This window comes from Legionella rubrilucens, assembly GCF_001468125.1.
GTDB classification, from domain to species: domain Bacteria; phylum Pseudomonadota; class Gammaproteobacteria; order Legionellales; family Legionellaceae; genus Legionella_C; species Legionella_C rubrilucens.
The window spans coordinates 57672-146648 of sequence record NZ_LNYT01000003.1 but is presented as its reverse complement, the minus strand read 5'-3'; the positions used below and the strand labels follow the sequence as shown (position 1 = coordinate 146648).

The window sequence follows — 88977 nt, the reverse complement described above, 5'->3', positions numbered from 1 at the left end:
GCTTCGAATGGTTGCCCGCCTCCGCGGGCAGGACAGCGGGTGGTTTGTCTTGCCCGCGCAGGCGGGCATCCAGGGAGGTGGCACAGGCCTCAATAACAGCCATCGCCTGCTTAGTGCCAAGCCTCCCCATCCGGGCTTCGAATGGTTGCCCGCCTTCGCGGGCAGGACAGCGGGTGGTTTGTCTTGCCCGCGAAGGCGGGCATCAAATGATGGGTGTTAATGTGCAATCAAGCATGACCGACTCAATAGTCGAAGGATGTTTCTGGTGATGGTTTAGAGTTAGAATCGCTGCCCGCTCGCGCGGGCATAAAGACGAGGCTTAAGAAGACCGATCGAAAAACAAAAACTCGGTTAAATGGCCATCAGATCTTTCTCTTTTTCTTCCAAAACAGCATCAATATCCGCAATGTGTTTGTCAGTCAATTTTTGAATAATTTCATTGGCTCGACGCTCATCATCCTCGGAAATGGCTTTTTCTTTAACTAACTCTTTCAGTTGGTTATTGGCATCGCGACGAATATTACGAATCGCTACCCGTCCCTGCTCACCCTCAGCACGCACCACTTTAATTAATTCTTTGCGACGCTCTTCAGTGAGTGGCGGCATGGGTACGCGAATCGCGCTTCCGGCTGTCGAAGGATTTAATCCCAGATCGGAGGTTAAAATGGCTTTTTCGATAACCGCCACCATGGATTTTTCCCAGGGAGTAACCAACAGTGTGCGTGAATCACTGCTTGTCACGTTGGCAACCTGGCTTAATGGGGTTAAATTGCCATAATAATCAACCTGAACGTGATCAAGCAGACTGGCATTGGCACGACCTGTTCTAATCTTGGTTAAGTCCACTTTCAAGGTCTCAACCGTTTTTTTCATGCGTTTTTCAGTGTCTTGCTTAATGTCATTGATCATGATTTGCTCCTACAATAGTTCCTACCCGCTCACCCAGGACAATCTTTTTCAGGGCATTGGGTGCTTCCATATCAAAAACCTGTAATGGCATTCCATGATCCTGACATAAACAAATGGCTGTTGAATCCATGACCTGCAACCCATCGCTCAGGATTTGTCTGTAGGTCAGATAATCATACCGTGTCGCATTTGGATTTTTAACCGGATCGTCAGAATAAATGCCATCCACCTTGGTGGCCTTCAACACCACGTCCGCACCCACCTCAATTGCACGAAGGCAGGCTGCTGTATCCGTAGTAAAGAAAGGATTACCCGTGCCCGCGGCAAAAATAACCACATGGCCATTGCGTAAATGCGTGATGGCTTTCCGGCGATGGTAGGGATCAACCATACCCATCATGGGTATGGCCGACATGATACGGGCAGGTAAATCAATGCGCTCAAGGGCATCACGCAGAGCGAGTGCATTCATCACGGTTGCCAACATGCCCATGTGATCGCCAGTGACACGTCCTAAACCTGCCTCGGACAAGGCCTTGCCGCGGAACAGATTTCCGCCGCCAATAACAATACCGACTTCAACGCCCATGCTGACTAATTCAGCCACGTTGTTGGCAATACGATCAAGTACAGCCGGGTCAATACCAAATTGCGCCTTGCCCATCAGCGCTTCGCCGCTGCATTTTAATAAAATGCGTTTGTATTTAAGTTTTGGATGTGAGTCAGTCATTATGAACCACGAACCTGTGCCATCACTTCCTCGACAAAATTGTCTTCTTTCTTCTCAATCCCTTCACCAACCTCATAGCGAATGAATGATTGAACTTCAGCATTCTTTTCTTTGAGTAATTGTCCAACCTTGACATTGGGATCTTTAACAAACGGTTGTCCAAGCAGGCTGACTTCATCAATGAACTTGTTAATACGACCTTCAATCATTTTATCAATGATTTCCTGCGGCTTGCCGCTTTCGCGTGCCTGAGCAGTGAAAATATCGCGCTCATTGTCAATGGCTTCTGCGGAAACCTGCTCACGGCTAACGACCATTGGACGGCTGGCGGCCACATGCATGGCGATGTCTTTAGCCAGATTTTCATCACCGCTTTTTAAGGCCACCATAACCCCAATACGCGTACCGTGCAGGTAATAACCAACAACGCCCTGAGTGTGCAAGCGTACGAGGCGGCGAACCTTGATGTTTTCACCAATTTTGGCAAACAATTGTTGTCTGGCCTGCTCGACTGTATCGCTGGTACCGGGAACGGTTTGGATGGATAAAGCCTCAACATCATTGGCATCAGACTGTAAAGCTGTCTGAGCGACTTTCTCGGCAAATTCAACAAAATTACTGTCTTTCGAAGCAAAATCAGTCTCGCAGTTGACTTCGACCATGACTGCGGAATGCTGATCAGCTGAACGGGCAATTACAACCACGCCCTCTGCAGCGACTCTATCGGCTTTCTTGTCGGCCTTGGCCTGACCAGCCTTACGCATTTGAACAATGGCTTCTTCAATATCCCCATTGGTTTGCAGCAGGAATTTTTTGCATTCCATCATCCCGGCACCGGTACGTTCACGCAATTCCATTACCAATTTAGCGCTAACTGTCATCGTTTAATCCTCCACATAGCGAAAAGGGGTACGCCAACTTCTGCAGCGTGCCCCTTTATCATCAGAAAAATATTAGTCTGCTTTATCTGCTTCTTTTTCAGTCACAGAAATTTCAACAAACTCAGCATCAGATGAAACACCACCAACGGTATTCCCTTGTTTAGCATCAAGGATTGCATCAGCTATGCAACGGACATAGATGTCAACCGCACGCATAGAATCGTCGTTTCCAGGAATAACGTAATCGATGTTATCCGGGCTGTTATTGGTATCTACTACGCCAATGACTGGAATCTTCAGACGGCGGGCTTCTTCAACAGCGATGTGCTCAAAACCAACATCAACCACAAACAGGGCATCGGGCAAACCACCCATGTCTTCAATACCGCCCAGACTGCGTTCTAATTTTTCCAGTTCACGGGTCAGCATTAACGCTTCTTTTTTAATCATTGAAGCAAAAAGGCCCTTATCACGCATTTCCTTGAGTTCTTTCAAACGGAATATGGATTGACGGACTGTTTTCCAGTTTGTCAGCATGCCGCCTAACCAACGGTGATCGACATAAGGCATGCCGCAACGCTTGGCGTGTTCACGGATGCTTTCCTGAGCCGCTCTTTTAGTACCAACAAACAAAATTTTTGCCTTGTTTGCAGCCAGACGACCGACATAATTCGTCGCGTCATTTAAGCGGGGCATTGTCTTTTCGAGGTTGATAATATGGATTTTATTTCTTGAGCCAAAAATGTATTCGACCATTTTTGGATTCCAGAAACGGGTTCTGTGGCCAAAATGGGCCCCCGCTTCCAATAGTTCGCGCATACTGATATTCATTTAAAATTCTCCGGGTTATGCCTCCACGCTTCCCATACAGTACCCATAAGGGACCCAACCGCATGTGACGAAACGTGTGTGTCGTTAAAAAGCGCGGTATTTATAACACACTTACTCGAAATCAGCAATGGATAACACTGGAATTCGATTGAAAATAAAAGCAGAAATATTGAATGACACCCGCTATAATGCAAAACGATACAATAACAAACTGGAGGGTTTTACCATGTTTAAAAAACTTCTTATTACTGTTATCGCCTGTGTTTCTTTCCTGTCTCTGCAAGTCGTCTCTGCCAATCAACCTGGCAATTGCCCCTGCAAAGGCCGCTTAAGTGAAATGTTTAACAAACTGCAACTCGATGCCAATCAACAGGCTCAAATCAAGGCCATTAAAGATAAAAACAGGGATGCCATGAAAGCGAGCTGGCAGCAAATGAAAGCGTTACGCAGCCAGTTAAAAGCCTTGGTTACCAGCGAAAAACTTGATGAAGCCACATTAAACAAGCTGACCAATCAAAAGGCTGCTCTGGTAAGCTCCATTACTAAAGCGAAAATTTCAACCAAAAATCAAATTTACAACGTACTCAACGACAAGCAAAAACAGCAATTCCAGTCCATGATGAAGGAATGGGAAGCTAAAAAAATGATGTACAAACAACAGTGTAAAGGGGCATAGCCTTTCCTTTATTAGAGTCTGGGGGCCGCCTTTGGGCTTTAACCCGGACTTTTTCTGCATCACGATCCTGCGGCCGGTTTGGATACCTTCGCGACCAATCCCTTCATGAAACAGCGACTTAACCATCCTCGACGCAGGGAATAATGATGCTGGAATGAATGACTTATGCTACTATTTATTTTTTTGGTTGGATTTAAACTATGGCCGTAACCATTAAAACGCCTGATGAAATTGAAAAAATGCGCGTCGCTGGCCGTTTAGCCGGTGAAGTGCTTACCATGATTGGCGATTATGTCAAAGAAGGGGTTACCACGGATGAGCTAAATACCATTTGCCATGATTACATTGTCAATGTACAGAACGCTATCCCTGCTCCTCTGGGTTACAATGGCTTTCCCAAATCCATCTGCACGTCCATCAACCATGTGGTTTGCCATGGTATTCCTGGTAAAAAAGCCTTGAAAGACGGTGATATCATCAACATCGACGTGACGGTCATCAAGGATGGTTATCACGGCGATACCAGCAAGATGTTTATTGTAGGAACTCCCTCGGTCAAAGCCAAACATGTTGTTAAACTGGCCCATGAATGCCTGTTCATTGGCATTGAAATGGTCAAACCGGGTGTACGTCTGGGTGACATTGGTCATGCTATTCAGGTTCATGCCGAAAAAAACCGCTGCTCTGTTGTGCGTGAGTATTGTGGTCATGGCATTGGCCGTATTTTCCATGAGGATCCGCAGGTATTGCATTATGGTACGCCCGGCACCGGCGAGATCTTGCGTGAAGGCATGACATTCACCATTGAGCCGATGATTAATACCGGTAAATACCAAACCCGTCTATTGCCTGACAATTGGACCGTGGTCACTAAAGATCACAGTTTATCAGCCCAATGGGAGCACACCTTGCTGGTGACGGCTGACGGCGTGGAAATTTTAACCTTACGTGATGAAGAACGGTAGCCATGTTCTCAAGCAGACACTCAAACAGTTCAAGGAAGAACTGTGTAATGAATTTTGTCAAAAAGCCAGCATCACCAGCATCACACGCAAGTTAGTCCGTTTTATTGACGAAACGTTATTACTCCTCTTCCAGAAGCACCAGTTACACGAAGACAATGCCTTTTGTCTTTTGGCTCTAGGCAGCTATGGTCGTCGCGAACTCCAACTCCATTCTGATATCGATTTACTTTTATTGCATAGCCATCACGTCACCAAACCGCAGTTGCATCGTGCTCAGGCGTTTATCCAGGATTGCTGGGATATCGGCCTCGATGTCAGTCATCAAATCACAACACCTAAAGATTGCGCAGACTTGGCCAGCCAGGATTTAAGCGTCATTTCCAGTATTCTTGACATGCATCTCCTCTGCGGCCGCGGCAGCTTCATGGAAGAGTTGCAATATTACACCCACCCTTTACATATCTGGCCAAGCCATGAGTTTTTTTTCGCCAAACAGCAAGAGCAAAAGCAACGCTACATTAAATACGGCGAAACTGCCTACAATCTGGAGCCCAACGTCAAACAGGGTGCTGGCGGGTTACGTGATTTGCAAATCCTGCTCAGTATTGGCAAGCGTCATTTTGGCATTAAAAAACTGGCGGACGGCATCAGCAGCGGTTTCATTACGGACAAGGAATACGAGCAGTTAATTAACTACCAGCATTTCCTCTGGCGGATTCGTTTTGGGCTTCACACCCTTGCGGGCAAGCAGGAAGAACGTCTTCTGTTTGATTATCAGGTGAAACTGGCTGCCCTGTTTGGCTTTGAGGATACGCCGCAATCGCTGGCCATTGAGCAGTTCATGAAACTTTATTTTAAAAACATCAAAGGGATCCGTGAGCTGAATGAAATGTTGCTGCATTGGTTCTCAGAAGCCATCGTTCACCGTGAAAAACAATTGATCACCCCCTTAGACAGCCATTTCCAGTTGTCGAATCATTACATTGAAGTGAAACATCCCCGCGTTTTCATTCAGCACCCGCCAGCAATCATTGAATTGTTTGTCTGGCTGGCCAAGCGTCCTGACATTGCCGGTGTTCGTGCCAGCACCATTCGCCTGATCAGGCAGTGCCTGTTTTTAATGGATAAAAAGTTTCGCTCCTGCCCTCTGGCAACCCAGTTATTCATTCAGCTGTTTAAAGAAAAAAACCCTTACTATGCCCTGCATCACATGAACCGCTACGGCGTGCTTGGTCATTACCTGGATTGTTTCGCTGCAGTAACCGGGCAGATGCAATATGATTTATTTCATGTGTATACCGTGGATCAGCACACCCTGTTTGTCATTCGCAATCTGGTTCGTTTTCTTGATCCCGCCTATAATTTGTCTTTTCCCCTGGCCGCATCGCTCATGGCTGCCATTAAAAAGCGGGAACTCCTCTACCTGGCAGCCCTCTTTCATGACATTGCCAAAGGCCGGGGCGGCGATCATTCGGAACTGGGTGCAGAGGAGGCAAAAGCCTTTGCTGTGCGCCATCAGTTGATAAAAGAGGATGCGGATCTGGTCATCTGGCTTGTGCGCCACCATCTGCTCATGTCTCAAACTGCCCAACGGCAGGATATTTACGATCCCAAGACCATCAGCCTGTTTTGTCAGCATCTGCCAAAACCTCATTACCTCGATTACCTTTATTTGCTGACCGTCGCCGATATTTGTGCCACCAACCATACCCTGTGGAACAGTTGGAAAGATTCACTGCTTAAGGAGCTTTACCATGCTGCTCACCGGGCTCAGCAGCAGGAAAAAACCCTCCCTGATGAAGAAAGCCTCATCAGCGAACGCAAGCGCGAAGCCTTGGTCTTGTTGAGGAAAAAGGGTATTGAGGACAACAAAGTCAATGATCTGTGGACCCATATCAAAGGCAAATATTTTCTGCACGAGCCACCCGACGTGATAGCCCGCCATACCGAGGCCATGTTAAGTTGTCAGCAGTACCCTTTGATCATCATCATGCCTCACCACAGCCAGGGGGGTACTGAAGTCTTCATTTACATGCCGCACCGTGAAGAGCGATTTACAATTACCACCACGGTACTCAGTAATCATTACATTACCATCCAGGAAGCGACCATTTTAACCTGTGATCATCAGTTTGACTTAGACACCTATATTATTCTCGATGAACAGCATCAAGCCTTGACCAACAATGAGCAGATTAAAGCCATCCATGAGGCATTAAAAAAACATTTGGGCAAGCACTCTCCGCCACCCAAAAGCATCAAGCGCCGTTTGTCCCGGACCCAGGCCCATTTCAAATTTAAACCGCAGATAAGCTTTACCGAAGCACAACAGGAGCAGCATACCTGCCTCTTTTTGGTAACAACCGACCGTCCCGGCTTGCTGGCGACCGTCAGCCGCATTTTTTCTGAGCAAGGCCTTCACTTGCATAATGCTAAAATTGCTACCGCAGGCGAACGGGTTGAAGACATGTTTTATATTTCAACCCAGGCTGGTTTACCATTGAATGCCGAAGAAAAAAAGCGCTTGAGGAGTCAATTGATGGCGGCCTTTACGAACGTCGAGTCATAAAAAAATCTTTTAATAACGCGGAGCATTCCGCTTCAAGAAATCCTTCATCGATTTGCACGGGGTGATTTAAAGGATACCCCTTGAGCAAATTATATACTGAACCGGCCGCACCGGCTTTGACATCACGTGCAGCAAAAACAAGGCGTTTGATGCGCGCATGAACAATGGCTCCGGCACACATGACACAGGGCTCCAGAGTGACGTACAGGGTAGTATCCAGCAGCCTGAAATTGGCTTGCTTGTGTGCTGCTTCACGAATGGCCAGAATTTCGGCATGGGCACAGGGGTCGGTTTGGGCTATGACGCGATTACCGGCTGCCGCCAGCAGCTGGTTATTGCGGTCGACAAGCACAGCCCCGACTGGCACTTCGCCGGCCTGTTTGGCCGTCCATGCCAGTTCATAGGCTTTTTGCATCCAGTGCGTGTCGTTTATTCCCATTCAATCGTCGCTGGCGGCTTGCCGGATATGTCGTAAGTTACCCGGGACACACCCGCCACCTCATTAATAATGCGATTGGAAACAGCGCCCAGAAAATCCCAGGGTAAATGGGCCCAATGCGCTGTCATAAAATCAATGGTTTCGACGGCCCGAAGACAAATAACGAAATCATAACGACGACCGTCGCCCATCACACCCACGCTTTTGACCGGCAAAAAAACGGCAAAAGCCTGGCTCACTTTATGATAAAGGCCTTCATTCTTTAATTCATCAAGAAAAATAGCGTCCGCCTGCCTTAAAATATCGGCATACTCCTTCGTCACCTGACCAAGAATTCGCACACCAAGTCCGGGGCCCGGGAATGGATGGCGGTAAACCATGTCGTAAGGCAGACCGAGTTCCAGACCAATTTTGCGAACCTCGTCTTTGAATAATTCGCGAATGGGTTCCAGTAGTTTTAAATTCAAGGTCTCTGGCAAGCCGCCAACATTATGGTGCGATTTAATCACTACTGCCGCACCATTGGTTTTGGTTGCGGCCGATTCAATGACGTCAGGATAAATGGTCCCCTGGGCCAACCATTTGACGCCAGGCAATTTTTTTGCCTCATCATCAAAGACTTCAATGAAGGTCCGGCCGATGATTTTTCGCTTGGTTTCTGGGCAATCAACCCCATTTAACGCCGCTAAAAACCTGTCTTCCGCATTCACGGCAATGATGCGGATGCCCATGTGCTGACCAAACATGGCCATCACCTGTTCCGCTTCGTTTAAGCGTAAAAGACCAGTATCAACAAATACACAAACCAACTGATCGCCAATGGCCTGGTGCAGCAGAGCCGCGACGACAGACGAATCAACACCGCCGGAAAGTCCAAGCAATACCTGTTCATCACCCACCTGCTGGCGAATGGTGTCAATGGCCTGTTGAATAATATTATCAGCGGTCCAGGTGGTTTTGGCCTGGCAGATATCAACGACGAAACGTTGCAGTATGCGTAATCCTTGCACAGTATGAGTCACCTCAGGATGGAATTGCAAACCGTACAGGCGGCGTTCATCATTGGCCATACCGGCAATGGGTGCGTTGCGCGTTTCACAGATCACCTTGAACCCGGGCGGCAATTGCGTGACCTTATCGCCATGACTCATCCACACATCAAGCAAAGCCCTCCCTTCCGCGTCGGTCTTGTCTTCAATGTGGTGCAATAATTCGGTATGCCCATGCAAACGCAGTTCTGCATAACCAAACTCACGCAGGTCAGACGATTGCACTTCACCACCTAACTGAACAGCCATGGTCTGCATGCCATAGCAAATCCCCAACACCGGCAAACCGCAGGTGAATACCCAGTCCGGAGCGCGGGGGTTGCAACTTAAAGTCACGGTGGATGGACCGCCGGAAAGGATAATGCCGCAGGGTGAAAGCGCATTAAACGCGGATTCATCGAGGTCATAGGGATGAATTTCACAGTACACGCCCATTTCCCGCACGCGGCGAGCAATCAATTGCGTGTATTGCGAACCAAAATCAAGAATTAAAAGAAGTTGCCGCTTGATATTACTGCTCATTAGTTGTCCACCTGGTAATTCGGGGCTTGTTTGGTAATACTGACATCATGGACATGGGATTCACGCATCCCGGCATTGGTCACCTGCACAAACTCTGCATTTTCATGGAGAAGACTGATGGTTTTGCAACCGGTATAACCCATGCAGGAACGCAAACCGCCCATCATTTGATGAATGATGGTTTGCACGGGACCTTTGTAAGGAACACGGCCTTCAATGCCTTCAGGAACCAGTTTTTCAGCGCCCTGACTCATGTCCTGAAAATAACGGTCGCTTGAGCCCTGGGCCTGAGCCATAGCCCCAATCGATCCCATGCCGCGGTAACTTTTATAGGTTCGGCCTTGATAGAGCTCAATTTCACCAGGTGATTCCTCTGTACCGGCAAACATACTGCCTAACATCACCGTGTCGGCACCTGCCGCCAAAGCCTTGCAGATATCACCAGAGAAGCGGATACCGCCATCGGCAATCACCGGAACCTGACCTTTAACGCCTTCAGCCACATTGGCAATGGCGGTAATCTGCGGTACACCAACACCGGTGACGATACGGGTCGTACAAATCGAGCCGGGACCAATTCCAACCTTGACCGCATCAACACCCGCGGCCACCAGATCGCTGGCTGCCGCCGCGGTCGCAATGTTGCCGCCCACGACCTGAACCTGCGGAAAATGTTTTTTAATCCAGGCCACACGGTTTAATACGCCCTGAGAATGGCCATGAGCGGTGTCCACCACCAGCACATCGACTCCCGCCTCAACGAGCGCTTCCACACGTTCATCGGTGCCTTCACCGACCCCTACGGCCGCTCCAACGCGCAATTGTCCCTGATGATCTTTGTTGGCAAATGGATTTTCTTTGGCTTTTTGAATGTCTTTTACCGTAATTAAGCCGCGCAGCTTGAACTCGTCGTTCACCACCAGCAGCTTTTCTAAACGGTGTTTGTGCAGCAGGCTTTGGATTTCTTCACGGCCAGCTCCTTCTTTCACAGTCACCAGACGCTCTTTTGGCGTCATGACAGCTGAAACCGGCAAAGCAAGATTGGTTTCAAAGCGAATGTCACGGCTGGTCACTATCCCTACCAGCAAGCCGTTTTCAACCACGGGGACGCCTGAAAAATTATGATGAGCAATGACCGTAAGCAAATCTTCGACGGTGGTTTGCGGTGTCACCCATACCGGATCCTTCACCATACCGCTTTCAAATTTTTTCACTTTGCGAACTTCGTCTGCCTGGGCAGCAATGTTCATGTTCTTATGGATAATCCCGATACCGCCTTCCTGTGCCATGGCAATCGCAAGCCTCGACTCAGTAACTGTGTCCATCGCAGCTGAAACAAGAGGGATATTCAATTCGATGCCCCGAGTCAAACGGGTTTGCAATGAAACTTCTTTGGGGAGAACCAGTGAATGGGCAGGAACCAGCAAAACATCATCAAAAGTCAGTGCCTGTTGCACAATAGAAAGCGACATATCAATCCCCCTGCAATGAAATTAACCGAATATTATACAACCATTGGAGAGAATGATAAATAACATCTGGTTAATTTTTTGAACGGAATTGTCAATGGGCGGAATAGTTCCGCCCCTTTTTAATAATCGTTGCTGCCATGATCGGGAACGACACGGGTATTTCTGCCGTAAATAACTAAAATAGGCTGCTTCACTTTCAGCTTGACTGTATCAGCCTGAACGACAGAAATAATGCTGCCGCTATTGAGTTTAATCACATATTCAAACCCGTGTGAACGATTCATGGTGGGGTCAGAATAAGACGAACTGGGCACTGTGGAGCGAGAGCCGGGAGTGATGCCGATTTCAGCTTCCTTGTTGTGCAGACGGACTGGGCGCATGGAAATAATCACCCCAGGTACGACTTTTTTAATTTTGCCAACTTCAGATGAATCATAATCACCAGGCGGAATATCCTTGCTGCAACCGGTGATAAGCGTCGTAATGGACAATAAAACGGCCAAAAATAACATGTTAATTCGCATAAGTCCTCCAATGCTTTAACGGATAGGCTTGATTTTAAACAGAAACAGGGGAACTATCATATACCTGAACATGGCAATATGCCAGGTTTTCTTTACCTGAACACCACCCTTCCCCGCCAGCGGGAAAGGGTATGCATTGGGTTCTACTGTCAGCAGATAAGCTTCAACCCGCCAGCTCAATCCCCTCTTCGTTCAAGGATTTAACCACCGACGGATGCTGACTTAATTTATTGAAATGTTTAACCAGATTCGGCCATTCCTGCAAATCGATTTTGAAATGGAAAGTCCAGGTTAACATGACAAATAAATAGGCATCAGGCAGAGTCAGGTGGTTGCCGCACAGGTAGGGCTGCCCATCCAGCAGAGAGTTTAGGTAGTTAAATTTGGTTTTAAGCGTCGGCAACGTGAATTTTTCTCTGATTTCTGACGTCATTGCCGGATTAAAAAGAGCGCCCAAGGTCTTATGAATCTCGGTGGTGATGTAATTGACGCATTCGAGCACCCGATAGCGCTCAAAATCATGCTGCGGCGGCAGCAATTTATTCGCCTCGTACGTATCAGCCAGATACTGAAGAATGACCGCGTTTTCAGTCAGGATTTCACCCTTGTCTGTTTGAAGAGCGGGTACCGCGCCTTTTTTATTAATTTCCAGGTAATTTTTACCGCTTTCCGTTTTTTTTGCCTGCAAATTGACTGACTCGTACGTGCAATCCACGCCGATCTCATTGATAACAATTCTTACAGCCAGCGAACACGCGCCTTTAGTGAAATAAAGTTTCATGTTTGAATTCCTTTTTTTACGGGGGAAGTTAGTTTTACTCCTATCCAATTCATCCTGCAAGTGTTTATCGCAAGCATTTGAATTCAAAATGAAACCTGAATTTGTATTATTTAAAATCAGGTCATATACTTAACATACACAATTGACAAGGAAGCCGCTATGAAGAAGATACTTTTTGTGTCTTTGATTGCTTTAATAACAACCAGCCTGTCCGGATGCGGGTATCGAAGCTGTTGTTCCAATCCTTACAACGAACCCAATATTTCAACCTATGGCTGCTGCGGCTCAAGCAGTTGGTAATGAACAAATCCCTTCCCCATGGAAGGGATTGTTGCTTAGGCTTCACATAAATCAGGCAAGGTCTCCGGGCGAATTTCTCTAAACCGGTTATGCTCATCGACAAACACCACCGTCGGTTTAAATGGCGCGCACTTCTCCTCACTGAGTTGGATGAAGGAGGCAATAATAATTAAATCGCCGGGAGTGACCAGATGAGCCGCAGCGCCATTGACACAAATGGCGGTGGAATTTTCCTCACCGGCAATGGCATAGGTTTCAAATCGCGTACCAGCCGTTACATTCCACACATTCACCGCTTCATAAGGTAAAATATCGGCCGCTTTTAATAATTCCGGTGAAATGGTGATACTGCCTTCGTAATCCAGATCCGCGTGCGTTACGCGGGCACGATGGATTTTCGATTTCAACATTTTGCGATACATCATACGACCCTTAAAATGAATGTTCTTTATTGACCAAAAGTGTGCGGATTTTAGGTGCAGTTTCTGTTAAAAACAATAGGCCCTGAAGCGGACGACTTTTTTGTTGACAGCATCAAAAATATATTGCCTGATTTAAGCCGTTGAGCTTGAACTGTTCATTCAATAACGTGTAAACTGGAACGCAAAGTGTTAACAAGTCTTTTAACAGGAAGGTTCCGAGTTGGCTAAGATAATCGTTGTGACTTCAGGTAAAGGCGGCGTTGGAAAAACTACCACTTCTGCGGCTTTTTCATCAGGACTTGCTCTTCGCGGGCACAAAACCGTTGTCATTGACTTTGATATTGGTTTACGAAATCTTGATATCATCATGGGGTGCGAACGGCGTGTCGTTTATGACTTTATTAATGTCATCAATGGCGAAGCCAGCCTTAACCAGGCTTTAATCAAAGACAAACGCGTCCCCGATCTCTGCATCCTGCCCGCGTCACAAACCCGCGATAAGGACGCTTTAACCGTTGAAGGCGTGGAAAAGATACTCAATGAATTAGCGAAGGAGTTTGAGTACATCGTTTGTGACTCACCGGCCGGCATTGAAACCGGGGCATTGATGGCCATGCATTTCGCGGATCATGCCATTGTTGTAACCAACCCAGAGGTCTCTTCCGTTCGCGACTCCGATCGTATTCTGGGTATTTTGGCCAGTAAAACCAAACGGGCAATTAATAATGAAGCTCCTGTCCAGGAACATTTGCTTTTGACTCGCTACGATCCCGAGCGTGTTGAAAAGGGTGAAATGTTATCGGTGGAAGACGTTAAAGAAATTCTTGCTATCCCGCTGATTGGGGTAATTCCCGAATCAAAAGCCGTGTTAAAAGCATCTAATACAGGGACCCCTGTTATTCTTGATGAAACCAGTGACGCAGGTCTGGCCTACCAGGATGCGATTGCTCGTTTCCTGGGCGAAAGCAGGCCCATGCGTTTTGTCAGCAATGAGCGTAAAGGCATTTTGCGCCGGTTGTTCGGTAAAAACAAGGAGGATGTTCCAGCATGAGCATATTCAACTACTTAAGAAAACGCACCAGTACCGCATCCGTTGCAAAAGAACGTTTGCAGATCATTATTTCTCATGAGCGGACTCAGCGAAATACACCGGATTATTTGCCCAAACTCCAGGAAGAAATTCTGGCAGTGATTGCCAAATACATCCCAGTCACACGAGACAAAGTCAGTGTTAATCTGGAGCGGATGGGTGACAGTGCGGTGTTGGAGTTAAATGTCACCATGCCGGATGAAGCTTTGGAAGAAATTTAACTCGTTCCTCTTGACGACTGGCTACTGAAATCTGAATCCCGGATTACTTTTCCTTTCCCTCAATTTTTTGACGCTCATCTTTCTCGTGTAATTTGTCTATCAGCTTGCACAGTTCCATATGGATAAGGCATGTGCATGGCTGGGTTCATAAGGACAAGGAATACAGGCAAAACGGCACCCACAGGAACACAGCCAGGTAACATATCGTCATAAGATCTGGGGCAGAGTTGGCTTATACGGAGTCACTGCCGCCTCACCATTGAGAAGCAGCAGGCCCCGAGCACGCAGCAGAGGTTAAATGTTTTCCGTTATATCGTCCTTGCTCGGCTCATGCTTTTTTGCTTTCGCAGCGGTCTGTAAAGCGGTACGGCTTAATTCATCATGGCTGAAATCATCTACAGCAATGACGTGCTGGCGGGCAAGTTCCGCTTCGTTCAATAAAGCAGCCTGCTCGCTGCTCAGAATGCCGGCATTTTCCGCCTCCTCAATCTGCTCAAGCAACGTCAGCGCACGCAGTGTGCCCTCTTTTACCGCGACTGCAATGCGTTTTTCCAAAGGCTCAACTGCACAGATTTTACGAAATGCCGCCTCAAGGCGTCCGATTGGGCAATTGGGCGTGGCCTCTTTAAACACAAAACGTGTTAAACGATCGCGGGATTCATTAGGGTTAGTCAGCAAGCGTGCCAGTTGTTGTCCCAGACGATCGGAAGGTTGTTTTCTTAAACCACCCCAGGGATTGATGACTGCGCGCAATATTATCCGTGCCGCACGGGGTTTCATGTTGGTCATGACACCCTGCAAGGCCAAGTCACACTCATGAAACAAATGCTGGCAGCACCACTCCACCAACGGCAAATCGGCTTCGGGTTCATGATCATCGTGAAAACGCTTAAGCACTGCGGAAGCCAGGTACAGGTAGCTTAAAACATCGCCTAAGCGTGCAGAAATTTTCTCCTTGCGCTTAAGCTCACCGCCAATGACTGTCATGGCAAAATCAGAAGCAAAGGCCAAATTGCTGCTGTAGCGATGAATCAATTGATAATAACGTCTTACCCGGCTGCGGGGCGCACGTGTGAAATAGGCACCCGTCAGATTAAACAACACGGATTTGGTAAAATTAGCCAGCATAAACGCACCATGCCCCCAAAAGGCTTTGTCAAAGAGGGCAAGATTATTTTCCCGCACGCTTTCAATTTCCTTGAAAATATAGGGGTGGCAGCGAACAGCGCCCTGACCAAAAATAATCAGGCTGCGCGTGAGGATATTGGCTCCCTCCACCGTGATTCCAATGGGAGCGCTTTGATAACCTCGTCCCATGTAATTATTCGGCCCCAGGCAAATGCCCTTACCGCCGTGAATATCCATCGCATCAAGCGCAACCCGTCTGGCGCGTTCCGTGGTATGGTATTTAAGAATGGCACCCGCCACAGACGGCTTGGCACCGTGATCAATGGCGGCGGCAGTCATGGTTAATGCCGCGTCAATGAGGTACGCGTTGGCGGCAATGCGGGCCAGCGGTTCCTCGATACCTTCAAAATTGGCGATGGCCGTATTAAATTGTTTACGAACGCGTGCATAGGCGCCGGTGGCCAAAGCGGCTGCCTGTGATCCGCCCAGACTGCTGGAAGGTAAGGAAATCGCACGGCCTGCGCTTAAGCACTCCATTAACATGCGCCAGCCATTCCCAGCCATTGCGGCACCCCCGATAAGGTAATCCATGGGAATAAAAACATCCTTGCCCTGGGTAGGACCGTTCATAAAGGCAGTATTGAGCGGAAAGTGGCGGCGGCCTCTGATTACACCCGGGGTTTTGGCAGGAATCAGGGCGCAACTGATTCCCACATCGCTCCCCTTGCCTAACAGATTGTCCGGATCGAACATCCTGAATGCCAGGCCAATCACGGTGGCAATGGGGCATAGCGTAATGTATCGTTTATTCCAGGTAAGACGGACCCCCAGCACCTCCTGACCATCCACGGTTTGCCGGCAGACAATGCCTTTATCCGGCATGGACGCCGCATCAGAACCCGCACTGGGCCCGGTTAGAGCAAAGCAGGGAATCTCGCGGCCATCGGCAAGACGGGGCAGATAATAGTCCTTTTGCTCTTTGGTACCGTATTTAAGCAGCAACTCCGCAGGGCCTAAGGAATTAGGCACCGAGATGGTTGACGCCACCGTGACTGAGCGTCCATAAATTCGCGACAATATTGCGGCCTGCGCACTGGCAGAAAAATCAAGCCCACCGTACTCCTTGGGAATGATCATGCCGAAAAAGCCCTTTTCCTTAATAAATTGCCACATTTCAGGAGGCATGTCCGCCCGATTATGAGTAATATCCCAATCGTCAATCATGCGGCAGAGCTCGTTAAGCGGTCCATCCATGAAGGCTTGTTCTTCGGCTGTAAAATGGATGGTGGGGGCTTTAAGCAACTTATTAAAATCAGGTGCGCCGCTGAATAAATCCCCTTCCCAGGTGATAGTGCCCGCTTCGAGCGCCTCACGTTCCGTGGCCGACATGACCGGCATTTCCTTGCTGATTCGGGCAAATAAGCGGCGAGACAGAAGATTGCGGCGTAGAGGGCGAATCGAGGCCAAAACAAAGGTTGCCGTCAACAGGCAAAGGATCCCCTGTGTCACCAGGCTCACAGAGCCATACTGAATGTACAAGCCCGTAAGAATGGCATAACTGATTGCCCAAACGACAATCGATGCCTGCCTGGACAGTAACCAAAGCGATACGCCAATCAGCGCAAACACAATCAAGCTATGCGGCACAGTTCTCTCCTTTTAATAAATAGCCTTAATCCACATTTTTTACATTCTACACATCATCTTTTAAGTATAACATCCAGCGCCTGAATAACCTGCCTGGCTGTTAATTTCGGTCTCTCCATAGGTAACATATGGGTCCCTCTCATTTTAAAACAATCAATACGGTAATGCGTTTTCATGTAGCGAACATCAAATCGATCCACCACATTACTCTGGGCGCCATAAATGAGCGCGGTGGGTACCGTTAATTGACCGGCATACTGATGGAGATGATGAGGAATAGTTCGATAAATCTGGTATTCAATATGGCTGTCAAACACCAGATGATAGCCTTCTTCATCACGGTACAGGCCATAATCGATGTAATCCTGAAGGCAGGCCTTGCTGAATGTTCTGAACAGGGGCCTGTCTTTAAGATAAGCCATGAGCTGTTCTTGTGTCGGCCATTTACGCCTGCGCCCGCGTGTTCTGAATGCCGGGGTAATGTGATCGATAAATCCGAGCACTTTGGCCAAACGCAGCATACTCGATTTAAGCCGCCCCAGCAGGGGTGAATCGAGCATAATCACCGCCTTGAAAAGCGAAGGCTCCCGTATGGCTGCCAACAGACTGAGTACACCGCCCAGCGAATGCCCCACCGCAATCACCGGCTGATTAATTTGTTGTTTGATGCTGTCTAACACTTCCTCGACCAGAAAAGGCCAGTTTTCAGTCACCGGGTACCTGGGGTTGTGCCCGACCTTGTCAATGTAGTAGCAGTCAAAATCCTCACTTAACGCATTGAATAACTGACTGTAACAAAGCGAAGGAAAACCATTGCCATGGGCGAAGTGAATTGGCTCTTTCACGAAACCACCAGCTTATGGCTTTCACGTTTCAACGACAGGACGGCAAAACTGAAGTAAGCGGCAAACAAGACAATTAAAAAGAAACCAAACCCATAAAATACCCAGTTTATAGTCAGGAAAATCACCAGTGCCGTAATCTGCGGGGTCGAAGCCACAATCAGTAATCGACAGGATTGCTTGTAGGTAATAGCAAATTTCATGAATAATTTAGCAACAAATTGACCCATTAGCGCAAACACGAGGAAGAAAGCCAGGTAAATGACAGTAAACATCAGGACAATCGTGGGATAAATGGTGGCATCCGACAATAACTTAAGCTTTTCGATACCTGACGATTTGCTTAACTCTTCGCCGCTGAAAACCTCATTCATGCTTTTACTCAACTCCTGAATATAAATGGGGCTTTCCTGTTTCCGGTTTGCCGAAGCAAAAAAGAATTGCGGGGTGGGCAGGCGATAAATGATTTGATTGGCGGTTACCAGCACGGATAAGTGCGGGTAACGATCATCGATGCGCGTGATTGTTCCTGTCGTATCAATGATGGAAACCACATCGCCCTTGCTGTTTTTAATCAGGTAAGGCATGGGCTTATCCAGAGACACTTTGCCGTTTTGCACATAAAACTTCGGCAGTTTCTGCATGGGCTCAAGAATCTGATAATCAAAAAAACGATTAAAATCGAGGGTTACCCGCAAGGCGAAAGGCAAGGTCACAATGAACATCAATAATAAGAGATAAAGTATCCCATAGCCCTTCCAGCGCTTGCCGACATCCACGTACAAGCGGCGACTGAAAAAAGACAGATAAAGCGCCTGCCAGTAACTGTAAAAAGGGGCGTCGACATCCCTCAGTGCTTTATTGCTTTTAGTCATTCCATCCTCCCAGCCTCTTGCCTGTGTTTTTATCAAACAAATGCGCCTGTTTCAGATTCAGGCTTATCGCCGCACGTCCTTCACAGATTTCGGTATCGATGCGTGTTCGCACCGAAAAATTGGCACGACCGCAATGGCTTCGGGTATGTACCAGTTTATCGCTGCCCATGTTATCGACAAAATCGACATGAACAGGGATGGCCCCCGCCGTGTCAGCCGCTGTCATTTCCAGGTTTTCAGGCCTCACCCCAAGGATGACTTCTTCAACACCCTGCGCTGGAGCCACGTGCTCAGGCAACGGGAAAGCAGCACCTATCGCGGTGATGAATTGCCTGGATGACCAATCAATAGTACCTGATAAAAAGTTAATTGGGTAATGTCCGGTAAATCCAGCAACAAAAAGCGAAGCCGGTTGCTGATACAGTTTTTGTGGTGCGCCAATCTGTTCAATACGGCCTTGATTTAATACCAGTATTCTTGAGGCCATGGTCATGGCCTCTGTTTGATCATGGGTCACGTACAGGCAGGTCGTTTTTAATTGCTGATGCAGTTTTTTAATCTCATGGCGCATTTCCGTCCGCAGTTTGGCATCAAGATTCGAGAGGGGTTCATCAAACAAAAACACCGACGGCGAACGAACAATGGCCCTCCCCATGGCGACACGCTGCTTTTGTCCGCCGGATAACTCCCGCGGCAACCGCTTTAAATAATCGGAGAGCTGCAGCATGGCCGCCACCTCCTTGACACGCGAATCAATAGCCTGTTTGTCGACGCCGCGCATTTTTAAACCATAAGCCATGTTATCAAACACGGTCATGTGCGGGTACAGAGCATAACTTTGAAAAACCATGGCCATGTTGCGTTTAGCAGGAGGAATTTCATTGACGCATTGATTATCGATGAGGATTTTCCCCGATGTGACCGTATCAAGGCCGGCCACTAAACGCAGTAACGTGGATTTACCACATCCAGAAGGCCCTACCACCGCCACAAATTCACCCTGCTCAATGCTTAAGCTGATTTGCTCAAGAATCCTGTGTTGACCATGGTATTTGCTGATATTCACCAGTTCCACTGTAGCCATTAATGAATTAACCCCTTCTCAAACCATCGTTGCATAAGCACGACCACCAAACAGGGCGGCAACATCGCGACTAAGGCGACAGACATAATATAATGCCACTGCGGGATTTGATCAGCAACGCCGGCTAAAGACCGGATGCCCATGACGATCGTCGCCTTGCTGCTGTCGCTGGTAATCACCAGGGGCCACAGGTATTGATTCCACCCATAGACAAATAAAATAATAAACAAGGCCGCGATTTGTGTCAGAGAGAGCGGGAGTAAAATATCTCTAAAGAAACGCCAGGGGCCCGCCCCATCCAGTTTGGCCGCATCCACCAGTTCACCCGGAATTGTTTTGAAAAATTGACGAAATAAAAAAGTCGCCGTCGCGGAAGCCATCAACGGCAGCGTTAACCCCGCGTAAGTATTCAACCAGGAGAACGAAGCAATCACCTGAAACGTCGGCACAATGCGAACTTCAACCGGCAGCATCATGGTTGAAAAAATCAGGGCAAACATCAGTTTTTTACCGGGCAGAGCGAAATAAACCAGGGTAAAGGCTGAAAACAAAGCCAGGGTTATTTTGCCCGCGGCGATGAGAACTGCCATCACTAAACTATTAAGAAGCATGTGCCAAACGGGTTGCCCGCCTGTTGCCGCTATCCCCTCAGTCAATACGGTTTTGATGTTGTCCCATAACGCCCTGCCAGGCAACAAAGGCAAGGGGGCATGCATCATGGCGCCGCCATCATGACTGGCGGCCACCAGCGCCATGTAAAGCGGTAGAAATAAACCGGCAATGAAAAGGCAAAGGAAACCATGGGAAACAACACGCGACCAGGTCATTCGTAATGCACCTTCTTTTCAAGATAGCGGAATTGCAGCAGGGTTAAGGCAATCACCAGGAGCATGAGTACCACGGATTGCGACGAGGAGCTCCCGGGATCCATGCCCACGAAGCCATCCTTATACACTTTGTAAATCAGCGTGGTAGTCCCATTATCCGGACCGCCGCTGGTCATGACATCAATGATGCCAAAGGTGTCAAAAAAAGAATAAATCAGATTCATGATCAGCAGGAAAAAGGTCGTTGGCGATAACAAAGGGAAAATAACCTGCCAAAAACGGCGCCAGGCCGAAGCGCCATCCATGATGGCCGCATCGATAAGCGATGGAGGAATGGCTTTGAGCGCCGCAAAAAAGAATAAAAAATTGTAACTTAACTGTTGCCAGCTCGCAGTCAGGATAACCACAGTCAGCGCCTGTTGCCCATGAATGAGGTAATTAAAATCAAAGCCTATGCTGCGAAATAAACTGGCCAGCCAGCCAATGGTTGGCTGGCAGAGAAAACGCCAGAGGATGGCCGCCACAGCCGGCGCAACGGCATAAGGCCAGAGAATTAATGTTTTATAAATCGCCTGACTCCGACGCCGCCCGCTCACCAGCGTTGCCAGCAATAAACCTGAGGCCATGGTCAACAGGGTAATAAACAACGCCAGCAGCAACGTCACCAGCACTGCTTTTCCATACCCTGGATCCGCCCATAAATCACTGAAATTTCCCAGGCGGGCAAACTGCGTGTGCAGACCAAAGGCATCGCTGAAAAACAACGATTGCAGGATGGCGCTTAAAGCAGGCCAAATAAAAAATAACAGGGTAACAGTCAACTGCGGAATAATGAAAAAAAAGGCCAGTTTTTTATTATGGAAATAGTTCATCAATCCACTGGGTTGCCGGTTCTGAGCAAAAGTATATAACGAACGGTTTTCATTTTGCGAATGAAATTTAGCCGTGTTACGCCGACAGACGTTCTTTTGCCAGAGTCCGCCGTAATAACTGCGCATAAATGGGTGGATTTTTTGCCAGCTGCACCACGGTGGTGGAGGTCAGGCAGGTCACCATCATCGGTAGAATCAACAGGTAATTCTGAGTCATTTCCACGACCAGCACAATGCCAGTCAGAGGAGAACGGACTGCAGCGGAAAACAAAGCCCCCATGCCCGCCACAGCAAACATGCCGGGGTGAATGGTCGTGTCTGGCATAATTAAAATCAACAGGTAGTACGAGGCAAGACCAAACAGCGTACCCAGAGCCAGCATGGGCGCAAAGATGCCGCCCGGCACACTGCTGCTGTAACACAGCATGGTCATGATAAAACGCAACCCGATGAGCATCAGCAACACATTGGCAGGCGGCGACAGCGTTAAGGACTGGTGGATGATTTCATAACCGCCGCCGACGATTGGCGAATACCAATAGGCCAGAAGACCAACGACCGCCCCGAGAATTAAGGCGTAACTGCCCTGGGCAAAGTCGGACAATCGATCTTTTAAGCTCAAACTTTTCATCAATACCAGGTTAAAAACCAGCCCGGCCAGGCCGGCTAACAGACCAAAGATAAAAAACAGCCACAACGACTTTAAACTGGGCAGATCAAACACACTCATGGCAATCGCAGGACCTGCACCCACAAGCCAGTGGCTGACAATGGTCGCCATGACACAGGCAATGGCGACCATTTTAAAATTGGTGAATGTGAAATTAAACTGGTTGCGCATTTCCTCAATGACAAAAAGCACCCCGGCTAGCGGCGCGTTAAAGGCAGTGGCCAAACCGGAAGCCGCACCCGCAGCAATGAGGGTATCGCGACGGCGCCTTGGAATACGCAGCCATTGCCCGAGCATCTCACCCAGATTACCGCCCATTTGAATGGTAGGTCCTTCACGGCCAACCACCATGCCGGCGCTGATTGACATGACCCCGGCTATGAATTTCACCGGCAACAACCGTTCCCAGAAAATGGGGCGTTCATGGAGCAAGGCCCCTTCAATTTCCTGTACGCCGCTGCCGGACGCCTCAGGCGCTATTTTTCTCACCATCAGCCAGGCCAGGTAGACAAGCAGCATGGAAAACAGCATGGACGTCAGGGCGCCAGGAACTCCTGCGCGCTCAGACCAGGTGATGGCCGCGCCCAACCCACGGCTTAAATAAGCAATCGCTATCTGAAAATAAGACCCGATAATCCCTGTTAAAATACCCAGTAGTATGGCCACAGCATAGACTTTGAGAACTTTACTCTTCATCGCTGCCAATCATCTCCATTAGATTGTTGATAATGCGCTGCCCGGCCTGCTCGTGCATGGATAAAATGGTTTCCGGATGAAATTGCACCGCATGGACCGGCAGATTGCGGTGAGAGATCGCCATGACAATACCATCCTGACTCACTGCCGTCACCTTCAATGGTTTGGGCATCGATTCCTGACGGGCATAGAGCGAATGGTAACGACCCGCCGTAAAAGACGGTGCCAACCCGGCAAACAATCCCCCTTCTTCCCTGACAAAGATTTCGGATGCCTTGCCATGCATGGGGTAATCGAGAACGCTCAGTTCACCGCCAAAGTACTCTACCATCCCCTGTAAACCCAGACAAACACCAAACAAAGGAATGCCGCGCGCCAAAACAGATTCTATGGTCTGTGCCACTTTAAAATCCGAAGGCTTACCGGGTCCAGGCGATAACACCACCAAATCAAATTCGGAATCCTGCAGGTAGTCAATGACCAGATTCGATCGAACGGTAATGACTTCCGCACCCGACTGGCGAAGGTAATTGGCTAAGGTATGAACGAAGGAATCCTGATGATCCACTAACAACACACGCCGCCCGAGTCCAGGGTATTCGGTACGATGCCGCACCTCACTCTTGACTTTATTTTGAACCACATCGAGGAAAGCAGATGCCTTAAGCCGCGTTTCCTCTTCTTCTGCCTGCGGCACGGAGTCATAAAGCAGGGTCGCGCCAACGCGGATTTCAGCAATGCCCTGTTTAATCCGGGTGGTTCTTAAGACAAGGCCGGTATTTAAATTGCCGTCAAAACCAAACCAACCCACGGCTCCCGCATACCATCGTCTGGGCGATTTTTCATGGGTTTCAATGAAGTTCATCGCCCAGAGTTTCGGTGCCCCGGTCACCGTCACTACCCACATGTGTGTCAAAAAAGCATCGACCGCGTCAAATTCCTTACGCAATACCCCCTGAACATGATCCACCGTATGAATCAGCCGCGAATACATTTCAATTTGGCGGCGCCCCACCACCTGCACGCTACCCGCCTCGCAAATGCGGGATTTGTCATTGCGATCCACATCAGTACACATCGTCAGTTCAGACGCTTCCTTTTCAGAATCAAGCAGCGTCTGGATGTTTTTTGCATCCTCAATGGCATCAGCGCCGCGTTTGATCGTCCCGGATATGGGGCAGGTTTCCACTTTGCGACCCTGAACCCGCACATACATTTCCGGCGAAGCGCCCACTAAATATTCTTCATCACCAAGATTAATCAGGAAACCATAAGGGGATGGATTAGCCTTGCGCATGCGTCTGAAAATGGCGGAAGGCTGCTCAGGGCAATGCGCATAAAAAATCTGGCTGGGCACCACTTCAAACAGATCGCCGCAAGCAAACCGTGATTTGGCGACATCAACAATCCGGGTATACTCACCGGGCTCGTGATCACCTGGCTTCTCGGGTCTGTGGGTGGCTTCATAGGGTTTGAATGCCCCCTCCCGCGGCAATGACAGCGTGGATTTTCCCTGGTATTGAAAGTCGTAGCGACGAACAAAGGCTTCTTCCTTGCGATGATTAACCACATAGATTTCATCCGGCAGGTAAAGTACCATTTCGCGTTGATCCTCCTCCCGCGCCTTCGTCTGCGCCAGTGATTCAAACTGGAAAATCAAATCGTAACCAAAGGCTCCATAAAGGCCGAGGTAGGGCTCGTCCGGTGATTTGAAAAAACCAAGCAGCACACGCAGGACGGTAAAAATGGAAGGCTGCAGACTGCGTTCTTCCTCACTGAATACACGATCACTCGGCTTAATTTGCAACTGGAGTACTTTTTCTGTCTGCTTCAGGATGTCAATGGCCTCACATTCCTTAAGAACCAGGGCAGCAATGGTTAACAGCACGTCACCACGCTTGTTTAAGGCCTGAAGATAGACATGCGATTGCTTGCAGACAATGGCGAGCGGCGGATTGAAAAAACCGATGTCCCAGCAGGTGTAACGTCCAGGGTATTCAAAACTGGAGGCGAACAGGGCACCGCGCTGCGAATCCAGTTTCTCAATTAAAGGCTCAATGGCATTGTCGTAGGCTAAACTCTGCTGTTCATATTCAATGTAAACGCCGCCCTGGGTTTTTATCTGCTGCAACATAACAATCCAATTGGTGAGTGATAAAAGTCATTCTACCTTTTCCCGGCAAGAAAGAAATATTGGATGATGCAATCCGTCGAATTAATCCTTGCATCCTCAGTGAATTTTCTGTTCACTATACAGTCCGCAGCGAAGTAGCAGGGTATCGTTTTATTTTTTGGAGATTTAATGACCATTTCCTCGGCAGAATTACAGGCCATTGCTGAATTAGCCTGTCTGGACAGCGACTATGAAGACAGCCTTTCCCTCGTTCTTGAAGTCAATGGCATTATTGATTTTGTGGCCGAGTTACGCCAGTTGGATACTCGACAGGTCGCCCCGCTCTTTCATCCTTACGAACTTCATCAGCGCCTGCGTGATGATGAAATGACCGAAAGTAACTGCGTGGAAGAACTTGAACAACTGGCCCCTTTGTTTGAAGAAGGATTCTATCTGGTACCTAAAGTCATCGATTCAGGAAAATAACATGCACTCCTTGCGTGAGACGGTTTTAGCCTTGCAGCAACGTCAGCTTTCCAGTGTGGAACTGGTCAGACATTACTTAAAGGTGATTGGTAATCATACAGGACTGAACGCATTCATTACTGTGGATGAAGAGTATGCCCTGCAACAGGCCGCCCTGGTGGACGAAGCCCTGAAAGCTGGGCAATTTGGCCTCTTAACCGGCATTCCCATTGCCCATAAAGACATTTTCTGCACACGTCATTTACCCACCACCTGTGGCTCGAAAATGCTGGCCGACTATCGTTCCCCTTATGACGCAACAGTGGTTAGCCGCTTAAAGCAACAAGGTACTGTTCTAATCGGCAAAACCAACATGGATGAGTTTGCCATGGGCTCTGCCAATGAAAACAGTTATTTTGGCGCGGTAAAAAATCCCTGGGATTTGAATCGGGTGCCTGGCGGTTCTTCTGGCGGCTCCGCTGCAGCCGTGGCAGCGGGTCTTATCCCTCTGGCAACAGGCTCTGACACCGGCGGCTCCATTCGTCAGCCGGCTGCTTTTTGCGGCATTTCCGGATTAAAACCCACCTATGGTCTTGTCTCGCGCTACGGCATGATCGCCTATGCATCAAGCCTTGATCAGGGCGGCCCCATGGCGCAAAGCGCCGACGATCTGGCGCTGATACTGCAGGCCATGGCGGGTTTTGATGCGAAGGACTCGACTTCCGTTCAACAGACGCTTCCAGACTACTCAGCCAGCCTGAATGATTCCATCAAAGGATTGCGCATCGGCCTGCCGCGCTGTTTTTTCAGCGACAAAGTGGATTTAACTATCCGGGAAACCATCCATGCCGCCGTCAAGGTTCTGTGCGATCAAGGCGCACAGGTCATTGAAATGGATTTGACCCACCAGCCGCTTTGGGTTCCCTGCTATTATGTCATTGCCTGCGCCGAAGCATCGTCCAATCTGTCGCGCTACGACGGCATCCGCTTTGGCTACCGCAGCCCCAAAAACAGTACATTAAAGGAACTCATTACCGCCTCACGCACCGAAGGATTTGGCACCGAAGTCAAACGACGCATCCTGACCGGCACCTATGTTCTGTCATCGGGTTATTTTGACGATTATTATCTGCAGGCATTAAAGATCCGGCGGCTGATTAAAGAGGAATTGCTGAGAGCCCTGGATACAGTCGATGTGATTATCGGCCCCACCACACCCACCACCGCCTTTAAGCTCGGCGAAAAAGTGAGCGATCCTGTGCAGAATTATTTAGCGGATGTCTTTACCGTCGCGGTCAATCTCGCCGGGTTGCCGGCCATCTCCATTCCGGCCGGCTTCAGTGAGGGGTTGCCCGTGGGCATGCAGGTTATCGGAAAACACTTTGCTGAAGCAACGCTGCTGAATGTCGCCCACCAGTATCAACAAATGACCCACTGGCATCTGGCCAGTGCTCAATTAAGGGGTTAACTATGGCATGGGATACTGTCATCGGCCTTGAAGTGCATGTTCAGTTAAAAACACAGACTAAACTTTTTTCAGGTTCAGCCAATGCTTTTGGCGGCAAACCCAATACGCAAACGTCTTTCATTGATGCCGGGCTTCCGGGCGTCTTACCCGTTCTTAATCAACAGGCCGTCACCATGGCCATTCAGTTTGGACTTGCCATTGGCGCGACGATTAATCCCCTGTCTTATTTTGAGCGCAAGAACTACTTCTACCCCGATTTGCCCAAAGGCTATCAAATCAGCCAGTTTCAATCCCCCATTGTCAGCCATGGTACACTTCAGGTGGACATGGGCGATGCGCCGATGAAGACAGTCACCATCGTCAGGGCTCATCTTGAAGAGGATGCGGGAAAATCCATTCATGATGCACAGGCTGATTTTACCGGCATTGATCTAAACCGCGCGGGCACACCCCTGCTGGAAATTGTCACAGCTCCTTGCCTCTATTCGGCCGAAGAAGCGGTCAATTACTTAAAAACCCTCCATCAACTGGTACGGTTCCTTGGTATTTGCGATGGCAACATGCAGGAAGGATCATTTCGTTGTGATGTCAACCTGTCGCTTAAACCAAAAGGGTCGGCACAACTGGGCACCCGCACCGAATTGAAAAACCTGAATTCGTTTCGTTTTATAGAAAAAGCCATTGCCTATGAGCAGGCCAGGCATCAGGATTTGCTTGAATGCGGGCAGGTAGTGATTCAGGAAACGCGTTTATTTGATCCCAATACCGAAACCACCCAGGTTTTACGCAGCAAGGAAAACGAGAATGATTACCGCTATTTTCCTGATCCTGATTTGCTGCCCATTGCCATCCATGAAGAGGAATTAGCCGAAATAAAGAAAACCCTGCCGGCGTTGCCTGCGGCGATCAAAGCCCATCTCCAGGGGCTTGGTCATCTCAACGCGGATGATATTCAATTCCTGCTGGCCGCGCCCGCCACGTACCATTATTTCGAAGCGGTGCGTCAACTCAGCCAGGCGGATGAAAAAACCATCGTCAACTGGCTCAAGGGAGCTTATGCGGCGGCCTTGAATGAGGTGAATGAATCCTTTGAAAATCCCAGGATTTCAGCATCCGATTTAGCGCCGCTCCTTGATTATGCCAGTCAGAAAACCTTTTCAGCCAACATACTTAAAGCGATTTTTAATCACCTGTGGCAGGGACAAGGCTCGGTCGATGACATTATTGCCAGGGAAGGATATCAACCTGTAAAAGAAGATCCCCTGCTCGAGGAGCTGGTTAAACGCACCATTGAACAATACCCGCAGCAAGCGGCTGATTATCGCGCCGGTAAAGAAAAACTACTGGGCTTCTTTGTCGGGCAGATCATGAAAGAGACCAAAGGACAAGCTAACCCTGAACAAATCAACCAGCTTCTTAAGAAATACCTCTAGGCAGTAACCTGCACTTAAGCAGGTTACTTTATGCTTTGCTAGTAAGGTTTCACGATAACTGTCGTACCAATATCGATGAAGTTTTCGTTTAACCATTTAGCCGCACTGGGAAGAACCCGCACACACCCATGACTGGCATTGTAATTGGGTACTTCGTAAGCGGCATGGATGGAGTATCCGCCATGGAAGTGCATACAATAAGGCATTTTTGCACCGCCGCCAGTTTCAATGGGGTAAATGCTGGACGTGCACTCAGGTCCTTTTTTAGAGTAAACACGGAAAGTACCGGTTACGGTGCGGCAGCCTCGGCCTACGTCTTCACAGAAGTCCTTACCGCCAGAAGCGCTTCCGGTTTTAATGCGGTTGCCCTGAGCATCATAAGCCGCCCACGCGGTTGCTTTGGGATCAAAAATAAACACTTTTTTGCCCGTGGCTGGGCGTGACTCGGGGAAATAGGAAGTCCCTTTCCTGTCTGCAGCCATGGAAAGAGTATGATGGGTATAACCCGCATCATCCACGACCACAGTTGACCTGTCCATGGATCCGCAACCAGCAGCCAGGACACAAATGGGACCCACAACCAGTAGCTTTTTCATTGTTATATCCTCCCTCTTTTTTTGTTTTATCGGGAGAATAGTGAATAAGTTTAGGGCTTTTTTTAAATTTTTTTAACTGTTTGTTTTTTCTAGAAACTTTTTGATCAATTTTTGATCAATAGTGGCATCATCAGGAAGAAGGGCGAGAATGGCCAGCTTTAATTGCTCATCACTGCATTCAAAGCAACCGCCACGGGCAGGCATGGCATTTATCCCTGTATCGGCGTGTTGAAATAAAAGCTCAAGTCCGGCCTTAAGCCGTGGCTCCCAATCGTTAGCCTGCCCCATTTTAGGCGCACCCAATTCAATCAGTGGCTTTACTGCATGGCAATTGGCACAATAATGATTGGCAATCTGCCGGCCTTCATCCGCCTGCCCTTTCACCTCAGTCAGAAAGTCCTGGGGGTGATGACTGGCGGCCCAAAGGGCAGTCGATACCAATAACAAGAGTCCAAAGAGAAAACGCATTCATTCATTGCTTAAGTGAACCAGTGTGCATCATAAGCGATATGGGTTTAAGTAGAAAGAGGCTAAACCCTACACCAGCCTCTGTGAGTGACCGGATGCCCGCCTGCGCGGGCAAGACATTACAAGAGAAACCTTAATTGACGCTGTCTTGCCCGCGTAGACGCAATCAGTAAGATTCGGATGCCAATTCATCAAGACGTGAAAGAGCAAAACCATAGGATTTAGCGCGCCCCTTACGCTGTCTTGCCCGCGCAGGCGGGCAACCATTGAGATATCCCCATGCCAATCAATCCTAAAAATGCCCAAAGAGGACCAGGAATTTACACAAGGCCTGTCATTTTAACTCCTTGTTCTTAAATAAATAATAAACCTGGCTTGGCTTTTGCATAACTAAACCAGCCAGTCGAGTCAGGAGTACCGAGAGTGAAACGGATTTTAACCGTGTTAGTGTTTTCCCTCAGCGCCCCGTGGGCAGCCGCCCAGGAGAATCAATCCCATGAGGTGCTTAAACAGCATATAGAAACCTATCTGCTTAACCAACTGACCGTGCAATACGAAGGCAATGTCAAGGTCAGTACCGAATCAATCGACCCCAGATTGCAATTAAAACGTTGCGCCGATGACAAACTTGATGTGTTTAATCCCTATAAAACTGCTTTAACAGGCTCCACCACCATGGGCATCCGCTGTCAAGAAATTGACAATCATTGGACGCTTTTTATTCCTGCCCGCATCACCATTGAGAAACCAGTCCTTGTCGCCAGGCGCAATCTGATTCGCGGGACCGTCATTGGCGAGGGGGATGTTCAATTGGTCCCAATGGATATTTCTCAATTAAAACAAGGGTATTTCTCTGATTTAACTCAGGTGGCAGGTCAAGTCGCCACCTATACCATTTATCAGGGCAGCCCAATACAACCCCGGTCGCTGGGAAACCAGATTCTGATTCATAAAGGCCAACAGGTCAGTATACAGGCGATCAGTGAATCCTTTAAAATCACCATGATGGGCGTTGCCTTAAATGACGGTGCTTTGAATGATGTCATCCGGGTTAAAAACATAACCTCCAAAAAGACAGTCGAGGGGCGGGTCAGTGGCAAAAGTGAGGTCAGAGTCAGCCAGTAATGGGCTTGCGGGGGGTGTTTTGTCAGGGTAAGATGTAAAAAAGGTTAAAAATTAACCGAAAATAACTAAAGATTTCGCATGAGGAGCCGATAAGAATGGAGAGCGTAATCGAGAGAAATGCTATGGTCAACTCAATCAACGAGACAGGTAACTTCAAGCGAGTGGATACTGAATCCCGCGTACAGCGCCTGCAAAACCAGAAAGAGGATGAATCTGTCTCCACAGAAGCAAGTTCTGTCAACTTAAGTGATGCCTCTCAGCAACTGGCAACCCTGAAAGACATTATCCTCAAAGAACCGGATGTGGATAACGCCCGTGTCGAATACCTTAAGGAATTACTCAATTCTGGACGCTATGAGATATCCAGCAGTAAGATAGCGAAAAAAATGTTTGATGATATTCAATTGGCTTGAGGATTATTATGACAAAGGTGCAAACGGATTTAGCTGCTTTACTGGAGCAGGAAATAACCCATCTCGATGCTTTAATTTCGCTGTTACTCCGTGAAAAAGACATCCTGGTCAATCGAAAATTTGACGAGCTTGAAGAAATATCTACCCAAAAACAAGCGCTTTGCGCCCAATTGGAAGAGAGCGCAAGGCAACGTATCCAGGTAATCGGAGCTCAGGCCAATGCGGCCGATTATAAAACGGCACTTGGGATTTACCTTAAACAACTCAGCCAGAGCGACGCCAGTACCATTGAATCACTGAATAAAACACTGGCTGAAAAATTAACCCTCTGCCGTGAATACAACACCATCAATGGTCAGGTCATCACCACCAACATCATTACCCGCCAGGAAATGATTGGCGCACTGACTGGCCAATCCATGACTGCTGCCCCCAATGTGTACACCGCGTCAGGCAACGTAAAACCGGGCTCTGACTCCGGGCATCACCAGAAAGCCTGATTAACTGACATCCAAGCCGGAGCAGAATTTTGCTTCGGCCGCCTCTTTGATCATTTTTAATACAGCTACTATGCTTTAGGCGAAGCAAATGGATTGGTTTTGCTCGTTCACTCGATCAAGGAGGATACTATGAAACGCTTACCCCTCATTGCAGGCGTGTTGCTCAGTCTCTGCCTGCCTTTACATGGCTTAGCCAAACAAAACGATGGCGGCGGTGGTGGTGAGGATTTAAAAGGAGTCTGTGAATTATCCGGCGGGCAGTGGCATGGGTCGGAAAGCAGCAACTGGGCCTGTTGCTGGCCTGACTGGGGTTGTTACGGCTGCGTGGACGGTCACTGCAAGATGAAATGTGATACCCAGCGCTGCAAAGACGCCAACGCCACTCTAAATCCTGGCGCCGGTCAAATCAAACTTAAACAAATCGCACCCGGTGGAATGCTTGCACCCATAATCCCCGATAAAAAGGGAGTAAAAACCAACGTGAAGTCCAATACAACACCAGCGAAAGTTCAATGATAACCCGGTCGGGCCTCCTGGCCCGACGCGGCTTACCCACAAAAGACCAATAATTGACCAACATGGGTTTTTTGCTATATGATAATTCGTTTTCGGCACATCATTAGGGGTAGCCATGGCAAAAAACATATTGTTCAGTTTTCTTTCTTATCGAAAAAAAAGAAACAAAAGTAGTCTTGAACAGGCCGAATCCGTTACCCTTAAACAGACACTCGACAAAAAAAACTACTTCTTAATTGCACTGCCCCTCAGAGACTATCGCCTGGACCATAAAGACCTGCGCTATACCCTGCTTAAGCACCATGTCAGTGTTTATGAAACGGAATCACAGGCCAATCCGCATTTAAGCCAACTTCATTACACCGCTGATTTTACTGACTTAGGCGGCAATGAATACCGGCTTCATGTCTATTACAACAAAAAAGATCAGATGGTGTCCGGGCCGCATTTCAGCATGAGAGTAGGCCAAAACAAATATCGGGAACTGGATGTGTCGTCCGTCAGCCAGGAGTTACTCACGCTGGCAGAAACGTCCATGCATGACGTCATTGTTGAAATCAGGGAAAAATATTTACAGACCTATAATCAGTTGGAGCTTGAATATCAACGGCTGGATAACCAATGCAGTCTCCTTTATGAAGAAAGAGAGAGTAAACGCGCAGAGTACGTGGCCAAGTTAAAAAATTTCATTAAAATGACTGAAAGTTTATCCTTGCTGACTTCGCATAATCACTATGCCCAAAAGCATCTTTTCCTAACCCGTATGCTAAAGACGGCACAGGCCGTTATGCCTGAGGCGGAAGCGGTGCGCAACGCGCCCATCACAGCGGTATCAAGTCATCCCTCCTCCAATTCCAGCAAAAAAAATAACGCGTCAAAACCGACAGCCCCCCTGGCCTCGGTCAACTCAAAGGCCAAACGCAAACAGGCAGCTTTGCAAAAAATTACCCGGGAATTGGGAGACATTGAGAGGCATGTTGATAGACTCGCAAAACAGTTTGCAAGCCTCACACCTGAATCATCTTCCCAAGATGAGCTGGCATACACCCGAAGTCTCGCTGATTTGTGGGCTCGCTGTAATCAATATTCGCTCGAAGCAGATTTGCTTCTGTCCTCACAGACTTCCATCGGCAATTCACAATGCCTGAGTAAACTGCAACAATTGACCTCAGGCCTCGAAAAAGCCTGCAAAGCGCATTTTTTACACTTATTAAAAGAAAAACAGTTCGCCGCCGCGAAACTCCTGCAGAATTTTCATTACCTGCTGGATATGAACAGGCTTTGCTCCGCATTAGAGGAAAAAAACGCAGAACTACTGGATTTTATCCTTACCCACGGTGATGACCTGGTACTGGACAATCAGGTTCTTATTATCAACAAAAAGAAATACCCCAATGCCGTTTCTTTTTGTTATGAAACCCACTCTACCGACTGCCTTGCTGTCTTGATCAAGCATGACGCATCCCTTTTAATCCCCGATGACCATGGCCTGCCGCTGGCTTATTCCCTGTTAACGGAACCCGGACACCCATTGAAGGGCGTATTGGCTGCTTGCCCTGAGAAAACGACATCCTCCAGTGCCTTTTATTTTGCTTTGAAAAATGCCCTGCGTCGTTATCTCGATACGCATACGCTTTCTTCTGAGGTAAAAAAACAAATCAGCGCCGCCATTGCCTATTATCAAATACAGGCTCACGATCTGCTTTTCAATCGCGACCTGGGCATCTTAGCACAACAGGGTAACTACTCCATCAGTGCGATTACCCTTTTAATGACTAAACCCTTACCGCTTGACTTACTGGAGGACGAAACGATTCAACTCGCCTACAGTCAATGCATCGAGCGTGCGGTGCGGCATTTCAAATCCCTGCGGCCCAAAGCCAGAATGGAACTGGTTAAATGTTTTCATGACAGTTTAAATGATTTGTCGCAATTATTTCGTTCCAACGGCATTCCAGACACTGATCGCCCTGCCAAGATGAAGTTTTTGCAACAGTACCTTTATGATGTGGAAATCCTCTGGCAGGATATGAGCAACTGTGCCCGCGGAATTAGAAAAGCCAACTCCGCTCATGCCCAGCAGCAGGTTCACGCCAGCCTTGAAGAGGCGATTAACAACCTGTCCAGCCGGTATAATCTGCCCATGCAATCGTCCTTGACGGACGACACCAGCCTTGAGGAGTCCGAGGAAAGCTCATCCCTCGATGGTTGGCTAGATGATTTTGCTTCGCTTGTCTCCCCACCAGTACAAACGAAGTCAGGCTGGATGAATTTCTTTACGCCACATCCAACCGACGAAAAATTGCCCTCCAATCAATCTGCACCCACGGCAGAGAAAAAACCGGAACAGGACAATGTAACCAGCAAATCATTAAGCCATTCTTAAAAAACATCGCCTGCCGGACTCCGGCAGGCCTTATTCCTTAGCGTGCCTGCATACGCAAGGCGCCATCCAGGCGGATAACTTCGCCATTCATCAACTCATTTTCAATGATGTGCATCGCTAAACCTGCGAATTCATCCGGTCTTCCAAGACGCTTGGGAAAGGTTACTGTTGCAGCAAGACTGTCCTGCACCTCCTGGGGCATGGTCAGCAATAAGGGGGTTGCGATTAAACCCGGCGCAATGGTATTCACGCGGATGGCATGCTGTGCCAATTCCCGTGCAGCCGGCAACGTCATGGACACCACCCCGCCCTTCGACGCGCTGTAAGCCAATTGGCCAATCTGCCCCTCATAGGCGGCGATGGATGCCGTATTGATGATCACTCCCCGTTCATGACTGCTCGGCTCCAGATCCAGTGTCGTCATGGCATGGGCTGTAACCCGCATCACATTAAATGTCCCGATCAGATTAATATCAATGACCTGTTTAAATGCAGCGAGAGGCATGGGGCCTTCTTTTCCTACCATGCGTTTGGCCGGGGCAATGCCGGCACAGTTAATCACAATCCGCGGCACGCCAACCCGGTGAATGGTTTCCAGCAGGGCCTGCTCCACCTCTGTTTCCGAACTGACATCGCAGGGTATTGCGCTCCATTCGTCAGAATTTAAATGATCAACCACCTTATCCCAGATCACAACGTTTACCCCGCGTTGCGATAATGCCTCAGCACAGGCTTTACCCATACCTGAGGCGCCGCCGGTAATGACGGCTATTTGATTATCCAGATTCATCGATTGTTTTCCTAACTATTGTTTTAAATACGCATTACTCAATGCTTTAAATTCAGGAGTGCCTGCCTGCCCTACCCATTCGAAAAAGACCATTTCAGAGGTAACCAGTTCAATGCCTGCCTGCTTCATGCGCTTTAAACCGTATTTTAAATCCTGTTCATGACGGCTGCTTACGGCATCCACGACGACATACACCTGGAAACCCGCTTCCAGCAAATCAACGGCCGTTTGTAAAACGCAGACGTGGGCTTCAATGCCGATCAAAACCACCTGATTTCTAGCCAGGGCGGTCAGGCTGTCCTTACAAAGGGGCTCGCGCCAACTGGAAAAGTGAACCTTGGGTAGGGGTTTATCTCCTGACTGCAAGGGCTTAACCGTACTGCCAAGACCGCTTGGGTATTGCTCGCTGATTAAGACAGGCACGGCCAGCTCTTTTGCCAGTCTCATCAACCATTGACATCGCGCTATCGTTTTTTCCGACTGCAGGACAAATGGCGCCAGTTTTTCCTGAACATCGATAAGCAACAGACAGGAATCATCCTTTTTAAGCAGCATGCGTGCTCTCCTTGTATTTTTTCAATGGCAATCATGGCAAAAATTGCTTTGTGAGACAAATTTTTTCTTGACAGAATTCAAAAGGCATAATTACAATGCGCTAATGTTCTACTACATTAATACATTATTATGAAGCATCAGCACAGCGACAAAACCCAGGCAATCCATCATCTCATGCAAGCCATCAGTGTGTTGCAGAATGAAGACGAAGCGGCGGCATTTTTTAATGATTTGTGCACGCCCGCTGAGTTGGAAGCCATGGCCGATCGCTGGCAGGTCGTCCCCTTGCTGCGTGAAGAGTTGCCTTACCGCACTATTCATGATCAGACAGGGGTCAGCGTGACAACCATTACCCGGGTTGCACGCTGTCTGACCCGTGGAACAGGGGGGTATTCACTTATCGCAGAACGGTTGGAGCAGTCTTGAAAACACGTATTCGTATCGCCTTGCAGAAAAAAGGTCGTTTAGCCCAGGAGTCACTGACTCTTTTACAACGTTGCGGTTTAAAATTCCGCCTCAAAGACAATGCCCTGCTCACCCACGTCGATAATTTTCCTATCGATCTGCTTTTTGTCCGTGATGATGACATTCCAACGCTGGTATTCGATGAAATCGCTGACGGCGGCCTGGTGGGCGAGAATGTGTTGAATGAAGCGTCCCTTGCCTGCAAGGACAAGCAATACAAGCTGGTGTTACCGCTGGGAAGCTGCCACTGCCGGCTTTCAATAGCAGTCCCGGAAAACGCGGCTTACGACTCGCCCGGGAGTCTGGACGGAAAACGCATTGCCACCAGCTATCCCCTGCTGCTGCAAAACTACCTTAACCAGTTCCGGATTGCTGCCGATATCCTGCAATTATCGGGATCGGTCGAAGTCGCGCCCAGACTTGGCATGGCCGATGCCATTTGCGATTTGGTTTCAAGCGGGCAAACCCTTGAGGAAAACAAACTGCGCGAAGTGGCTGTCGTCATGCACAGTCAGGCTGTGTTTATTCAGAGCCCCCGGCTTGTCCCTGACTCGCTGCAGGCCGTTTTTGATCTGTTAAAACGCCGCATTCAGGCTGTTCAACAGGCTCAGGAACGCAAATACATTCTCTTTCATGCTCCTAAAGCGGCGCTCGACATTATCTGCCGGCAATTACCCGGAGCAGAATCACCTACCATCCTTCCTTTGCCGGCCGCGCCGGATAAAGTGGCGGTCCATGTCGTTTCCAGCGAGGGGGTTTTCTGGAATACGCTGGAAAACATCCAATCCTTAGGCGCCAGTTCCATTCTGGTTCTTCCTATCGAAAAAATGCTGGAGTAATTACGATGTTGTCGATTTACACAACCCAATCGCTGTCCATGAAGGACATTGAAAAATTATTCACCCGGCCTTTAAGTGACGAGGGGGTTGAATCTGCCGTACGCCCTGTCCTCAATGCGGTAAGAAAAGACGGCGATGAAGCTGTAATGGCTTTCACCCGTGAATTTGACGGCATAGAGGTCAATGAATTAACGGTGTTGCCCGAGGAGATGGCCAATGCCCGCATCGACGGGTCCGCTTTAGCAGCAATCCAGACGGCCATGGATACAATACGCGGCTACCATGAAGCAGTCAAACCGGAAACCAAACGGGTATCCACCGCCCCGGGCATCTGGATTGAACGCCAATACCGTCCGATTCAGCGGGTGGGGCTTTATATCCCTGGCGGCAACAACACGCCTTTGATTTCCTCACTGCTCATGCAGGCCATACCTGCAGCCATTGCCGGGTGTCCGCTTAAAATCGTATGCACTCCGCCCGACCGATTTGGCCGCATTAATCCACACGTGCTGGTGGCCGCGCGTCTGTGCGGCATTGATGCGGTTTACAAGGCAGGCGGCGCCCAGGCCATCGCAGCCATGGCCTATGGCACCCAATCCATTCCCAAAGTCGACAAATTGTTTGGACCCGGTAACCGTTACGTCACAGAAGCCAAACGCCTGGTCAGCATGGAACCCATGGGACCTGCGATTGACATGCCGGCCGGCCCTTCCGAAGTTCTAATCGTGGCCGATGACGAAGCCAACCCTGATTTTGTCGCCGCTGATTTACTGGCGCAGGCGGAACACGGCGTCGATTCGCAATCAATCCTTCTTTGCGCTTCAGCCGCCTTCGCCGAAGCCGTGAATCAATCACTCATCCGGCAAATGCAATCATTGAAACGCCAGGCCATTATTCGGCAGTCGCTTAAGCACAGTTTTGCTCTTGTTACCGCCTCACGGGAACAAACCATCCGCTGGGTTAATGCGTATGCCCCCGAGCACCTGATCATCAATTGCCGGGATGCAGCGGACTGGGTATCGCTGATACAGGCGGCAGGTACTGTCTTTCTTGGCCCCTGGGCCGCTGAAACACTGGGTGATTACGTGACAGGAAGTAACCACGTATTACCCACCAACGGTTATGCGCGTCATCACAACGGGTTAAGCACAGAGGATTTTTTAACGAGAATGACCGTGCAAACCATTGACCCGCAGGGTATTGTATCCGTGGGCGAGGCCGCCTGTGTGCTGGCTTCACTGGAAGGCCTTGATGCGCATGCCAACGCGGTGAAAATGCGCCTGACAACGATGGAGGTTTAACATGTCAATACTGGATTTGATTCGCCCGGATTTAAAAAACATTAAACAGTATGTCCCGGATGGGGACAGGCAATCATGCCGCCTGCATGCCAATGAACTACCCTGGAGCCCAATCCAGTTAAACGAGGTCTCGCTGAATCACTACCCCAGTGCGATACAGGTAAAACGACTCGAGCAGCGTCTGGCACAATTGTACCAGGTCGATGACGACCAACTCGTCATCACCCGCGGCAGCGATGATGGGCTTGATTTATTAATGCGCCTTTTTCTCAGCCGGAGCAGCGACAGCATCCTGCAATGCCCGCCTACGTTCCCTATGTATGCTTTTTATGCGCAATTGCAGCAGGCGGGAATTCGCAATTGCCCTCTGAACGCTGAGGATGCGTTTAATTTTTCGCTGGAGAATCTTCTTCAGCAATGGCAACCGGATTGCAAACTCATCATGGTTTGCCGCCCCAATAACCCGACGGGTGGCCTGATTGACCTGCAAACGGTGAGCGACATGTGTGAACAATGGGCCGGAAAATCAATGGTTATCGCCGATGAGGCTTACATTGAATTTGCCCAAACAGAAAGTACTGCCTGCTTAATTCCACTTTACGACAACCTCATCGTGCTCAGAACCTTATCCAAAGCCTATGGCATGGCCGGTTTGCGGGTAGGCAGCATCCTTGCCCAGGCTCCCCTGATTGAAGCCATCAGACGCATCATGTCACCCTTCCCCTTTTCCAGTGTCGTATTGGACCTGGCTGAACAGGCGCTAAGCCGTGATGACTGGTTTGGTGAAACCGTGGAAAAAATCCTGGTTCAACGGGAAGTGTTACGCATGCGGCTCAGTCAACACCGTCTGATTGACACTGTCTATCCCAGCCGTACCAATTTTCTGCTGGTTAAAAGTCCTTATGCGCAGGACTTACAACACTGGGTTGCAGAACAGGGCATCGCAGTGCGTCATTTCCCCAATTCGCCCCTTTTACAATCGATGTTACGCATCACGGTAGGCGATGAACAACAGAATAACCGGTTGATGGCGGCTCTTGACGCCTTCCCAAAACAATGAGTGATTTATGCAAAAAATACTTTTTATTGACCGAGACGGAACCCTCATTGAAGAGCCGTCTGATTTTCAGGTGGACAGGCTGCAGAAAATCCGTTTGACTGAGGGCGTTATCCCAGCCCTTTTACGTCTTCAGCAGGCCGGATTTCAACTGGTGATGGTCAGCAATCAGGATGGGCTTGGGACCGCCTCTTTTCCCATCGAGGATTTTCAGTCATGCCATGATTTTATTCTTTCGCTGTTTCAATCGCAGGGCATAGTCTTTAGCGACATCCTCATTTGCCCGCACCGCGACGAAGACGCCTGTGCTTGTCGAAAACCAGCGACCGGCCTGCTTGACCGTTACCTCCAAAGCGGCAGGCTCAACAAAAGCAATGCCTGGGTCATTGGCGACAGGGAAACGGATCGGCAATTGGCCGACAATCTGGGCGTTTCCTTTTTGCCGATTAATCAGAACCAGGGCTGGAATCAGGTTGTGACCCGACTATTAACCCGACAAGTATCGCTGACCCGCCGTACCCGCGAAACGGCTGTTGCGTTGCAAATAACCTTAGACAGTGACGAGGACAGCCGGATTGACACGCCGATTGCCTTTTTCAGCCACATGCTGGAACAGGTGGCACGCCACGGCGGTTTTAGCCTTAAACTGGAGGCAAACGGCGATACCCACGTCGATGAACATCATCTGGTGGAAGATACGGCCTTAATTCTCGGCGAGGCGTTGAAACAGGCTTTGGGCAACAAGTGCGGCATTGCCCGTTATGGCTTTACCCTGCCTATGGATGAATCCCTGGCCTCGTTGGCAATTGACCTGGGCGGCCGTGCTTATTGTACCTTTGATGCGCCGTTTACCCGCGAAGCTGTCGGAGGGTTGGCTACCGAAATGGTCCCGCACTTTTTTCAGTCGCTGGCGAGCGCGCTGGGGGCAAGCCTTCACATTCAGGTCAAAGGGCAAAACCACCACCACATGATTGAAGCCTGCTTTAAAGCCTTAGGCCGTGCCCTGCGTCAGGCCATGGCTGTTGAGGGTTTAAGCTTACCAACCACCAAAGGTGTTTTATGATTGCTGTCATCGATGCCACAGGCAATAACCTGACCTCATTAGGCAATGCGCTGAGTCGTTTGGGCCATGCCTATTGCCTGACTCACGACCAGGCCGTGATTGCCGAGGCAAGTCACGTGATTTTACCCGGCGTGGGCGCGGCGAAAGCCGGAATGCAGGCGCTGGCAGACAAGGGTTTAATTGAACCCCTGCGACAGCTTAAGCAACCGCTGTTAGGCATTTGCCTGGGCATGCAGTTATTGTTTGAACACAGTGAGGAAGGCGACATTGAAGGGCTCGGATTATTGCCCGGCCGAATCAGACGTTTGCCTGCCAGAGACAACTGCCCGGTACCGCACATGGGCTGGAATAAACTGCACTGGTGCAGGAACACGCCTTTAGCCTCAGGGCTGACGCCACAAGACTATGTCTATTTTGTCCATAGCTATGCCCTGTTTGACAGTGAGTGTGCCGCGGCCTATTGTCACTACAGCGAACGCTTTACTGCGGTAGTTCAAAAGGGAACTGTTTCTGGCATGCAGTTTCATCCGGAAAAATCAGCCCAAGCGGGCTTGACCTTACTTACTAATTTCTTAAAGTTGGAGTCATGATGTTACTCATTCCTGCCATTGATATTCAGCAAGGCCACTGTGTGCGCCTGCAACAAGGTGATTTCAGTAAGACCACGGTTTATCCCCAATTACCTCGAGCTTTAGCGCAGCACTACTGCCAGCAAGGGGCGAGACGCCTGCACATCGTGGATCTGGATGGCGCCCAATCCGGGGCCATTCAGCAGTTGTCGGTTATCAAAGCGTTGCAAACCGTGGGCGCCCGCCTGCAGGTCGGCGGCGGTATACGCCGTTTGGCAGCCGCCCAGGCCTGCCTTGAGTTAGGCGTGAGCGAACTGGTGATTGGCAGCATTGCCGTCAGTGATCCGGCCAAAGCGTCGCAAATCATTCACTACTGCGGAGCCGAAAACATTGTCCTGGCTGTCGATGTCCGCCTGGTGGAAGGCATTCCAAGACCCGCTATTCATGGCTGGCAGACTGACACCGGCTTGTCATTGTGGGATGTGATTGAGCGGTACCGGCAACAGGGTGTCAAACAGGTTTTATGCACCGACATTGCCCAGGACGGCATGATGTCAGGCCCGAACTTTGCGCTCTATGAAGAAGCCGTCCAACGATTTCCTGACATTGCCTGGCAAGCGTCTGGCGGGATTCGGCACCAACAGGATTTAGACAGACTGAAAACTCTCGGCCTGTCTGCCGCCATCCTGGGCCGCCTGCTCTATGAAACGGATTTTGATTTGCGCACTGCCCTGATGGAGGCCGTCGTATGTTAGCTAAACGCATTATTCCCTGTCTTGATGTACGCAACAATCAGGTGGTGAAAGGCGTGCAGTTTCGTAATCACCGTGTGGTTGGCGATATTCTTGAACTGGCTGCCTGTTACAGTGATCAGGGGGCTGATGAACTGGTTTTTTACGACATCACCGCGAGCAGCGACCAGCGCCCGGTTTCTGAAAACTGGGTCAATCAGGTTGCCGCCACCCTGACCATCCCCTTCACTGTGGCGGGTGGAATCCGTACCCTGGATCAGGCACGCCGCATTCTTAATGCCGGCGCGGATAAAATTTCCATCAATAGCCCAGCGCTTGAAACACCGGATTTAATTGATAAACTGGCCCACACCTTCGGCAGTCAATGCGTGGTGGTGGGCATCGACAGCCAATGGGTTGACGGCGATTATTACGTTTACCAATACACAGGGGACGAGAGTAAAAGCCAAAACGCCTGCCGCAAGACCTTTGATTGGTTAAAGGAAGTGCAGGAGCGGGGGGCAGGCGAAGTGGTGTTGAACTGCATGCGTGCCGATGGCATGCGCACCGGGTATGATCGGGTGCAATTGATCGCCGCACGCGACCTGCTTTCCATTCCGCTCATCGCCTCCGGAGGTGCTGGCGATGCACATCATTTCGTCGAGGTCTTTCAACAATGCCGGGTAGACGGCGCCCTAGCCGCCAGCATTTTTCATGAGCAGCGGGTAAGCATTGCAGACGTCAAAAACAAACTCGCTCAACACAACATTGAGGTGCGGCCATGTTAAACAATTTATCGACACCGCTTGATTGGCAAAAGATGGCAGGACTCCTGCCGGTGATTGTGCAGCATCACGAGGATGGACAGGTCTTGATGCTCGGTTACATGAATGAAGAAGCCCTGCAGGTAACGCTTGCGACACAGCGGCTCACCCTGTACAGCCGCAGTAAACAACGCCTGTGGCAGAAAGGCGAAACCTCCGGCAATACCATGACGGTCATGGCAATCAGTACCGACTGTGACCAGGATGCGCTTCTTGTTCAGGTTCGGCCTGAAGGACCAGCCTGTCACTTGGGCTTTACCAGCTGTTTTCAACTGTCAAAAGACACGCCGCTTGCTTTTTTAGCAGCCTTGATTGCGATTATCCAGCAACGCGCGGCCACCACGGATTCATCGAGTTATACCCGGCAATTGCTGCTGAGCGGCACCTCGCGCTGTGCGCAGAAAGTCGGCGAAGAGGCCGTTGAAACAGTCATTGCGGCAGTCAAAGGCGATCGCGTTGAACTGGTTAATGAAAGTGCGGATTTGCTCTATCATCTGCTCGTACTGCTTAACGCCTGTGACGTCAGTTTTTATGAACTGCTCAACTGCCTTAAAGAACGAAACGGAAAACGACACAACCAATAAGGATTTTTTCATGCTGATTTATGAAGTCAATTTAACGGTCGATGCGGCCATTGTTGAAGCGTTTATGGGGTGGTTAAAACCCCATGTTGAGGAACTGCTTGGCTTTGAGGGGTTTCTTAAAGCCAAGGTCTCCCTGGACATCGAGTCACAGAAGGCTGAACACCGCACACTGGTCGTGCATTATTACTTAGCCAGCGAAGACCATTACCACAATTACATCCGGGATCATGCGCCTAGAATGCGGCAGGATGGCATTGACCGTTTTGGCAATCAATTCACCGCTACCCGCCGTGTACTGACTGTGCTGAACAACTACCCTGTCGAATCGGATTAAACCACAGCCAGCAACACCGCAGTCAGGTAATTGCCTTCGGGGAAGGATGGCAGCGTGGGATGGCAACTTGCCGGTCCAAAAATGCCCAATAGCCGAACCTGTTTACCGACCATGGCCGCCTGACTGGCGGCAAGGGCTGCAAACTCCTGGGCTGACAAAGCCGATGAACAATTGCAGGTCATCAACAGCGACCCTGGCGTCATGGCCTTGAATACTTCGCGGTGCAGGAAGCGGTAATAGTTTTTAGCGCGATTCAAATCACGTCTGGAAGGCACAAGCTTTGGCGGATCAAGGATAATCAAATCATACTTGCCTGCCTGAGCCAGGTAGTCGCGCGCATCCGCCGCAATCCATTCCACCTGGTTCACCGCGTTTAATCGGGCATTGCGGATCGCTTGCTCAATGGCGGGTTTGGAGCTGTCAACAGCCGTGACTTTCAAGGCCCCTGCTTTAGCCGCATGCAAGGCAAAACCGCCCGTGTAGGAATACAGGTCGAGTACCTTTTTGCCTTTGGCCAGTGCGGCAATGCGCTGATGGTTTTCCCGCTGATCAATAAACAAGCCGGTTTTTTGTGCGGTTGAAAAATCAATCTCGAAACGCACTCCGCCCTCGACAATTTCCGTTACCCGCGGATTCACGGCTTCAGCTTCCGCCTCCCAGCCGTCCTGACTCAAGGGTTTACTCTGCGAAAGCCAGATCACCTCATCGCAGGGCATGATTTCCTGAAGGCAGGCAATGATGTCGCGCCGCTGCGCTTCCACCCAATACGCTGAGCTGGAAATGGCACAACAGGTATTGAAGCAATCAATGGTTAAACCCGACAAGCCATCGGCTTCACTGTTAAACAGGCGGTAGGCATTGGTGGCCTCATTGGGTAAGTTTAAGGCTTGCCGCAGGGTAATGGCTTGCCGGAGCCGGTGTTTAACAATGCTTGTAAACGACGAGCAATCGATTTTTTCAAACGCCAGAGCCAGTACCCGGACACGGTAGAGGGAGTGTTCATTATAAACACCCGTCCCTACACGCTCCCCTTCGGCGCTAAGGATAGACACCAGTTCACCGGTTTGCAGGTGGCCGACTGTTTTGGCAATGGCCTTGGGAAATATCCAGGGGTGTCCACGCAAGATACTGGACTGTTTGCTCTGTTCAAGTACAACTGAAGCATTCATTTAACTATTTCCCAAAAATGAAAAGTGGGCTAATCTACACCAGAGTATTTAACCGCCGCAAGGCCATTATTATAACAAGAGGTGTATTATGAAAGCTAACTTTACTAAACCAGTCTCCATTTTAGCCAGCCTGCTGTTTTGTAAAGTAGCGATGGCGGGCCCCTGGTACACCGGTCCTTTGCTAGCTCCCTCTGGCCATACTATCCCTAAAGGCCATACCAATCTCGAAACCTATCTGTTTTACAATGACAATGACGGGGTTTACGACAAGCATTGGAAATTGACGCATACGCCAGCCAATATCAGTACCATTATTAACCCTATTTTTTCGCATGGTTTAACCGACCGGCTGGATATTCAGTTTATTCTGCCTTATACCTTCAACCGCTTCCGCGGGAGTTCCTCGCACAAAGTCAGCGACACGGCCGTGACATTAGGCTATCAGGTGCTTGAACAAAAGGACTCCAAATGGCGTCCTGATCTGCGTTTCACTGTTCAGGAAACCCTGCCCACCGGTCAATATGAACATTTAAGTCCGTTTGCCAATGGCACCGACGCGTCCGGGATTGGCAGCTATCAGACCGCTTTAGCGCTTAATTTTCAGCACTTAAAGCCGTTTAATGACACCATTTACCTGCGGACGCGTTTAAGTCTGGCTTACATGCACGCCAATGATGTCAGGCTGCGTGGTTTCAACACGTTCGGCGGTGCTCTGGACACCGATGCCACCCTGGATCCAGGTGATCTGGTCAGTCTGGATTTAGCGGGTGAACTCAGTTTGACCCAGCATTGGGTCGCCGTATTGGAGGGGTATGTCGCTAACCGTCAGGCAACAACCTTCAGAGGCAACCCCGGCACCACCGCCACGGGACTCCCTGCGCCTTTAGGCCATGGTACTGTCGATCAGATTACCTACGCACCGGCCATTGAATACAACTTCAATGAGAACATCGGTTTAATCGGCGGCGTATGGAAAAGCGCCGCCGGTAAGGACACGGGTGAGTTCACATCCTATGTGCTGGCTTTGAATGCCTACTGGTAAGTGACCGCCAGGATCCCCTAATGAAAATCTTGCCAGCCTTCGGGTTGGCAAGACTTGCCTTTAGTTTGCCTGTGCAGGCGATATCCATTTCGTCATCTGGATTTCGAACCCTATCGAAGCGTCCCTTAAACATGGTAGCATCGCCTTTTTGCTGATAAGGAACAATCATGTGGTTTAGTAATGCCCTCATCTATAACTACGAATTAAAAGAACCAGTCGACTTCAATGCCGCACTGAGTGAAGAACGTTTAAAACCCTGCCCGCCCCATGCCCGATTTATTTATGGCTGGCTGCCGGCTTATCAGGATGAACTGGTTCAGGAAGTGGCCGGTGTCAGTCACCTTTGCCTGGGTAAAGAAGAACGCATCCTGCCCCGAGGCGTCATCAACCGCCTCCTGGCTGAAAAAATCCAAGCTCTGGAAACGCAACAGGGCCGTTCGATTAAACGCGCTGAAAAAGCCCAATTGGCGGAAGATCTTGAGTTTGAACTGCTGCCCAAATCATTTTGCGTCCAAAAACGCTTGCCAGCCCTGCTTGACACAAGCTGCCAACGTCTTATTATCAACACAGCCAGCGAAAATCAAGCCTCCCAACTCCTGGCCCTGCTGCGCAAATCAGTACCCGGGATTCAACTGGAACCCTTGTTTCATCCTGAAAATTTAGCAGCACGTTTTGCTGAATGGATTGCTGAGCCGGGCTCGTTGCCCAGCCCCTTCCAGTTAGCTTCCGACTGCCTGCTTTTTTCTCCGGGTGATGAAAAAAAACGGGTCAATTGCAAAGGCTATGAATTGCCTGCCGAAGAAATTATTACGTTGTTATCGCAGGGTTTGGTCGCCGCAGAAATTTCATTAATCTGGAATGAGCGTATCCAATTGACTCTGACCCATGAATTGACGTTCAAACGTTTGAAATGCCTGGATTACCTTATTGATGAATTCAATGACATCACTCAACTTGAAGAAGACTACATGCAACGCGACGCTGCCCTCACGTTACTTTGCGGCGAATTGCGTGCCTTAACCAATGACCTGATGAATGGTCTTCAGCAAAAAGCCACAAGCGGCATTGCTCCATCCCTCGAAAAAGAAGAGTGTCCCGCATAGCAGCATGAGCAGGGAGGTTTACGCTTTCCCTGCTGTACTCTGCCCTGCCCTGGTCCGTAAATCAATCAGCGACAGACCACGGATTTCCCCTTCTTTCGCCGTAAATTGAATGGCGGTAGAAACCCCGGCTGTAGTGATGTAGAGATGGTATTTTCCCGGCACCAGCCCTGTCGCATAAAACTCACCAGCCGGTGTGACGGTTAATGGTATGACAGGGTGATACCAGGGGTCGGATTGTTTGATGGTATTGGTCTCATCCAGGGTTAATACAATATTACCGTATTGAAGTCCACGCCAGGGAAGCACACGGCCCACGACCCCAGTGCCCTGGCTGTGTGAACGCTTTACCATCACCACAGGACCCACACGCTGAATCGACCGGTTATCCACTGGAATAACAACGGATTGATAGCCAGGAAGCGCGAATGTAAGCAAATGATCGGCTGCCTGCGTCACAAAATAACCCTCCGGACCCAAGGATACATTGCTCTGCACCATGCCCATGGGTTCGGGCCCCCGAATGACCACTTGCCCATACACGATGGGGAATTTTTTCTCCCGGTTCAGTTGACTGGCTTGTTCATCCATACTCAAAGCCAACGCTCTGTTGCCCCGATCGGCAAGCCATTGCACCCAATGGTTAAAGTGTGCGCTGACTGCCTGGGGCGGCAAATCCAGATCCACCTTATCCCAGGCATTCACTTCATCGCGAACACGATAGGCTACAGCCAGTTGCTCTTCACTCAAGGCGTCAGTCAGGTGATATTTCTCCTTAAGACTGGCAGCCATGTTTTTTGCTTCAGCGTGCTGGGAACTGGATAAGCCCTGTTGGTATAAAGACAGCAGCGTGTTTTTATCGGGATACCGTTCAGGCAATAAGCTGACATAAATCAGTTGCCAGGCAAGCGCCATGGTACGATCCTTTTTCACCGTGGTGCCAAAATAATAATTTCTGCCTAAAGACCAGGCCTGGTAAAGCTGGTAGTCACGGCGTAAGGAAGGGATGTCTTCAGCAGTCAGGGTTTGGCTGGACCAACCCTGGCCGCTGAATAGCAAAGCCAACAGCCCACAGGCTGCCTGACGAAGCCTTTTTTTAACTGAGCGCGCTGTCATTGAGTGGTTGGTTCGGGTAGGTGGCATTGTAAACCGCCAGAGCATCTGCCGCTGCTTTTGTTAATCCCAGAGCCAGGTTGGATTTATACAGCAACACCAGCCCGGACTGAGCGGCAGGCGCTTGCGGGTAATTTTTAACTAAATAGCTGGCACGCTCGGCCGCGGCCACGTACTTTTTACGCTCAAAGAAATACCTTGATGCATTCAGTTCCCTTTGCGCAAAAGTGTTTCTTAAATAAATCATGCGCTGCAGGGCATTGGGTTTATAACGGCTGTTGGGAAAACGTTCGATTAATGCTGCAAAATCACTGTAAGCCTGCGCCTGGGTGCCTGCATCCCGCATGGATTCATCCAGGGGGATAACATTGGCAAAGGAGCCGCGTGGTTGATTAAAGTTTGCCAGACCTTTCATGTAATAGGCATAATCCACATGCTCGGCGCGTGGATAGAGGTGAATAAAGCGGTCCGCCGTGGCGGCAGTTGATGCGTAATCGCCATTCTCGTAATAGGCATAAATCAAATCCAGTTGCGCCTGCTCAGCGTATTCACTGAAAGGATACATGGATTCCAGGGCTTCGAGACGTTTGGAAGCGGTTTGATACTGCCCTTTGGCAATCGCGTCTTTTGACTGATCAAACAACTGCTTGGCGCTCATGCCCTTGTAGGGGCCATTGTCGTCATCATCGCGTCCCCATTTGGAACAGGCACCCAGAAATAGAATCAGGCTTATCAGGACTATCGCTTTTAATTGTTTCATTTATTAACACCCTGTAAAACGCTCGCCGCCATGAGACGGCAATACTTTGCAAATGCCGCCCATTATACCCATCCTGCAACAATTTGCGAACTCTGGAAAGAGTGAATTGCCCACTCTTTTCTTTCGCAATTTCATAAAAAATAATTTGCAATGCACTTGGGCTTACGATACTATTTCGCACTGTCGGAGAGGTGGCAGAGCGGTCGATTGCGGCGGTCTTGAAAACCGTTGAAGGGCAACCTTCCCAGGGTTCGAATCCCTGCCTCTCCGCCAAATTTATCTGTTATTTCAATTTCTTATGCCCGCCTTTATTTCCCAAAGAAAACTAAATTTTTTGTAAAGACACTGGCCGCTTGCTCTTAAAAAACACGCTCTGTGCTATATTAAACCTGACACATAAATAACAGAGCAGCTCCATGATTAAATTAATTGCCACAACAAGCTGTATCACTCTGTCCTTACTTTCCAGCGCCTATGCGGTCGAATGCAAAGATTATGATAACAAGTCATTTACCGTCAAACCCAAAACCATCACGGTTTATAATAATTCAGAAACCGTCATTTATCCGGTCATCTCCACCAGTAAAAACGCCGTGAATGAATGGATTCAAGGCTGCCTGCGCACGTCCTCGCCTTACCCCACCAATAAAGTGTATAAATTGTATGTCAATGAGGATCAGGGCATCGCACCCGGCTCATCGGTGACCGTCACCCTGCCTCTGTTCAGTCCGATTGCCAAAGGCAACTACATTACCTGGTGGAATGGAGGGCGCGTTGTGCTCGCTGATAAATCAGAAAACCTGCGTAATGCCGGCGACCAGCTCCTGAGTGCCAAGGCAGAAGGCGTCTCCTGTTCTGGGAAAGGGACCGTATGCACTCTGACCATTTATTCAAGCGACACGCAATTTCCTGAGAATATTTATGCCCAGCTCTCCGAATTCACCTTTGGGGATTCCATCATTCCCCCGGGCCAGAGTGTCCGGCTTTTAAAACCGGAAAATGTTGGATACAACATTTCCTATGTGGATCACGTGTACCTCCCTATTGCCATTGGCCCTAAAAATAACCCCTACATCGGTTACAGCGGCTCGACACAGTTGTTATCGGATTTCAGGAATCACCTGGAACAATTTTTAAATACCGACATTGGCAATGGCTGGCCAGTCTATAACCTTGACGAATTAAAGCTGCCGGGCGGATACAATATATTCGCCCAGCGATTTGGCACTCTTCCCCCCACGGACAATGCTCCGGTTAAACCGAAAGACGGCTTCCCGCCCGTGTTAACTGTTAAAAAATGCCAGGATAAATCGCAAGGCGATCAATGCAGCGAGGACGAGAAAAAATCGCTTCATTTTGGTCAGGCCGTGCAACGGATCCAGAACCTCTGGGGCTCCTGCGTCAAATGGGATGAAGACATAAGCCAATACGTCAAGGAACAGGTGAACTGTCCTGAGGATTTGCAGAAGAAATTTGATCTTGTTCAACGGTTTTTCAAGCAAAATCACACCCAATATGTCGCCATGTTCAATGCCGGCCAGTGCAAACTGGATAAAAATGTCACGAAACCCGTCCCCTTTAACTACTGGGAAGCCATGAAGCACATTTACGGTTGGGTGCCCTTCAATGAGGGCTGCGGTGCGGCTGCCAATCCTCTGGCTTCAACGGCGAAAGTGGATGGCAAGGGGCATGCCGAAATTCAGTCCATGTACATCCATGAACTGCAATACAATTACCAGGGAACCGCAGACAACCCGTTTCTTTTTAACCCTTACGTTAAATTGATTCATGCACCCGATTACCTCGCCATGGATGCCTATGGGTTTTCAGTGGATGATGCAGTGGGCTTTATGAGCGAGCTGGGCGATGGACTGATTTTTACGGTGGGAGGTCCAGGTGGACTCGAAAACAGGCATCAGTTTAATTATGCTGATGGTTTTTCAGTTGCCATGGGCGTGCCTCAGGTGATGGTGAATAAAATCAGCACGCCGTTGTTAAAAAAATACGGCGTCTGTACTTTTAATCAGGATCCTGCCAACCTGTCCTGCACTAAAGTGAACCAGAATGTCATCATGCCCGGCAACAGTCAGATTGCCGGCTTTAGGGTGGGTAATGTAGCCAGTTACCCCATCAAGGTCAGCTTCACTGACGTCAACGACAATGTGTATACCTTTGTCGTTAACGCCAAATTCGACAAATGCCCTGATTCGGCCAATCCATCCCAATGCCCATTTAACAAGTCCGAGATAGTGGATAAGGCGAGCTGTACTGTGATGGATAAACGCGGTCAGAAACACCCCAAATCCAGTCAATGGTGTAACGGGGCTAATCCGAATCAGTCAAGGGAAAAGCAAATCACTAAAAATTTCATCAGCTTTCCCCAGCCGGTTGATTACATGAAATAAAGGGAGTAAACAGGCTTTTGCCGTGGGCGACCTCTCACGGCGAGGGGGGAGTTTATGTGACGACTCCCTCGCCTCTTGAGTTGTTGTAATTAAAACAACTCGGGACTGCTTTTAAACACGCGATCCAGGGCCATCAGACTTTCCAGTAAAGGCTTCATTTTATCCAGCGGCCAACTGTTCGGTCCGTCGCTCAGTGCCTTGTCCGGATCAGGGTGAGTTTCCATGAAAAGACCTGATATCCCGGCTGCCGTTGCGGCTCTGGCTAAAACAGGCACAAACTCACGCTGGCCGCCCGACATGCCATTGTTGCCGCCAGGCAACTGCACGGAGTGGGTCGCATCAAAAATCACCGGGCACTGGGTTTCGCGCATGATCTGGAGAGAACGCATGTCAGAAACCAGGTTGTTATAACCAAAGCTCACCCCCCGTTCACACACCATGATTTGCTCATTGCCCGTGGCCTTGGCTTTAGCCACCACGTGTTTCATCTCCCAGGGCGAAAGGAACTGTCCCTTTTTTATATTGACCGGCTTGTTCATCGCGGCCACTTTTTGGATAAAATTGGTCTGGCGGCATAAAAAGGCCGGTGTCTGCAGCACATCAACCACGCTCGCCACTTCCAGTAAGGGGGTATCCTCATGCACATCGGTTAACACAGGCACACCGATCTGCTGTTTTACTTTCTCCAGAATGGACAAGCCTTTTTCAAAACCCGGTCCACGGTAGCTGCTCACTGACGAACGGTTGGCTTTATCAAACGACGACTTGTAAATAAAGGGTAATTGCAATTCGTGACAGAGTTCCTTTAAATACCCGGCAGTCTCAAGCGCCATGCTCTCGCTTTCGATGACGCATGGACCCGCAATTAAAAACAATGGGGCATCCAGCCCAGCTTTAAAACCACATAACTTCATGCTTTATCCTTTTCTTGGTGATAGTTGCGTCCCGCCAATACAAATTGTTTAAACAGCGGATGGCCATCACGCGGTGTGGAGGTAAACTCGGGATGGAATTGACAGGCAATAAACCAGGGATGATTAGGCAGCTCAATCATTTCAACCAGCAGTTTATCTCCTGAACGTCCGGAAATGACTAATCCAGCCTGAGTCAACTGGTCAATGTATTGATTATTCACTTCATAACGGTGGCGATGACGCTCCATAATCTGTTCTTTATTTTCATAAACGCGGTAAGCCAGCGATTGAGGGTCAAGCAGACACGCCTGGGCGCCAAGGCGCATTGTGCCGCCGAGGTCGGTATGTTCATCCCGGACATTGATACGGCCATCGGCTTCCGCCCATTCGCTGATTAAACCAATGACAGGATGAGGCGTCTTGCTGTCAAATTCAGTGGAATTGGCACCGGTCAGTCCCGCGACGTGGCGGGCGAACTCAATAACAGCCGTTTGCATGCCAAGGCAAATGCCCAGGAAAGGCACACCTTGCTCACGCGCATACTGAATGGCGCGAATTTTGCCTTCGATGCCTCGGGGACCAAAACCGCCTGGCACTAAAATGGCATCCACCCCGCTTAACTGATCAATGCCCTGCTTTTCAATCTGTTCGGCATCGATGTAAACAATTTCTACTTTAGTCTGGGTATGAATACCGGCGTGCAACAGGGCTTCGTTAATGGATTTGTAAGCGTCATTCAATTCCGTGTATTTACCCACCATGGCGACTTTAATCGTCTTGTTCTGCATGGCCTGCTTTTCAACCACCGATTTCCACTCGCTTAAATCAGCAGGCTTTAACTCAAGATTCAATTTCTTAACCACGATTTCATCCAGCCCCTGCTCATGCAGAATCATCGGAATCTGGTAAATGGTTTTGGCGTCCTCAAGGGAGATGACCCCTTCCTTTTCGACGTTGGTGAACAAGGCAATTTTTTCCCGATCGCTCATGGACAATGCCTTTTCAGAACGGCAGATAAGGATGTCAGGCTGTATCCCGATGGAGCGGAGTTCCTTGACGGAATGCTGGGTAGGCTTTGTCTTGGTTTCTCCCGAGGTGGGGATATAGGGAACTAAGGTCAGATGAATAAACAGGGCATGCTGGCTTCCCAACTCCATGCGCATCTGACGAATCGCCTCAAGGAAAGGCAGGGATTCGATGTCCCCGACCGTACCGCCAATTTCAATCATGGCGATGTCAAAACCTTCCGCGCCCATCTTAATTGAATGCTTGATTTCGTTGGTAATGTGCGGAATCACCTGAACAGTTCCCCCGAGGTAATCCCCGCGCCGTTCTTTTTTAATCACCGTCTCGTAAATTTTTCCAGTGGTGAAGTTATTCCTTTTCGTCATGGTTGTTCGAACAAAGCGTTCATAATGACCAAGATCAAGATCCGTCTCTGCGCCGTCATGCGTCACAAACACTTCCCCATGCTGGAAAGGACTCATGGTGCCAGGATCAACGTTAATGTAGGGATCAAGTTTAATAAGGGTGACGCTTAAACCGCGTGCTTCAAGGATTGCGGCTAATGAAGCGGCTGCGATGCCTTTACCTAAAGAAGAAACTACGCCGCCAGTGATGAAGATATAATTTGTCATAAGTGACCCCGTTTGGAATGCTGTCCGCCTGGATGGCGAAGTAATTAAGTTTGCATATAAACGGGATTTAATTTTAGCAAAAGAAGAGCATAAATAACACACTTTTTTATTAAAAGCCGCTATAAATCCTAATCAGCCCGCTTAAAGTCGCGCGTTTAAAGTTGTTTAAGGATAGTATGCATGGCTATCGCGCAATCAGCCGCATCCCATCCCTTATGGCCGTGCCGACCGCCCAGGCGATCCCAGGCCTGCGCCTCATTTTCAGTGGTTAATACCCCAAAAACAACCGGCAGATTATAATCCAGCGCTACCCGCTGACACCCATTGCTGACCTGTTCGCAGACATAGTCATAATGCGTGGTTTCGCCGCGAATGACAGCGCCCAGAGCAATAATGGCTTGCACCTGCCCTTTTGCCGCGAGGCGTTTGGCAGCAAGCGGAATTTCAACAGCGCCTGGCACCTCCACAATCAGTAAATCACTGGCATGAAATCCTGCCTGCAATAAGCGCTCAATCGTGCCTTTCTTTAATTCAGCGGTTACATCGCGATTAAACTGGCTTACCACTAAAGCCACTGGAAAAGAAGGGCTTCGTTCAGCCGTCGTTTCATCAATCAGTTTCATTCAGTCATCCTAGTCCACAGTCATTAAGTGACCCAGCCTGGTTTGCTTGGTCTTTAAATAGTTACGATTTTCATTTGAAGGCTCAATGGCTAAAGGCACACGTTCGCTGATGGTTAAGCCAAACTTCCTGATGCCGTCAAGTTTTTGCGGATTATTGGTGATTAAGCGCAGAACATCAATGCCCAGGTACTTAAGAATCTGAAAACCGATGGCATAGTCGCGGTTATCGGCCGGAAATCCCAGTTTTAAGTTGGCATCCACGGTATCCAGACCTTGTTCCTGCAGGGCATAGGCTTTTAATTTATTGGCCAAACCAATACCGCGCCCTTCCTGACGCAAATAAATCAGCACACCGCCCTCTTTGGCAATCAGACTTAAGGAACGCTGTAATTGCGCGCCGCAATCGCATTTGCAGGAACCAAACACATCCCCGGTAATGCACTCGGAATGAATGCGCACCAAAGGAACCTGATTGGCAACTGCCGGCTTTTTTACCAGGGCAAAATGTTCAGCATCATCCAGTTCGTTACTGAAAACGGTCATGGAAAAAGGCCCGTGATCCTGCAGGGGAATGGTGGTTTCTGCAGCGGCATCCACCAGGGTTTCATGGCGTATGCGGTAATCGATCAGATCACGGATAGTGACCATGGGAATGTCGTGCTGCTGTGAAAAAAAGGCGAGTTCATCACGGCGGCTCATGGTGCCGTCATCGTTGATGATTTCACAAATCACCGCGGCCGGAGTCAGTCCGGCAAGCCTTGCCAGATCGACACTGCCCTCAGTCTGGCCCTGTCGCTTTAATACACCGCCGTCTTTCGCGCGCAGCGGAAAAACATGACCCGGGCAAATAATATCAGCCGGGCTGCTGGCCGCATCAATAGCCACCTTGATCGTGTGGGCACGATCACTGGCGGAAATGCCCGTTGAAACCCCGCGGGCAGCCTCAATTGAAACGGTAAACGCCGTGCCATACGGCGAGCGGTTATGGGCAGCCATCATGGGCAACTGCAATTTATCAATCAGTTCACCCGCCATGGGCAGGCAGATTAAACCGCGTCCAAAGCGTGACATGAAATTGATGGCTTCTGGTGTGGCATGTTGCGCTGCAATCACCAGATCCCCCTCATTTTCACGATTTTCATCATCAAGGAGCATGATCATGCGCCCTGCCTTTAACGTTTCGATTGCGTGCTCAATACTGGCAAAAGGACTCGTCATGAATAAACCTCATTCTTTAACTGGCCCGAAATGCTGAGTTGATGAGCAACAATTCGAGTCAAATAATCAAATTCCACGTTAAACCGATGACCGGGTTTCAGGTCTCCCAGGGTCGTCACCTTGAGCGTATGCGGCACCAGCATCAGGTGAATTGCGTCCGGGGTTACCGCGTTAATGGTCAAGCTCACGCCATCCAGAGTAATACTGCCCTTGGGAAGCAGGTACAGCCGGGCATCCGCACCAAAATCATTCACTTCAATTTCGTAATAGTCACCCACGCTTTTCATTCCGGCCAGACAGGCTGTCGTGTCGACGTGGCCGCTGACATAGTGGCCGCCAAAGCGGGTATGCGCCAGCATGGCGCGTTCGAGATTGACTAAATCCCCTGCTTTCAGTTCGCTTAAGGTTGTTTTAGCCAGCGTTTCGGGTGAAACATCAAAAATCAGCCCCGAAGCGTCCTCAGACTTATAAGTCAGGCATACGCCGTTCACGGCAATGCTCTCACCGCTTTGCAGCGCCTTAAACGGTGAATGCAGGCAGAGCTGCCTGCCTCCCGAAGCCGGTTCGTTACTTATTACCTGCGCTTTTTCTTCTATGAGTCCGGTAAACATCACTTCTCCAACCAATCCAGACGCAATATCATATTGTCTTCCTTCGCCTGCCACGAGACGGAACGTCTGCCCTTTAAAATCTGACCGCCATGATAACCACTGCCTGCGGATTCACCTAATACTTCAGGCACGAGGTAAACAAACGTGGTATTTACCAGGTGTTGCTCATGCAGGGCGGAAAACAACCGCCCGCCGGCTTCAACCCAGACATCGTGATAGCCTAAAGCCCCGAGCCGGGCAATCACGGCACTTAAATCCAGCCCGGCTTCGCGGCTGCTGATGGCATGGTAGGTGCAGCGAGGAAGGGGTTTTTTGACGTCGACCGTTTCGTCGTGAAAAACATGGCAATACTCAGCGGTCGTAAAAACAGCCGCATCGGCCGTTAAGCCAAGGTTACGATCAATGATTGCAATGGGCTTTGGGCAGGTATACCCGGGCAAGCGCACATCCAGACGGGGATTGTCGCTGCGGATAGTCTTCGCCGTGGTTAATAGAATGTCACTGTGAAGGCGCTGTGTGTGAGTGAACTCAGCACAGGCCTCATTGGAAAGCAGCACCCTTTCACCGTTTGGCCCCCCTATTTTGCCATCGAGGCTTTGCGCTATTTTCGCGGTAACCCAGGGCTTTTTCGTGAGTGTCCAATAAGAGTAACTTTGGTAAAACGCATCAATTTCAGGCAAAGGACACACCATGACCTCAATGCCGTGCTGACGTAACAAGGCAGGGGTATTATTGGCAGCCACCAGGGGGTTGGGGTCGGCAAAGCCGTAAATAACCCGCCCGACGCCTGCCTGAATAATGGCTTCGACACAAGGCGGCGTTTTTCCCCAATGGTTGCAGGGCTCGAGGGTGACATACAAAGTCACCTCCCCCAGATTGCCCGACAATTGCTTGAGCACCTCCTGCTCGGCATGCGGTTTGCCTGCCCCGGCGTGATACCCGGCAGCAATAATCGCCTGCTCGCGCACCGCCACGGCGCCGACACTGGGATTGGGTGCACAAAAACCCTTGCCTAACCTTGCCTGATCAAGCGCTTTAAGCATAAAGGAATTGTGCATAGTTAAACCGATGACTCTAAAAATCCAAACATGATAACAAATTATTCAATTTCTGAGTAGTATTGATCATGAAAACACGGGGGAATCCCTCGGTTTGTCAGGGATTTATGTTAAATTTTTGCCATGGTTGACGGACTGTTTTATTATAATCCATGGTTTTTCCCGGATATCAACGAGAGGATGAGGAATGACACGCCGTTTTCAAAGGGTTACAGGGAGATTCATCCGTCATGCGCTCACGCTGGTTATTATCATGTCCATGGGCCTTGGCAACCACACAGCGCAGGCATTCAGCCCCTATTCGACCAGTGAGCTTGAGGAGCTTGAAAAGGAATTCAGGCAATTGATTAATCAATCGGATCTCGTGGTCCGCACCCCGCTCGCAACCCAATACATTAATCATTTAGGCAAACGCTTATCTCAGTTTGCCCGCATGCCGCTGCCCTATTTTTTTATTGTTAAATCCAATGAAATTAACGCCTTCGCAGGTCCCGGCGGTTATATAGGCATCAATACCCAATTGATTCTTGCCACCCAAAATGAAAATGAACTGGCCGCGGTGATGGCGCATGAAATTGCCCACGTCCGGCTGCACCACCTTTATCGTATGATTCAACATCAAAAGCAGATGCGTGTCCCCATGCTGGCCTCCATGCTCGCCGCCGTGGCATTAGGCGCCATCAACCCAACGCTTGCCGGCGGCGCCATGATGGCGTCGATTACCGGGTTTGCCCAGGACAATATCAATTTTACCCGTGCTAATGAGAAAGAAGCGGATCGTATCGGCATTGCCATGCTCATGAAAGCGGGTTTTGATCCCCGCGGCATGGCCGGTTTTTTTAAAAAAATGCAGGAAGCCACCCGCTATTATTACACGGACAACATTCCTGCCATTTTACGCACCCACCCGCTGGATGACGATCGTATCGCCGAAGCAGAGAATCGCAGCGGCAACGTGAACCATAAAAATTACCCCGACAGCCTTGATTATCATTTGTTTAAAGAACTCATCCGCAACAGCCTGGCGGAAAACAGCAAACAGATGCTGGATTATTATCAGAATGAATGTCGGCGGCATAATACTGCAGCGGCCTGTCAGTATGGGCAGAGCCTGGCCTTGATGAAGGCCAATCAATTTGGCAATGCCGAACTTCAATTAACCCGTTTGACCACAGAAAACAAAGACAATCTTTTTTATCAGGTGGCCATGGCCGAAGCCGAGGCAGGCAATCGGCAGTTTAATACGGCGTTAAAACGACTTAAGGAGCTGCAATCCAATTACCCCGAGAATTACGCCGCGCTGATGGCTTATGCCGAGGGCCTTCTTGCCGCTGGACAGCCCGAACAGGCTACCGCCATCCTGTTAAAGGGATTTCGTCAATTCAAACGCGACCTCCCCCTGTGCGAAACCTTAGCCCAGGCGCAGGCTGCCTCCAGGCAGAAAGGCTATGCCTATTTTACCCAGGCCCAGTGTAATCTGCTGCAGGGACGGTCACGGGATGCCCTGCGGCAGCTGAACGTGGCTAAAAAGCTGGCAGGAAACGATCATTACCTCGAGGCCCGCATTACTGCCTTGAAAGACGACATCCGGTTTATGGTGGAACAGTAAGTCCATATATAGACTAAATGAAAAAAATAATCTATATTTAGACTAAGGAACAGCCAACAGGGACAGCAACAATGATACCATTTACGGCAAATACCCCATTAACGATGAATGATTTGCAAGCCGCCTTTAAAGCAGTCGTGGCCATCCTTGAAAGATGGCACTGCAGCACCGAAGAAATGCAGACGCTTCTGGGTTTAAAACGCTCAACCCTGTTTAAATACAAAAGCGATCCGGACAAGGCCCTGATAAGCCGTGATTTGGCCGAACGTTTATCCTACCTTTTGAATATTCATGCCGCATTGCGCATCCTCTTTTCTCATCCCGAATCGGTGTATGGCTGGGTTCGAAAGCCAAACCATGCTCCTTTTTTCAATGGTCAATCCGCCATGGCCATCATGATGCAGGGCCGTGTGGTCGACTTATGGTCCATTGCCAGCCGTTTAAATGCCGAGCGAGGCGGTAAAGCATGATGTCCCTCATCGACACACTGAAAAAGACAAGGTTTGCGTCCCAGCGATGCTATCGATTAATTCCTTCCAAATTTCCTCCGATTTCACTGTTTGAGGATGTGGCGGATGCAGAGGAATTCGAGGCTCTGTATAAAGTGCAGTCCCTGACGAATCCCCGTATTCAGGATGAAGTCGGTAATCTGGGCCTGCTGCCTGCAAAAGAAAGGGTTTTTGGCACCACGGGAAGCGGTTTTATCATGGCTGCCTTTACCCACACCAACCCCGACGGCAGCCGTTTTTCCAATGGCGATTATGGCATTTTCTATGCGGCGGAACGATTGGAAACGGCGATCGCGGAAACGGTCTATCATCGTCAGCGTTTTTTACAGTACACCCATGAACCGGCTCAAGAAATAGACATGCGAAGCCTCGTGGCTCAGTTTAACGCGACCCTCTACGACCTTCTGCCGCTTAATCCGGAATCGCACCCGGTTTATCATCGCACGGATTATCAATACGGCCAGGGTCTTGGCGCAGCGGTTAAGAAGCTCGGCGAGGATGGCCTTGTTTATCATTCCGTACGGGGTGAAGGGAAAAATTTTGCCTTGTTTCGACCCAAAACCCTGATCAGCTGTAAACAGGGAAGCCACTACAGTTATGTCTGGGATGGGCAGGCGATCAGCCTGGTTTATAAAAAATCCATAACGGCCAAAACGGCATTGGGCTCAGAAACGATACCGGTTTAATCAAGACCCAGTTTTTTCAGGCGGTACCTTAATGTTCTAAAACTCACACCTAACAACTTGGCCGCCGCCGTGCGGTTCCATTTTGTTTTTTCAAGGGCGCTTAGAATCAGCTCTTTCTCATGTTCATACAGGGAGCCGTCAAGGTTTTTCGGCAGCGGGGCAGACGGCAACGCTACGGCGTTTTCTTCAACAGACACCGCCACAGGGGGGGCTGCCGGTAGATGCAGGTCGTCCACACTGATGGTATTTCCCTCACACATCGCCATCGCCCTTTCCAGAATATTTTCAAGCTCACGCACGTTGCCGGGAAAATGGTAATTCTGCAGGGCCTGGATACAGGCCTTGGACAAAGGTTCCATTGGCCGATGCTGTTCAGCGGCCAAATGCTGCAATATGTGGTTGGCCAGCAGCGGGATATCCGATAACCTTTCCTGGAGAGTCGGCACCCGTAACTCAATCACATTCACCCGATAATACAAATCCTGCCTGAAACGGCCGCAGGCAATTTCATTCTGCAGGTTTTTATGGCTGGCGCTCAAAATCCGCACATCAACAGGGATTTCATTGTGTTCGCCTATGGGTTTTATGGCTTTTTCCTGAATCGCCCGCAACAGCTTCACCTGCATGGCCAAGGGCAGCTCGGCAATCTCATCCAAAAAAAGAGTGCCGCCATTGGCTGCCACAAAAAGACCGGATTTGTCACCGATGGCGCCGGTGAAACTGCCTTTTTTATGGCCGAAAAATTCCGATTCCATAAGTTCAGAGGGAATAGCGCCGCAGTTTACCGGAATAAAAGGCTTTTCAGCACGCGGCCCCTGGTTATGAATCAACTGCGCCACCAACTCCTTACCAACCCCGGATTCCCCAAGAATAAAAACAGGCGCCTGACTGCGAGCAAGTTTGCCGATGTTTTGCCGCAATTCCTGCATGATGGGACTATTGCCGAGCAGCACATCATCGCGTGACACCATGGGTTTCTGCTGCATGGACAATGCCGTTTTTACCAAGTCCTTAAGCATGGGAAGATCAATGGGCTTGGAGACGTAATCAAACGCCCCGGCCTTAAGCGTATTCACGGCACCGTCCACGTTTCCATACGCCGTGATGACGGCCACAGGAATCTGCGGGCGGCTTTTTTGAATGTATTTTACCAGTTCAATGCCGTCACCGTCAGGAAGATGCATGTCCGTTAATACCAGGGAATAATCCTCTGAATTGATAAAATGGATGCCTTGCTGATAGGTATTGGCCGTATCGCAGTTTAAACCCATGCGCTTTAAGGTTAACGACAACAGTTCACAGATATCCGGCTCATCATCCACCACAAGGATCTTGGTCTTACTCATAATAGCATCTCACTTGCCTGATTTAAGGTGATGGTAAAACAACACCCTTTTTCCCTATTCATAACATTTAAGCTGGCCTGATTGATTTCGCACAGGTCACGGGCAATGTAAAGGCCCATGCCGTAACCGGTTCTGACCGTACTGAAAAATGGGTCAAAAATGGCATCCATGACCGATTCTTTCACGCCCGGACCGGTATCGCAGACCATTAACTGCGTATTTTGCTCCGTTTGCCTGGCTTTGATGGTAATTTCGACCTGACCTGTCTTATCTTTCCCGTGTTGAATGGCATTATCACAAAGTATAACCAAAATTTGCTCAAGTTGGCTTTTATCAAAATGAAAAGGCAACAGGGGTACTTCTGGCAGCTCGATTTGAATTGAACAGGCGGAATGACTGCAGAAGTCCTGTTTGAACTGATTAAGAAAGGAGGCTAAATCAATGACTTGCTGTTGTGATTGCTCCCTTCGTGAGAGCTGCATGACATTTTTAATCACCCGATTCATACGATGGCAATTATTGATAATCAATTCTTTAAGCCGTAAATCATCTTCAGTAAGCGTGTCATTCTCCCCCATCAGTTGCACGGCATGCGAGATGGCCCCCAGAGGGTTACGCAATTCGTGGGCAATGCTGGCGGAAAAACGACCCAAAGACGCCAGTTTCAATTGCTGTGCCTGTTGTGAGACTGCACTCATGTCGTCTAAAAGGATTAAAACCGCGACCTTCGTCCCGACCTGTGTCGGAAAAAAATGAACCCTCAAGTAAGGATCGTTAATAATGGTTTTGGCGGGACGGAAATTATCCATGATCTTTTTCAGGTAGTCCTGGTATTTTTTAGCCAAACTTGGCGACAACTGGTCAATGGTCGCTAAATCCCGGGTTTGCAGGCAATTGAAAAATTGACGTGCTGCCCCATTAATTAATTTGATTGTCTGATTGGCATCAACATAAATAACGCCGGAATGCAGCCGCTCGACAATGTATTCATTGATGCGCTGCATACTGGCCAATTCGTGGCTGCGATGCACAGCCAGTGTTTCGCTGGCACGGACGCGGTTGGCCAGGTACCAGGCGGTGATTGCTGTGGCGAAGATCCCGGCGCCATGCACCCCGCTGTAAAAGAAGGTACTCAAATTATCCGAGTCGCTGTGAATGTATTGCAGGATACTGAAACCCAACAACATGCAACTGGCAATGGATGCAAAAAAAATAGCCAGACGTCCGGGCACCAGAATACTTAACGCAGCAATGGTTGCATTCAACAGGATACCCAGCCAGGAACGGGTATTGCCAAGCAGACTGATGAGTAAAGCCTGTGCAATGATATCCATTGTTCCCGAGATAATAACCTGCGTCTTAAAGCCAGGTCGATGAAGGTACTGCAAATACAGAAAGAGCAGCGCCATCACCAGATACATGGTATTTAGTGCAATAAATGGCCAATTGTAATCGTGAAAACCCAGGGCATCGTAGATCAATATGCCAAAAAAGAGCAGCACACAGCCGAGGCGGTAAAAATGATAGACAAACAACAATCGCCATTTGGAAGCCGTATATTTTTCTTCGTGTTGTGGATCAAGCATCCTTTTATCCTGCTAGAAGCGTTTAGCCTATATCCCTTTGCTCTGAACTGCTTTATTTATCGTCAAACGGGCGATTTACTTAAATGGAAGCAGGCACTCACTACCCAAGCCCGGATTAATGACCTCTTCTTCGATCACTTCCTTCGCTTCGTCTGTCTTAAGCTTGTCCAAATTCTCCACCAGGGTTTGAATGATAGTGGCCGTCTCGGTATTGGGTTTAAAGAAGAAATGCTTATTAAAGGCCCATTTGATGGCACAGGCGGCAAAATAAAAGATCACAATACCCACTACACCCAGCACCAGATTGGTTACAATTTGTCCGCAACCGCGATGGCGTTCAATTCGCTGCCTGTTTTTGGCAATCTCCGCGAGTGACTTCTGTGCGAAAAGTTCATAAGCCTTCTCCTTTTTATCGGACTTACTGTAATCGTCCCAGAAGCTTTTTAAGTTTTGATGCAAGGCATCGATTTCATCAAAGGCTTCCTTGTACCTCAGTACTTTTCCATCCTCGCTTAATTCTTTAAATTCCCGTACCTTCTGCTCGAGGCCATACAGCGCATAGGCATAATTTGTTTCCTTCTCCGTCAACCGTTGGCACTTCCATTTTACCTCAGATGATGCTGGCTTGACGCTTTCCACTGGCGGCGGCTTTAAGACGTGGGCAGAAACCAGGGGTTCCATCGTTTCCATGGAGAGTAGATCAGACAGGGATTTCAAAGGATGAACTGCCGTTGATGAGGCGGAAGGGGCTGTTTTGGGGATTAAATCCTTAAGGTCCGGCGGGTTTTTCGCATCCGAAAAAATACTTAAAGGGCTGGATTTGTCGTGTCGCCGCAAGGCTATTTCTGATTGTAATTCCTGCAACCGCTCAATCATGATTGCCAGCGGAGTCTTTCCAGTCAGCTCTGACGTTGGCAGCATGACTGCCAGCAATAAGAAAGGTGATTTTTTTGTCAATGCCACTTTGTCATGACCCTCGAGACTCAATACGGCACTGCGCTCTATGAGGCTTCGCTGGTGTTGGGTATTGTATTGTTCAAGAAAAGCCGCTGTGTTCTCATTCGGTATCAAATAAAAATGGTCATAGTCCGCATGAATCGCCAACTCCAGATGGAAGCCTCCGGTCTTTTTTTCTGAAGACACGCAGGCGTCCATTTTATTGTAAATCGTGTAGGAGACGTCATTAAAGCGCAGCATGAATTCAACTTCATGTACAAAAACCTTCACCCAGGATTGATTGAGGTATCGAAGGTAATTGTCATACCCTTTTTCTTCCCAAAAAGACAGGGCCGAACTGCGCGTGATCCGATTTAAGTGCAGTGTATCAAAATAAATCTTGTTGGCTTCATAATGATTGGTTGATGTGTTGATCTGTTCCCTCAACCAGTCTTCACCGGCATCAAAACTTTCGACTAAATAGTAAAAAGGAATGCCCACAGTATCCCTGTCATCAAACAGCACGTCTCTCATTTTCGGGTTATTTCTGACGCGATGGATAAACCAGCTGCGAAATAATACTCCCAGTACAAGCACTTTTTCGGCCAGATGATTCTGCCTGTCGCCAGTGGTTACCTTGTCATAGTCTTCGAAAAGGGACAGGTCGCGCTCACTGTTGACGATGGACTTTAACGCTTTAACTTCACTGTTGTCCAACTCATGAACTGTAAACAAATCATCAGGGAAAGGCTGACCATTAGCCATCAGATGCAGGGCATAAGCATGAAAAAAACAGTTGTACATCGTGGCTGAAATATCGATCGCGGCATGGAGAGCCGCCTGTCGTTTTTTATCGTGAGCCAGGGTGTTTTTTATAATAAGAGTGGGTGAACTCATGCGTTTACAGTGAATTTGAACTGATCATTTATATCAAATCTAACTTAACAGAACATTAAAAAGCCAGAATTATTAACCTCTACGCTGATTTTATACTTTTTAAAAAAAATGGATTACAATGCAGCCCCGCAAAATGGCAGTACGGAATTGAATAAGAATGAATGGGAAATGGCTGGTTGGTTGTCTGGTTTTGGTTAATCTATGCCCTGTTTTTGCCGCCCCAGGCGACACAACGACCTGGCAAGGCACCTACTATCAGGCGGTACCTGCGCAACGCTACGTCAATCAAGCCTATTGCGATGAACACACACCCGGACGGTTTGTTCATACCGTAAACGGCGCGCTCACCCACCCCATCATCACCAATCGAGGCATTATTCTTGACCAGGCGACGTTTCACGTCCGCGCCATTAATGATTTTTATTTTATGCAGGGCGAACTTCGGGCCCGGGGCATGAGCCGCGGCAAAGTGTGGGAGGACCGCATTCATTATTACCTGTTTAAACGGGGACAGCGAGGGGTAACCAAAGGGATGTGGAGCACCAATGAATGCAAAGGACTCTATCGGGGTATTGTCTTGAAAAACGGCGATTTTAAAACCATCAAGCCGCATCAAACTTAAGCGGCGAATCGGACGGCTGCTAGGTGTTCAAAGCCTCCACACTGACATAGACCCAGGCTTCCTCCCCCGACTCCAACTGAACCTGGACGCGCCGGTAGTCGGCTACTTCGTATTCATCAGCCCGTTTTAACTCCTCAAGACTGACATAAAAAACCATCCCTTCCACGCAATCGGACTGTTTGCCGGTATAATGCAGAATCGGGTGCAGGGTATCTCCGCTGGTTGCAACCACGTCGGGATCATGAATTGTCACCATGGATAATGAATAACCACACAGCTCATCGGCTTTCCCTGAAAGGGTCCGCCCAAAAGTGGCCAGTTGAACTGACTCATAACGCAACGTACCATAAGAAAACAGTCTTTCAGACGGTGTGTCCTGATTTAAATTCATAGTTCAACCTGTCTTTTCAATTGATAAGCGATCACTCAACAGCGCAGCCAAGCGCCACCAAAATACAAGGCCCCCCGCCGATTACATTTAAGCCATGCTGCAACGCCTCATCCATTGCCTTCCTGCTCTCCGCACCGGGTTGTATCCATAGGTTCTCAATTCCCCGCGCGATGGCCTCGGCAATGATTTTCTCGGTTACCGGCGGAGGCGTGACAATGGAAATGCTTTTCACTGTATCGGGCAAATGGCTTACGGCGTTTACAGCAGCCACACCTTCGACAATCATTTCCGATGGATGCACAGGGTAAACGTTTTTATGGTGTTGTAAATAACAACGCAGCACTTTATTGCCAAATTTATTGCGATCATTGGACGCGCCAACCACTGCATAGGCGTCTGAGGTGAAAAATTGCGCAATCTTTTGTTCCATACCCATACCTTCTCTTCCTTTTAGTCCCTTCTGGCTTATCACTATAGACTATAAAGCATCTGACAGCGTATACACAGAGTTATCCACAGAATTTGTGGATAATCCTCAACCCCATTGCGCATCCAAAGAGGAACCGTTAAAAAATTCTCATGAACTCGACAGAAAGCCGTACGATTTGAATACCATGTACTATTCTTTAAACAAGAATAAAAACAAGAGCCCATGATGACTATTCTTATTTACATTCTCGCAGGCGTGTTCGCCGCAGCCCTTGTCACCGGACTTTGCTATTATGCCAACCTTGAGAGAAAGACGACCTCGCTGTTGGCTGTTCTGGCTGTTATGCTTGCCCTGCTTCTAACCCGCACTTATGCTATCCCTTATTATCAGGCTGCCAATTTTGAAAATGAAATTAAAAAGGCAAGCCCCCTGTTTGCTTTGCTGGCAAAAAAATCACCGGACGAATTCAATCGCTATGTAGCGGAGGTCAAAAAAGACATTCTCAGCAATCATGGGCAACAGATTCTCTATAAAACCAGCGACTTCGTGAATGCAGAAGTGATGAAATACGCGGTTTATTCCTCAAATAAAGCGCTTTATAACCAGATTAAAGGCACGCTCGTTTTTTATCAGCACCTGTTCAAACTCAACCCCAAACTGGTACTGATGTCCGAGTTTCCGGAACGATTTGCCAATGAGCCGGAAATGAAAGACTTGGTCAGCGCCTCACAAAGCTACATCAACCCATTGCTAAAAGCCAAGGAAGACATTATTGTCAGTGCAATTAACCACCCTGCCCCCGCCCTCTCAAGGCATGAGATTCTTGAAGCCCAGACGCTCCTTGGCGAATTGTTTGACACCCTGGCTGCGGAATACGGTGGTCACACCGTGGAGCTGACCTTTCAGAACCCACAATCGGCCTCACTTGATAAAACCAAAGGCGCTGAAATTATCATCAAATTCTATCAGGGTTTAATGAAGCGGGGGGAACGCGAGACGGGGCTGGTGCTGCGGTACATCGCCAGTGCCAGTTAATCCGGTTACCAGGGAATTTTGTGGCCTCGATGCCAGAAATAGCCGCTTTCCTTAAGAGTGACCGCCAACCTGTAAAGTTCCTCAGCCACGTCAGACGGCAGGGTCGGCGCCGCCTCAGTGCCCATGTCAGTTTTAACCCAGCCGGGGTCAAAACTGGCGACAACGCGCGAAGGAAAACGCTCTGCTAACAGTTTAGTGTACAGGTTAAGACAGGCCTTGGACATTTTGTACTGCGGTTGATAAGGTGAATCATTGGCCGCAAACGACCCCCAACTGGAGGATACATTGATAATTTTCCCCTGCGGCGCGAGCTTATTGAGGCAGGCCTCGGTTAATTCAATCGTACCAAACACATTGATGGCAAACGTGGTTTTAAGCAGGGCAAGGTCAATGGCGGCCTCCTGATTCCAATCCAATAACACCGCGGCATTGTTTATTAATAAATCAAAATCAGGTAATGCCCGGGCAAATGTCTGGATGCCTGCAGAATTCGCCAAATCAAGAGGCAAGAGGGTTAATAAGGGATGCGTCAGCGGAGAAACACCCCGGGTTGAACTGCCAATGACCTTCCAGCCTTTTTCAAGAAAATAACGGGCTACAGCCAAGCCAATGCCGCGACTGACTCCAGTGATGACTAAGGTTTTCATGTCTCTTCTCCTGAAACAGGCAGTTCCCTTCGGAGTGGGCTAGAAGAACACCTGGAATGCTCAGAGGCCATCCTTAATCTTCGTAGTCGCTTCGATCGAGGCACCACCACTGATTAGCCAGATAACTCACCTCGAGGAAATTAAGAATCCCTTCTACCCGTTTATTACAGGCCAGTTGATGTCCATTCGGGTCAATTTTATAGACAGTAATGACATCCTTGCGGTAGATTTTCCAATCATCCCCTTCGGATTTGGAATGGGCGTGACAACGTTTTTCGTGCGCATTTAAATACCCGCTGTGGAAGCGCTCTTTGGGTACGGGGCAGCCGGTATTCTGGTTTTGGATCTCATAATACAGTTTAAAATCGGTTTCATTGGTCACACACACAGCCTGGGCAGAAGCGAAATGCAGGCTAAGCAAGGGGAGTAGCAGTTTGGCAGTTAATTTCATGGCGTACTCTTAAGACAAAAGAAACACCCTACAAAGTTTATCCTCCAATTGCAAGCCATTATGCCTCATACGACCGTTTAGCTCTTTTTTTTCTTTTTGATTTTTTTATTCTGGGCTATTTCATCGCTTAAAATCTGGTTGACAGTGTCAGCAGAGACTGGGCGGCTCAACAGGTACCCCTGGACCTCATCGCAATGCTGACCGGCTAAAAATTCCATTTGATTCTGCGTTTCCACCCCCTCTGCCAGTACCTTAAAGTTCAAGCTGCGAGCCATGGCAATGATGGCTTCAATAATGACCTCATCGCTACGGGATTTATTGATATTCTGGACAAACGATTGGTCGATTTTCAAACGGTCGAATGGAATTCGTTTTAAGTAATTCAGGCTGGAATTGCCTGTACCAAAGTCATCCAGAACTATTTTAACGCCCAGCTTTTTAAGCTGCTGAATCATGCGGTGAATTTCTGTGTGGGCAATGATCACGTTTTCAGTGATTTCGATTTCGATGTACTGCGGACCAATATGGTATTGTTTGAGCAGTCTGTTAACTGTTGATGCGAAATTGCTTTGCCTTAATTGTTGGGTTCCTACATTGACAGCCACCCGGATATTCGGTAACCCGCTCTCCTTCCAGGCATTAATCTGGCGGCAGACTTCCTCGATCACCCATTCGCCTATGGGTACAATTAACCCGGACTCCTCTGCAAAAGGAATGAAGTCTATGGGCAGCACTAATCCGCGTTTAGGGTGCTGCCAACGCAGCAGGGCTTCAACGGCCTGTAACTTTCGATCTTTAAGATTAAACTGCGGCTGATAAAGCAGAAAAAATTCTTTTCTCACCAGGGCATTGCGGAGATCTGTTTCCAGTTGCACCTGCTTTGATAATTGCTGATTCAATTTGCTGGTGTAAAACTTAAATTGCGAACCGCCTTTTTCCTTGGCTTCATACATGGCAATGTCTGCATTTTTTAACAGCGTGGTTGCTGTTTTGCCATTCGTGGGGTATACGCTAATGCCCATGCTGGCGACGATATTGATTTCACGATTGGCAATATGAAATGACCGATTAAAGGAGGTCAGGATTTTCTGAGCAATGGAGGCACTGTCTTCCGGGTTTTTTAAACCCGGTATCACGAGAACAAACTCATCGCCCCCCAGCCGCGCTAACGTGTCTTCAGAGCGGATAAGGGAAGACAGGCGTTTGGCAATGGACTTTAATAATTTATCACCAAACTCATGGCCAAGACTGTCATTAACCAGTTTGAAGCGATCGAGATCAATAAACAGAATGGCAAAAAACTTGTTGTAACGCCCGCCATTGGCGATGGCCTGTCGAATACGATCATCAAGCAGGATACGGTTAGGAAGACCCGTCAATGAATCATGCATTGCCTGGTGTTCCAGCTTCTGTTCCAGTAAGGCCCTGTCGGTGATGTCACGGAAACTCCAGACGCGTCCCACGGTTTCGGTATTAACACAGTGGGGCTGCGAATAGCATTCTATAATCCGGTTTTCCTTCACTTTGATAATTTTAAGACCAGTCCCTTCCCTATGCTCAACAAGGTGCTTATGCAGAGTCAGGTATTCACTCGGATTGTAGAGCATCCTGGCAATGTGATCGGTGACCTTGTTTTCTTCTTTTAATTCAACCAGGTTTTTCGGTATATTCCAGATTTTTAAGAACTGACTGTTGTAATCAATGATTTTACCGTGGAGGTCGACCACCATGATGCCATCAGTGGAGGATTCGATGGTTGCTCTTAACAGGGAGAGCGAGTGCTGCAGGGATTGGGTACGTTCGGAAACCAATTGATGCAATTGTTCTGTATGCACTCGGGATTCTTTGGCCAGAAGCCATTTGCGAGTCAAGGCACAGGCCAATTGACGAACAGCCACTTTATCGAATGGTTTTTTAAGCACCAGAAGATTATCGCTGATGCCGAGCTTCTGAACCGTCTCATCCCAGGTATAATCGGAATAAGCTGTACAAATCACCACCTGGATGTCTTTATCTACTTTCCAGATTTGTTTTATTGTTTCGAGACCATCCCAACCGGGGGGCATGCGGATATCCACAAAAGCCAGTGCATACTGTTTGCCTTCAGCCAGTGCCTTTTTGATTTTTTCAACGCCTTCCTGCCCCTGTTCGGAGGTGTCGATAATAAACTGAGGCAGTAAGGCATCTTTGTCCTGTTGATTGTTCTTTTCGTCGCCAAAAAGTTCCTGATCCAGTTCAGTGAATGATCGCGTACGGGTGTTATCCGTTAATACCTTGATAAAATCCTGATGGATGGCAGGATTGTCATCGATGATCATCAGGCGTAAGGCGATGTTATTCATTGAATATCGCTCCATCCTGTGCCTGCTTAATCGGCAGTGTCAAGATGAACTCGGCGCCTTTGCCGGGACCGTCACTGCGGGCAGCCAGAGAGCCGCCGATGTTTTGAGCGGCGATGGCGCTGCTGTGCAGACCAAACCCATGCCCATCCTTTTTGGTGGTAAAGCCAAAGGAAAATATGCGGTTGATGTTTTCCGGTAAAATACCATCGCCGTTGTCAATCACCCGGATCACGTAATTGTCCTGGTCCTTTTGAATGATTAGATCGACCCTTTTTTCCCGATCGTCTGGATTGCTGTAAACCGCTTCTTTGGCATTTTGAACCAGATTAATTAAAATCTGCAGCAATTTTGAGCGATCTGTCACCACATAGGCGCCGGGAATAAACTGTTTATGAATAGTCAGCGCCTTGTCTTTATGAGGATTAACCAACATCTGCAGGGTGGTTTCCAATTGTTCGGACAGGAGAACCCGTTCCTCCACGCCAGACACTCCGCCAAAGGTCTGCTGCATGGCAACAATGTCCTTGATGTGCTGCAAATTGTTTTCAATGCTTACCAGTTCTTCCTGATTACTCTCATTTTGTTTCTTAATCATGTCGCTGAGCGCAACTAAATAATCGGGGATTAATCGGCCTTTTTCATCCTCTGTCAAAAATTCACTCAGATGGTGCCGATTTTCCTCGATTAATGAGGTTATTTTTTTCAATTTTTCAAAATAGGGCTGCTCCATACTCTCTTTTAAGCTGCCCAGAGAAATGTTGAGGCTGTTTAAGACATTGCCAATGTTGTGCAGAATAAAGGTCGCAATCTCGGACATGCCGGCACGGCGTGCGCTGACTAATAATTTCTGGTTTAATTCTTTAATCTTGGCTTCTGCCTTTTTACTGCCGGTGATATCAATCAGCACGCCCGCCAGTTTCATTGGGTCCTCAAGGCAATGGGCTACGGTCCGAAACCAGCCGTATTGTCCTTCATTGTTGATAACCCGCATGTCATATTCGTAGTTGATGCGCTGATGAATGGCGCGGTCGACGAGTTCAAGCAGTTTATCGCGATCATCAGGATGAACGATCGCCATAAAATCATCACGGCTATTATGACCAACCGGCAAGGATGCCAGATTGTAAATTTCTTTAGACCAGGTCACATACTGCGTTTCATAGTCATAATGCCAGTAGCATAATTTGGCTATTTTTTGCGCATTCTCCAGGCGTTGATTCAACATCATCATCTCGCGCGAGGAGAGGTCCATGGAGCGTTCCAGCATGTAGCGCTCCATGTCGGCTTCCTGGTATGTTTTATTAATGCGGGAAAGAAATTCCTCCCAATGCTGAATGTCACTGGGCGGCACATCAACCTTGCACTCCGTGCGGTTCAGTTGACGATAGAGTAACTTATGCAGTTCCATTTCTTCCCCATTCAAGGCTTTATTTTTCCATAAAAGTGGTCAGCGTCATCGTTTGATTATGGAGTCGGCATTCACCGGAAGCCAATGGTGATAATTCCCCATAAGAATAAAACCCTACCTGGGTTGTGCCGTTAGGAAAAGCTTCAAAAGTCGACTCTGTTTCTTCTTCCGTGCGCTCACCAAGCAATAGCCGCCGGCCAACGCAACTGATACTGATAGTAACCACATGGTCTTTGTCTGTGGGTCGCTGTTCAAAAACACTGTTCTTTGCCATTTCGCCCGCTTCACTGGCGCTGTTAATCAGGCGGTCAAAATTGGCGCGCATCAATTGCGCGTAATGCCCAACCGGCATGTCGCCGGCAAAAATCAGGGCATTTTCCTTTTCATCGATTCCAAGAATGGTGCGCACCACCGGGGTGGCGTCTTTTTCCGAGTTGTCCCAGATGGCTAAAGGGAACAATAAGCCCGAGGCGGGCAGCTCGGCGGCACGGTCACCCAGGTATTCCTTATACAGGGACAAGGCCGGCTGGTTATCCAGTTCATAAAGAATATTTTGCTCAGAGCGCGTGATATGACGCGCGGGCCCAAAGATATCCCAACCGCCTTTGGACGCATGGGCAATGGTAATGTGTTCGCCATAAAAACCGACTGCTACGATGTGATCGGTGATGATTTCGCCATTAAAAATGGTCCAGGTATTTTTAAATGCGCTGCTGTCGCCTGCAAGTCCTCCCGAGATAAACATCCCCTTCCCTTGTGAATTCAGACCTTTAACCAAATCCGAACCATTAACCTTTAAACCATCGGACAAGACAAAAATGCTTTGTAAATCATCGCGCATCAGTTGTTCAGCAATGTGTTTTCCTGCTTCAAAGGATTCCTGGTTATTTTTGACTTCTGCCTTGGAAATCTTTATCGGGGTTTTTTCAAATTGAATGATGACCACCGAGAGGCTTTTGTCAAAAATACTGGGGCCGAAAATTTCACCCGCGGTGGAACACCCAATCATTTTGGCTTTTTTATAAAACGACGCCAATTCCTTGATGGGGGCTGGGTTGTTATAAAAATCCGGGGCGGCAAATACAATGATAAGGGACTGCTCAGAATCCAGTTCCGGGAAGCGATCGACACTCCATCCTTTGTCCTCAACGTACTGAAAGGCCTTGACTTCCATGCAGACTCCTTGGGCTATGTTGCTGTTTCCATAAGTATTTAAAGAATTATAGCCTAAATTTAAGACTGCTGAGGCAGGATAAAGGCCTTTATGCCTCCTTCCGCGAAAATGGACTTGCTTTTTTTCATAAAAAAGGTTTAATTGCCCCTTCCTTAATTGTTTGAAGAATTATCATGTTATCTAAATTTGGAATGTTTAAAGACTATGTGAGCGTTAATACGGTTAAAACGGGCTTAAATTCAGCCGCTTTACTTGCCTCCCTGTACCAGCTCTACTCTAATCCGCATGAACATACTGCGCTCTTTTTCTTTGATCTATGTACCCATGGGTTTACCCTGTTAAGTATGCGCGAGAATGCCACTGACCTGGAAAAAGGTGCCGCTTTACTTTTCAATGCAGGCCAGGAAACCAATCTAATTGGCTCACTGGTTACTGGCAACAAGGTACTGCCAATTCCTGTGAACCTAGCCGATCTCGGGGTCCATCTTTTAAACATTCTTACGGCTCCCTTGCCAAGCGACAATGAAGAAAATCACGAACAGGAAGTCACAGTCCAGGCTAAAATGAAATAACGTCGGATTGACCTTCATGGGCTGCACACCGTGCAGCCCGATGCTGCTGACTCAAGACTTTTCTGTCATTTTTTCTGCAACAAAACGCCCAACCAGTTGTGAAATGAAAATAGCCATGTAAGCCTGACCACAAAAAGCTTCCATCCAGGTCAAGGTCTGCATGACGGGCTTGGTGGCTAAAATATCTCCAAACCCAACGGTAGTCAGGGTACTGAACGAATAGTAAATGGCCCGCACTTCTTCATGGGGCCGTAAACCGGACAGTGACTGATTGTCCAGTACATAAATCATCAGATAGAGGTAGGCGAAGGCTAAACCGATAAAAACATAGGAAGACAGTGATCCAAACAGGGTTGTGATATTAATGGACTCGTCCTTAAGGGTCAGGCGTAAGCAGGCCACCGTCATCAACACGAAAAAAATCATGGCGAGAAAGGATTTGAATGCCTCGATGGGCAGTTGCGACCCCCAGACATTAATAATCATCTGGCTTGCAACCTGCAATATGCCGAGCACTGTGAGCCAGAATAATAAGCGATGCTCCTGTTCGCCTATCACCACGAGGCTGGTGACAATGAGAATAACCAGAACAAAATCAGTCAGGCGCCACAAATCCACCTGCGCTTCCACGGCTTTGGTCAGGCAAAAGAGCAGTAAAACAAAAAACAGAAATAAAAACCTGAGTTTTCTTAAAAGCGTGAACATACCCTAATAAACCCTACTTGAGATACTCCTGTTTTGACATATTTATCGGGGATTGACAACTACTGAGTCAGCGACTTTTCAAACGACGGTAATTTACCTTCTAAACCAAATTCCAAAAGAATCGCTGCTTTATTCGTTTCTAACTCAAGCTCAATGGCCTGAAGCTTGGACTTGTCACTGCCAGCCAGCAGAATTTGCTGTAGCAGGCTTTCACTTTTGGTGGTCTTCACCTCGAACGTCCGGGATTTTTTTATAAACTGCCGCATGTTATCCGACAAACTATCCAACGGCGAATTTAAGCCCTGATGCAGGCCTGCAACCGCGTTAATTAACAATTGCACTTTCACTGTCTTTTCAATATGAGTCGACAAAGCAGGGGTCAACTTCGTCGGTGTATTAAAAAACGAATTGGTGTGATGATTCAATTCTGCATTGCCGGGATATTTCATCATCTCCGTATAAAATTCCCATAACGCCTGGTTATCCTCAATATGGAAGGCAGTTAAGCAGATGGATGCGGCAATCAGACGAGACGTATTGACATCGTTCTTTGGCAAAGCGGTAAGCAATAAGGCATTGATGGCCTTAAGCCTGCTGAGGTCATTGTCCTTTTCCAGAATAATCTGATGAATAGCCGCCATGATTTGCATCACGGTCTGGTCGTCTATTCCTTTACAATCCACTATTCTGGTGTAGATGAGGCCTGCAAGCTGATTAACCACTGGGGAATAATGGTTTACATAAGCAGCCAGCCGGGTCATCAAATCATGGGAAAACAGAGCGGCGATACCTGACGGCTCCCTGCTCTCGAGGTCAGCAATGGCCTTGTCGAGCAGCTTGTCTCCTTTGGCAATGACATTGTACTTAATGCTCTCGGTAAGCGACTGCTGTTTAATATCTTTTAAGGTTTTAGGGTTGTCTTTTTTACTAATCGGCACCCCGATTTGTTGCCCTGACAATTTCCTTAGCAAATGCTTGCTTTGTGTCAGGCGGAAAATAGGCGCTAACGGAGGACTGACGTCATTCCGACCTAAGGTTTTAAAAGCAGGCTCACCCACCATGGTTTTTAAATGATGAAATACATTGGTTCTGGATAAAAAAGATAAATGATCCGCCATAAAAATACCGCAACTGACAAAATCCATCTGGATCATGTTTCCCACTTTTTCTTTTGGGGTGCGTTCAAAGGGGGACTCAGGCACACTCACATAATACATGTAGGACGCATGCAATACTTTAGCCTTGTCGAGAAGAATGATGTAATTACGAAAGAATCGCAGGGCGCGCTTATCCATCACCGCGTCAAGATTAAAACAGGAAATGCCTTTTGAAGTGATCACGTGATCGACTGCAGTCCAGTGGCCATCAAGCAGCACAGCCAATTGAAAACGGAGCCCGGGAGGCAGTTTGTCCACGTTTGCTTCAAGAAACTGAACTAACCTGAAAAGATCCTCATTTTTATCGGCCGCCATTTTTCCGCTTTCATCTTCCTGGTATTCAATCACCTGATAATAGAAGGGTAATTTTTTTCGCCCCCGCTTCTCTGCTTTAAGTCCCAAAATCACCCTCATGACTTCCGCAGACCACACGATGCCTGTGATATCATAATGGTGCTTGTGTAAATTGTTTTTCGTCGCCACAATTGCCTGAATTAACTCTTTTTGTGATGGCGTTGTTATCTCTTGCTTGCTTTCCATAAGGGTTGGCAGGACGCGTTGACTTGTATTTATTATACATTCTAGTATTTATTTGCCACTTTTGTTTTAAATAAAACCATTTGTGCGTGCTGTTTATCCTCTTGGAATAACCATGAGCATCACTTTGCCCTAAAAAGCATCAAAAACCCGATGATGGTAAGCATCGTTCCAGAAATGCCACTCCAGGCAAGTGCTGTTATAAAATGCCTTGAGCATTGCCGTTTTGACCGCTTCCGTGGCTTGATCGCCCAGCGCATCAAAAATCGCGATTGCCTTATCAACAGCCTGGCTGAATTCTTCGCTGGAGTAAGTTTCTATCCAACGGTAAAAGGGATTATCGCCACAAGCATCCCGGGCAATGGAACACCCGGTTTCGCGATAAACCCAAAAACAGGGTAATACCGCCGCTACGGCGACCTCAACCGGCAAAAGGCTGCAGATTTGCAAAAGATAACTGGTATAGCTTAAAGTTGCCGGAGTGACCAAGCCTGTGTCGCTAAAGGCATATTCCTTTTTAAAATAACAGTGCACCAACTCCTGTTCGGCAACAAAAACAGACTCTGCAAACCCCAGAAATTCGCGAACATAAGCCGGGGTAATCTTCGCGGCGATCATTGCATGGCAGCGAGCAAAATCCTTGAGATACAAACTATCCTGCTCAAGATAAAAAGCGAAGGTGGACGACGCCAGAGTCCCTTTTGCCAGGGCCTGATTAAATGGATGCTTAAGAATTTTTTGAATCACGGGTGTGGTCGTTTGCCAGGCTTTTTCAGACAGTTTCATTAAAAAATTCTCCATTCAGGGCATATAAATGATCAACGGGGCCAACCCCCTGGCCAATTGACAGACCAGCCGAGGCTGCAATAGCGCCGGATAAATAGGCCTTGGCCTGCAGGCAGGCCTCATAAGGCAGCCTCCCTTTGGCAAGACCTGCCGCAATGGCAGCTGACAAGGTACAGCCTGTACCATGCGTATTTTTCGATAGGATACGGGGACTGTGCAGCCATTGCGAAGCGCCTTGCTGATCAAGAAAAAAATCCAGGCAATCATCCTGTTGCAAATGACCGCCTTTGATGAGCACCGTATCCACGCCCAATTGTTGAATCAAGGCGGCCACTGACGGCATATCGGACGCACTGTTCACTTCCATGCCAGTCAATCGGGCCGCTTCAGGCAGGTTGGGGGTAATGACGTCCACGACAGGAATCAGATGCTCTTTTAAGGCCTTGACTGCTTCCTGCTGCAATAACGGATCCCCGCTTTTGGCCACCATCACCGGATCAAGCACAATGGGGATACCCGTTGCCTGTTTCCTCAGGAAATCGGCCACCAACTCAATGATTTCGCCGGAGAAAAGCATGCCGATTTTAACGCTGTGCGGCCGAATGTCCTCAAAAATGGCCTGCAACTGCTCCTCAATGCACGGAAGGGGAATGGCATAGCAGGATTTGACCCCGCAGGTGTTTTGCACAGGCAGGGCTGTCAGTACCGTCATGCCATAACAGCCAAAGGCGGCAAAGGTTTTTAAATCCGCCTGAATACCGGCACCGCCAGAACCATCAAAACCGGCAATTGACAAGGTGTTATAGCGCATCATCCAGCTCCTCAAATGGCATTTGATAAAGGGCATCAATGAACGCGCTCTGAAAGCTGGCCGGACCACTGGCTGAACGATGAGCTGACTGGCCGCATAGCCCGACATAGGCTGTACCCGCAGCGGCGGCTTCATAAAAAGGCGTTTCCATCGCGGCAAAGGCCGCAATGATGGCGGTCAGGGCACACCCCATTCCCGTGACCAAAGGCATCAGCGGCGAACCATAGGACAAATGGCAACATTGGCGGCCATCCGTAATAAAATCCACGGGGCCGCTGACAACGACAATCGCCGATGTCTGCTGTGATAGAGTCAATGCAGCAGTCAATGCCGCCTCCACCGGATGAAGCGTTTCCACTCCCTTGCTGATGCCTTTATCTGCCGTCAAAGCAATAATTTCACTGGCGTTACCGCGAATAATGGCGGCTTGGGGTGAAAGTTGCCGGGCTGTCAACGTCCTGATTTGACTGGCTCCCGCCCCCACGGGATCGAGTATGATGGGTTTCTGGTGAATGGCGGCAAGGCGGCAAGCCTTGTCAATCCGCTCAATAAACTGTCTGTCCAAGGTACCAATATTGACATAGAGAGCCCGTGATATGGTAATCAGTGCCTCAAGCTCGTCATCTGCCTGTGACATGATCGGTGCAGCCCCCAGCGCCAGCAGGCTGTTGGCTACGAAGTTCATGGTCACTGCATTCGTTAAACAGAGCACCAAAGGCTTCTCCGCGCGCAAGCGCTTAAGCCGGGTATCCAGTTGATAAAGCATAATCATTCCTTAACGTTGTAATGCACGAAGTGTCTGAATTGCCAGAACAGGGTCAGGCGCATCATGAATGGCCCCGATAACAGCGGCGCCTTGCGCACCGGCTTGCATAACGGCATTCAAATTGCCGGCATGGATGCCGCCGATACCGATGAGGGGATGCCGGGATCGCCTAGCCAGCCGATGCAGGCCCTCAATACCCCAATGCCGGCGAACATTGGTTTTATTGCTCGTTGGAAAAACCGCGCTCGCGGCCACATAGTCAACGTCAACCTGATTGGCTTTCACCAGATCAGCCATGGACTCCAGGGAGAGGCCCAGGATCCGGTGATTACCCAGTCGCTTTCGGGCTTTTTTGGGACAGCCGTCGTCAGTGCCCAGATGAACCCCGTCCGCATTGACAGCTAAGGCCAGATCGACATGATCATTGATGATTAGAGGAATGTGTAAGGGTAACAGCAATTGTTTCAGTTTGACGGCAAAATGAAAAAGAAACGCCGCGGAGGCCTCTTTCTCACGCAGTTGTACGGAGGTGACGCCGGCTCTGGCGCATTTTTCTACAAAACGGAGGTAGTCATCCAGAGCACACTCCTGCCGATGGGTCACCAGCATCAACTGGTAATATGGCACTGTCATTCAATCCTCCTGGTTTAAATGCTCTTTAAGCAAACAAAGAGGAATGGCAGACAAGACCCATGGCAGAGGGCTTCATCTTCACACTCCCTCCGCAGGCATTATCCAGAGCAGGTTATAAGGGTTAAGTCTCAGCTTTGTCAGGACAAAGCACCCCTGGTGAAAAACGGTTCATGATAAGAGATCCGTTATTTTTGTCAATGAGGAAGACGTTGTACTGGGGAAATTGACAACCATGAGCGCGCACTCCCTCCGGAGTGCGCGGTTAGACGTATTGGCTACAAACCTAATCGAGCGCCATACACCTGATACAACAGCAACAGGCCAATCAGGAGATAAATCACTGTAATCACTATGATGGCCACAGGACGACGTTGCCACCATTGCCCCATGCGAAGGGAAACATCCGGGAAAGCCATGCGTAAAATTCCGGTGATGAGGGTCAGCCAGCCAATCAGGGTGATAATGACAGGCCAGCTCATAACCCAAACATTATGGCTTATGACTAACAGCAAACCAATCACCAGGCTCACCAGTCCCATAAAGAACAACAGTGCGCGCTGCCCCAGAATGTCCGAAACGATTCCTGCCACCAGACGTTGGCGCAAAAGGACAATCAGACTGACAATCACCAGATACCAACCGATGACTGCGGCTAAAAAATACGTGGATGTCATGGTCGTTCTCCAAATTATTCTATATTAAAATTATAGTAAATTTTATGACCATGCTGTTGATTATCAATGCCATTTTGACTATAAACCACCAAAATACGTCTGGTATAAACTCAGATAGCGACTATCGCGATCAATTTGTTTAATTTGAGTATTAATTTGCTGGATTAATGCGGCATTTTTTGCCGAGGCAATGATCGCTATTCCATCGCCGACCGGCATCGCTTTACCCAGGGTCTTAAATTGCCCGCCGCCATTCTGTACCCAGTATGCCGCCGTAGACTGATGAAAAAAAACCGCAGCCACCTCGCCGTGTTTCAGTGCCTCAATCAGATCTTCCATGTCATTGTAAAATTCAATGCTGAATTGGCCGTCAAATTTGTCCTTAAGGTATCGGTAAAAAACGCCTCCGTCTTCTGCCCCGCGAATCACACCAACCTTGTTGTCTGCCAATTGGGCGATGGTATCCATCGTGCTGTCGCTTTTTATTAAAAATTGTCCTGCACTGACCATGTAGGGAAGGCTGTAGATGAGGTTATCACTGTTGTTGGAATAAATGGTAATGCCGCCAATGGCAATATCAATTGTCCCCTGCTTTAATGCAGGGAATAATTCATGGTAATCCATGGGAATAATTTCACAATCCTGTCTTAACTTCTCACAGAGAATGCGCATAATATCCAAATCAAACCCGCTATTGGCCGCAGTCACGAAAGGAGGATAGAAATAGACAGTCCCCACTTTTAAATTGGCTTGAACCGGTAAAATCCAGACCAGCATCCACATGCCAAACAGCCATTGCATCCATGATTTCATTACACTCCCCCCAACACATCATCCAGCAGGTCCAGGTATTTTCTGTCGACCTGATACTCTTTGTGCAGATATTTATGAATAAACAACGTCAAGGCTGAGGATTTGGAAGGCGGCGCGCCGTTGGCCTGTAATTCCCTGGCTAACGCCACAGCCGCTGTCAGTACCGCCATTTCTTCCACCACGGGGCCAATCAGCAGGGTTTGCTCATCCATGGGCAGTGCTTTCAGACGGCGGGTATCCTCCATTAACCCTTTGAGGCTTAAGCCAAACAAGGCGTTACCCACGTCACCCAGCGGGGTGAGTAACTGCGCTAAGTGAGTAAACAGAATGTCATCCACATTCAGTTTATGGATATCTTTTAAAATCTGCATCCACAGCGTAAAGTGGGTTCCTTCCCAGTTCTCACACACAAGACAGTCCCGCAGCAGCCTTGGCAGTGAGGAAAAGGTTTCTATGGTGCCATTGCCAGCCAGAATATCCAGGCAGTGATGAATGTTTTCTACCGATCGCTTGGCAGTAAAATATTTATTGAGATTCGCAAGCGTCCGAAGCAGCAACTCGTCCTTTTTATCCACATGATCTGACGCATCGAGCTCATCCTGACAACGTACCATATGGAAAACACTGGCCAGCATTGCCGTGTTTTCGGCCTGGATATGAGCCAGCGTTTCCTTAACCAGCGGATAATGAATCAGGGGATTGCCGAAAGCCTCACGATTACAGGCATAATAATAAGCGGTCTGGCAGGCCCGCCTCGCCATGCCGAGCACGGAGAAGGCATTAAAAATACGGGATACATGCAGGACGTTCTCCATCACCAGATGAATGCCCTGCTGCACTTCACCCATGGGGTAAGCGATAGCCTGCTCAAAATCAATTTCCCCCGTAGCCATGGAGCGGGTACCGATTTTCTGTTTGAGGCGTCGAATACGGTAGTGATTGAGACGGCCGTCCGGCAGGCGTTGCGGCACCAGAAACAGACCCAGACCTTTCGTACCCGGAATGGCGTCATCATAACGCGCGGTTAATAAAATCAAATCGGCATTGGCATTGGAACAAAACCATTTTTCGCCATCAATCCGCCATTGATTTTCTTCATCCTGAAAGGCTCTGCAGGCATTGGCACCGACATCGGAGCCGCCTTGAATCTCGGTAAGAAACTGCGCACCGGTAAAATTGTCAGAAAAAGAAGGAAGGCTTAATTTTTTAAGATAATCAGCCGTTGCAGGCAAGCCGTCCTGTTGATTTAACACGCGGATAACCCCGGCGGAACAGGCAATGGGGCAATGATGCCCTGCTTCCCCCGCATGAGAGGATAATAAAAAGAGGCTTAGGGTTTTAAGCATCTGACCCGGTTGCAGCAGGTCAGCCATCAGGCCGGAACCGTAAATGATATTTCCCGCTTCCACATAGGAAGGGTGATGAAGCACCCGATCGGCGCGTTCACCAAAGGCATTGTAGTGTTCAACGGCAGGCAGGTTATCGTCTTTATTGTTCTCCATCACCACCGTTTCAAGCGCAGGAATACGATGGGCATAATCCTTAACTCGCTGAATGAATTCAGGATCCTCGGGAAAATAACATTGATAGGTGTGCATGAGAGCCGATTCAGGCCGCAGCAAATTATCCTTCAATTGAGTTTCCCAGTGATGAAACTGCGCCCTGGCATCCTGGTAATCCCTTACCTCGCTCATCCAACCTCCTGACTGGTTACTATTCCCTGCATCAAACGCTGCGGTTCCTTCTCTAAAAAGATTTACTCTATTCTGAATCCCGCTGCAACCTTTAACCCTGTAAAATTTGCAAACGGACACTGTCCGGCGCCAGCCGTTCAGCGATTCGAATAGCTGACACAATAGCATCTTCATGGGAACCGATGTCATTCATCCACATGCCGGCAAACCAGAGATTGTACTGTCCCTGTTCGGCCTGCGCCGCTTTTTGCGCCGCAAAAAAATCCTTGTCGGTGTAGGGATGCTGGTATTTAATCAGGGCATAAAGATTTTTAGGCAATGCACTGCCTTTATCACCTGGCGCACGAATATCATGGGTGACCCAGCTTTTGAAAACCGGGGTCTTGCTCTTCCATTTTTTGTAAATGGTCATGGCGGAATTCATGCCGTTATAACGGACATTGGCTACCCGCCAGTCCTTTTCTTTTGGCGGCATGAAGCGTTTGTCGCCATGAATGGCAATCTGGGTGTCGTAATACCGGACCCTGGCTAAGGTTTTCATCAAGGACTCACGCTCGGGCAAAGACGTCATCAGCTGAGCCGCTGTGTTGGCATTGGTGGCGAAAACCAGGTGATCGAATTCACGGCGTGTGCCGTTTTCTTCCTCAATGACATACGCTCCCTGCTCAAACGTAATCCGGGCAATGCGGCTGTTTAATTGAATGCGGCTCTTCTTAAGATCCCGACTCAGGCGCGTCACATAACTGGACAAACCGGTCTCCACCTCGAACCATTCGTTGCTGCTGTTATCATAGCTGGTAACCATGTATTGCAGCACGCTGAAGGCAGAGAACTGCCGTATTTCATCGCTGGTCACGCCCCAGCCGGCGGCTAAAAAAGGATATAAAAAAGTGTCTTTAAACACATCAGTGATGTGGATATTATCGGCCAGGGCCTCAAGGGTTAATGTGCTGTCTTTTTCTTCGATGACATGATGGCCGACATCAAGCACCACCTTGAGATTCATGATTTTCCTGAGATTAGCAGGGGTCAGCGACTGCCATTCCACCTGACCGTCGTGGTAAGGCGGCAGGATGATTAACTCACTGCCGTCGGTGTCGTAATAGGTCGTCACCAGCGTAAACGGCTTGACAGGAATTTTATAAAAATTCAATAAGCGCATGAAATGCGGATAAGCAAACCGATTAAAAAATTCAGCCCCCGCTTCCACCACGATTTTTTTACCGTCGACCTCCACATTAATGGAGTTGGCATGCCCACCCAGGCGATCCTGAGACTCATAAAGGGTAATCTCGTGATCCTGCTCAAGCAGCCAGGCACTGACTACCCCGGCCGCCCCGCCCCCGACGATGGCTATCCTGTCGGCCCACACCGCATTGTGCAAGGAAAAGAAAAAAAGAATACAGGGGATAATGAATTTTGACATGAGCGCTCCTTGCAGTATCGGGAATAAAAAGGCGGCCTAGCATACTAATCCCTGCCATGCTGGCTGTCAATTTTAGCCACTGCCTGCAAACGACCCCATAAACGCGCCTTGATTGATGGCCAGTCACTAGCCAACAGGCTGAAAACCACGGTATCCGTGACCAATCCCTGGTGATGAATCATGTGTTGGCGTAAAACACCCTCCTCCGTTGCTCCCAGTTTTTTTAAATTATTGCAGGAGCGTTTGTTACGCGGATCGGCGGCAATTTGTATGCGGTTAAACCGCCATTGCTCAAATGCGTGAGCAAACATCAACGCCAAGACTTCGTGATTGATGCGTCCCCCCCAGAGTGCAGGCGTCAACCAGCCGTAGCCAATCTCAAGACGCCGATGCTCAGGGACAATATCGTAATAGCTGTAGCTGCCCAGTACCAGGCGGTCTTTCAAGCGGCGAATCACATAGGTGAGTTGCGTTTGTGCAGCCTGTTTAGTGAGGGTGTCTAAAAACCATTGCTCAAAAAAATCGCCCTGGGCTTTCATCGGCATGTAAGTCCAGATCCGTTCATCATCTGCTGCGCACCGCAACGCCTCGCAATGGGCAGGCAGAAGCGGTTCAAGGCAGAGCGTATCCCCCTGGAGGAGGGGTAAGGGCAAAGTATCCATTACATTCACGATTGCATTTTAAGGAGCCTTTAAGCTTAGCATTAGTAATGGCAAACGGGTATCAGCGGGCTAAAGTGCGCAGGCTTGAGGCCTGCGGCTAGTACACTAATGCTTTTGAGTCTTCCAGGACCTCTTCTGCCTGCGGATAAGCGTCATTAAGAATATTGACCGTGTTTTTTAATTGCTGCACATTCACATGTTCCGTGTACCCGCCTTCCAGCTGCCAGTAAACACGGCAAAGCACATCAGGGTATTGTTTGATCAGGTCGACGATTTTTTGAGTGAAATAAAGCAAATCCTCGTCGCTGAAACGCCGGCTGTGGCTCTCTTTTGATCCCAGCGTATAGTCCTGATTGATTTCCTTACCGCAGGGAGCCTCCTCTTTTTCGTGCGAATCCCAGCCGGTCGGCAGAAAAAGCATGATTTTTTCTTTCTTTTTCGCGGCATTGCCCAACAGGCGATCCAATTCTTCCAAAGCGTAGTGCAAGGCAGCATGACATCCCCGGCGTTGCCGTGAGCAGGAGGCTAAATCCACACTGTGGTAGCACTTATTCCCTTTTTGCCATACCCAGTCTTTCTCTTCAATCGGCGCCCCCATGCGTTCCCGCAACACCGACTCATCCTGCCAGGGGTAAACCCGGGAGTCATGAATGTCAATGTGGGTAAACGCCTGCGTTGTGGTCTCTGCCATTAACACACTGTTTAACCCATCATCCCGGTTAATATCCGTGCCAATGACCACCGCATGAAAAGGAACGTCAGCCGTTAATTCCTCATAAGCCATGACCACGGCCAATTTATTTAAGAGACAAAAACCCGCCCCCCGCTCACGGTAGGCATGATGAGTCGGCAAGCCCAGACAAAAGTTAAATTGCTGACGCTGCTCAAGCGTGGTCAGGAGCTCATGAATGAGCACTTCAAACGTTAAATGGCCGCAGAGAATATCGGTATCGATTTCTTTTACCTTACCGGGTGCCAATGCGGCACAGGTTTCGATTAACGACAGCAGGTAATCCTTATCATGCACCTTGAGCAGAGCCTTAAGCACCGGATTATCATCCGCAATGGCCTCAAAAGCCGCCTTAGCCAACTTGGCATTCCTGCTGCGAATGGCCTGGCATAACACGCGCCAGGGCAGGCGATCAATCCAGTGGTGGCTGAAGGGTGACATCGTTTCCGTAATCTGCTGGGGCTTAAGTTGCGTCTTAAGGGTTTTAACCAATTTAAGCAAACGGGCGAGTTGATCCTGCTTGCCCCCCGCATACATGCCGCGCATGGCAAGGAGTTCATCGTAGGCAGGAACCTGATAGACAATCGCAGGCGGCAAGTCTTTTTTTACCAGTTGCAATTCAATGACCTGCTGAGTCAACTGCTCCATGGTTTTAATTTGCCGAAGAAGAGTGTATTGGGAGTCATTATCGAGGCCGGTAAAAAAAGAGGACGATTTGATTTCATCAAGGTGTTGGCTGCACGCTTTTAAGCCTTGTAAAAAAGCAGGGTTGTGATCCCTGAATCGATAAGCCCACTGACTCAGACGCTGCTTTTCATCCAACACCGCATTGGTTTTGAATTGGTAAAGTAATTCCTCAAATTTCATGGCCGATCCTTTAAGGCTTAATCAATTTACTTTGCACTACCCGAGCTGGAGAAGCAAGCTGACTCAGAGGGGTTTTAACGCTTTGCTTTGATTGGCCAGGACGGCAAAAACGCTTCGACCCTCATTTTTGTAAATTAATTGATCAAAACAATAATTGGCCGCGTAGGCTATGCCGCGGCCGCTTCGGGCATCCGACAAATTTTTATTCATATGGAGGTAGGGCTTGTAATCAAAGCCCAGGCCCGGATCGGTGATGTTGATGAAGGTGCCCTCTTCCTTTTTATAAATAGACAACTCAATGTGCTTGCCTTTAAATGCCGGGTCACGCAGGCGGCGGTTTAACTCGGCAAAATAGTGCCTGTCAGCAATGAGCTGGTGTTTCAAATCAAACCCCAACTGATAGACGCCATGCTCAAACGCGTTCAGCAGCAATTCATAAACTCCCCGGCGAAGTTGCGGCGTATTCGAAGAGGCCATGGCGATTGCTTTGGACAAAGGAACCACCTGACGAATATGATTTAAAACAAATTTCCCCGTGTTCAGGGTATTAATAAAATCCAAAACCTGAGCTTTATGACTCTGTTGCTGCTGTTGAAGCGTCGTTAAGCAACCGCTGAAAAAATCCGGTGACAGAGGCGGCTTAAGCACAGTCAGGTTGCGGCTGTGCTTTTTAGCGATAGCGTCCTTGTTGTCGGTAATGACAACCACCGCGGCATCAGACGCCATCATTAAGTACTTCAGGTGATAGGAAATGTCGAGAGAGCCAGGCATTAAAACAATCAGGTCATGATTAATCAGGCGCAACCTGTGCCATCTTAAATCATCAAAGCCGGCGTAATGCGAATTGACCAGAAATGACTTGTCGATAAACTCAAGATGCTCCCTGTCATTCGTGTTGTCGGTTACAATTAACATGATTATCGCTCCACAAGCCCGCTGTCCATTGAACGGTAAATGGGCTTTAGCAGGTATTCGAGTATCGTGCGCTCGCCCGTAATAATTTCCGCCTTAATCAGCATGCCTGGCATCAGGTACTTTTTCTCATTCTTGACCATCACATAATTCTGTTTCAAGCGGACTTTTCCTTCATAATAAGGTTCGGAACTCTCCTTGTCGTCGTTTAATGTCCCTGCGGAAATATGGTAGAGGTCGCCTTTAATCAGGCCGTATTTGATGTAGTCATAGGCGCTGACTTTAATCCATACCGGATCCCCCAGTTTGACATGGCCAATATCGTTTGGACTGATGTGCAAGGTGGCAATTAACGGGGTATTGAGCGGCACAATTTCAAACAATTTTTTATTGGGGTAAATGGATTCCCCCACCTCATTGACATACCGTGCATTGATAATCCCGGCCACCGGCGCGCGCAAATGCCGGCGATTGGATTTTTGTTTCAGTTTTTTAATGAGCTCATTATTCTCATTAATTTCTTCCTCAATTTGTTCGTATTGATGGTTGAGGGTATTTTTGCGGTTGGCATCATAGGAATTCAGTTTAAAACGGAACTCCTGGACGGACTTTTCAAGCTTTTCTATCTCAAGCCCCATGGCGGTAAACTCACGGTTTAAAGCCAGAATACGCTGTTCTTCTTCAAGCATTTTCAATTTCGAGGCATGGCCTTCATTGGCTAGCGTTTTATACATAGCCATAATTTTCGTCGCAATTTCAATTTCTTTAGCGCGGTATTGGCGATTGGAACGCAGGGTTTTCAAATTGATTTCCTGCTGGTTTAATTGCTTGGTCAGAATAATTTTCTCGGAATTAGCCGCTTTGAGCATGTCCCGGTAAATCGCTATCTGCTCCTCAATCAACTGATGGTCTTTGGTGTATTGGTCAAACTGCGGCGCCTCGCCGTTCAGCGCACTCTTCAGACGCTCTTTTTGAAATTTAAGCATCAGGTTCTTACTCTCCACCCGCGCCACATCCTCCTTAACCCCTATGCCATCCAGGGTCAGCAGAATCTGCCCCTCGTTCACGGCTTCCCCTTCCTTGACCAGAATTTTCGTCACCACCCCGCCGTCGAAATGCTGAAGAGTAATGATGTTTTTCTGCGGCTGGATTTCACCCTTGGCAATGGCCGCCTCCTTAATGGAGGTTACCGAGGCAATGGCAATAAAGCCCAAGAGAACCACCATAAAAATAAGCGACATGGTTTTAATGAGACTGGGGTTGAACAACTCATGGTTTTTGGATGTTTGATAAAGAAAAATGTCGTTTTCTTTTTTTAAAACCAATGGCGCTCTGGTTTTATCCTGTCTGATTTTATGGGTCACCATGATGTTCCGACGGTCCGATCCGCCCCTAAAATGCCGGTAGAGGCGAGCAAAGGGCTTGCGTATCGCCTTCATCCACTCCCTCATTCGTCCTTCGTTGCGTTTGTTCATGGCAATCATTTACTTTTAAGTGTAATGGTATGATCCGCCAGGCGGCGAATCTGGTCATCGTCAGTCACCATGACGATGGTTTGTTCATGGCGCCACTGCTGCAAATCCGTTAAAAATTTATGCCAGGTCTTAGCCGAGAATGAGTCCTTGTTTAAGCCATCAATCAGCTTGATGGCGGCATCGCTGGCGTACAGTTTCACCATCGCCATGTATTTAAGCCACTTTTTCGATAAATGACTGAGGTTATCGGCACTGATGTAAGTATTTAAACCCTCTGCCAGTTTGCTGACTTCATCCGTCATAAACAGCGAAGCAAACAATTCATCCACATCCTCCCGGGTCAAATACGGATTAACCATTTGAATGTTCTCATAAAGGGTGCCCTGAATGATGTTCTCCGATTGGTGAATATAACAAATCT

General features: G+C 48.7%; 89 protein-coding genes, 1 tRNA gene and 1 riboswitch (1 of these 91 cut by a window edge). Of the genes, 34 read left to right on the top strand and 56 right to left on the bottom strand.

Going from position 1 to position 88977, the window contains the following annotated elements:
* Positions 1 to 351: 351 nt before the first annotated feature.
* The 4 genes from frr to rpsB all read right to left on the bottom strand — a co-directional run bounded on the left by frr (position 352) and on the right by rpsB (position 3351).
* A complete protein-coding gene (frr, locus tag Lrub_RS01285) occupies positions 352 to 909 on the bottom strand; it encodes a ribosome recycling factor (protein WP_058530394.1) in 558 nt (185 codons plus the stop codon).
* The gene (gene pyrH, locus Lrub_RS01280) at positions 899 to 1642 is read right to left on the bottom strand and encodes a UMP kinase (RefSeq protein WP_058530393.1); all 744 of its coding nucleotides are present in this window, start codon (positions 1640 to 1642) and stop codon (positions 899 to 901) included. The genes frr and pyrH overlap by 11 nt, the downstream gene beginning before the upstream one ends.
* Positions 1639 to 2520, bottom strand: a complete 882-nt coding sequence (tsf, locus tag Lrub_RS01275) for a translation elongation factor Ts (RefSeq protein ID WP_058530392.1) — start codon at positions 2518 to 2520, stop codon at positions 1639 to 1641. The genes pyrH and tsf overlap by 4 nt, the downstream gene beginning before the upstream one ends.
* A gap of 72 nt (positions 2521 to 2592) precedes the next feature.
* A complete protein-coding gene (gene rpsB / locus Lrub_RS01270; protein WP_058530391.1) occupies positions 2593 to 3351 on the bottom strand; it encodes a 30S ribosomal protein S2 in 759 nt (252 codons plus the stop codon).
* 226 nt (positions 3352 to 3577) lie between these two features.
* On the opposite strand from rpsB, the gene Lrub_RS01265 reads away from it, so the two are divergent.
* The 3 genes from Lrub_RS01265 to glnD all read left to right on the top strand — a co-directional run bounded on the left by Lrub_RS01265 (position 3578) and on the right by glnD (position 7561).
* Positions 3578 to 4027 carry a Spy/CpxP family protein refolding chaperone gene (locus Lrub_RS01265; RefSeq protein ID WP_162263120.1) on the top strand — a complete coding sequence of 150 codons (450 nt, stop codon included), beginning with the start codon at positions 3578 to 3580 and terminating at the stop codon, positions 4025 to 4027.
* A gap of 200 nt (positions 4028 to 4227) precedes the next feature.
* Positions 4228 to 4992 (top strand): type I methionyl aminopeptidase, encoded by a 765-nt coding sequence (map, locus tag Lrub_RS01260; RefSeq protein WP_058530389.1) that lies wholly within the window; start codon positions 4228 to 4230, stop codon positions 4990 to 4992.
* On the top strand, positions 4979 to 7561 hold the full coding sequence (glnD, locus tag Lrub_RS01255) for a [protein-PII] uridylyltransferase (RefSeq protein ID WP_058530388.1): 2583 nt from the start codon (positions 4979 to 4981) through the stop codon (positions 7559 to 7561). Before map ends, glnD begins: the two co-directional genes overlap by 14 nt.
* Here glnD and tadA read toward each other — a convergent pair.
* From tadA to gstA, 5 genes are all read right to left on the bottom strand, one after another.
* A complete protein-coding gene (gene tadA, locus Lrub_RS01250; protein WP_058530400.1) occupies positions 7542 to 7994 on the bottom strand; it encodes a tRNA adenosine(34) deaminase TadA in 453 nt (150 codons plus the stop codon). The two genes, glnD and tadA, sit on opposite strands and share 20 nt — an antisense overlap.
* Entirely contained in the window at positions 7991 to 9571 is a 1581-nt protein-coding gene (guaA, locus tag Lrub_RS01245; protein ID WP_058530387.1) for a glutamine-hydrolyzing GMP synthase, read from the bottom strand. Before guaA ends, tadA begins: the two co-directional genes overlap by 4 nt.
* On the bottom strand, positions 9571 to 11043 hold the full coding sequence (gene guaB / locus Lrub_RS01240) for an IMP dehydrogenase (protein ID WP_058530386.1): 1473 nt from the start codon (positions 11041 to 11043) through the stop codon (positions 9571 to 9573). Before guaB ends, guaA begins: the two co-directional genes overlap by 1 nt.
* Positions 11044 to 11162: 119 nt before the next feature.
* Complete coding sequence (locus Lrub_RS01235) at positions 11163 to 11555, bottom strand: hypothetical protein (protein WP_420324336.1); 393 nt, start codon at positions 11553 to 11555, stop codon at positions 11163 to 11165.
* A 175-nt stretch (positions 11556 to 11730) separates the two neighbouring features.
* Entirely contained in the window at positions 11731 to 12348 is a 618-nt protein-coding gene (gstA, locus tag Lrub_RS01230) for a glutathione transferase GstA (protein ID WP_058530384.1), read from the bottom strand.
* 159 nt (positions 12349 to 12507) lie between these two features.
* Between gstA and Lrub_RS14700 the strand changes: the two genes are divergently transcribed.
* Positions 12508 to 12648, top strand: coding sequence for a lipoprotein (locus Lrub_RS14700; RefSeq protein WP_156413022.1), 141 nt, complete (start codon positions 12508 to 12510; stop codon positions 12646 to 12648).
* 35 nt (positions 12649 to 12683) lie between these two features.
* Here Lrub_RS14700 and panD read toward each other — a convergent pair whose 3' ends face one another.
* Positions 12684 to 13073 carry an aspartate 1-decarboxylase gene (gene panD / locus Lrub_RS01225; protein WP_058530383.1) on the bottom strand — a complete coding sequence of 130 codons (390 nt, stop codon included), beginning with the start codon at positions 13071 to 13073 and terminating at the stop codon, positions 12684 to 12686.
* 217 nt (positions 13074 to 13290) lie between these two features.
* On the opposite strand from panD, the gene minD reads away from it, so the two are divergent.
* Both minD and minE read left to right on the top strand, forming a co-directional pair.
* Entirely contained in the window at positions 13291 to 14121 is an 831-nt protein-coding gene (gene minD / locus Lrub_RS01220; RefSeq protein ID WP_058530382.1) for a septum site-determining protein MinD, read from the top strand.
* On the top strand, positions 14118 to 14381 hold the full coding sequence (gene minE / locus Lrub_RS01215; RefSeq protein WP_058530381.1) for a cell division topological specificity factor MinE: 264 nt from the start codon (positions 14118 to 14120) through the stop codon (positions 14379 to 14381). The genes minD and minE overlap by 4 nt, the downstream gene beginning before the upstream one ends.
* A gap of 294 nt (positions 14382 to 14675) precedes the next feature.
* On the opposite strand, the gene Lrub_RS01210 is transcribed toward minE, so the two are convergent.
* From Lrub_RS01210 to Lrub_RS01175, 8 genes are all read right to left on the bottom strand, one after another.
* A complete protein-coding gene (locus Lrub_RS01210; RefSeq protein ID WP_058530380.1) occupies positions 14676 to 17156 on the bottom strand; it encodes an acyl-CoA dehydrogenase in 2481 nt (826 codons plus the stop codon).
* A 53-nt stretch (positions 17157 to 17209) separates the two neighbouring features.
* A complete protein-coding gene (locus Lrub_RS01205; protein WP_058530379.1) occupies positions 17210 to 18001 on the bottom strand; it encodes an alpha/beta fold hydrolase in 792 nt (263 codons plus the stop codon).
* Positions 17998 to 18873 carry a DUF1189 family protein gene (locus tag Lrub_RS01200; protein ID WP_058530378.1) on the bottom strand — a complete coding sequence of 292 codons (876 nt, stop codon included), beginning with the start codon at positions 18871 to 18873 and terminating at the stop codon, positions 17998 to 18000. The genes Lrub_RS01205 and Lrub_RS01200 overlap by 4 nt, the downstream gene beginning before the upstream one ends.
* The gene (locus Lrub_RS01195) at positions 18866 to 19957 is read right to left on the bottom strand and encodes an ABC transporter ATP-binding protein (RefSeq protein WP_058530377.1); all 1092 of its coding nucleotides are present in this window, start codon (positions 19955 to 19957) and stop codon (positions 18866 to 18868) included. Before Lrub_RS01195 ends, Lrub_RS01200 begins: the two co-directional genes overlap by 8 nt.
* Entirely contained in the window at positions 19957 to 20784 is an 828-nt protein-coding gene (gene ugpE, locus Lrub_RS01190; protein ID WP_058530376.1) for a sn-glycerol-3-phosphate ABC transporter permease UgpE, read from the bottom strand. Before ugpE ends, Lrub_RS01195 begins: the two co-directional genes overlap by 1 nt.
* A complete protein-coding gene (locus tag Lrub_RS01185) occupies positions 20781 to 21659 on the bottom strand; it encodes an ABC transporter permease subunit (RefSeq protein ID WP_420324335.1) in 879 nt (292 codons plus the stop codon). Before Lrub_RS01185 ends, ugpE begins: the two co-directional genes overlap by 4 nt.
* A 73-nt stretch (positions 21660 to 21732) precedes the next feature.
* A complete protein-coding gene (gene clcA / locus Lrub_RS01180; RefSeq protein ID WP_058530375.1) occupies positions 21733 to 23022 on the bottom strand; it encodes a H(+)/Cl(-) exchange transporter ClcA in 1290 nt (429 codons plus the stop codon).
* Entirely contained in the window at positions 23012 to 25156 is a 2145-nt protein-coding gene (locus Lrub_RS01175; protein WP_058530374.1) for an anthranilate synthase component I, read from the bottom strand. Before Lrub_RS01175 ends, clcA begins: the two co-directional genes overlap by 11 nt.
* 168 nt (positions 25157 to 25324) lie before the next feature.
* Between Lrub_RS01175 and gatC the strand changes: the two genes are divergently transcribed.
* The 3 genes from gatC to gatB are packed head-to-tail and all read left to right on the top strand — an operon-like array spanning position 25325 to position 28501.
* On the top strand, positions 25325 to 25621 hold the full coding sequence (gatC, locus tag Lrub_RS01170) for an Asp-tRNA(Asn)/Glu-tRNA(Gln) amidotransferase subunit GatC (protein WP_058530373.1): 297 nt from the start codon (positions 25325 to 25327) through the stop codon (positions 25619 to 25621).
* Position 25622: 1 nt separating this feature from the next.
* The gene (gene gatA, locus Lrub_RS01165; protein WP_058530372.1) at positions 25623 to 27068 is read left to right on the top strand and encodes an Asp-tRNA(Asn)/Glu-tRNA(Gln) amidotransferase subunit GatA; all 1446 of its coding nucleotides are present in this window, start codon (positions 25623 to 25625) and stop codon (positions 27066 to 27068) included.
* A gap of 2 nt (positions 27069 to 27070) precedes the next feature.
* Positions 27071 to 28501: an Asp-tRNA(Asn)/Glu-tRNA(Gln) amidotransferase subunit GatB gene (gatB, locus tag Lrub_RS01160; RefSeq protein WP_058530371.1), complete on the top strand. Its 1431-nt coding sequence runs from the start codon at positions 27071 to 27073 to the stop codon at positions 28499 to 28501.
* A gap of 38 nt (positions 28502 to 28539) precedes the next feature.
* On the opposite strand, the gene Lrub_RS01155 is transcribed toward gatB, so the two are convergent.
* Together Lrub_RS01155 and Lrub_RS01150 are read right to left on the bottom strand one after the other, a co-directional pair.
* The gene (locus tag Lrub_RS01155) at positions 28540 to 29097 is read right to left on the bottom strand and encodes a L,D-transpeptidase (RefSeq protein ID WP_058530370.1); all 558 of its coding nucleotides are present in this window, start codon (positions 29095 to 29097) and stop codon (positions 28540 to 28542) included.
* A gap of 72 nt (positions 29098 to 29169) precedes the next feature.
* The gene (locus tag Lrub_RS01150) at positions 29170 to 29565 is read right to left on the bottom strand and encodes a c-type cytochrome (RefSeq protein WP_058530369.1); all 396 of its coding nucleotides are present in this window, start codon (positions 29563 to 29565) and stop codon (positions 29170 to 29172) included.
* Between the two features lie 423 nt (positions 29566 to 29988).
* Between Lrub_RS01150 and flgA the strand changes: the two genes are divergently transcribed.
* From flgA to Lrub_RS01125, 5 genes are all read left to right on the top strand, one after another.
* Positions 29989 to 30690, top strand: coding sequence for a flagellar basal body P-ring formation chaperone FlgA (gene flgA, locus Lrub_RS01145; protein WP_058530368.1), 702 nt, complete (start codon positions 29989 to 29991; stop codon positions 30688 to 30690).
* Positions 30691 to 30785: 95 nt separating this feature from the next.
* Entirely contained in the window at positions 30786 to 31103 is a 318-nt protein-coding gene (flgM, locus tag Lrub_RS01140; RefSeq protein WP_058530367.1) for a flagellar biosynthesis anti-sigma factor FlgM, read from the top strand.
* Positions 31104 to 31111: 8 nt separating this feature from the next.
* Complete coding sequence (locus Lrub_RS01135) at positions 31112 to 31603, top strand: flagella synthesis protein FlgN (RefSeq protein ID WP_058530366.1); 492 nt, start codon at positions 31112 to 31114, stop codon at positions 31601 to 31603.
* A 129-nt stretch (positions 31604 to 31732) separates the two neighbouring features.
* Positions 31733 to 32119 carry a hypothetical protein gene (locus tag Lrub_RS01130; protein WP_058530365.1) on the top strand — a complete coding sequence of 129 codons (387 nt, stop codon included), beginning with the start codon at positions 31733 to 31735 and terminating at the stop codon, positions 32117 to 32119.
* Between the two features lie 115 nt (positions 32120 to 32234).
* Complete coding sequence (locus tag Lrub_RS01125; RefSeq protein ID WP_058530364.1) at positions 32235 to 34505, top strand: hypothetical protein; 2271 nt, start codon at positions 32235 to 32237, stop codon at positions 34503 to 34505.
* A gap of 37 nt (positions 34506 to 34542) precedes the next feature.
* Here Lrub_RS01125 and Lrub_RS01120 read toward each other — a convergent pair whose 3' ends face one another.
* Together Lrub_RS01120 and Lrub_RS01115 are read right to left on the bottom strand one after the other, a co-directional pair.
* Positions 34543 to 35295 (bottom strand): SDR family NAD(P)-dependent oxidoreductase, encoded by a 753-nt coding sequence (locus tag Lrub_RS01120; RefSeq protein WP_058530363.1) that lies wholly within the window; start codon positions 35293 to 35295, stop codon positions 34543 to 34545.
* 15 nt (positions 35296 to 35310) lie between these two features.
* Positions 35311 to 35850, bottom strand: a complete 540-nt coding sequence (locus Lrub_RS01115) for a hydrolase (protein WP_058530362.1) — start codon at positions 35848 to 35850, stop codon at positions 35311 to 35313.
* Between the two features lie 129 nt (positions 35851 to 35979).
* On the opposite strand from Lrub_RS01115, the gene Lrub_RS01110 reads away from it, so the two are divergent.
* From Lrub_RS01110 to Lrub_RS01065, 10 genes are read left to right on the top strand one after another with little or no spacing between them, the layout of a single operon-like run.
* Complete coding sequence (locus Lrub_RS01110; protein WP_058530361.1) at positions 35980 to 36276, top strand: YerC/YecD family TrpR-related protein; 297 nt, start codon at positions 35980 to 35982, stop codon at positions 36274 to 36276.
* Complete coding sequence (gene hisG / locus Lrub_RS01105; protein WP_058530360.1) at positions 36273 to 37154, top strand: ATP phosphoribosyltransferase; 882 nt, start codon at positions 36273 to 36275, stop codon at positions 37152 to 37154. The genes Lrub_RS01110 and hisG overlap by 4 nt, the downstream gene beginning before the upstream one ends.
* Before the next feature lie 5 nt (positions 37155 to 37159).
* Positions 37160 to 38455: a histidinol dehydrogenase gene (gene hisD, locus Lrub_RS01100; protein ID WP_058530359.1), complete on the top strand. Its 1296-nt coding sequence runs from the start codon at positions 37160 to 37162 to the stop codon at positions 38453 to 38455.
* A gap of 1 nt (position 38456) precedes the next feature.
* On the top strand, positions 38457 to 39515 hold the full coding sequence (gene hisC / locus Lrub_RS01095; protein WP_058530358.1) for a histidinol-phosphate transaminase: 1059 nt from the start codon (positions 38457 to 38459) through the stop codon (positions 39513 to 39515).
* Positions 39516 to 39522: 7 nt separating this feature from the next.
* Entirely contained in the window at positions 39523 to 40575 is a 1053-nt protein-coding gene (gene hisB, locus Lrub_RS01090; protein WP_058530357.1) for a bifunctional histidinol-phosphatase/imidazoleglycerol-phosphate dehydratase HisB, read from the top strand.
* Positions 40572 to 41165: an imidazole glycerol phosphate synthase subunit HisH gene (hisH, locus tag Lrub_RS01085; RefSeq protein ID WP_058530356.1), complete on the top strand. Its 594-nt coding sequence runs from the start codon at positions 40572 to 40574 to the stop codon at positions 41163 to 41165. Before hisB ends, hisH begins: the two co-directional genes overlap by 4 nt.
* Entirely contained in the window at positions 41162 to 41899 is a 738-nt protein-coding gene (gene hisA, locus Lrub_RS01080; RefSeq protein WP_337589120.1) for a 1-(5-phosphoribosyl)-5-[(5-phosphoribosylamino)methylideneamino]imidazole-4-carboxamide isomerase, read from the top strand. Before hisH ends, hisA begins: the two co-directional genes overlap by 4 nt.
* Positions 41893 to 42663, top strand: coding sequence for an imidazole glycerol phosphate synthase subunit HisF (gene hisF / locus Lrub_RS01075; protein WP_058530354.1), 771 nt, complete (start codon positions 41893 to 41895; stop codon positions 42661 to 42663). The genes hisA and hisF overlap by 7 nt, the downstream gene beginning before the upstream one ends.
* On the top strand, positions 42657 to 43283 hold the full coding sequence (hisIE, locus tag Lrub_RS01070; RefSeq protein WP_058530353.1) for a bifunctional phosphoribosyl-AMP cyclohydrolase/phosphoribosyl-ATP diphosphatase HisIE: 627 nt from the start codon (positions 42657 to 42659) through the stop codon (positions 43281 to 43283). The genes hisF and hisIE overlap by 7 nt, the downstream gene beginning before the upstream one ends.
* A gap of 10 nt (positions 43284 to 43293) precedes the next feature.
* Positions 43294 to 43617, top strand: a complete 324-nt coding sequence (locus Lrub_RS01065) for a DUF4286 family protein (protein ID WP_058530352.1) — start codon at positions 43294 to 43296, stop codon at positions 43615 to 43617.
* On the opposite strand, the gene Lrub_RS01060 is transcribed toward Lrub_RS01065, so the two are convergent.
* Complete coding sequence (locus Lrub_RS01060) at positions 43614 to 44786, bottom strand: class I SAM-dependent rRNA methyltransferase (protein WP_058530351.1); 1173 nt, start codon at positions 44784 to 44786, stop codon at positions 43614 to 43616. The genes Lrub_RS01065 and Lrub_RS01060 overlap by 4 nt on opposite strands.
* Before the next feature lie 88 nt (positions 44787 to 44874).
* Between Lrub_RS01060 and Lrub_RS01055 the strand changes: the two genes are divergently transcribed.
* Positions 44875 to 45828, top strand: coding sequence for a hypothetical protein (locus Lrub_RS01055; RefSeq protein ID WP_058530350.1), 954 nt, complete (start codon positions 44875 to 44877; stop codon positions 45826 to 45828).
* Between the two features lie 167 nt (positions 45829 to 45995).
* A complete protein-coding gene (locus Lrub_RS01050; RefSeq protein WP_058530349.1) occupies positions 45996 to 46931 on the top strand; it encodes a recombination-associated protein RdgC in 936 nt (311 codons plus the stop codon).
* 18 nt (positions 46932 to 46949) lie between these two features.
* Here the strand turns inward: Lrub_RS01050 and Lrub_RS01045 are convergent, their stop codons facing one another.
* Complete coding sequence (locus Lrub_RS01045; protein ID WP_058530348.1) at positions 46950 to 48044, bottom strand: hypothetical protein; 1095 nt, start codon at positions 48042 to 48044, stop codon at positions 46950 to 46952.
* Positions 48025 to 48801, bottom strand: coding sequence for an outer membrane protein assembly factor BamD (locus Lrub_RS01040; protein ID WP_058530347.1), 777 nt, complete (start codon positions 48799 to 48801; stop codon positions 48025 to 48027). The genes Lrub_RS01045 and Lrub_RS01040 overlap by 20 nt, the downstream gene beginning before the upstream one ends.
* A 185-nt stretch (positions 48802 to 48986) precedes the next feature.
* Here Lrub_RS01040 and Lrub_RS01035 point away from each other — a divergent pair.
* Both Lrub_RS01035 and Lrub_RS01030 read left to right on the top strand, forming a co-directional pair.
* Positions 48987 to 49074, top strand: a tRNA-Ser gene (locus Lrub_RS01035).
* A 143-nt stretch (positions 49075 to 49217) separates the two neighbouring features.
* Positions 49218 to 51206 carry a hypothetical protein gene (locus tag Lrub_RS01030; RefSeq protein WP_058530346.1) on the top strand — a complete coding sequence of 663 codons (1989 nt, stop codon included), beginning with the start codon at positions 49218 to 49220 and terminating at the stop codon, positions 51204 to 51206.
* A gap of 89 nt (positions 51207 to 51295) precedes the next feature.
* On the opposite strand, the gene kdsA is transcribed toward Lrub_RS01030, so the two are convergent.
* The 6 genes from kdsA to ribD form a co-directional block, all read right to left on the bottom strand.
* Complete coding sequence (gene kdsA, locus Lrub_RS01025) at positions 51296 to 52120, bottom strand: 3-deoxy-8-phosphooctulonate synthase (protein WP_058530345.1); 825 nt, start codon at positions 52118 to 52120, stop codon at positions 51296 to 51298.
* On the bottom strand, positions 52117 to 53757 hold the full coding sequence (locus Lrub_RS01020; protein ID WP_058530344.1) for a CTP synthase: 1641 nt from the start codon (positions 53755 to 53757) through the stop codon (positions 52117 to 52119). Before Lrub_RS01020 ends, kdsA begins: the two co-directional genes overlap by 4 nt.
* 155 nt (positions 53758 to 53912) lie before the next feature.
* The gene (ribH, locus tag Lrub_RS01015; protein ID WP_058530343.1) at positions 53913 to 54380 is read right to left on the bottom strand and encodes a 6,7-dimethyl-8-ribityllumazine synthase; all 468 of its coding nucleotides are present in this window, start codon (positions 54378 to 54380) and stop codon (positions 53913 to 53915) included.
* A gap of 9 nt (positions 54381 to 54389) precedes the next feature.
* Positions 54390 to 55598 (bottom strand): bifunctional 3,4-dihydroxy-2-butanone-4-phosphate synthase/GTP cyclohydrolase II, encoded by a 1209-nt coding sequence (locus Lrub_RS01010; protein ID WP_058530342.1) that lies wholly within the window; start codon positions 55596 to 55598, stop codon positions 54390 to 54392.
* Positions 55595 to 56209, bottom strand: coding sequence for a riboflavin synthase (locus Lrub_RS01005; protein ID WP_058530341.1), 615 nt, complete (start codon positions 56207 to 56209; stop codon positions 55595 to 55597). Before Lrub_RS01005 ends, Lrub_RS01010 begins: the two co-directional genes overlap by 4 nt.
* Positions 56209 to 57267 (bottom strand): bifunctional diaminohydroxyphosphoribosylaminopyrimidine deaminase/5-amino-6-(5-phosphoribosylamino)uracil reductase RibD, encoded by a 1059-nt coding sequence (gene ribD, locus Lrub_RS01000; RefSeq protein WP_058530340.1) that lies wholly within the window; start codon positions 57265 to 57267, stop codon positions 56209 to 56211. The genes Lrub_RS01005 and ribD overlap by 1 nt, the downstream gene beginning before the upstream one ends.
* Before the next feature lie 253 nt (positions 57268 to 57520).
* Between ribD and Lrub_RS00995 the strand changes: the two genes are divergently transcribed.
* The 3 genes from Lrub_RS00995 to Lrub_RS00985 all read left to right on the top strand — a co-directional run bounded on the left by Lrub_RS00995 (position 57521) and on the right by Lrub_RS00985 (position 60071).
* Positions 57521 to 58876, top strand: coding sequence for a M48 family metalloprotease (locus Lrub_RS00995; protein WP_237760724.1), 1356 nt, complete (start codon positions 57521 to 57523; stop codon positions 58874 to 58876).
* A gap of 104 nt (positions 58877 to 58980) precedes the next feature.
* Positions 58981 to 59346: an MbcA/ParS/Xre antitoxin family protein gene (locus Lrub_RS00990; RefSeq protein WP_237760722.1), complete on the top strand. Its 366-nt coding sequence runs from the start codon at positions 58981 to 58983 to the stop codon at positions 59344 to 59346.
* Positions 59343 to 60071, top strand: a complete 729-nt coding sequence (locus Lrub_RS00985) for an RES family NAD+ phosphorylase (RefSeq protein WP_237760721.1) — start codon at positions 59343 to 59345, stop codon at positions 60069 to 60071. Before Lrub_RS00990 ends, Lrub_RS00985 begins: the two co-directional genes overlap by 4 nt.
* Here Lrub_RS00985 and Lrub_RS00980 read toward each other — a convergent pair.
* The 3 genes from Lrub_RS00980 to Lrub_RS00970 all read right to left on the bottom strand — a co-directional run bounded on the left by Lrub_RS00980 (position 60068) and on the right by Lrub_RS00970 (position 64836).
* The gene (locus Lrub_RS00980; protein ID WP_058530337.1) at positions 60068 to 61417 is read right to left on the bottom strand and encodes a sigma-54-dependent transcriptional regulator; all 1350 of its coding nucleotides are present in this window, start codon (positions 61415 to 61417) and stop codon (positions 60068 to 60070) included. The genes Lrub_RS00985 and Lrub_RS00980 overlap by 4 nt on opposite strands.
* Positions 61414 to 63003: a sensor histidine kinase gene (locus Lrub_RS00975; RefSeq protein ID WP_058530336.1), complete on the bottom strand. Its 1590-nt coding sequence runs from the start codon at positions 63001 to 63003 to the stop codon at positions 61414 to 61416. The genes Lrub_RS00980 and Lrub_RS00975 overlap by 4 nt, the downstream gene beginning before the upstream one ends.
* A 75-nt stretch (positions 63004 to 63078) precedes the next feature.
* Complete coding sequence (locus tag Lrub_RS00970) at positions 63079 to 64836, bottom strand: hypothetical protein (protein WP_058530335.1); 1758 nt, start codon at positions 64834 to 64836, stop codon at positions 63079 to 63081.
* Positions 64837 to 64993: 157 nt separating this feature from the next.
* On the opposite strand from Lrub_RS00970, the gene Lrub_RS00965 reads away from it, so the two are divergent.
* Positions 64994 to 65458, top strand: coding sequence for a hypothetical protein (locus Lrub_RS00965; RefSeq protein WP_058530334.1), 465 nt, complete (start codon positions 64994 to 64996; stop codon positions 65456 to 65458).
* 19 nt (positions 65459 to 65477) lie between these two features.
* Here the strand turns inward: Lrub_RS00965 and Lrub_RS00960 are convergent, their stop codons facing one another.
* Positions 65478 to 65849, bottom strand: a complete 372-nt coding sequence (locus tag Lrub_RS00960; RefSeq protein ID WP_058530333.1) for a gamma-glutamylcyclotransferase family protein — start codon at positions 65847 to 65849, stop codon at positions 65478 to 65480.
* Between the two features lie 31 nt (positions 65850 to 65880).
* Positions 65881 to 66279 (bottom strand): CoA-binding protein, encoded by a 399-nt coding sequence (locus Lrub_RS00955; protein WP_058530397.1) that lies wholly within the window; start codon positions 66277 to 66279, stop codon positions 65881 to 65883.
* Between the two features lie 222 nt (positions 66280 to 66501).
* Between Lrub_RS00955 and Lrub_RS00950 the strand changes: the two genes are divergently transcribed.
* Positions 66502 to 67314, top strand: a complete 813-nt coding sequence (locus Lrub_RS00950; RefSeq protein WP_133134063.1) for a hypothetical protein — start codon at positions 66502 to 66504, stop codon at positions 67312 to 67314.
* A 5-nt stretch (positions 67315 to 67319) separates the two neighbouring features.
* Here the strand turns inward: Lrub_RS00950 and Lrub_RS00945 are convergent, their stop codons facing one another.
* The 5 genes from Lrub_RS00945 to Lrub_RS00925 form a co-directional block, all read right to left on the bottom strand.
* On the bottom strand, positions 67320 to 67961 hold the full coding sequence (locus Lrub_RS00945; protein WP_058530331.1) for an SDR family NAD(P)-dependent oxidoreductase: 642 nt from the start codon (positions 67959 to 67961) through the stop codon (positions 67320 to 67322).
* A 73-nt stretch (positions 67962 to 68034) separates the two neighbouring features.
* Positions 68035 to 68412 carry a hypothetical protein gene (locus tag Lrub_RS00940; protein ID WP_058530330.1) on the bottom strand — a complete coding sequence of 126 codons (378 nt, stop codon included), beginning with the start codon at positions 68410 to 68412 and terminating at the stop codon, positions 68035 to 68037.
* 77 nt (positions 68413 to 68489) lie between these two features.
* Positions 68490 to 70754, bottom strand: a complete 2265-nt coding sequence (locus tag Lrub_RS00935) for an EAL domain-containing protein (protein ID WP_058530329.1) — start codon at positions 70752 to 70754, stop codon at positions 68490 to 68492.
* Positions 70747 to 72162, bottom strand: a complete 1416-nt coding sequence (locus tag Lrub_RS00930; RefSeq protein WP_058530328.1) for a sensor histidine kinase — start codon at positions 72160 to 72162, stop codon at positions 70747 to 70749. The genes Lrub_RS00935 and Lrub_RS00930 overlap by 8 nt, the downstream gene beginning before the upstream one ends.
* A 19-nt stretch (positions 72163 to 72181) precedes the next feature.
* Positions 72182 to 73336, bottom strand: a complete 1155-nt coding sequence (locus Lrub_RS00925) for an FIST signal transduction protein (protein ID WP_058530327.1) — start codon at positions 73334 to 73336, stop codon at positions 72182 to 72184.
* 173 nt (positions 73337 to 73509) lie between these two features.
* Here Lrub_RS00925 and Lrub_RS00920 point away from each other — a divergent pair, with 173 nt between their 5' ends.
* Positions 73510 to 73908 (top strand): hypothetical protein, encoded by a 399-nt coding sequence (locus Lrub_RS00920; protein ID WP_058530326.1) that lies wholly within the window; start codon positions 73510 to 73512, stop codon positions 73906 to 73908.
* A gap of 51 nt (positions 73909 to 73959) precedes the next feature.
* Here Lrub_RS00920 and Lrub_RS00915 read toward each other — a convergent pair whose 3' ends face one another.
* The 15 genes from Lrub_RS00915 to Lrub_RS00845 all read right to left on the bottom strand — a co-directional run.
* Complete coding sequence (locus Lrub_RS00915; protein WP_058530325.1) at positions 73960 to 74613, bottom strand: ion channel; 654 nt, start codon at positions 74611 to 74613, stop codon at positions 73960 to 73962.
* Positions 74614 to 74672: 59 nt separating this feature from the next.
* On the bottom strand, positions 74673 to 76310 hold the full coding sequence (locus Lrub_RS00910) for a hypothetical protein (protein ID WP_058530324.1): 1638 nt from the start codon (positions 76308 to 76310) through the stop codon (positions 74673 to 74675).
* A 129-nt stretch (positions 76311 to 76439) separates the two neighbouring features.
* Positions 76440 to 77093: a TenA family protein gene (locus tag Lrub_RS00905; protein WP_058530323.1), complete on the bottom strand. Its 654-nt coding sequence runs from the start codon at positions 77091 to 77093 to the stop codon at positions 76440 to 76442.
* Positions 77080 to 77907: a bifunctional hydroxymethylpyrimidine kinase/phosphomethylpyrimidine kinase gene (thiD, locus tag Lrub_RS00900; RefSeq protein ID WP_337589119.1), complete on the bottom strand. Its 828-nt coding sequence runs from the start codon at positions 77905 to 77907 to the stop codon at positions 77080 to 77082. The genes Lrub_RS00905 and thiD overlap by 14 nt, the downstream gene beginning before the upstream one ends.
* Positions 77894 to 78670: a hydroxyethylthiazole kinase gene (thiM, locus tag Lrub_RS00895; protein ID WP_058530321.1), complete on the bottom strand. Its 777-nt coding sequence runs from the start codon at positions 78668 to 78670 to the stop codon at positions 77894 to 77896. Before thiM ends, thiD begins: the two co-directional genes overlap by 14 nt.
* Positions 78671 to 78679: 9 nt before the next feature.
* The gene (thiE, locus tag Lrub_RS00890; RefSeq protein ID WP_058530320.1) at positions 78680 to 79303 is read right to left on the bottom strand and encodes a thiamine phosphate synthase; all 624 of its coding nucleotides are present in this window, start codon (positions 79301 to 79303) and stop codon (positions 78680 to 78682) included.
* A 66-nt stretch (positions 79304 to 79369) separates the two neighbouring features.
* Positions 79370 to 79468: riboswitch (TPP riboswitch) on the bottom strand.
* Positions 79469 to 79578: 110 nt separating this feature from the next.
* The gene (locus tag Lrub_RS00885; RefSeq protein ID WP_058530319.1) at positions 79579 to 79977 is read right to left on the bottom strand and encodes a hypothetical protein; all 399 of its coding nucleotides are present in this window, start codon (positions 79975 to 79977) and stop codon (positions 79579 to 79581) included.
* A 78-nt stretch (positions 79978 to 80055) separates the two neighbouring features.
* Entirely contained in the window at positions 80056 to 80790 is a 735-nt protein-coding gene (locus Lrub_RS00880; RefSeq protein WP_082651400.1) for a transporter substrate-binding domain-containing protein, read from the bottom strand.
* A complete protein-coding gene (locus Lrub_RS00875; protein WP_058530317.1) occupies positions 80790 to 82484 on the bottom strand; it encodes an acyl-CoA dehydrogenase family protein in 1695 nt (564 codons plus the stop codon). The genes Lrub_RS00880 and Lrub_RS00875 overlap by 1 nt, the downstream gene beginning before the upstream one ends.
* A 91-nt stretch (positions 82485 to 82575) precedes the next feature.
* Positions 82576 to 83910 carry an FAD-dependent oxidoreductase gene (locus Lrub_RS00870; RefSeq protein ID WP_058530316.1) on the bottom strand — a complete coding sequence of 445 codons (1335 nt, stop codon included), beginning with the start codon at positions 83908 to 83910 and terminating at the stop codon, positions 82576 to 82578.
* Positions 83911 to 83954: 44 nt separating this feature from the next.
* The gene (locus tag Lrub_RS00865) at positions 83955 to 84572 is read right to left on the bottom strand and encodes a GNAT family N-acetyltransferase (protein WP_058530315.1); all 618 of its coding nucleotides are present in this window, start codon (positions 84570 to 84572) and stop codon (positions 83955 to 83957) included.
* 97 nt (positions 84573 to 84669) lie between these two features.
* Positions 84670 to 86169, bottom strand: a complete 1500-nt coding sequence (locus Lrub_RS00860; protein ID WP_058530314.1) for a hypothetical protein — start codon at positions 86167 to 86169, stop codon at positions 84670 to 84672.
* Between the two features lie 63 nt (positions 86170 to 86232).
* Complete coding sequence (locus Lrub_RS00855) at positions 86233 to 87084, bottom strand: hypothetical protein (protein ID WP_058530313.1); 852 nt, start codon at positions 87082 to 87084, stop codon at positions 86233 to 86235.
* A gap of 2 nt (positions 87085 to 87086) precedes the next feature.
* Positions 87087 to 88556, bottom strand: coding sequence for an HlyD family type I secretion periplasmic adaptor subunit (locus Lrub_RS00850; RefSeq protein ID WP_162263119.1), 1470 nt, complete (start codon positions 88554 to 88556; stop codon positions 87087 to 87089).
* 5 nt (positions 88557 to 88561) lie between these two features.
* Positions 88562 to 88977, bottom strand: the 3' portion of a protein-coding gene (locus tag Lrub_RS00845; protein ID WP_058530311.1) for an ATP-binding cassette domain-containing protein. Its footprint extends 1723 nt past the window's final position; 416 of the gene's 2139 nt are visible here — the last part of the coding sequence; its start codon lies beyond the right edge, outside the window; its stop codon occupies positions 88562 to 88564.

What these genes read in the sequence shown, in the direction of transcription:
- frr (WP_058530394.1), bottom strand. Translation starts at nt 909, where the DNA reads ATGATCAATGACATTAAGCAAGACACTGAAAAACGCATGAAAAAAACG.
- tsf (WP_058530392.1), bottom strand. Translation starts at nt 2,520, where the DNA reads ATGACAGTTAGCGCTAAATTGGTAATGGAATTGCGTGAACGTACCGGT.
- rpsB (WP_058530391.1), bottom strand. Translation starts at nt 3,351, where the DNA reads ATGAATATCAGTATGCGCGAACTATTGGAAGCGGGGGCCCATTTTGGC.
- Lrub_RS01265 (WP_162263120.1), top strand. Translation starts at nt 3,578, where the DNA reads ATGTTTAAAAAACTTCTTATTACTGTTATCGCCTGTGTTTCTTTCCTG.
- map (WP_058530389.1), top strand. Translation starts at nt 4,228, where the DNA reads ATGGCCGTAACCATTAAAACGCCTGATGAAATTGAAAAAATGCGCGTC.
- glnD (WP_058530388.1), top strand. Translation starts at nt 4,979, where the DNA reads ATGAAGAACGGTAGCCATGTTCTCAAGCAGACACTCAAACAGTTCAAG.
- guaA (WP_058530387.1), bottom strand. Translation starts at nt 9,571, where the DNA reads ATGAGCAGTAATATCAAGCGGCAACTTCTTTTAATTCTTGATTTTGGT.
- guaB (WP_058530386.1), bottom strand. Translation starts at nt 11,043, where the DNA reads ATGTCGCTTTCTATTGTGCAACAGGCACTGACTTTTGATGATGTTTTG.
- Lrub_RS01235 (WP_420324336.1), bottom strand. Translation starts at nt 11,555, where the DNA reads ATGTTATTTTTGGCCGTTTTATTGTCCATTACGACGCTTATCACCGGT.
- gstA (WP_058530384.1), bottom strand. Translation starts at nt 12,348, where the DNA reads ATGAAACTTTATTTCACTAAAGGCGCGTGTTCGCTGGCTGTAAGAATT.
- Lrub_RS14700 (WP_156413022.1), top strand. Translation starts at nt 12,508, where the DNA reads ATGAAGAAGATACTTTTTGTGTCTTTGATTGCTTTAATAACAACCAGC.
- panD (WP_058530383.1), bottom strand. Translation starts at nt 13,073, where the DNA reads ATGATGTATCGCAAAATGTTGAAATCGAAAATCCATCGTGCCCGCGTA.
- minE (WP_058530381.1), top strand. Translation starts at nt 14,118, where the DNA reads ATGAGCATATTCAACTACTTAAGAAAACGCACCAGTACCGCATCCGTT.
- Lrub_RS01200 (WP_058530378.1), bottom strand. Translation starts at nt 18,873, where the DNA reads ATGACTAAAAGCAATAAAGCACTGAGGGATGTCGACGCCCCTTTTTAC.
- Lrub_RS01195 (WP_058530377.1), bottom strand. Translation starts at nt 19,957, where the DNA reads ATGGCTACAGTGGAACTGGTGAATATCAGCAAATACCATGGTCAACAC.
- ugpE (WP_058530376.1), bottom strand. Translation starts at nt 20,784, where the DNA reads ATGACCTGGTCGCGTGTTGTTTCCCATGGTTTCCTTTGCCTTTTCATT.
- clcA (WP_058530375.1), bottom strand. Translation starts at nt 23,022, where the DNA reads ATGAAGAGTAAAGTTCTCAAAGTCTATGCTGTGGCCATACTACTGGGT.
- Lrub_RS01175 (WP_058530374.1), bottom strand. Translation starts at nt 25,156, where the DNA reads ATGTTGCAGCAGATAAAAACCCAGGGCGGCGTTTACATTGAATATGAA.
- gatC (WP_058530373.1), top strand. Translation starts at nt 25,325, where the DNA reads ATGACCATTTCCTCGGCAGAATTACAGGCCATTGCTGAATTAGCCTGT.
- gatA (WP_058530372.1), top strand. Translation starts at nt 25,623, where the DNA reads ATGCACTCCTTGCGTGAGACGGTTTTAGCCTTGCAGCAACGTCAGCTT.
- gatB (WP_058530371.1), top strand. Translation starts at nt 27,071, where the DNA reads ATGGCATGGGATACTGTCATCGGCCTTGAAGTGCATGTTCAGTTAAAA.
- Lrub_RS01155 (WP_058530370.1), bottom strand. Translation starts at nt 29,097, where the DNA reads ATGAAAAAGCTACTGGTTGTGGGTCCCATTTGTGTCCTGGCTGCTGGT.
- Lrub_RS01150 (WP_058530369.1), bottom strand. Translation starts at nt 29,565, where the DNA reads ATGCGTTTTCTCTTTGGACTCTTGTTATTGGTATCGACTGCCCTTTGG.
- flgM (WP_058530367.1), top strand. Translation starts at nt 30,786, where the DNA reads ATGGAGAGCGTAATCGAGAGAAATGCTATGGTCAACTCAATCAACGAG.
- Lrub_RS01135 (WP_058530366.1), top strand. Translation starts at nt 31,112, where the DNA reads ATGACAAAGGTGCAAACGGATTTAGCTGCTTTACTGGAGCAGGAAATA.
- Lrub_RS01130 (WP_058530365.1), top strand. Translation starts at nt 31,733, where the DNA reads ATGAAACGCTTACCCCTCATTGCAGGCGTGTTGCTCAGTCTCTGCCTG.
- Lrub_RS01125 (WP_058530364.1), top strand. Translation starts at nt 32,235, where the DNA reads ATGGCAAAAAACATATTGTTCAGTTTTCTTTCTTATCGAAAAAAAAGA.
- Lrub_RS01120 (WP_058530363.1), bottom strand. Translation starts at nt 35,295, where the DNA reads ATGAATCTGGATAATCAAATAGCCGTCATTACCGGCGGCGCCTCAGGT.
- Lrub_RS01115 (WP_058530362.1), bottom strand. Translation starts at nt 35,850, where the DNA reads ATGCTGCTTAAAAAGGATGATTCCTGTCTGTTGCTTATCGATGTTCAG.
- Lrub_RS01110 (WP_058530361.1), top strand. Translation starts at nt 35,980, where the DNA reads ATGAAGCATCAGCACAGCGACAAAACCCAGGCAATCCATCATCTCATG.
- hisD (WP_058530359.1), top strand. Translation starts at nt 37,160, where the DNA reads ATGTTGTCGATTTACACAACCCAATCGCTGTCCATGAAGGACATTGAA.
- hisC (WP_058530358.1), top strand. Translation starts at nt 38,457, where the DNA reads ATGTCAATACTGGATTTGATTCGCCCGGATTTAAAAAACATTAAACAG.
- hisB (WP_058530357.1), top strand. Translation starts at nt 39,523, where the DNA reads ATGCAAAAAATACTTTTTATTGACCGAGACGGAACCCTCATTGAAGAG.
- hisH (WP_058530356.1), top strand. Translation starts at nt 40,572, where the DNA reads ATGATTGCTGTCATCGATGCCACAGGCAATAACCTGACCTCATTAGGC.
- hisA (WP_337589120.1), top strand. Translation starts at nt 41,162, where the DNA reads ATGATGTTACTCATTCCTGCCATTGATATTCAGCAAGGCCACTGTGTG.
- hisF (WP_058530354.1), top strand. Translation starts at nt 41,893, where the DNA reads ATGTTAGCTAAACGCATTATTCCCTGTCTTGATGTACGCAACAATCAG.
- hisIE (WP_058530353.1), top strand. Translation starts at nt 42,657, where the DNA reads ATGTTAAACAATTTATCGACACCGCTTGATTGGCAAAAGATGGCAGGA.
- Lrub_RS01065 (WP_058530352.1), top strand. Translation starts at nt 43,294, where the DNA reads ATGCTGATTTATGAAGTCAATTTAACGGTCGATGCGGCCATTGTTGAA.
- Lrub_RS01060 (WP_058530351.1), bottom strand. Translation starts at nt 44,786, where the DNA reads ATGAATGCTTCAGTTGTACTTGAACAGAGCAAACAGTCCAGTATCTTG.
- Lrub_RS01055 (WP_058530350.1), top strand. Translation starts at nt 44,875, where the DNA reads ATGAAAGCTAACTTTACTAAACCAGTCTCCATTTTAGCCAGCCTGCTG.
- Lrub_RS01050 (WP_058530349.1), top strand. Translation starts at nt 45,996, where the DNA reads ATGTGGTTTAGTAATGCCCTCATCTATAACTACGAATTAAAAGAACCA.
- Lrub_RS01045 (WP_058530348.1), bottom strand. Translation starts at nt 48,044, where the DNA reads ATGACAGCGCGCTCAGTTAAAAAAAGGCTTCGTCAGGCAGCCTGTGGG.
- Lrub_RS01040 (WP_058530347.1), bottom strand. Translation starts at nt 48,801, where the DNA reads ATGAAACAATTAAAAGCGATAGTCCTGATAAGCCTGATTCTATTTCTG.
- Lrub_RS01030 (WP_058530346.1), top strand. Translation starts at nt 49,218, where the DNA reads ATGATTAAATTAATTGCCACAACAAGCTGTATCACTCTGTCCTTACTT.
- kdsA (WP_058530345.1), bottom strand. Translation starts at nt 52,120, where the DNA reads ATGAAGTTATGTGGTTTTAAAGCTGGGCTGGATGCCCCATTGTTTTTA.
- Lrub_RS01020 (WP_058530344.1), bottom strand. Translation starts at nt 53,757, where the DNA reads ATGACAAATTATATCTTCATCACTGGCGGCGTAGTTTCTTCTTTAGGT.
- ribH (WP_058530343.1), bottom strand. Translation starts at nt 54,380, where the DNA reads ATGAAACTGATTGATGAAACGACGGCTGAACGAAGCCCTTCTTTTCCA.
- Lrub_RS01010 (WP_058530342.1), bottom strand. Translation starts at nt 55,598, where the DNA reads ATGACGAGTCCTTTTGCCAGTATTGAGCACGCAATCGAAACGTTAAAG.
- Lrub_RS01005 (WP_058530341.1), bottom strand. Translation starts at nt 56,209, where the DNA reads ATGTTTACCGGACTCATAGAAGAAAAAGCGCAGGTAATAAGTAACGAA.
- ribD (WP_058530340.1), bottom strand. Translation starts at nt 57,267, where the DNA reads ATGCACAATTCCTTTATGCTTAAAGCGCTTGATCAGGCAAGGTTAGGC.
- Lrub_RS00995 (WP_237760724.1), top strand. Translation starts at nt 57,521, where the DNA reads ATGTCCATGGGCCTTGGCAACCACACAGCGCAGGCATTCAGCCCCTAT.
- Lrub_RS00990 (WP_237760722.1), top strand. Translation starts at nt 58,981, where the DNA reads ATGAATGATTTGCAAGCCGCCTTTAAAGCAGTCGTGGCCATCCTTGAA.
- Lrub_RS00985 (WP_237760721.1), top strand. Translation starts at nt 59,343, where the DNA reads ATGATGTCCCTCATCGACACACTGAAAAAGACAAGGTTTGCGTCCCAG.
- Lrub_RS00980 (WP_058530337.1), bottom strand. Translation starts at nt 61,417, where the DNA reads ATGAGTAAGACCAAGATCCTTGTGGTGGATGATGAGCCGGATATCTGT.
- Lrub_RS00975 (WP_058530336.1), bottom strand. Translation starts at nt 63,003, where the DNA reads ATGCTTGATCCACAACACGAAGAAAAATATACGGCTTCCAAATGGCGA.
- Lrub_RS00970 (WP_058530335.1), bottom strand. Translation starts at nt 64,836, where the DNA reads ATGAGTTCACCCACTCTTATTATAAAAAACACCCTGGCTCACGATAAA.
- Lrub_RS00965 (WP_058530334.1), top strand. Translation starts at nt 64,994, where the DNA reads ATGAATGGGAAATGGCTGGTTGGTTGTCTGGTTTTGGTTAATCTATGC.
- Lrub_RS00960 (WP_058530333.1), bottom strand. Translation starts at nt 65,849, where the DNA reads ATGAATTTAAATCAGGACACACCGTCTGAAAGACTGTTTTCTTATGGT.
- Lrub_RS00955 (WP_058530397.1), bottom strand. Translation starts at nt 66,279, where the DNA reads ATGGAACAAAAGATTGCGCAATTTTTCACCTCAGACGCCTATGCAGTG.
- Lrub_RS00950 (WP_133134063.1), top strand. Translation starts at nt 66,502, where the DNA reads ATGATGACTATTCTTATTTACATTCTCGCAGGCGTGTTCGCCGCAGCC.
- Lrub_RS00945 (WP_058530331.1), bottom strand. Translation starts at nt 67,961, where the DNA reads ATGAAAACCTTAGTCATCACTGGAGTCAGTCGCGGCATTGGCTTGGCT.
- Lrub_RS00940 (WP_058530330.1), bottom strand. Translation starts at nt 68,412, where the DNA reads ATGAAATTAACTGCCAAACTGCTACTCCCCTTGCTTAGCCTGCATTTC.
- Lrub_RS00935 (WP_058530329.1), bottom strand. Translation starts at nt 70,754, where the DNA reads ATGAATAACATCGCCTTACGCCTGATGATCATCGATGACAATCCTGCC.
- Lrub_RS00930 (WP_058530328.1), bottom strand. Translation starts at nt 72,162, where the DNA reads ATGGAACTGCATAAGTTACTCTATCGTCAACTGAACCGCACGGAGTGC.
- Lrub_RS00925 (WP_058530327.1), bottom strand. Translation starts at nt 73,336, where the DNA reads ATGGAAGTCAAGGCCTTTCAGTACGTTGAGGACAAAGGATGGAGTGTC.
- Lrub_RS00920 (WP_058530326.1), top strand. Translation starts at nt 73,510, where the DNA reads ATGTTATCTAAATTTGGAATGTTTAAAGACTATGTGAGCGTTAATACG.
- Lrub_RS00915 (WP_058530325.1), bottom strand. Translation starts at nt 74,613, where the DNA reads ATGTTCACGCTTTTAAGAAAACTCAGGTTTTTATTTCTGTTTTTTGTT.
- Lrub_RS00910 (WP_058530324.1), bottom strand. Translation starts at nt 76,310, where the DNA reads ATGGAAAGCAAGCAAGAGATAACAACGCCATCACAAAAAGAGTTAATT.
- Lrub_RS00905 (WP_058530323.1), bottom strand. Translation starts at nt 77,093, where the DNA reads ATGAAACTGTCTGAAAAAGCCTGGCAAACGACCACACCCGTGATTCAA.
- thiD (WP_337589119.1), bottom strand. Translation starts at nt 77,907, where the DNA reads ATGATGCGCTATAACACCTTGTCAATTGCCGGTTTTGATGGTTCTGGC.
- thiM (WP_058530321.1), bottom strand. Translation starts at nt 78,670, where the DNA reads ATGCTTTATCAACTGGATACCCGGCTTAAGCGCTTGCGCGCGGAGAAG.
- thiE (WP_058530320.1), bottom strand. Translation starts at nt 79,303, where the DNA reads ATGACAGTGCCATATTACCAGTTGATGCTGGTGACCCATCGGCAGGAG.
- Lrub_RS00885 (WP_058530319.1), bottom strand. Translation starts at nt 79,977, where the DNA reads ATGACATCCACGTATTTTTTAGCCGCAGTCATCGGTTGGTATCTGGTG.
- Lrub_RS00880 (WP_082651400.1), bottom strand. Translation starts at nt 80,790, where the DNA reads ATGAAATCATGGATGCAATGGCTGTTTGGCATGTGGATGCTGGTCTGG.
- Lrub_RS00875 (WP_058530317.1), bottom strand. Translation starts at nt 82,484, where the DNA reads ATGAGCGAGGTAAGGGATTACCAGGATGCCAGGGCGCAGTTTCATCAC.
- Lrub_RS00870 (WP_058530316.1), bottom strand. Translation starts at nt 83,910, where the DNA reads ATGTCAAAATTCATTATCCCCTGTATTCTTTTTTTCTTTTCCTTGCAC.
- Lrub_RS00865 (WP_058530315.1), bottom strand. Translation starts at nt 84,572, where the DNA reads ATGGATACTTTGCCCTTACCCCTCCTCCAGGGGGATACGCTCTGCCTT.
- Lrub_RS00860 (WP_058530314.1), bottom strand. Translation starts at nt 86,169, where the DNA reads ATGAAATTTGAGGAATTACTTTACCAATTCAAAACCAATGCGGTGTTG.
- Lrub_RS00855 (WP_058530313.1), bottom strand. Translation starts at nt 87,084, where the DNA reads ATGTTAATTGTAACCGACAACACGAATGACAGGGAGCATCTTGAGTTT.
- Lrub_RS00850 (WP_162263119.1), bottom strand. Translation starts at nt 88,556, where the DNA reads ATGAACAAACGCAACGAAGGACGAATGAGGGAGTGGATGAAGGCGATA.